Annotated in this window: 62 protein-coding genes and 1 pseudogene (1 of these 63 only partly in view); 31 read left to right on the forward strand and 32 right to left on the reverse strand. The window is 60.4% G+C overall.

What is annotated here, in order from left to right; translation table 11 throughout:
* The 3 genes from A477_RS0100930 to A477_RS23610 all read left to right on the forward strand — a co-directional run.
* Positions 1 to 1,103: the 3' portion of a glycoside hydrolase family 3 protein gene (locus tag A477_RS0100930; protein ID WP_017197170.1), read on the forward strand. Its footprint begins 769 nt before the window's first position; the window shows 1,103 of its 1,872 coding nt (coding positions 770-1,872); its start codon lies off the left edge, out of view; its stop codon occupies positions 1,101 to 1,103.
* 64 nt (positions 1,104 to 1,167) lie between these two features.
* Positions 1,168 to 1,884 (forward strand): DUF3131 domain-containing protein, encoded by a 717-nt coding sequence (locus A477_RS23605; RefSeq protein ID WP_237715686.1) that lies wholly within the window; start codon positions 1,168 to 1,170, stop codon positions 1,882 to 1,884.
* Positions 1,791 to 2,786, forward strand: a complete 996-nt coding sequence (locus tag A477_RS23610; protein WP_237715687.1) for a glucoamylase family protein — start codon at positions 1,791 to 1,793, stop codon at positions 2,784 to 2,786. The genes A477_RS23605 and A477_RS23610 overlap by 94 nt, the downstream gene beginning before the upstream one ends.
* Positions 2,787 to 2,876: 90 nt before the next feature.
* Here A477_RS23610 and A477_RS0100940 read toward each other — a convergent pair whose 3' ends face one another.
* The 3 genes from A477_RS0100940 to A477_RS0100950 form a co-directional block, all read right to left on the reverse strand.
* Complete coding sequence (locus tag A477_RS0100940) at positions 2,877 to 4,964, reverse strand: PhoX family protein (RefSeq protein WP_017197171.1); 2,088 nt, start codon at positions 4,962 to 4,964, stop codon at positions 2,877 to 2,879.
* A gap of 77 nt (positions 4,965 to 5,041) precedes the next feature.
* A complete protein-coding gene (locus tag A477_RS0100945) occupies positions 5,042 to 6,058 on the reverse strand; it encodes an o-succinylbenzoate synthase (protein ID WP_017197172.1) in 1,017 nt (338 codons plus the stop codon).
* A gap of 62 nt (positions 6,059 to 6,120) precedes the next feature.
* Positions 6,121 to 6,729: a hypothetical protein gene (locus A477_RS0100950; RefSeq protein WP_017197173.1), complete on the reverse strand. Its 609-nt coding sequence runs from the start codon at positions 6,727 to 6,729 to the stop codon at positions 6,121 to 6,123.
* A gap of 115 nt (positions 6,730 to 6,844) precedes the next feature.
* Here A477_RS0100950 and A477_RS0100955 point away from each other — a divergent pair, with 115 nt between their 5' ends.
* Positions 6,845 to 7,474: a DUF2510 domain-containing protein gene (locus A477_RS0100955; RefSeq protein WP_017197174.1), complete on the forward strand. Its 630-nt coding sequence runs from the start codon at positions 6,845 to 6,847 to the stop codon at positions 7,472 to 7,474.
* 78 nt (positions 7,475 to 7,552) lie between these two features.
* Positions 7,553 to 8,602: a LacI family DNA-binding transcriptional regulator gene (locus A477_RS0100960; RefSeq protein ID WP_017197175.1), complete on the forward strand. Its 1,050-nt coding sequence runs from the start codon at positions 7,553 to 7,555 to the stop codon at positions 8,600 to 8,602.
* A gap of 18 nt (positions 8,603 to 8,620) precedes the next feature.
* On the opposite strand, the gene A477_RS0100965 is transcribed toward A477_RS0100960, so the two are convergent.
* The 4 genes from A477_RS0100965 to A477_RS0100980 are packed head-to-tail and all read right to left on the reverse strand — an operon-like array spanning position 8,621 to position 13,317.
* Positions 8,621 to 10,027 carry a glycoside hydrolase family 32 protein gene (locus A477_RS0100965; protein WP_017197176.1) on the reverse strand — a complete coding sequence of 469 codons (1,407 nt, stop codon included), beginning with the start codon at positions 10,025 to 10,027 and terminating at the stop codon, positions 8,621 to 8,623.
* A gap of 28 nt (positions 10,028 to 10,055) precedes the next feature.
* A complete protein-coding gene (locus tag A477_RS0100970; protein ID WP_017197177.1) occupies positions 10,056 to 10,928 on the reverse strand; it encodes a carbohydrate ABC transporter permease in 873 nt (290 codons plus the stop codon).
* Between the two features lie 8 nt (positions 10,929 to 10,936).
* On the reverse strand, positions 10,937 to 11,902 hold the full coding sequence (locus A477_RS0100975) for a carbohydrate ABC transporter permease (protein ID WP_017197178.1): 966 nt from the start codon (positions 11,900 to 11,902) through the stop codon (positions 10,937 to 10,939).
* A complete protein-coding gene (locus A477_RS0100980) occupies positions 11,899 to 13,317 on the reverse strand; it encodes an extracellular solute-binding protein (RefSeq protein WP_017197179.1) in 1,419 nt (472 codons plus the stop codon). The genes A477_RS0100975 and A477_RS0100980 overlap by 4 nt, the downstream gene beginning before the upstream one ends.
* A gap of 53 nt (positions 13,318 to 13,370) precedes the next feature.
* Here A477_RS0100980 and A477_RS0100985 point away from each other — a divergent pair, with 53 nt between their 5' ends.
* Positions 13,371 to 14,381 carry a phosphatase PAP2 family protein gene (locus A477_RS0100985; RefSeq protein ID WP_017197180.1) on the forward strand — a complete coding sequence of 337 codons (1,011 nt, stop codon included), beginning with the start codon at positions 13,371 to 13,373 and terminating at the stop codon, positions 14,379 to 14,381.
* A 93-nt stretch (positions 14,382 to 14,474) separates the two neighbouring features.
* On the opposite strand, the gene A477_RS0100990 is transcribed toward A477_RS0100985, so the two are convergent.
* A complete protein-coding gene (locus A477_RS0100990) occupies positions 14,475 to 14,750 on the reverse strand; it encodes a hypothetical protein (protein ID WP_017197181.1) in 276 nt (91 codons plus the stop codon).
* Positions 14,751 to 14,960: 210 nt separating this feature from the next.
* Here A477_RS0100990 and A477_RS0100995 point away from each other — a divergent pair, with 210 nt between their 5' ends.
* Entirely contained in the window at positions 14,961 to 16,316 is a 1,356-nt protein-coding gene (locus tag A477_RS0100995; protein WP_017197182.1) for an acyltransferase family protein, read from the forward strand.
* 99 nt (positions 16,317 to 16,415) lie between these two features.
* On the opposite strand, the gene A477_RS0101000 is transcribed toward A477_RS0100995, so the two are convergent.
* From A477_RS0101000 to A477_RS0101035, 8 genes are all read right to left on the reverse strand, one after another.
* Entirely contained in the window at positions 16,416 to 19,235 is a 2,820-nt protein-coding gene (locus A477_RS0101000) for a S8 family serine peptidase (RefSeq protein WP_026005266.1), read from the reverse strand.
* A 238-nt stretch (positions 19,236 to 19,473) separates the two neighbouring features.
* Entirely contained in the window at positions 19,474 to 20,691 is a 1,218-nt protein-coding gene (locus A477_RS0101005; RefSeq protein WP_017197184.1) for an MFS transporter, read from the reverse strand.
* Positions 20,692 to 20,887: 196 nt separating this feature from the next.
* On the reverse strand, positions 20,888 to 22,678 hold the full coding sequence (locus A477_RS23415; RefSeq protein WP_026005267.1) for a cell wall anchor protein: 1,791 nt from the start codon (positions 22,676 to 22,678) through the stop codon (positions 20,888 to 20,890).
* Between the two features lie 98 nt (positions 22,679 to 22,776).
* On the reverse strand, positions 22,777 to 23,859 hold the full coding sequence (locus tag A477_RS0101015; RefSeq protein WP_017197188.1) for a hypothetical protein: 1,083 nt from the start codon (positions 23,857 to 23,859) through the stop codon (positions 22,777 to 22,779).
* Positions 23,860 to 23,972: 113 nt separating this feature from the next.
* Positions 23,973 to 24,845: an MBL fold metallo-hydrolase gene (locus A477_RS0101020; RefSeq protein ID WP_237715688.1), complete on the reverse strand. Its 873-nt coding sequence runs from the start codon at positions 24,843 to 24,845 to the stop codon at positions 23,973 to 23,975.
* Positions 24,846 to 24,938: 93 nt separating this feature from the next.
* Positions 24,939 to 26,495 (reverse strand): polysaccharide pyruvyl transferase family protein, encoded by a 1,557-nt coding sequence (locus A477_RS21865; protein ID WP_237715689.1) that lies wholly within the window; start codon positions 26,493 to 26,495, stop codon positions 24,939 to 24,941.
* Between the two features lie 134 nt (positions 26,496 to 26,629).
* The gene (locus tag A477_RS0101030) at positions 26,630 to 29,599 is read right to left on the reverse strand and encodes a putative Ig domain-containing protein (RefSeq protein ID WP_026005268.1); all 2,970 of its coding nucleotides are present in this window, start codon (positions 29,597 to 29,599) and stop codon (positions 26,630 to 26,632) included.
* Positions 29,600 to 29,771: 172 nt separating this feature from the next.
* Positions 29,772 to 31,580 (reverse strand): O-antigen ligase family protein, encoded by a 1,809-nt coding sequence (locus A477_RS0101035; RefSeq protein ID WP_026005269.1) that lies wholly within the window; start codon positions 31,578 to 31,580, stop codon positions 29,772 to 29,774.
* Positions 31,581 to 31,781: 201 nt separating this feature from the next.
* On the opposite strand from A477_RS0101035, the gene A477_RS0101040 reads away from it, so the two are divergent.
* Positions 31,782 to 34,280 carry a carboxypeptidase regulatory-like domain-containing protein gene (locus A477_RS0101040; protein ID WP_017197193.1) on the forward strand — a complete coding sequence of 833 codons (2,499 nt, stop codon included), beginning with the start codon at positions 31,782 to 31,784 and terminating at the stop codon, positions 34,278 to 34,280.
* 64 nt (positions 34,281 to 34,344) lie between these two features.
* Here the strand turns inward: A477_RS0101040 and A477_RS0101045 are convergent, their stop codons facing one another.
* Both A477_RS0101045 and A477_RS0101050 read right to left on the reverse strand, forming a co-directional pair.
* The gene (locus tag A477_RS0101045; RefSeq protein ID WP_017197194.1) at positions 34,345 to 35,355 is read right to left on the reverse strand and encodes a cation efflux transmembrane domain-containing protein; all 1,011 of its coding nucleotides are present in this window, start codon (positions 35,353 to 35,355) and stop codon (positions 34,345 to 34,347) included.
* The gene (locus A477_RS0101050; RefSeq protein ID WP_017197195.1) at positions 35,352 to 35,831 is read right to left on the reverse strand and encodes a transporter substrate-binding domain-containing protein; all 480 of its coding nucleotides are present in this window, start codon (positions 35,829 to 35,831) and stop codon (positions 35,352 to 35,354) included. The genes A477_RS0101045 and A477_RS0101050 overlap by 4 nt, the downstream gene beginning before the upstream one ends.
* Before the next feature lie 230 nt (positions 35,832 to 36,061).
* Here A477_RS0101050 and A477_RS0101055 point away from each other — a divergent pair, with 230 nt between their 5' ends.
* From A477_RS0101055 to A477_RS21870, 3 genes are all read left to right on the forward strand, one after another.
* Positions 36,062 to 37,423 (forward strand): hemolysin family protein, encoded by a 1,362-nt coding sequence (locus A477_RS0101055; protein ID WP_017197196.1) that lies wholly within the window; start codon positions 36,062 to 36,064, stop codon positions 37,421 to 37,423.
* The gene (locus A477_RS0101060) at positions 37,416 to 38,456 is read left to right on the forward strand and encodes a hemolysin family protein (protein WP_017197197.1); all 1,041 of its coding nucleotides are present in this window, start codon (positions 37,416 to 37,418) and stop codon (positions 38,454 to 38,456) included. Before A477_RS0101055 ends, A477_RS0101060 begins: the two co-directional genes overlap by 8 nt.
* 158 nt (positions 38,457 to 38,614) lie before the next feature.
* Positions 38,615 to 41,194, forward strand: coding sequence for an S-layer homology domain-containing protein (locus A477_RS21870; protein WP_017197198.1), 2,580 nt, complete (start codon positions 38,615 to 38,617; stop codon positions 41,192 to 41,194).
* A gap of 338 nt (positions 41,195 to 41,532) precedes the next feature.
* On the opposite strand, the gene A477_RS0101075 is transcribed toward A477_RS21870, so the two are convergent.
* The 7 genes from A477_RS0101075 to pdhA form a co-directional block, all read right to left on the reverse strand.
* A complete protein-coding gene (locus A477_RS0101075; protein ID WP_017197199.1) occupies positions 41,533 to 44,145 on the reverse strand; it encodes an AMP-binding protein in 2,613 nt (870 codons plus the stop codon).
* Between the two features lie 71 nt (positions 44,146 to 44,216).
* Positions 44,217 to 45,383, reverse strand: coding sequence for an ABC transporter ATP-binding protein (locus A477_RS0101080; RefSeq protein WP_017197200.1), 1,167 nt, complete (start codon positions 45,381 to 45,383; stop codon positions 44,217 to 44,219).
* Positions 45,380 to 46,978, reverse strand: a complete 1,599-nt coding sequence (locus A477_RS0101085; RefSeq protein WP_017197201.1) for an ABC transporter permease — start codon at positions 46,976 to 46,978, stop codon at positions 45,380 to 45,382. Before A477_RS0101085 ends, A477_RS0101080 begins: the two co-directional genes overlap by 4 nt.
* A gap of 4 nt (positions 46,979 to 46,982) precedes the next feature.
* Entirely contained in the window at positions 46,983 to 48,032 is a 1,050-nt protein-coding gene (locus A477_RS0101090) for an iron ABC transporter substrate-binding protein (RefSeq protein ID WP_026005271.1), read from the reverse strand.
* 303 nt (positions 48,033 to 48,335) lie between these two features.
* A complete protein-coding gene (locus A477_RS0101095) occupies positions 48,336 to 49,838 on the reverse strand; it encodes a dihydrolipoamide acetyltransferase family protein (protein ID WP_192811964.1) in 1,503 nt (500 codons plus the stop codon).
* A gap of 2 nt (positions 49,839 to 49,840) precedes the next feature.
* Entirely contained in the window at positions 49,841 to 50,941 is a 1,101-nt protein-coding gene (locus A477_RS0101100) for an alpha-ketoacid dehydrogenase subunit beta (protein WP_017197204.1), read from the reverse strand.
* Positions 50,938 to 52,164, reverse strand: coding sequence for a pyruvate dehydrogenase (acetyl-transferring) E1 component subunit alpha (pdhA, locus tag A477_RS0101105; protein WP_017197205.1), 1,227 nt, complete (start codon positions 52,162 to 52,164; stop codon positions 50,938 to 50,940). Before pdhA ends, A477_RS0101100 begins: the two co-directional genes overlap by 4 nt.
* 171 nt (positions 52,165 to 52,335) lie before the next feature.
* Between pdhA and A477_RS0101110 the strand changes: the two genes are divergently transcribed.
* The 5 genes from A477_RS0101110 to A477_RS23195 all read left to right on the forward strand — a co-directional run bounded on the left by A477_RS0101110 (position 52,336) and on the right by A477_RS23195 (position 57,716).
* The gene (locus A477_RS0101110) at positions 52,336 to 52,800 is read left to right on the forward strand and encodes an Lrp/AsnC family transcriptional regulator (protein WP_014922530.1); all 465 of its coding nucleotides are present in this window, start codon (positions 52,336 to 52,338) and stop codon (positions 52,798 to 52,800) included.
* On the forward strand, positions 52,797 to 53,345 hold the full coding sequence (locus tag A477_RS0101115; protein ID WP_017197206.1) for a YdcF family protein: 549 nt from the start codon (positions 52,797 to 52,799) through the stop codon (positions 53,343 to 53,345). Before A477_RS0101110 ends, A477_RS0101115 begins: the two co-directional genes overlap by 4 nt.
* A gap of 480 nt (positions 53,346 to 53,825) precedes the next feature.
* Entirely contained in the window at positions 53,826 to 55,334 is a 1,509-nt protein-coding gene (locus tag A477_RS0101120) for a tyrosine-protein kinase domain-containing protein (RefSeq protein WP_017197207.1), read from the forward strand.
* Positions 55,335 to 55,475: 141 nt separating this feature from the next.
* The gene (locus A477_RS0101125; RefSeq protein ID WP_157367009.1) at positions 55,476 to 56,651 is read left to right on the forward strand and encodes a lipopolysaccharide biosynthesis protein; all 1,176 of its coding nucleotides are present in this window, start codon (positions 55,476 to 55,478) and stop codon (positions 56,649 to 56,651) included.
* A gap of 15 nt (positions 56,652 to 56,666) precedes the next feature.
* Positions 56,667 to 57,716, forward strand: a complete 1,050-nt coding sequence (locus tag A477_RS23195; RefSeq protein ID WP_157367010.1) for a hypothetical protein — start codon at positions 56,667 to 56,669, stop codon at positions 57,714 to 57,716.
* A 57-nt stretch (positions 57,717 to 57,773) separates the two neighbouring features.
* On the opposite strand, the pseudogene A477_RS24050 reads toward A477_RS23195, so the two are convergent.
* Positions 57,774 to 57,983 (reverse strand): annotated as a pseudogene (locus A477_RS24050) (DapH/DapD/GlmU-related protein); the annotation flags it as partial.
* A gap of 362 nt (positions 57,984 to 58,345) precedes the next feature.
* A complete protein-coding gene (locus A477_RS23200) occupies positions 58,346 to 58,987 on the reverse strand; it encodes a glycosyltransferase (protein WP_157367011.1) in 642 nt (213 codons plus the stop codon).
* Between the two features lie 1,136 nt (positions 58,988 to 60,123).
* On the opposite strand from A477_RS23200, the gene A477_RS0101155 reads away from it, so the two are divergent.
* From A477_RS0101155 to A477_RS23620, 8 genes are all read left to right on the forward strand, one after another.
* Positions 60,124 to 61,368 carry a glycosyltransferase family 4 protein gene (locus tag A477_RS0101155; RefSeq protein ID WP_026005272.1) on the forward strand — a complete coding sequence of 415 codons (1,245 nt, stop codon included), beginning with the start codon at positions 60,124 to 60,126 and terminating at the stop codon, positions 61,366 to 61,368.
* Positions 61,369 to 61,413: 45 nt separating this feature from the next.
* Positions 61,414 to 62,442: a GDP-mannose 4,6-dehydratase gene (gmd, locus tag A477_RS0101160; RefSeq protein ID WP_017197215.1), complete on the forward strand. Its 1,029-nt coding sequence runs from the start codon at positions 61,414 to 61,416 to the stop codon at positions 62,440 to 62,442.
* Entirely contained in the window at positions 62,442 to 63,416 is a 975-nt protein-coding gene (locus A477_RS0101165; protein WP_017197216.1) for a GDP-L-fucose synthase family protein, read from the forward strand. The genes gmd and A477_RS0101165 overlap by 1 nt, the downstream gene beginning before the upstream one ends.
* A gap of 47 nt (positions 63,417 to 63,463) precedes the next feature.
* A complete protein-coding gene (locus A477_RS0101170) occupies positions 63,464 to 64,900 on the forward strand; it encodes a sugar transferase (RefSeq protein WP_026005273.1) in 1,437 nt (478 codons plus the stop codon).
* Between the two features lie 39 nt (positions 64,901 to 64,939).
* Positions 64,940 to 66,253: a UDP-glucose dehydrogenase family protein gene (locus A477_RS0101175; protein WP_026005274.1), complete on the forward strand. Its 1,314-nt coding sequence runs from the start codon at positions 64,940 to 64,942 to the stop codon at positions 66,251 to 66,253.
* A gap of 3 nt (positions 66,254 to 66,256) precedes the next feature.
* Entirely contained in the window at positions 66,257 to 68,122 is a 1,866-nt protein-coding gene (locus A477_RS0101180; protein WP_017197218.1) for a DUF4012 domain-containing protein, read from the forward strand.
* A 175-nt stretch (positions 68,123 to 68,297) separates the two neighbouring features.
* Positions 68,298 to 68,915 (forward strand): LPXTG cell wall anchor domain-containing protein, encoded by a 618-nt coding sequence (locus A477_RS0101185; RefSeq protein WP_017197219.1) that lies wholly within the window; start codon positions 68,298 to 68,300, stop codon positions 68,913 to 68,915.
* Between the two features lie 426 nt (positions 68,916 to 69,341).
* On the forward strand, positions 69,342 to 69,629 hold the full coding sequence (locus A477_RS23620) for a VanZ family protein (RefSeq protein WP_017197220.1): 288 nt from the start codon (positions 69,342 to 69,344) through the stop codon (positions 69,627 to 69,629).
* Between the two features lie 26 nt (positions 69,630 to 69,655).
* On the opposite strand, the gene galU is transcribed toward A477_RS23620, so the two are convergent.
* The gene (gene galU, locus A477_RS0101195; RefSeq protein ID WP_017197221.1) at positions 69,656 to 70,549 is read right to left on the reverse strand and encodes a UTP--glucose-1-phosphate uridylyltransferase GalU; all 894 of its coding nucleotides are present in this window, start codon (positions 70,547 to 70,549) and stop codon (positions 69,656 to 69,658) included.
* A 403-nt stretch (positions 70,550 to 70,952) separates the two neighbouring features.
* Entirely contained in the window at positions 70,953 to 71,777 is an 825-nt protein-coding gene (locus A477_RS0101205; protein ID WP_044568051.1) for an alpha/beta fold hydrolase, read from the reverse strand.
* 652 nt (positions 71,778 to 72,429) lie between these two features.
* Between A477_RS0101205 and A477_RS0101210 the strand changes: the two genes are divergently transcribed.
* Positions 72,430 to 73,881, forward strand: coding sequence for a hypothetical protein (locus A477_RS0101210; RefSeq protein ID WP_157367012.1), 1,452 nt, complete (start codon positions 72,430 to 72,432; stop codon positions 73,879 to 73,881).
* Here the strand turns inward: A477_RS0101210 and A477_RS23625 are convergent.
* A complete protein-coding gene (locus tag A477_RS23625; protein ID WP_017197225.1) occupies positions 73,856 to 74,233 on the reverse strand; it encodes a hypothetical protein in 378 nt (125 codons plus the stop codon). The two genes, A477_RS0101210 and A477_RS23625, sit on opposite strands and share 26 nt — an antisense overlap.
* Positions 74,234 to 74,266: 33 nt before the next feature.
* Positions 74,267 to 75,505 carry an FG-GAP repeat domain-containing protein gene (locus tag A477_RS0101220; protein ID WP_017197226.1) on the reverse strand — a complete coding sequence of 413 codons (1,239 nt, stop codon included), beginning with the start codon at positions 75,503 to 75,505 and terminating at the stop codon, positions 74,267 to 74,269.
* Positions 75,506 to 75,855: 350 nt separating this feature from the next.
* On the opposite strand from A477_RS0101220, the gene A477_RS0101225 reads away from it, so the two are divergent.
* Positions 75,856 to 76,053, forward strand: coding sequence for a hypothetical protein (locus A477_RS0101225; RefSeq protein ID WP_017197227.1), 198 nt, complete (start codon positions 75,856 to 75,858; stop codon positions 76,051 to 76,053).
* Positions 76,054 to 76,077: 24 nt separating this feature from the next.
* Here the strand turns inward: A477_RS0101225 and A477_RS0101230 are convergent, their stop codons facing one another.
* Complete coding sequence (locus A477_RS0101230) at positions 76,078 to 77,502, reverse strand: TrkH family potassium uptake protein (protein ID WP_017197228.1); 1,425 nt, start codon at positions 77,500 to 77,502, stop codon at positions 76,078 to 76,080.
* Positions 77,503 to 77,877: 375 nt separating this feature from the next.
* Here A477_RS0101230 and A477_RS22845 point away from each other — a divergent pair, with 375 nt between their 5' ends.
* From A477_RS22845 to A477_RS0101260, 5 genes are all read left to right on the forward strand, one after another.
* Positions 77,878 to 77,976, forward strand: a complete 99-nt coding sequence (locus A477_RS22845) for a potassium-transporting ATPase subunit F (protein ID WP_017197230.1) — start codon at positions 77,878 to 77,880, stop codon at positions 77,974 to 77,976.
* A 6-nt stretch (positions 77,977 to 77,982) separates the two neighbouring features.
* Positions 77,983 to 79,650: a potassium-transporting ATPase subunit KdpA gene (gene kdpA / locus A477_RS0101245; RefSeq protein ID WP_017197231.1), complete on the forward strand. Its 1,668-nt coding sequence runs from the start codon at positions 77,983 to 77,985 to the stop codon at positions 79,648 to 79,650.
* Complete coding sequence (gene kdpB / locus A477_RS0101250; RefSeq protein WP_017197232.1) at positions 79,647 to 81,779, forward strand: potassium-transporting ATPase subunit KdpB; 2,133 nt, start codon at positions 79,647 to 79,649, stop codon at positions 81,777 to 81,779. Before kdpA ends, kdpB begins: the two co-directional genes overlap by 4 nt.
* A 9-nt stretch (positions 81,780 to 81,788) precedes the next feature.
* Positions 81,789 to 82,403, forward strand: coding sequence for a K(+)-transporting ATPase subunit C (gene kdpC / locus A477_RS0101255; RefSeq protein WP_017197233.1), 615 nt, complete (start codon positions 81,789 to 81,791; stop codon positions 82,401 to 82,403).
* A gap of 29 nt (positions 82,404 to 82,432) precedes the next feature.
* On the forward strand, positions 82,433 to 83,459 hold a 1,027-nt coding region (locus tag A477_RS0101260), incomplete at its 3' end, for a universal stress protein (protein WP_017197234.1).

An 83,459-nucleotide genomic window follows, 5' to 3' on the forward strand; every position in this document is an offset into this window, starting at 1 on the left:
ACTTCCCCTATGGTCGGGAGCAGGTGTACCCCGGTGGCCGGTTCCACGAACATCTGGCCCCCTTCCGCACGGCCATAGCGGAGAGGACCAGCGCAATCATGCCTTACTACGGGATGCCCGTGGGCGTTGAACTGGACGGCGAAGCCGTGGAGGAGGTGGGCTTCGGGTACAACAAGCAGATCATTACCGGCCTGCTCCGGGGCAAGCTCGGATTCGACGGCGTCGTGCTCAGCGACTGGGAATTGGTCAACGACAATTTGGTGGGAGAGCAGGTGCTGCCTGCACGTGCCTGGGGAGTGGAGCATCTCACTGCTCCGGAGCGGATGCTGAAGATCATCAACGCCGGTGTTGACCAGTTCGGTGGGGAAGAGTGCACGGAATTGCTCATCGGATTGGTGAGGGACGGCTTGGTCAGCGAGGAACGCATCAACGAATCTGTTCGCCGTCTTCTGTTGGTCAAATTCCAGCTGGGTCTTTTCGACAACCCTTTCGTGGACGAGGACGCAGCGGACCGCATTGTGGGCAACGCGGATTTTCGACTCGAAGGCCATTTGGCACAATCACGGTCCGTTACGGTCCTGGCCAACAAGACGCACGACGGCGGGACCAGCCTGCCGCTGACCGGCTCGCCTTCCATCTACGTGGAGGGATTGGACACCGCCAGTCTCGCTGGCTTCGGGACCCCTGCCGAAAGCCCGGACCATGCGGACATCGCTGTCATACGGCTGCTCTCCCCTTGGGAACACCGGGACGATCTGTTCCTCGAGAAACACTTTCACGCCGGAAGCCTGGACTTCCCACCCGGACTTATATCCCGGCTCCAGTCACTGGCGGAGCGGGTGCCCCTGATCATCGATGTCCGTCTGGACCGTCCGGCTGTCCTTACGCCTTTAGCGGGGTTCGCTTCGGCTTTGGTAGGCACGTTCGGTGTCTCGGATAGTGCGCTCCTCGACGCTTTGTTCGGTCGAATCCTGCCCGAGGGAAAGCTGCCTTTTGAAATCCCAAGGTCAATGGATGCCGTCCGGGCATCTCGACCGGACGTAGCCGGAGACACCGCAGATCCGCTCTTCGCTTTCGGCCACGGCCTTCGCCTGCCTGTTTAGATCTTTCCCTCAGACCATCTGCTACATGCCAAAAGTTCCTCCACACCGAGTAAGGACTGAGCTCATGAACCAGCACATCGAGAGAACAGCATCGCGCCGACAGCTTCTGGCCGGCGTGGCGGCAGTAGCCGCTGCAGGACTAACGTCAACCGCGGCGCAGCCCGCATTTGCCAACACGACCCGAGCCACGGCGTCGAACGCTCAGGGCCTGGGCAAAGCAAACAAGAACGGGATCGATCACAAAGTCGTCAGTAGATGGGCTCAGGACACCTGGAAATCCTTGGTTGCGATGACCCACCCGGAAACCGGATTGCCGGCCGACTACATCGGCGAGTCGATCACCAACCCACAACGCAGCGGCTTCACATCCCCTACCAACATGGGCGGTTACCTTTGGAGCACCGTCGTGGCCCGGGAGCTTCGGCTGATCAGCGCCAAAGAATGCAGGGAGCGTCTGACGCAGACCCTCACAACGTTGTCACGCCTCAAGCATCACGAGCCGAGCGGCATGCTCTACAACTGGTACGACGAAGCCACCGGCGATGTCATTACCGTCTGGCCGGAGAACGGGAACGTGGTCCAGCCGTTCCTCTCCAGCGTGGATAACGGGTGGTTCGCGGCCGCGCTCATGGTGGTCAGGAACGCCGAACCGAAGTTGCCTCCCTGGCCAACGGCATCCTCCGACGCATGGACTTCGGCATCTTCTACAACAAGGACGCCAGGCCTGGCGTGGCCGCCGGGCTTTTGCGTGGCGGGTTCTACGACGTCCAGCCAACCGTAGATACGGTTCCAGGCAACTACCTGGGCAAGGGGCCGGACGTTTACTACACGCTCAACCACTACGATGTCACCAACTCCGAGCCCCGTATCGCCACCTACATCGGCATAGCTTTGGGCCAGATTCCGTCGGCTCACTACTTCGCCACCATGAGGGTGTTCCCTGACACCTGCGAGTGGTCATGGCAGGAACAACAACCTGTGGGCGAACACCGCAGCTATGAGGGGATCGACGTATTCGAGGGGGCTTACACGTACCGCGGCATGCGGATCGTGCCGAGCTGGGGCGGGGACATGTTCGAGTCGTTGATGCCGGATCTGTTTGTTCCGGAAGCCAGTTGGGCCCCGAAAGCCTGGGGCATCAACCATCCACTCACAGTTCGTGCCCAACGCGAATTCGGCATGGAGGACGCCAAGTACGGTTACTGGGGGTTCTCACCGGCGAGCCACCCGAACGGCGGATACTCGGAATGGGGTGTGGACGCTCTGGGGATGAGCAGCGACGGATATCCTTCCGATGTTGAGCGAACCAGCGTGGACAAAGGGTTTGGGGACTGTCGCCCCGCGGCCAATCCGACTCCTGCGTGGGGCGATGGCGTGGTGACGCCCCACGCAGCGTTCCTGGCCATGGAATACGAGACCCGCGAGGCCTATGACAACCTGGTGCGAATAGAAAAGAACCTCGGCGCATACGGGCAGGGCGGATTCTTCGACGCCGTCGCCGTCAAATCAGGGACCATCGCCCGCCGCTACCTCTCACTTGACCAGGCCATGGTCCTCGGTGCCTTGGGAAACGTTTTTGGCGACGACGTGATTCGCAGGAACTTCGTCCGCGGCGAGGTAGAAAGGGTCATCAAGCCGCTCATCGCAGTTGAGGAGTTCAGCGCCGGGTTGGTTGACTCCTAAGCCCAACGGGAACGCTCCCCCATCTGCCTACTGGCGAGCGGCAGGAGATGAGGGAGCCTTTCCCGCAAGCACGCGGGATGTGAGAGAACGTTACTTGCGGAAGACCTGCACCACCGAGGGGCGGGGAGCCCTCGCCGCACCCGCTGCCGGGGTAGCTCCGGCAGGCACGTAGTCCGGGAAGAAGGAGTTCTGTGCTGCGAAGGAGCCGTCTTCGCCGGGGTGCTGCACGGCGACGAACACGGTGCGCTCTTCGTCATGGATGATCGGACCACAGGTTTCGGCGTCACGGGGAACAGCGAGGAACTGCTCTACCTTGCCGCGCTCGGGACCTTCGAGGGTGACCTTGAACAGGCCGTCCGCGTAGCCGATGGTGCCGGGGGCGCCGTCGGTGGAGATCCAGAGGTTGCCCACGGAATCGAAGGCCACGTTGTCAGGGCAGGAGATGGGCGAGACCTTGTCGGCCGGGAATCCGGAGAAGTACGTGGAGGTGTTTTTGGCCGGATCGCCGGCCACCAACAGGAGGTTCCAGTTGAACTTGGTGCCCGTCTGCTCGGGCCCTTCGGTGATCTCCACGACGTGGCCGTCACGGTTCAGGTTGCGCGGGTTGACCTCGGTGGCGCCTTCCTTGCCCGGCTTGCCGCGATCGCTGTTGTTCGTGCAGGCGACGTAGACCTTGCCCGTGCGCGGGTTCGGCTCAACGTCTTCACAACGGTCCATCTTGGTGGGCCCAACCTTGTCAGCGGCGATGCGAGTGTAGACAAGGACCTCCGGCACGCTCATGCCCGGCACAGCTGAGGAGCCGTTGACGACCAATGGCAGCCATTCGCCTGTACCGTCGAAAGCACCGTCTGCGGGAAGCTTGCCGGTACCGTCAATGTCCGCTGGAGAGTCACCCGTGAAGCGAGCCACGTAGAGGTCGCCCTCGGAAAGCAGGCTCATGTTGTTCTTGCGAGCTTCCTTGGAGTCGCCGGCCTGGTACTTACCCTTGGAAACGAACTTGTATAGGTAGTCAAAGCGCTCGTCGTCGCCCATGTAAGCCACCACGTGACCGGAAGGAGCGACGATGACGTTGGCACCCTCGTGCTTGAAGCGCCCCATAGCCGAATGCTTCTTGGGGGTGGACGTGGGGTCGAAAGGATCTACTTCCACAATCCAGCCGAAGCGGTTGGTTTCGTTGGCGTAGCCGGAGTTCCGGGTGTCAAAGCGCGGCTCGTCGAGTTCCCACTGACGGGTGGTTGCCTTCGCGGAAATTCCGTAGCGCTTGTCACCGTCGCTTGTGCCGGGAGCAGCGAAATAGCCGTTGAAGTTCTCTTCACCGGAGAGGATGGTTCCCCACGGGGTTGTTCCTCCGGCGCAGTTGCCCAGCGTGCCCTTGATCCATCGGCCGGCGGGGTCGTCAATGGTCTTGACCAGGTTGGTGCCGGCTGCGGGTCCGGTCAGCTCGTAGACAGTATCGGTAAGGAAGCGTCGGTTCAGGGGTGCACCCTGGACGTAGTTCCACGGCTTGTTCTTGTTCTTCCGCTCGAGTTCCACCACGGCCAGCCCGTGTCCGGCGCGGCCAATTGCCCGTGCCTCGGCCGGGTCGAAGCCTTCCGGGAGCATGATGTTCTCGTTGGTGTACTCGTGGTTGCTGAAGAGCACAGCACGGCGGTCCTTGGACCCGGGGATCGGCAGGATGTCCGTGTAGTCGTTGTTGTAGCCGAACTGGCGTGCTTGGGCTGCTGCAGTCTGCGCGTTGAGGTCAAAGGCCGGCGAGTCGGCGAAAAGGGGGTCGCCCCAGCGGATGATCGGCTTCCAGTCGAATCCCTCGGGCACGGTGAAAGCGTCTACCGCTGCGTCTACCGGCTTGATGGCGGTGAACTTGAGCTTGGATTTGTCGAAGCCCTTCTTGGCGGCATCAGAAAGTCCGTTCCCGGAGTCGGCCACGGCGGTGTCACCACCGGTCACGGCACCACCAAGGACGATGGCGAGCGCTCCTGCGGCGCCGAGCCCCAGGGCTGCGCGGCGGGACATAGCCGTTGAAGCGATGTCGCGGAAGTAGCCGTTGGCGCTGGTGTTGCAGACATCACCCGAGCAGGCGTTGTCGCACTTCAAAGCACAGGTGACCGCGCTGCGCTTGCCCTTGGTGTGGCCGAGCATTGGGAGCAGCGGGAACGTGCGTCCGGTGGTTTCAGACATGGGGGAAGGCCTTCCAGAGATGTACGAGGTTCCCGCTGAGCCTTTCAGCGGAAACCGAAATTGAGAGGTCGCTCTGGTTAAGACCCGGTGAACAAACCGTGCTGGTTTTGCGCAAGTACCGAGTGCACCCGGCTGAGGCGGTCCCGCCACCAGTCCTGGCGCTCCCCCGGTGCCGCATACTGCTCAAGCAGCCCTGGATCGGCGACGGTATCGCGTATCTGGATGGCGCCGTCGTCGGCCACCAGCGGGTCCAGCGTGATATCCGAAGCGAACAGTGAAACGGTGCCAAGGCCGCAGGCATAGGGAAGGGACGGCAGGGCAGCTGCGAGCGCCAGCCCGGCACGGATACCCACCGAGGTGTCCAATGCGGAACTCACGACGGCGGGCAGCCCGGCCTGCTCCACGATTTCCAGTGCCCGCGCTACTCCCCCAAGTGGCGCGACCTTGACCACGATGAGGTCAGCTGCACCAGCCCGGGCAACACGCAGGGGATCGTCTTCCTTGCGTACGCTCTCGTCCGCGGCGATAAGGACCGGTGTTCCGGCGGCAGCGAGCCGACGACGGACCTCGGCCAGGCCCTCAATGGTGGGAACAGGCTGTTCGGCATATTCGAGTTCAACAGCGGAAAGCTTGCCCAGGGCTTCCACGGCCTGGTCGATGTCCCATCCCCCGTTGGCGTCCACGCGGATGGCGGCGTCGGGAAGGGCCTCACGCACGGCGCGAACCCGGGCGATGTCATCTGCCAGTTGCTGCCCGCGCTCGGCCACTTTGATCTTGACCGCGTCCACCCTCCCGAACCGCTCGAGCACTTCCGGGACGCGCTCTGCCGGAACGGCTGGAACCGTGGCATTGACCGGGATCTTGTCCCTGAGGGGCGTGGGGAAACCCAGCCAGCCCGCTTCCAAAGCTGCGGCCAGCCAGCGGGAGGATTCGTCGTCGTCGTATTCGGGAAAAGGACAGAACTCACCCCAGCCGAGCGGTCCTCGCAAGAGGAGCGTCTCGCGCTCCATGATGCCGCGAAACTTCACGCGCATGGGCAGCGAGACTACGTGGGCGGAATCGAGGAGTTCTTCGAGGGATGGAAGTGCAGGCATATTGCCACTGTACCGGCGGCCTCCCAACCCCCTCTGCGGGCCAATTCGGCTATGTGGAAAAGCTACTCACTCCAGTAGTTCAGCAGGCGTCCCCGCGCTTCAGCCAATTGCTCCGAAGGCAGAACAAGCGAGCTCTCAGGTATCCCCAAAGCTTGCCACCGCACTACCAGGGTCGCATCCTGCTCCGCCGGCAAGGGCCATAACCAATAGCGGCCGGTGAACTGGACATACTCGTCGTTGTTGCTCCCTCCGCCGCCGCCCAAGGTTGTCAGCACAGGTCCAGTGACCTCATGAGCCTCTTGGAAGGACGACGGTCCGTGGATGGCCGCGACGGCCTTGCGACCCTCCGCAAAGGCCACCCCTAATTCGAGCCCCGTCCTGGTGTCCAAGCTGGATCCCGGGTGGTTGTAGCTCTCCTCCACGATCTCCCGCCATTCCTGGTCCGATTCGTTGCCCCGCCGCACGGACCAGACCAGTTCCAACTGGCACCCGGTGGAATACACCTCCACAAGTTTCAACGCCACCACCATCCGCCGGCTCTTGTGAAAAAACCCGGCGACGCGCGCTGCGCCGGGCAGTTCGTCCGACGGCGGTCCGTACCATCCGGGCTGGACAGGCTGCGGTTGGCGCGGCCGTGCCGGCTGCTCGGGGAGGTGGTCGAAGAAGCTCATGCTCCATCCTTACACCGCCACATGGTGACTGGGGAGAGGCTCCTGGCAAGCGAGGGGCAGCAATCGCGATATTCTCAGAACCACGACTCAAAGTGGGGGAATAATGACTCAATCAATGCCTGGTTCAAGTACGCCTTCCGGCTGGTACCCGGATCCTTCGGACCCGCGTTTCGTCCGGTGGTGGGACGGGCGCGCCTGGACAGCGCACCAAGCCCCCGCCCAATTCCAGGCACCCGGTCAGTTTCAGGCACCGGTCCCGGCGCCGCGTCCTGAGCTCAGCCCTGAGACGCCCGTGTACAACCCGTTCATCTGGGCAATCACGTTGATGCCTCTGGTCTCCATCCTGCTCCTCTTTACCTGGCAGCCGGAGTTCAGGATGATCACCACCCGGCAGGGGGTTACCACCATGGACCCCTTCTCCATGTACACCCCCGCCTATTTCCTGCTGATGGGTTCAAGCTTCCTGTTCTACGGACTCTCGGTTTTCTTCGCGTTCCTGGACCGTCAACGCCTGCTCAAGTCCGGCGTCGTCCGTCCTTTTCACTGGGCCTGGGCCTTCCTTAGCGCCCTTGTCTATGTGATCGGCCGCTCTGTGATCGTCAACAAAGTGGCGCCCAAACGGGGGCTGTGGCCGGTATGGGTCACCATCGCCGTGTTTGTTGTCAGCATGGTGGTCACCGGCATCTGGATGTCCAACTTCATGCAATCGATGTACTCCCAGCTCGGGTACTCGGTCTCGACATAAAGCCGGGAGAATGTCCGAGGGTGGAACCTCACACGCGTTAGGTAGACTGCTGACAATAGAGCACGGAAGGACTTTCCCATGAACCGCAAGGCCACCGCACTGGACGTCGCCAAAAGGGCGGGCGTCTCCAGAAGCGCGGTGTCGCTGGTTCTGAACGGGCGCGGCGACGGGAACGTGGCCAAGGAAAGCCAAGACCGGATCCGGCAAGCGGCCGAGGAGCTCAACTACTCCCCCAACGCCATCGCCCTGAGCTTGCGGAACCAACGCTCGCGCGTGATCGGCATCCTGGCCGATGAAGTAGTGGTCAGCCCCTTCGATGGCAACATCATCGGCGGCGCAGATGACGTGGCAAGGAGCCGCGGGTTCGTGACTGTCGTCATGGACACTGAGCGGGACACTGCCAGGGATGAGAGCGCCATCGAAACCCTCCTGGACCGGCAGGTTGATGGGCTCATGTACGTGACCGTTGGCCTGAAACCCATCGACGTCCCGCACGGGATGCTCCGCGTCCCATCGGTCTTGGCCAACTGCTACGACAACCACGCCCAGCCTCAGTTGCATCACGTCATTCCGGACGAAGTCACTGGTGGCAGGGAGGCCACTGAGCACCTCTTGGAGCTTGGCCACCGGGACATCGCACTTCTGGGCGGGTCGGAGGATTCGCCCGCAGCTCCCTTGCGTGTTCAGGGTTACCGTGATGCCCACGCTGCGGCTGGCGCCCCGGTCCGTGAAGACCGGATCTTCATGGCGGGTTGGGACATCGACGCCGGTTACCGCGGGACCATGAAACTGCTCGACGGCGTGTCCCCGGCCGATCGGCCCACGGCCGTCATGTGCGCGAACGACCGTCTGGCAGTCGGCGTCGCCCTTGCCGCAGCGCGCCTGGGACTCAGCGTTCCCGAGGACCTGTCCATCATGGGCTACGACGACGAAACGCGTATAGCCGACACCATGGTTCCCTCCCTCACCACCATGGCACTGCCCCTCCGGGAGATCGGCCGGGCAGCCATGACCAAGTTGCTGGACGCGATCGAAGGCACGGACACCGGAAAGGGGACCACCGCCGCAACGATGGTCCCCTGCCAGCTTGTGGTGCGTGAGTCGACGGGACCCGCCCCTACCCGCTGACGCACGCCGGCCTGCCGCCTACGCCGGAAGCGCCAACTCCCAGGCGTCGGCAGTCGCACCGTCGGGCAAGGTGAGCTGCCATTCCTCCCCTGGAGCCGGGTAGGCCCGGATGGTCGTGGCGACTGAACCCGAGCGGTACACCTCTATGAGGGATGCATCGATGAAGATCCGCAGCTCTTCGCCCTCTGCCAAGGAACCTGAGTAAACCACCTGAGCATCGGCTCCCGAACCAAGCACCAGCTCCAGGGAACCGGCACCACCGCCAGAAACACCAGCGGCGCCCCGCACCAGCACCTCTGCGAATCCCGGAAGCACAACGGAACCAGCAGCACCCGTAGCCATGGATGCACCCCGATACGCCTCAACCTCGGGCACAGGAGATACCACCAGCGCCCCGTCGACCACCGACAAAACGCGGGGATGCGTCAAGACACCCGACCACCCGGCGTCGTCGATTTCTTGCTGCGTGCGACCACGGCGACCGTCACGTCCGGGACCTTCATTGGCCCACCCCCACAGCAGCGCCGCAGGTGAAGAGTCAGCCGAACCATAAGAGAGCTGCATGATCTGCGGGGCGTAGAAGTCGCGGCCAAGGTCGGACTTCCCTCCGGATGATGGCGTGAACACGGGCAGCCCGGTCGCGGGGTCCGCGGAAAGGGACCCGATGAGGTGCCCCACCCCGTTGGCGTGCTCGTGGTCGTCGCCCGAGAGCCACAGGGAGAACATCATGACCCACGCGGAGCCACCCGAAGCGACAGGTACCTGAACCAGCTGTGGGCATTCCCAGATCTCGGCCGGCGTATGGGCAGCAGCCACGGGATCGGCGGAGGTCAGCCAAATCCCTTGGTACTTCCAGTCGTCAAGGGACTCCACCGAGTACAACAGCAATGCGGCGCGACCATCGGCCAGGCCCGCACCTTGCATGGCGTAGCGGGCGCCGTTGAAGCGGAAGATGAACGGGTCGCGCACAGCGGTCACCAGCGGATCAGCAGGCATTGAGGCGGCAACGTGCCCGTCCTGCTTCCACGTCACCAGATCAGCGGAACCGCGGGCAATCACCACCTGGGAATGACCGCCATGGTCGCGGACCCCGGAGTACGCCGCGGTAGGCACGCCACCGTCGGAGGTCACCACGCCGGTCCAGCACCCGGCGGAATCGGGCCCGCCGGGCTGAGGCGAAAGTGCCACAGGGTGTTCTTCCCAGTGCACTAAATCAACAGAGCTCACGTGCCCCCACTGGATCTGCGAGTGCCGGGCAGAGTCCGGGTTGTACTGGAAGAACACGTGGTAACGGCCGTTGATGTAGCTGATGCCGTTGGGGTCGTTGATCCAGCCCTGTGCCGGACGCGGGTGAAAGCGCGGGAACGCCGGGTCCGGGTGCGTCGCCGCCATAGCCAGGGAAGAAGAGAGTGCAAGGTCCGTCAACGGAACCCCTTTCAAAAGAGATGCGAAACTACTTGCCCGTGCCTGCGGTGAGCCCGTCCTGCAGCGCGCGCTGGCCGAACATGAACACCACCAGCGCGGGAATCATGGAGAGGACAACGCCGGCCAGGACCACGGAGATGCTGCCTGTGCCGAGGTTTCCTTGGAGGGAGACCAAGCCCAGCGGCAGCGTGAAGTTCTGCTCGGAGATAGTCATGATCAGTGGCCTGAAGAACTCGTTCCAATGGAAGTTGAACGCCAGGATGCCTACGATCGCCAGGCCCGGCATGGCCAGCGGCGCATACACGGAACGGAACGTCCGCCACGGCGAGGCGCCGTCGATCGCGGCCGCTTCAGCGAGCTCACCGGGCAACCCCATGAAGTACTGGCGCATCAGGAAGGTGCCGAACGCCGTCGGGATGGCCGGAATGATGAGTGCGAGCAGCGTGTCCGAAAGCCCGACACCGCGGATCAGCATGAACACGGGAACGATCGTGACCTGCGCGGGCACCATCATGGTGGCCAGCACGATCGAGAACAGTGCACCACGTCCGCGAAAACGAAGGTGCGCGAACGCGTACCCAGCAAGTGCGGCGGTGATCATCTGCCCTACGGCAATGAGGCCCGTAACGAGCGCGCTGTTCACCACCAGTGCCACGATGTTGAGCTGCTTGAACACTTGCTCGTAGGAGGTCAGGTCCGGGTTCAGCGGCAGGAACGCGGGCGGCAGCTGGAAGGATTCCGACGGCGGACGCAGCGACGTGGACAGCGTCCACAACACGGGCCCCAGGACGAAGACGGACGCGATCAGCAAAACTATGACGCGCACGGCCACTGACCAGCCGCGCTTCTTCCGCTTCACTACGGGCGCCGTGGTGGTGACACGTTCTTGGATGGTAGTCATGGCGGGCCTTACTGGTAGAAGACGAATCGTTTGCTGAGCCGGAACTGCGCGGCTGTGATGGCCATGATGATGAGCGTCAGGATCACGCCGATCGCCGAGGCCTGGCCGAATTCGAGGCGCTGGAACGCGGACTCGAAGATCACCATCACGGCCGTGCGCGTCGAGTCGCCGGGTCCACCGCGGGTGAGCACATAGGGCTGGTCGAAGACTTGCAGTGCGTTGATGATCGCCATGACCGAGGCAACCAGGGTTGTGGGGCTCAGCAGCGGCAGGGTGACGAACCAGTGCTTTCGCCAGCCTGTCGCGCCGTCGATCGACGCGGCCTCGTACGTCTCCACGGGAATCGAGGCAAGACCACCGATGAACAGCAGGAACGAGAACCCGAAGTTCTGCCACACATAGACAAGAATCACGACGGCGGCCGACCCGGTTGGCGTCGTCAGCCAGGGAACCGCTGGGATGCCAACAATGGACAGCAACCAGTTCACGACGCCGAATTGTTCGTTGAACAGGTACCGCATGAAGATCGATACAGATGCCGCGGACAGGATCAACGGGAAGAAGAATGCCGAGCGGAAGAACACCCTGAGCCAGGCCGGGAGCTTCTCCTGAACCATGATGGCCAGGCCAAGTGCCAGTCCGAGCTGGAGGGCCACAGCCACCACAACGAACACGATGGTGTTGAGGAACGAAACCCGCACGGTGGGGTCCTGGACTACCTCGGCGAAGTTGTCGAAGCCCACGAATGTCGGCGCCGAGATGATGTCCCAACGGAAGAATGCGAGCGCGATTGAGGCAACGATCGGCAGCAGGGTGAAGATGCCCATACCTACGATGGTGGGTGCGAGGAAGGCCCAAGGCAGCCAGCGTTGTTGCATGCGTCCGCGCTTGGAGCTATCTCCGGTTTTATGGGCGGCCTGCCGGCGGCCCGGTTCGCTGCCCGTCCCCGTAGGTGTACTGGTTGCGGTGCTCATGGCTGCCTCCTCAGGGCCAGTTCAAGGTCGCGCTGCATGGAACTGAGGGCGTCCTTCAGTTGACGCTCGTCTCCACTGACAGCCAGGCTTACGTTTTTCATCAGGGCGGTTTCGACGGCGGCCTGCTGGGGTGGGGCTGGAATGGGACCTGTGGTGGGGAACTTGTCCAGGGTGTCGTAGAAGACCTTCCAGTTCCGCGGACCGGTTCCTGCGTAGAGCTGCTCGTTGACCATGGAGCGCCTGGCAGGTGTGGTGTTCGGCGTGGGGAACACGATCTGCATGGCTTCACGGCTGGAGCTGAACTTCACCCATTCCCAAGCGGCGTCCTTATCCTTGGCGGTCTTCATGATCGCGTAGCCTGCCGTGCCGAACTGGTGGCGCTGGGTCCGCCATTTCGGGAAGAACTGGACGTCAAAGTCGTTCTCTGTCATGCCCGCCTCGTGGAGGCCTTGGACCCAATAGCCGCCTGCCGGCGTCGTGCCTATCCTGTTGGAGGCGAAGAGGCCGATCAGTGCGCTGCCGCCGCCTTCCTCCGGCCGTACACCAAGTCCGTCCTTCACCAGTCCGCGGAGGTAGTCGAAGGATTCGAAGACCCGGGGATCATCGGCGTTGGGTTCGAGCCATTGGTAGCCGCCGGAGCGGAGGTTGCGTGTGGGGTCGTTGGCGTAGAAGCCATCCCACAGCCAATCGCCGCCCGGGGACTTGGTTTCCTTGAGGAAGCTGGTTTCGTTCGCGTACAGCCACGGCACCACTCCGCCGAAGAGACGGTTGGTCCAGTAGTAAGGGGTGAAATCGGCAGGCTTGGCCTTCTTCATCGCGGCCAGTGTGCTGCGGAAGTCCGTGTGCGTCCAGTTATCGGAGGGCCGTTCCAGGCCTGCCGAGCGGAGTGATGCGGTGTTGTAGTACATGTTGGCCGCGTTCCAGTCGATGGGGAGCTGGAACAGGCTGCCTTTGTACATGAACGCTTCCACCAAGCTGGGGTGGACGTCCTCGAAGTATTCCTTCATATGGTCGGCGTCGCGGCGCAGGTACTCATCCAGCGGGTGGGCCAGCTTCTCGGCGAACAGCTGGGCGCCTTCCGTTGCCACGTACACCACGTCCGGCGGGGTCCCTGCCGCAACCATGGTGAGGATCTTGGTAAAGAAGTCCTTCCAGTCCACAGCCTGGATCGCTTGGACCTTGACCTTGATTTCGGGGTGGACTTTGGCGAAAGCGTCAATGACCTTCTGGCGGGCTGCGGCGTCTGCGGCTGTGCCCATGATGGCGATGCTGAGGCTGTTGTCTCCCCGGCCTGGAATGTCGGACCCGGTCAGGCGCGGCCACGACGCCGCGGTGACTCCCACAATTCCGACGCCGAGGGCTGTGAGGGCACTTCTACGTGTGAATTCGCGCAAAGCCCCATTGGTTCCCGACATAAAGATTTCCTTCCCTAACACGTGTTAGGAAGCCTAATCCCGCCACCTAACACGTGTCAAGCGTCACAGGAATGTTGCCGAGGCCTCACCAGTGCCCGCCACGCGCAAGGAAGACTCACACGAGCCGCCCAGAGAACTGTGGCAGTCTAGTCAGAATGAGTTCCCAGCAATTCCGCACCAGCGGGAGGTCGAGCAAACGGCCGCTTCAAGGACGCCCGGCAGGCGCCGGCACCGGCTTCCTCTTCTGCCTCGCAACGATCGCCAGCGCCATTGGACTGGCTGCGACGTACTACTTCTTTGTGCGCACCACTGCAGGCCAGTTCATCGATGAGTCCGCCCTGGTTGAGGCCACCGTATTGGGCGGAACAGCCGGCAGGGCCTCCACCGAATTCCTTGACATGCTTCCCATGCTGTCGCTGGCCATCGCCGCGATCATGGTCCTCTTCGTGACCGTAGCCCGCCGACGCTGGACGGCCGCCGGAATCGCAGTCGCAGCCTGCATCGCCGCCAACGCGGCCACGCAGATCCTCAAGCTCCTCATCCCGGACAGGCCCGACCGCGGCGTCCAGACCCTGGAATTGAACTCACTCCCCTCCGGGCACACCACGTTGGCCGCATCCGCTGCAGCCGCGGTGTTCCTCATGGTTTCGCCCCGCTGGCGCCCATTGGCAGGCTTCTTTGGCAGCACGTTCGCAGTGGCCACGGGAGTCTCCACACTCATCAACCAGTGGCATCGCCCCGCCGACGTCGTCGCCGCCTTCCTGGTGGTGGCCGCCATCATGCTTCCGGCAGGTTGGCTCATCCTCCGCACCGGCAACAGCTGGAATGTATGGAAGGGGTACGGCGAGCACTGGGCAGCGTCGCGCCTGTGGGTCTGGCTCACCGTGGCGGCGCTGGTGATCGCCGGCTTAGTGGCAGCGTACTCGCTGCTGCAGGTGCCCGACCTCAGCACAGACAGCACCATCGACTACTTCTGGGCCGGCACTGCCTTCATTGTGATCGCTGGTTACCTGTCCGCGCTCGGCGGCACGTGGCTGTTCGGCCTGGCGGCACGTAAGGGCTAGCGCGCTTATTGCGACGGCGGCGCACCCCTTCGCGCCCCGCGCACCAGTGGCTACGGGGGCAGTCGGCGCTAAAGGGCGCGCAGTCTCAGAGGCCTAGTCCGCCGGTCCCACTGAGTCGAAGAACTTGGGCCCATCCGCAGCAGCAGATCCAGCACGCGCCCGCGCCTGCTCATGGATAAAGTGCCGGTCCTCATCCGTGAGGTGCGTGCCACCATGCGCGTCAACGGCATCGCTCTCCCCCGTCTCGCCGTTGATGATCGCAGTGACCGTCCGGGGCACAATCATGGTTCCCGGATTGTCGATGAGCCACTGCTGCGTGTCCGGTGAGAGCTGGTCCCAGAATTCTTTGATGTGCATAACAATCAGCACTGCCCTTCATTGGTGGGGGGTGGATTCATGAAATGCGCCGCGTGAAATCTCGAGTGATCGTGAGTGCGGTCCTCTTCTAGGCTACGCCCGGCCACGCCCATCCTGACCCGGATGCCACAAGGTTTCTGAGGATTACGTCGACCGGTCGTCCCTCATGGGTTACAGTTATTCCAATCGATGGACAAACAGCGGCTAATACCAGGAGCTCCCATGTCATCCACCCTTAGATCTGCCTCGCACCGAAGCAACGCCCAAGGTCTCGACGTCCCGGCTTCCCGCGATATGGTGGTCGATTTCATCCGCGTCGCCTGCATGTTTGCCGTTGTCGCCGTTCACTTGCTCATGATGGGGATCAGCGTGGACCAGGCCGGCATCGGCGTCGGCAATCCCCTTACATCCCTGAGCTGGTTTGCCCAAGGGACATGGTTCGGCCAGGTCATGCCGCTCTTCTTCGTGGTGGGCGGATTTGCTTCGCTCACGTCATGGCGCAGCCTGCAACGCAAGGGCGGCGACGCCGGCGACTACCTCAGGAACCGGGTGCTGCGGCTGGTCCGGCCCACGGTCGCCCTTTACATCTTCCTCGCCGTTGCCCTGTGGAGTGCGACGGCGGCTGGCGTCCCCGCTGATCTGCTCGCCGTTATCGCTGCGGGCGCCGGCGTGCAGCTGTGGTTCCTGGCCGCGTACCTGATCTGCCAGGCCATGGTTCCTACAATGGCCAAGTTTCACGAGGCAGCGCCCTACCGGACCATTGCCGCGCTGGCTGCGGGCGCCGTCGTCGTCGATGTCCTTCGTTTGGGTTTGGAGCGCAATCCGTGGGGCTTCGATTCGAACCCGATCGGTCTGCTGAACATGGTGTTCGTGTGGGGACTTCTGCAGCAGCTGGGGTTCTTCTACGCCGACGGTTTCTTTGACCGCTTCGGCAAGTGGAAGCTCGTTCTTGCCGCTGGCGGCTGCTACGCCGTGATGGTTCCGCTGACGCATGCCGGCCCCTATCCCGTGGACATGCTGACCAGCCAGAACCCGCCCATGTTCCCGCTGATCCTGGTGGGACTGGCCCACATTCTTTTGGTGAAAGCCGTCTACCCTGTGCTGCAGCGATGCGTCCGCGTCGGCTGGGTGCAGAAGGTGATGTTCGTGGTGGGTAGCCGTGCAATGACCATTTACCTGTGGCACTTGCCGTTGATCATCGCCATGTTTGGAATTGCGCTGGTCCTTCGCCTGCCCTTCCCCGAGCCCGCAGGCACCGAGTGGTGGCTCAGCCGGCCGCTGTTCTATGTGGCCGCGTGGGCGCTGGTCCTGCTGGTCTCCACCCCTCTGGTCCGTCTGGAACTCGCCAGCACTGCACTGGCCCCCGGCGCGGTCCGGCCTGCCATGTGGCGCATCGTTGCCGGAACTGTCCTGGCCATCATCCCGCCGTTCGTGGTGATGAGGTCGGCGCTGGACGTGACGAATGCGACGTGGGGGCTCGTGCTGCTGGTGATCGCCGTGGCTCTGGTGTCCGGCAAGGTTCCTGACCGGGCGTGGAAGACTCCGCGGATTCCCTCAACGGGATCCGTGGCTTCCTGACCTTCTTTAAAAACCAAACGGCCGCCGAACAACCTGATCAGGTTGTTCGGCGGCCGTTGTTGGTTCAAAGCGAGTCACGAGCAGCGACCCTCACAACAGCTATGGCAGGCGGTACAGGAATGCTGCCATGGCGTCGCGGTTGATGGGCTCCATCGGCTGGTACCAGTAGTTGTTCTCCCCTAACTGCCAGCCAGAGGAAATCCCCGCAACGCTCATCCAGACCATTTCCTTGTAGAACAGCTGGCCTGAATCGAGGTCCTTGAAAGGTGGATTCATCGGTGCTTCATAGTCGGGCTTGTTGACCAACCTATACAGGAAGGCAGCCATCGCGTCGCGTTTGATGGGGGTCAGCGGTTTGTAGTAACGAGCCCCGTTCTCAGTCCATCCGGATGAAATGCCGGTTTCGGCCAACCATGCCATCTCCTTGTAGAACTGCTGCGTGGTTGCAACGTCCTTGAAGGGCGATTGCGCGGGAGGTGTGTAGTCCGGCGAGCCGGCCGCACGGTAAAGGAATGCTGCCATTGCGTCACGGTTGATGGGAGTCACCGGCCGGTATGAGACGGATTTGTCCGCCTCCACCCAACCGGTAGAGATCTTGCGGTCTGCAAGCCAGGACATTTCCTTATAGAACTGCTGGGTGGTCGCCAGGTCCCGGAAGGGTGAAACAGCAGGCGCCGTAAATTCCGGTCCCTTTGCGCTGAAGTAGGCCTTCCACTCTGAAGTCGCCCCATTGAGCACTGCATAACCGCTCTTAGGAACGGCCGTAATTTTGGCCTGTCCTCGAGCGGGGTGAGTTCCGGCTTGGAGCGTTTTGCCATCTACTTGGTAGTCCATGGTCTCGGACTCCGGAATAGTGTAGCTATCGTTGCCCATGTACGGAGCCTCCGTGAATACCACTGCCTCGGGAGAGACAGCCTTATCAGCGGCTACTACAACAGGTGTTGGCTGGCTGGACATCTCCAGCAGCCAGTATGGGGTCTTGTTACCCATGACATACAGTGAAAGCGTGCTGCCGATGTCGTCGCTCGTCAAGGTGTAAGTAGAGACACTGGAGACGTGCTCCCCGGTGGTGCCGGGCTTGTTGCGGGTCCAGCGATAGGTCAAGTCCACGGGGGCCGGCTCCCAGGTACCCGGATTGGCGGTCAGCGTGCTGCCCTCGTAAGCGGAGCCTACAATAACGGGCGTGCTACCAGACAGGGTTCCGGGAGCCACTTGGGCTGTGGGTTCCGATGTTGCGGACACAGCCGGTACGAACTTCTTGGTTGCAGTAACAGTGACCGTGATAGCGGCCTGGTGGTCATCCTCAGTTAGTACGTAGGCCGCGCCATTTGCCCCGGTGATAGGTGTGTCCCACCGGTTCCACTGATACTTCCATGTGGCTTCGTAAGTGTTATTCCAGGAACCCGGCGCAGCAGTCAGGGTCCTACCCACAGCAGCCTCACCGGAAATTGTGGGAGTGCCCGCCGTGATTGGCGCAGCCTCGGCAGCCACCTTGGCGAGAGTGGCGTTAGCGTCAACCAAACCAGCGCCGCAGCCACAGCCGTTGATCGGCCGAGCCGAGGCCTTGAGCCTCTGCTCAACATCAGCGGTTGTCAGGGCAGGCAGTGTTGAGTACATCATGGCTGCTACTGCGGCTACCTGAGGAGCGGCCATGGAACTGCCCTCCATGAAGGAGTAGCCCTCGGCGTTAGGAGCGTCCAAGCCGTTATTAAGTGTGGACAAAATTCCAGCAGTACCGTCGCTGGTCATGTCTCCGCCGGGAGCTGCGACATCCACGTTTACGCCAAAGTTGGAGTACGAGGCCTTGAGTCCGTTCCGGGTGCTCGCGCCAACTACCAGCACGTTCTTGCAGTTGGCGGGGCTGACCTTCGATGCATCGATGCCCTCATTGCCTGCAGCCACCACTACCGAGGCGCCCTTGCTTCGGGCAAAGTCCGTGGCATTTTGGTAAATGGTGGAGCAAGTCGCAAGGCCGCCGAGGCTCAAGTTAATGACGTTCGCTGGATTTGCATTGGCCGGGACTCCCGACACAGTTCCACCCGCCGCCCAGACGATCGAGTCTGCGATGTCGGAGGCGTATCCGCCACAGATGCCCAGCGCGCGCACCGGAACGACCTTTGCCTTGGGAGCCACGCCTGCCACGCCCTTGCTGTTTCCTGCAACAGCGGCCACAAGGCCGGCCACATGAGTCCCGTGCCAGGAAGAGGAATACCCGGGCCATCCGGGCTCGCACTCACCGTAGTAGGTCGCGTCGCCCTCGTCTGCCGGATTCGAATCACGTCCATTTGAGTCGCCGGCAACCAGGGGATCATGAATCATGTCAAAGCCAGGCAAAATGTTGGCGCTCAAGTCCGTGTGGTTGGTAATGCCGGTATCGATAACCGCCACCACGCTCCCGGCCCCTTGAGTTACGTCCCATGCCCCAAGGACACGCATCCCGCCACTGTCAATGCTGCTGTGTGGCCATTGGTATGAGTACAGGGGGTCGTTCGGAGCCGTCGCGAAAGGTCGCATGATCACGTCGGGTTCGGCGTACTCAACGCTGGGGTCAGCGGCCAGGGCGGAAACCAGCTCACTTGCTTCTTCAGCACCGAGCTTCTTGTCCGTCTTCACCACTTCTTCACCCGTTGCAAGAGTGCGCACGGCTTGGACAGGGACACCAATTGTTCCAGCGGCGCGATTCAGGGACGACTTCCGATCCAGTGATTGGATGCTTGCGCGTTCCTTGAACTTCACGATGAATTGGTCCGTCGGGAGGACCGAGGAGTCGGTGGACATGGGCCGCGGTGCTGCGCTCGGCACAGGCACCGGCGCTTCATCGGCCACGGCCGGGAGCGCCGGGAGGGCGGCTCCAACCAAGGCGATAACGCCCGCAATTATTATTTGAGAGCGCACACTGGCTCTCCGTCGGATCTGCATAAAACAGCGCCCTCTGCTCAGACGCCCCCAAGAGCGCGGAAAAATGGCCGCAAGAGTGCGGCCAGCATGAGTTTAGCCACACTTTGGACTTTCCTGCGAATTGCCTGTGAGTCTTCCGCCGCATCGGGCGAGGCGTCTTGACCCACTTCACGACGCATACTGCAGAAATCCAACTTCTTCAGGTTTCAGAGGAGCTCTTGGACAGCCAAAAGAGGTCTCGAAGCCACCTTGAAAAGGGCTAATAGTTACGCCGGTGCTTCAGGCGTGGGATTGCGACGGCGAACACCACTGCCGCTGCGAACCCCAGGACACCGGTGGCCCAGATACCCGCCGACAACGAGATTGCAGCCGTCAGCGCGGACAACAGCACAGGTCCACCTGTGGCACCGGAGTCGGCCATGAACCGCCATATTCCCAAGAAGTGACTCCGCCCATTGTCCGGCGAAAAGTCAGCTCCCAACGTCATGATCAGCCCTGAACTGATCCCATTGCCGAAACCAATCAGCAAGGCGACCAGGAGAAGCGGGACGAATCCGGCCGTCAACGGAACCAGGATCAAGGCCGTCCCCATGATGACAGTGGACGGGATGGCTACCCATTGCCTCCCCTTCTTATCCATGAGTTTCCCGGCAGGGTAGAACACCAGCATGTCGATCGCCCCGGACAAGCCGAAGATCAACGAAGCATGAGTGGCATCAAGTCCCAGATGATCGGACCACAGCGGGATCACCACCTGTCGAGATGCCCGCAAAGCACTCAGCAGGAGAATTCCGAAACCAACCGTCAGGAACACTCCGGCATGGGAAACCGCAACACTCCGCAGGGTGGACGCCGGAGGTCTTGGACCGCCGTCGGCCGCTTTCGGAGCGACCAGATCCGGGATGGTGAGCGACAAGGCAGCGGCAGCCATCATGCCACCGAAGCCCACCCAGTACGCGCCGCTGATTCCGGCGAATTGCATCACGCCGGCACCGACGAATGGTCCGATGAAGAGGCCGATCCTGGTGACGCCGCCCAAGGTCGAGAGGGCTCGCGCGCGGAACATGACAGGCACGGCCTCGGTGAGGAACTTTTGCCGCGCGAGATTGAAGACGCTGGCAGACATACCCACCAGGGTCATGGAGGCGGCCAACAGCCAGAGTCCGTGTTCCATTTGCGGTGCGAAGGCTGCCGCGCCGAGGGCGATCGCACCTACAGCACCGGCTCCGACGATCGACCACCGTTCGCCGAACTTCTCAGTGATGATTGACGCCGGAATGTTGAAGAACCAGGAACCCAGACCGATCAGCGTCACGATCAACGCCGACACCGCCACCGATGCGCCGAGGTCGCGGGCTGAGAGCGCGATGACCGGGAGGACAGCCCCCTCACCGAGACAGAAAAGCACAGCTGGCCCGAATGCCGGTAGCGCGACGCTGCGGAGGCTGAAGTTTTTGTCTGCTTGGGTGGTGGTCATCCCTTTCATCCTATGACCGTCGTTGGCGGGCCGAGGGGCCACATTACGTTCCGCACTCCCGGTCGGGGGCTGCTGCGCACCCGTTGCCGCCCGGCGCTCCCCTCCGTAGTCAGGCCCGCACCTTGGTCGCAGTTGTTGCGGCTCCGGGAGCCCGGAGCCGCAACAACTACATGCGAAGTGAGACTACTTCCCCGGCTTAGCGGAGGTTAGCTGCTGCCTTGCGGCGACCTGCTGCTGCGAGCATCAAGCCCATCAGGAGCATGGCACCAGCCCACAGAACCCAGTTACCGTTCAGTCCGGTCTTGGCCAGGGTGTTGGCGCTTCCGACGGCGGTGATGGCTGCCGCTGTCAACGCGGCCTGAGTGCTACCAGCGGTTACTACGGTGGCGGCTTGCGTGCCGACACCCATGGTGGTTGAGCCCACGGTGGTTGATCCCGTGCTCGTTGCGCCGGTTGCTGGAGTGTTGATGCCGGTGTCGCCGCCGGCGCCCGGGCCACCGTCAGCAGGCGGGTTCACAACCGGAGGAGTGACCACCGGAGGATTCACGACGGGCGGGTTGACGACCGGAGGAGTGACCACCGGAGGATTCACAACGGGCGGGTTCACGGTACCGGTTGAGCCTCCACCGATTCCCACCGAGGTGGAACCAACGGTAATAGGAGCAGTGATCGGGATGACCAACTGAGTGCCGGAGAGAAGTCCTCCATTGCCGGAAGTGGTGCTGCCAGGCGTCGTACCCGTCGGGGCAGTGCCGCCGGTGGTGCCGGTGTTCGTGGCCGAGGAGTCACCCAACAGACCAGCCGAGGTGGAACCAAGGTTCACCGGAGCCGTAATCGGAGCCACTACCTGAGTCCCCGAACCAACACCATCCGAACCGGAAGTGGAAGCACCCGACGTAGCCGGAGCCGAAGTTCCGGAAGAACCCGTGCCGGTGTTCGTGGCCGAAGAGTCACCCAACAGACCAGCCGAGGTCGAACCAAGGTTCACCGGAGCCGTAATCGGAGCCACTACCTGAGTCCCCGAACCAACACCATCCGAACCGGAAGTGGAAGCACCCGACGTAGCCGGAGCCGAAGTTCCGGAAGAACCCGTGCCGGTGCTCGTGGCCGAAGAGTCACCCAACAGACCAGCCGAGGTCGAACCAAGGTTTACCGGAGCCGTAATCGGAGCCACTACCTGCGTCCCCGATCCAACACCATCCGAACCGGAAGTGGAAGCACCCGACGTAGCCGGAGCCGAAGTCCCGGACGAGCCCGAAGAACCCGATGTTCCGGCCGAAGTTCCGGACGTGGCGGACGAATCGCCGCCAACACCCACGGCAGTGGCTCCGATGTTAACAGGGACCGAAATCGGAGCCACTACCTGAGCGCCGGACGCGATACCCTCTCCCCCCGACGTCGTTGCCTGTGCCGGCGCTTGGGCCGGAGCAGGAGCTGGTGCTGCCGATGTGGCAGCTGAGTCGCCAAGTACACCGGCCGACGTCGACCCCACCGTGATGGGGATCGTCACCGGTGCCACAACTTGGGTTCCCGAAGCGATACCGTCGGAGCCGCTGGTGCTGGCTGCCGGCGTCGAACTTGCCGTTGGAGCTGGAGCCGCAGGTGTGGCTGAGCTCGCCGCAGTGGAGCCCCCCAGCAGACCCACTGACGACGAGCCCAGGTTTATGGGCACCGTCACCGGAGCAACTACCTGCGTTCCGGAGCCGATGCTGTTGGAGCCGTTGGTGCTGGCGGCTGGCGCTGCAGCGGACCCTGAACCTGCAGCAGGTGCCGGCGCGGACGTCGTAGCTGCTGAATCCCCCAACAGTCCAAGTGATGTTCCGCCGATGCTGACGGGCGCTGTTACTGGCGCTACCACCTGCGTTCCGGAAAGGACTCCGTCCTTGCCGCTGGTGGTGTCCGCGGCGTTTGCCGCAGTAGCGCTGAGGACGATCATGCCCCCGGCAAAGCATGTGCCAATGAGGCACTTGCGTATGGTCGTGTTCATTTTGATTCTCTCCTGAAGGCCTTGTTCCCAAGGACGTCCGAGTGACGGATCGCCCGAATGACCGTCTGCCGCGAAGTGCTGCGCGGCTGGCTGGGGAACTAGTCAGGAGAGGAGCCGGGATCGAAGCATACCGGCTTTGGATGTTGTTCAGCATCGGCCGATTCCAGGCCGGGAAGAGCGTCTACGGGAATGATAAGTGCGTCGTGAAGGAAGGCTGCTGCCGGGCTGGGCGGACCGTTTTGGGAATTGCCGGAACCGGCTCCCGTGAGGCCGGCGGGTGCCGTCGCAGGGTCAGTGGGCAACCTCGAGGGCGACGCGGGATCGGCGGCCGAGGAGGCGCCGCCGAGCACCGCGGTAATCCCTGTAGGACCAAAATTGCGGGTAGGTGTTAGCAACGCTGATGCTTCAGCGGCCACCCCTGAATGGTTCGCGTGGACGTCCAGTTTGCTGGGCTCGGGAAGTGTTGCGTCTGGTGAACTGACGACGCCGGTAGTCACCAGGGCGGCTACGTCCGCCGTAGCGGGGACAATCGAAACGTCAGTGCCTGGCACGCTCGGGACTTCGGCCACCGGCGAGGTCCCGGGGTCAACAACCGGCGGCGCCGTTACAGGCGGCACGACCACGGGCGGGACGGCAACAGGCGGAACGACTGCTTCGACGGGTGCAAGAACTGTGTCCACCACGCCGACAATTGGTTCCACAATCGGGTTTACCACGTCAGTAACGGGTTCCAAACGAGCGGGTTCCAGCACCTGATTTACCGGCGGAACAACAACGTTGACCGTGTGGTCCACGGTGTCCGTGGCCGGAACCACGACGGTGTTCACCACGGTGCCTGCCGTGTTTGGAGGAACCACTTGGTTGACTACCGGAACCTCGGCAACCACATGGTCAACGGTGCCCCCGACATGCTCCACGAGGGGCGTCACCGCCGGCACATGCACGTTGATCTGTTCGGTCGGAACTAATCCTTGGACCAGGTTCGGCAGGGGTACGTTCGGCACCGGGATGTTGACGGAACTGGAGGACGCGACACTGCCCAAGAGGGTTTTGTCGGAAGTTCCAGTGTCTGCACTCGCGGCCGAAGCGGAGAGGGCCATCCAGATTGCGGTACCGGCGCCCGCGACCATGACAGAGCGGAGAATGCTGGCAGCACGCGGGAAAACGCGCGAACCCCTCATCTCGACACCCCCAGGTAGTCGCGAACCAATGGTCGCCTTCATCCTAGGACGAGACTAAGCCATTAGTCCATGCCTGGGAGTAAACAAGATGACAAATTTGTAAGGAACCTTGTTTAAGAAGGGTAGGAACCCGTTTTACCGGGTCCAAAGTCCGGGGTGCCCAATGATGAACGTCCTTGGGCGTTGGTTTCCTGGAGCCGTTTGATAAACCAGCGGGATTGTTCCGGTCCGTAAGGCAGCACGGGAATTGCCTTGGTGGCGTCGGAAGGCATGTCGCGAATGGACTGCGTTGCCTGCCGGACGGCGGTGCTCATGGTGTCCGCCATGGTTTTCACGAACTCATCACTGACGGGCTTGCCGTGGCCCGGGACCAGGAACTCGTAGCGGTGGCGCAGGGCCGAGATGTGCCGCAGCGCGTCCGCCCACTCCTCCGGATAGGAGTCCTCAAACGACGGGTGCGCACCTTGTTCAACCAAGTCCCCCACGTACAGCGTGGAGCTGGTGCCAACGAGGAGGTCGCCGTCAGTGTGCGCTCGGCCCAGGTAGAAGAGAGTTGCGGTGATGCCGCCAAGGTCTACCAGGACGGGCTGATCGTGGACGAGGGCGTTGGGGACGACGATGTCGACGGCGTCACCCTCCCCCGCTGCCATCTCAGGTTCGTTGGTGGCCACGAAACGTCGCTGGTTGTCGGCGTCCCGTTCTATGGTCTCCGCGCAGTTGGCGTGCGCCCAAAACTCCGTGACGCCGTCGTCGGCAAATACTGCGTTGCCGAAGAAGTGGTCGTAGTGCGCGTGGGTGTTCACCACAACCAGCGGAAGCTGGGTTTTTTCGCGGACTGCGGCGAGGATCTCGCGGCCTTGGCGCGGACCACAGCCGGTGTCGATGACCATGGCGAGCTCTGAGCCCACCACAAGTCCGGTGTTGAGTAACGATCCCTCGGTTTCCAAGACGTAGTTGTCTGGTCCGAGTTCTAGCCAAGCTGACAATTCGTGCTCCGTATCCACTGCAATCCGGCGATGTTCAGGCCTCTACTCTACCCACGGAACCCGTACGAACGCTGGAAGGCCGGCGGATGTTCCTTAGCGCCGGAGCAGCCTGAGCTTTCGGCCGGCACGCACCAACAAGGAGGACTTCAGCGCCTGAAGCTCGGCTTCGAGTTGCTCGCGCTCGGACTCCCTTGCTGCGAGCGCTTCAGTAAGGTCGTTCAGTTCGCCCCGCAGCCGGTCCCGCTCCGCTTCCACAGCGCCGAGGCTTCCACTGGTGTCTTCCAGGACGTGGGTCAGTCCGAAGAGCTCTACCGACTGGTGGCCGATGTGCAGTTCATTGTTGGCCGTCAGCTTGGCCACGGACGGATGCTCACCGGACGCGAGTTCACGGAATGCCGGTTCCGGGCTGATGAGGACCGGCGCCTCTGGCCGGGCCCCCTTCAAAGTCTCGACGACGGCGTCCCACCAGGCGCGCTGGAACTCGCCTTGCGTCGGGCTGAGTTGCTTCAGGTAGGCACTGATGTCGTCGCGGCCGGCCCACAACTGATCCACGTAGGTATCGAATTCCGGAGTGGCCAGGTGCCGCAGGGAACGCATGGTGTGGCCGAGGCCCCAGTTGGCCAGTGCGCCGCCGATACGGACCTCGCCGTAGTAATCCACGGCGATGCCCAAGCAAGGAACGCCCGCTGACAGTGCGAAGACAATAGGGTGGTACCGGCTCGCAACCACAAACTCGGCCTGCATTGTCAGCGACGCGGATTCCTCAGCAGACAGCTGGCCGCAGACCACCACGTTCTCCGTGTGCATCCTCTGCCGGATGTCCTGGTGGGTTTCGATGTCGATGTCCGCCTGGCCCGGGTGGGACATGTGGGGGATCATCACGACGTCCAGGTTCCCGGCGTCGGCGATTCTGTCCAGCACCTCAGCGATGCGCTGGTTGAAAGCGTCCTTGTCCATGGCGCCGGTACCGGGCGCGAAAGTGGCAACCAGGAATGGCCGACCAGGTTGGGGTTTGTAGGTGACATGGTCCAGTTCGAGGGCGGCCGGAAGGGCGTGGTCCACCTCTAGGAAGCTGGCGTCGTCGAGCGTCAAACCTGCGGGCACCTCCGCGTTCCGCATCAGCTCCCAGGAGGTCTGCTCGCGGACGCTGGTGAGCGTCGCTGAGCGGAAAAGCTCGACCACTGTGTCGTAGTCGGGTCCCGTGAGGACGGGTCCAACTGTCTGTCCGGAAATGACGAGCGGCTTACCCAAGGCGTTGGCAATGGCTCCAACAGCTGCGCGCTCGTAAAGCAGCCAGCCGTAAGGCGAGGTCATGTTCCCACCGCCGGCGATCACTACGCCATCGCAGGTCTTCATGGTCTCGATGAGCGCGTGGACCTGATCCTCGGCGGGGAGGGCAGTCATGTCTCCGGCGAGGATGGCACGGATTTCACGGAGGTACGTCTCACGCCGGTGCGGAGGCCACGGGAATTCCAGTGTCTTCACCGAGGAAGTCCCGAAAATACGGGTGCTCTGCTCCGGATCCCGCGACAACAGCACGATGTCAGAGACTCCCCTGGCGCGTAGTTCGTCCACCACGGCATGGGTCATGGCTTCGTCGCCCACGTGGTAAACGGGCTGACCAATATCTCCAAGAACTACGACTCGCACGGCACTCCGGTGGTTGGACGCAAAAGGGAGCTTTCAGCGTACCGGGTTATCTGAACAGGGTTCGTCCGAACTCCTGTTCAGTTAAGACGAAAATGACCCGCCATGAGCGGGTCATTTCCGTGGATAAATTTGAATCAGGGAGTCTTGGACAGGAAGTGCTGGATGTTTTGGATGATCGGCGTTCTAGCGTCGTACTCGAGATAGTTGATGTCCATCAAGACAACAACGCGTCCTCGTCCGGTCTTCATATCCCCTTCGGCCCAGACGCCTCCGATGGCCACGCTCTCGCTTCGAGCGAAGACGTTCCGGGCGTCCACACCACCCATTCCGCTGATGGCTCCGGGCGCATCGGGGTCAAAAGTGGTGAGCACGTTGGGCACTTTGGTGATTTCGTTGCTGGCAGCAGGATTGAACGAGAAGGTTCCCTGCACATCACCCATCTGGCCCACTACAACGTTCTGATCGGTAAGTACATGGCGGAGGACGTTCTGAACGCTGGCATTCAGAGCCTCGCAACATGGACGTTCCCCCGTGAGGTAGGCCGCTCCGCCGTCGGCTACATAGCCGGCGACGCGGCGCTCGTCTGCATCGCTCCAACCGTAGCGTGACGGGTTCCAGATTGACTTGTAGCCGCTCAGGTCGGCAGGGAGGGAGGTCGCTTCCACAACCTCTGCGCCGGCGTCGCGGAGAGTTTTGGCGACGTTCTTTATGCCATACCCCTCGTCACCGTCGGCGTATACGAGGACCTTATCTCCGCGCGGCGGGGTGGGGTTCACAACCAAGGTCAAGGGTGCCGATGCAACAACGCCCAAGTTATCCGTAGCTGTAACGGTGATGTCGGCAGTTGCCACCGTACTTGGGACACCTGAGACTATTCCGGTTCCGGAATTCAGAGCGAGACCCGAAGGAAGCGTTCCCTTCGAAATCGTCCAGGTGTAAGGCTGAGTCCCACCCTTGGCCGCGAGGCCTATTTTGTATGCCTTCCCAACAGTCGCACTGGGCAATGAAGTAGAAAGCACCTTCAAAGGGGCAACCGTCGGGGGCACTTCTGCGCCAGGAGCCCCAGGGGCTGCGGGCTTCGTGGACCAGGAGGCGATGGTCTTTTCATAGATCGTTCCGGAGTAGATGGTCACGTTGGGACCGCCGTCGAAGAAGCAGATGAGGCAGGCGCCAAGTTCGAATCCAACCTTGCCCTTGAGCTCTGCCATAGGGTCCTCGGTTGGGTGGTACGCGGCAGATACGGACGCATTAATCTGGCCCGTAATTCCGACGATTTCCACCCATGTGACGCGTGTATCGATTGCGCCCGTGAGGGTCGCTTCGATGCCTGAATCGCTGGAGAGGCCCAGCGGCTCGTGCTCGGTGCCACACGTAGCGGCCCGGCTTTCCTGTCCGTCCCGCCATTGGTAAGACGTACCGCATTTGAGGGTTACGGACGTGCTGAGGTCCAGCTTCCCGTTGACTTCAAACGTCAGGGACGGCTGGGCCACCATGACGATGGCACCTGCGCCTGAGGGGACGGTCACCTTGACCTCGGGACCGGCCACTGTGCACACACCTTCCCCGGAAACAGCTGCTCCCAGGTTGACGGTGATGGAGCCCTCGATGTTTGCCTGAAGCTGGTGAAGACCGCCAAAGAAGGGCTTCCAATCGGCATAGAGCGAAGGCTTCATGTTCGGGGTAACAGACAGGCCCTTGAGGTCCGCGGTCGCTCCACCTTCACACTGTATTTTCTTCGGTGCCGGGACTGGTTCCTTTGCAGCGAAGGGCGTGGAGAACGCTTCAGATTCTCCCAGTGAAGTGGTTACTGCTGCTTCGTCCGTGAAATGAACGGTGCCCTCGGAGTAGGCCGCGGAAAGGTTGGCCGTGGAGACCAACACCAAAAGCGTCCTGTCAGCAGTCATCTGGACGTCGTCAACGTTGAGGATTGCACCGGACTCGAGATTGGCCCAAGGGTCGAGAGTCAGCACCTGGCCCACGGTCACATCGACGGCCGTGAGCTCCACCGAGACAATGTCGTTCGATTCGGGGTCCCTGTTGACGGCGACGATGTTGTCCCCGGGGACGTGGACCGTGTTTTCCTGGGGCACCAGGATCTCGCAGGGCTTGCCCGCGCATTCCTCGGGCGCGGCTTCCGGGACGTTCAGGCTCAGGGTCCGCGATAGCGTCACTCCGGAATCATCAGTGGCTGTGACAGTGACCGGGTAGTCGCCTGTTGCCGCTGGAGAACCGGACAGAACACCGGTTGGTGAAAGAGTTACACCTTGGGGAAGGCCCGTTGCATTCCACACCAAGGAGCCGAATCCTCCGGCCCCCGTGAGCTGCTCGAGGTACCTGACTCCGGCGATGCCGTCCATCAAGCGCTCGTTCGCAATGGTCAGCGGGCTTGTGTTCAGGTGGAAGCGGTACATGAACGCTGCCATGGCATCACGGTTTACGGCCTGCAGCGCCCGGTACGTCTTCGAACCATTGGCTTCGGTCCAACCGGTGCTGATGCCTGTGGAGGCAAGCCATGCCATTTCCTTGTAGAACTGTTGGGAGGTGGCGACATCGGCAAACGGCGAAACTGCCGGTGCTGTGTAGTCCGGGCTGCCTGCCAAACGGTACAAAAACGCTGCCATGGCGTCGCGGTTTACCGGCTGTAGTGCCCTGTAGGTTTTGGTGAAACCGTCTGCGTCGGTCCAGCCGGTGCTGATGCCTTTGGACGCCAGCCACGCCATCTCTTTGTAGAACTGCTGGGACGTGGACACATCAGCGAAAGGTGACTCAGCCGGAGGAACGAATCCGGGGCTGCCGGAGAGCCTGTACATGAAGGCCGCCATCGCGTCCCTGTTAACCGCCTGCAAGGCCCTGTAGGTCTTCGACCCATTGGCCTCGGACCATCCAGTACTGACGCCCGCGCCGGCCAGCCACGCCATCTCAGCGTAGAACTGCTGGGACGTGGAGACGTCGGCAAAGGGAGACGTGGCCGGAGCCGGGAACGATGGGCCGCTGTCCTGTGCCGTAACGACGGTCGGCTGGGTTTGTGTCGTGGATTCCGAGAGAACCACTGGCTCTACGGGAGTTACCGGAGCTGCATTTGCCGGAATCATTCCGATCATCATGAATGCCGATAAGGCAAGGCTAAGCCCTGAAGTTACGAGTCTTCGTCTGGATTTATGGCGCACTAATGGCTACTTTCCGCACTTTTTGGCGGAAACCCGCCCCCATTTTCATCTACCGATTAATAGATATTCCAAAAGATAGCGTTATTATCCGGTTACTCCAATTTCTGGTCTACCGGGCCCGGGCCAGCCGTTCCTCCACTTCAATGGCTTTGTCCGTTTGGCCCGACACAACGTACAGCTCCGAGAGGATGTTCAGCGCTCGCTCCGGCTTGGGGGTCAGCGCCGCAGCACGTTCGATATCCGCGATCGCACCCTCCAGATCCTGGCCGCTGGCTTTGGCGAGTCCCCGTAGGAGGTGGGGCTCCGATGTCCACGGCGAGCGCTCGATCTGCATGTCCAGCGTTTTCCGCGCGGACTGAACATCTCCGGTCCCCAGTTGCCCGATGGAAAGCGCAGTAAGCGCCTCCATGGAAGACGGGTTACGTTCGACGGCGGTCCCCGCCCAAGTGGTAGCGGCAGCTGCCGCTGTTGTATCGCCCTTGACGGCACGAACAGCGAATGCTTGTGCGGCAAGAAGATCGATGTCCTGGTCCCAGGGCCGTAGGGCCTTTGCCTGTTCGAACTCCTCAGTAGCTCTCGGGATTTCACCCGCGGCGGCTAAGTCAGTACCTGACTTCATGGGTATCTCCGCACTTGCCGCGACACCAGCAACGATGGCGCCCACCAGCGCCAGCCCAACTGCTGATATGCGAGCGACATCAGAAGCCCTACCGCGGGGACTGTCGATCGCCTCATTCTGCACCGGAGCCTTCCCAAGAATGGCACCAGCGAGGACACAAACCACCGCAGTGGTTCCCGGTGAGGTGAAGTGGGTCATGAGTGCGAACCCGTAGCCGCAAGTGGCTGTCAGGGCGCCCATCAGAAATAGTTTGTGTTCATTCAACGGCGAGGTGCGGATACGCCCGACGCCCACCACTAAGACCATGCACACAGCTGCAGCAACGGAGAGAAGGAAGAACAATCCACCCGCGCTGACCAGCTGGAGAAGGAGCATGTGCGGGCTATCCGCGGGGAACTCAGTTCCCACATTCTTGGCGAAGGCATCAGATAGGTGGGAAGGCAAAATGTCCACGAAATGACCTGCCCCAAGACCTAACAACATGTTGCCGGACAGAGCCTGGAGGGATGCCTCCCAGAGATACACGCGGCCCGTAACGGTCTCCATGCTGAACAAACGTTCCGCAACTGAAGGGATGGACCAGGACAAAACTGCGGCAACGCCTACGAATCCCAGGAGGGCGACGATCGCATGGACGGGCTTTCCCGATTTCAACAACTGGAAGGCTTTGAATCCAAAGAGCATAATTCCGCAAATAACCAGAATGAGGATGCAAGCACGGGAACCCGAAGTGACTGTTACAACCCCTGCCGCAGCCGCTCCTATTTGCGCCAATTTATTCTTGGACCATAACGCCGGGGGCAGAAGCAGCAGGCAAGCGACCAAGCCCGCCAAGCCCAGATCGGTGGCATTACCCAACGTCGCTCCGGGTCGTATGTCATCGGCACCACCAAGGGGTCGAAGGCCAGCCGCCTCGGCAACTGCGATCGGCGCCAAAACGAGCATGCTGAAGCACAGCCCATGTACCAGGTACCGCCTGCTCGTTGAAGCGGAGGAACCACCCAAGACACGCGCTCCCACCACCAACAAGCCCACATATAAGAGCAGGACAGGCAGGCCTTCGTACCGCGGCCACCGTCCAACAATGGCAGCTGACAGATCGCCGGAACTCAATGCCGCAATGACATATGTCCCCACTATGGCTGCCAAAATCAGCACCGTAGGACGCCCAGGTCTTGACGTTGCCGGGGCCAGGAGACCCAGGCACAACGCGAGAAACAAAATGGCGAGTTTTGGCAGAACGAACCTGTGGAAGCCGCCCGGCAGCATGATCAAGGGTGTTGCGACCAATAAAGTCACACTAAGAAGCGCCATTCGGTGACTACCGAAAGTCGACTCCCAAATGCAGCGTAATGATTGCACTATTTTCCCCCATGATCGACAGGCCCGCCGTATAAGAAATAGCATGTGGCTGACGCAACAACTTGACTTGACTCGGCGTCGAAAATCAAATATATGGGGGCACTCTTGAAAAAATCGAAACTTTCGCGGCAATTACTTGTGCCCGTGGCCGGTTTATCACTCCTCGCAGCATCGTTCTCCGGTGCACCGGCCGCCGTCGCTGCGGGAACTGCAAGCATCAGCGGAAGCGTGCAGATGCAGGCTGGTCTCAATGCCAGCATGATCATCATCGACGCCTACAAAGACGGTCTCTACGTCGACGAAGCCCGAATCTGGAGCGGGTCCGGGACTTACACCCTGGATGGGCTGGAGCCTGGCTCCTACAAGGTGAAGTTCAGCGCCTACGGGGACGGTGGTGGCGCACCGGTCAATGTCTCGGAATGGTATGACGACAAGGAACTGGCTTCCTCGGCCCAAACCATCTCGCTGACCACAGGGCAGGCACAAGCCAACGTCTCTGCCGTTCTGAATACGGGCGCGACCGTCAGCGGCAAGGCGACGGTTCCGGCCGGCGTCGACGCCACGAAGATCACCGTGGAGGCCACGCGGGACGGTGAATACAGTTCGTACAGGGCTTCACTGAACGCGGACGGCACCTACTCGCTCACCAACATGATTGCCGGACAGTACCGGTTGTACTTCGCGTGGGGCTCCGGATTTGGTCAGGAGTCGTCTCCCAGCCCGATCATCTCCAGCTACCTCGGCGGGGATAACTGGCCCGCGGCCACCTTGGTAAACGTTCCTAAACAAGGGAACGTTACGGGCCAGAACATCACCTTGGCACCCGCCGGAATCGTGACCGGGAAAGTGACTGTACCGGCCGGCGTGGACGTGACCAAAGTGTCTGTCTATCTCAGCAACGCCACTAAACCCGCAGATCCGGGCGGGTATGCCAGTCCGAAGGCAAACGGCGAGTTCAGTGTAGGAGGGCTGGTACCGGCCTCCTACAGGGTGACCTTCGGTTGGAGCGGCGACGACTCGCCCGTGCTGTACACCTACTACGGACCCGCTGGTGCCACTCAGGACACAACCACCTTGGTCAATGTTCCGCCCGTTCAACCCGTCACGGGAATCAACCAAACGCTCCTTGCGGCAGCGAAAATCAAGGGTAAAGTCACTGTCCCCGCTGGTTTTTCCGCAGCCAACATCCTGGTCATGGCTAAAGCTCCTGACGGTCTGGCATGGATGGGCAGCGCTCAAACGGATGGAACAGGCGCGTTCAGCATCGGGGGACTTCCAGCAGGCTCCTACAAACTTGAGTACTCTGCGACTAACCAGAACCTCCTCCACCAGTGGCATGGCCAAAAGTTGGACGCGTCAGCTTCAACGGCAGTCACCGTTGCCGCCGGCGGAGTCCTGACTGTTGCCAATGAGAGTCTCCTTCCCGGCGCAGTTGTTTCGGGTTCACTGACACTGCCTGCCAGTTTGGCTGGCGAGGATTCGTCAGTGGCTCTGGTGGGCCCTAACGGTTTCAGCCGCTTCCTCAACGCCGACGACAACAACAGCTTCTCCTTCGACAAGCTGCCTGCGGGTACCTACTCCATAGAGTTCAACCGTTCAAGCGGCGTGAGCACCAACACCGAAGCGTCCTTTTATAAGGACAAGGCCGAGTCATTGGGTGTAGCTTCGGCAACTCAGGTCACGGTGGCTACAGGTGAAGCCAAGACGGGGCTAACGAGCACGGCGAAGACGGGTGGCACGCTCACGGGCAAGATTGTGGGCACAGATGGCCAGCCGTTGAACAATGTTCCTGTCCGCGTTTACACCAAGGACGGTTCGCTGGTCACTCGCGGCGCGAACACCATCGCCGATGGCACGTTCAAAGTGACAGGGCTCAGCACGGGAAGCTACCTGGTCTCGGCCAACATGATCCCTACCCGACCTTCGGGTTCGCTCGGGACCATCTTCTCCGGCAACGTGAAAACGGAAGGGGCTGCGTCGAATGTAGCCACCACAGCGGGTACTAACACTGACATCGGCACACTGAGCTTCGCCACGGCAGGCAACGCAGGAACCGGATTCACCGACGTACCTGCTGGTGGGCAATTCAGCACGGAAATTACCTGGATGGCTACGGCCGGTATCAGCACCGGCTGGACGGAAGCAGACGGCTCCAAGACGTTCCGACCGCTCTCCCCCGTCAATCGTGACGCGATGGCAGCCTTCATGTACCGGCTGGCTGGCAAGCCTTCCTTCACGCCGCCAGCTACATCGCCCTTCGCGGATGTACCCACAAACAGCCAGTTCTACAAGGAAATCACTTGGCTCGCTGATAAGGGTGTTTCCACCGGTTGGACCGAAGCCGACGGAAGCAAGACCTACCGTCCCGTTCAGGCGGTAAACCGTGACGCGATGGCAGCGTTCATGTACCGTTTGGCAGGGAAACCGGCCTTTACTCCCCCGGTTACTTCGCCCTTCACCGATGTGCCCACAAGCAGCCAGTTCTACAAAGAGATCACTTGGCTGGCAGCCCAAGGCATCAGCACTGGCTGGACAGAAGCGGACAACAGTAAGACGTTCCGCCCGGTGAACGCCGTCAACCGCGATGCGATGGCAGCGTTCATGTACCGCTACAACGCAAAGTTCAACGCAAGCTAGTCCCCAAGCAAAATGGCCGGCACCACAAAGTTGGTGCCGGCCATTTCTGCGTGTACATGAAGGTTCAGCGTTCTCCTGAAAGGCCGGGCAGGAACTCTTCCGGCAGGGTGGAAACGGGAACCAGGACCATGTCCTTCGCCTTCCAGTCCAGGTCAATACATGCCTGTCGGGCTGATTCCAGCTGCTTCAAAGTGGGCATGTCTCCTGCCGGGACAACGAACGTTTCGATGTGAAAGACGTGCCCTTCGTCCCTGATCCGGGATTTTGCTGTTTCTACCCAGTCAAGTCCGCTGAGGTAGCCGTCAATCTCATGGCCCAAGGGGTGAGGCTTGGCGTCGTCGTAAGTCCTGGCACGCTTGTCCATGAGGGCGGTGATTGCGGCTTTGGTGTTGCGTACGCCGTCGTGAAGGATGCTCGCGGAGATGATGAGGGCGGCGACAGCGTCCGCCCACCACCAGCCGATACCGATGCCCGCAACGCCGGCAGCTGCGGCGACAGCGGTCTGCCAGTCTGCTTTGTTCATGTCGGCGTCCGCATAGAGGACCTTGTCGTGCAGGGTCTTGGCCAGTTTCATCTTCTGGTGGCCCAAGTACACCGGCGGGCCTGCGGTCAGGAGCATCGCAACAATCATGACCCAGCCAAGCCAGATCGTCTGGCCGAAGAAGTCGAACCCTCCGATGGTGGGGTGCTCTGCCGTGAAGAGACTGATGCCGGAGTCGACAATCAAGTACGCGCCCATGACGGACAAGGCCACAGCCGCTACGACGTGGGCAACGCCAACGGCACGGTGGTAACCGTAAGGATGCTCCTCGGTGGGGCGCTTGCGGATCACGCGGGCGGCAATCAGGAAAGACAGGGGCGGCAGGAACGACAGGACGTCTTCAAGCCACGCGGCCTTCATGGCTTGGGAGTTTCCCAGCAGGAGATAGATCATGGCGGTCGAAACCGCCAGGAACGCCACGGTGATCCACTCGAAGCGGATCGCCTTGCGTAGCGCCTGGTGCTGCTCTTCAGGCAGTTCGGTGTGGCCGAAACGTGAGCTGGCGCTGTCGGGCCGGCTTTGGGTGGCTTTCACTTGGTGCCCTCCGACTCTTTGAGGAACGTATCCAGTGTTAGGAGGAAGCCGTTCTCCCCTTTGGCGACCAGCATCACGTGCTTATGCTTTTTCCCGGTGTCGTCCACGGATTCGGTATAGGGCTGCGTCAGCGCTGCGTGCTTTTCCCATGGCGTGTCTTCGCGCAGGCCACCGATCATCAGGTCAAGTTCGCCGTGCTCTACGCGTTCGGCCAGGATGTGTTCGGTGCCCGTGCTCCACTCCACCGTGGCATCCAGTTGCGCGGCGAACCTCCGCACCAGTTCGGCCTCGGTCCCAGTGGGCTCGCCGGAAGACGGGAGCTTCACCCAGTCGCCGTTGGGGCTAGCGCCTACCCTGAGCACGCCACCGCTGACCCGGTCGAGTGTGCCCTGGGGATCAGCCGGAACGCTGACTCCGCAGCCCGTTAGCAGAATGACAGCTACCGTCAGAATAGTCAGTCGCCATCGCCTATACATATCTCCGCTTCCTCCTATTGCTCTTGCCACAACTATAGGCAGGTTACTTATTATCTACATGCCTTAGTCCCGACCAACTTGGTCCTGATTCTGCCCACGGCGCACAGAGCCCATCGGGAACTAAACAGTCCGTAGACTTATTGGCACTATGGATGACCCTCCTTCACATATGCCCTGGCCCCTCGACCTTCTGACCGGCACGCCGGCCATCACGGGAGAGGGGCGCCCGAATGTATGAATGGATCATGCTCGGTATCGGCCTCGTCCTGACGATTGGTACCGGATTCTTTGTTGCCTCCGAATTCGCGCTGGTCAATCTTGACCGCAACGACCTTGAGGCTCGCCAAGCCCGCGGTGAGAAGCGCCTTGCACCCACCATCAAGGCGCTGAAGATCACCTCAACGCATCTATCCGGTGCTCAGCTCGGCATCACGTTGACCACTCTCCTGACTGGTTACACGTTCGAACCGTCCATCAGCCGGATGCTCAGCGGCCCACTGCTCGCGATGGGCCTTCCCGAGGCCGTGGTTCCCGGAATCGGCGCTGTTGCCGGAATCTTCCTGGCCACTATCTTCTCCATGGTGATCGGCGAGCTCGTGCCTAAGAACTTCGCTCTGGCCCTGCCATTGGCCACAGCCAAGGTGGTTGTGCCCTTTCAGGCACTGTTCACAGCCGTGTTCAAACCGGTGATCCTGCTGTTCAACAACACAGCAAACAGCATCATCCGTTCGTTCGGCATCGATCCCAAGGAAGAACTTTCCGGCGCCCGTAGCGCCGAAGAACTCAGTTCCCTGGTTCGCCGTTCCGCGCTTGAAGGGTCCCTTGACCTGGACCACGCCGTCCTACTGCACCGGACCCTGCGGTTCTCCGAACACTCCGCCGCGGATGTCATGACACCACGGGTGCGGATGGCCGCCGTAAATACCACCGACACCGCCGAGGACATTGTTACCCTCGCAACCTCAACCGGATACTCACGCTTTCCCGTTATCGGTCGTGACCGTGACGAGGTCCTCGGTGTCCTGCACGTGAAGCAGGCCTTCGCCGTCGCCCTGGATCAACGCGACCAGGTGACCGCTGCAGAGCTGATGATCGAACCATTGCGGGTTCCGGAATCCATGGGTGTCGATTCGTTGCTTGGCCTGCTCCGTAAGCAAGGCCTGCAGGTAGCGATTGTTTCCGATGAGCATGGCGGTACCGCCGGCATTGTCACCCTCGAGGACCTGGTGGAGGAGATCGTCGGCGAACTCGAAGACGAGCACGACCGCGCCCGAGTGGGTGTGGTCAGGACCGGTCGCTCCATCACCTTTGATGCTTCCCTCCGGCCCGATGAGCTCCTGGACAGGACCGGCATTGCCGTTCCTGACGGCGAGGAGTACGACACGGTGGCCGGATTCGTTACGGACGAACTGGACCGCATCCCCGAACTCGGGGACGAAGTCCGCGTCGCGGACGGAACGTTGCGGGTTGAACGCGTGGTAGGAACCCATGTGGAACGGATCCGCTTTACCCCTGACGAGTCACAGGCACCCCCAAAAAGTCCTCATGACCGCATCGTCGATAACCTCACGCAGGAGCTGACCCATGAGTGAATACCTTCCCGGCATCATCTGGCTGGTGGTGCTCCTGGTGGTGAACGCTTTCTTCGTCGGCGCCGAGTTCGCCGTCATTTCGGCCCGCCGGTCACAGATTGAACCGAAGGCGGAGGCTGGCAGCAAAGCGGCCAAAACCACGTTGTGGGCCATGGAGCACGCGACACTGATGCTGGCAACCAGCCAGCTGGGCATCACCGTGTGTTCCCTGGTGATCCTGAACGTCTCTGAACCGGCTATCCACCACCTCTTGGAAATCCCTCTCGGGCTGACCTCTCTGTCCGGTGAAGCGATTGGCATCATCGCCTTCGTGGCCGCGCTGTTGCTGGTGACCTTCCTGCACGTGGTCCTCGGTGAAATGGTCCCGAAAAACATCTCGTTCTCCGTCCCAACCCGCGCAGCGCTGATTCTGGCGCCGCCATTGGTGATGGTTTCCCGGATCCTCAAACCGGTGATCTGGACCCTGAACGGGATAGCGAACTCCATCCTTCGCCTGTTCAAGGTCGAACCAAAGGACGAAGCCACCAGCGCATACACCTTGGATGAAGTAGCCAACATCGTGGAGCAGTCCACCCGGGACGGGATGCTGAGCGACACCAGTGGCACGCTGACCGCGGCGTTCGAGTTCACGTCCAAAACCGTGGCGGATGTCGAAGTGCCTATCGGCGAGATGGTACTCCTGCCAGCCACTTCAACGCCGGCGGACATCCAGCGCGCGGTGGCCGAGCACGGCTACTCCCGCTACATACTCACCGACGACGACGGTACGCCCACCGGTTATTTGCACCTCAAAGACGTCATGGACCTGACCACCCGGGAAAAATTCGACCAACCGGTGCCCGCCAAACGAATCCGCAAACTCGCATCCGCCTACAGCGGCAGCGAACTCGAGGACGCACTGGCCACCATGCGCCGCAGCGGTGCCCACGTCGCACGGGTTTTCGATGCTGCCGGGAACACCACTGGTGTGCTGTTCTTGGAAGACATCATCGAAGAACTCGTCGGTGAAGTACAGGACGCCACCAGTACTTAAGTGCTCCATCCCATCATGGTCATCGGCTGACGTTCTTGGACGCCACAAAAGGCAAATCCCACGACATCTGAGCCCTTTCTGTTGCTTCGCTTGTGAAGGATGTCGTCTAGTTGGGTTTCTGAGTGTTTTCTGGGTGTCGCCGGTGTGTGGGGGTTGCGGTGTTTCGTCGTGGTGTGGCGTGGTTGGTTGCTGTGGTGTTGGTGGTGGTGGCGCCGGGGCTGTTGGTGTTGCCTGCGGCGGTGGCTGCGGATCCGGTGGTGGAGAACGTGGTGTCGTTCTCTGATGTGCCTGAGTCCTCGCAGTTTGCTACGGAGATTTCGTGGTTGGCCGCCTCGGGTATTTCCACGGGTTGGGATGCCGGTGGCGGGGTGCGGCAGTACCGTCCGTTGGAGTCCATTGCCCGGGACGCGATGGCGGCGTTCTTGTACCGTCATGCCGGGTCGCCTGCGTTCACCGCCCCCGCAGTATCACCGTTTACGGATGTTCCGGCCGGGGCTGCGTTTTATAAGGAGATCACTTGGCTGGCCGCGGAGGGCATTTCCACGGGCTGGGATGTCGGCAGTGGGAAGCGTGAGTACCGTCCGTTGTCCCCGATCGCCCGTGATGCGATGGCCGCGTTCTTGTACCGGTACGCGGACAAGCCAGGGTTCACGGCCCCGCCGGTGTCGCCTTTCGTCGATGTTGCGGCTGGTGGCGGGTTCTATGCGGAGATCACGTGGTTGGCGGCGTCGGGGATTTCCACGGGCTGGGATGCCGGTAACGGGGTGCGGGAGTACCGGCCGTTGAACGGGATCGCCCGTGATGCGATGGCCGCTTTCCTGTACCGGTACGCGGGCCAGAAAGCACCTGCTGACCCGGGGAACCCTGCGGCGGGGACGGTCACGGTGGCACCCGACGTCGAGGTCCTGGAACCATCCCAACTGGAAACCGCGCTGGTAAGTGCCGGCACGGTGGTCCTTCCTTCGGATCAGGCGTTGGAGATCAAACCCAACGACGTGCTCGTTTCCGGTGTTACTACGGGTACCCCGGACGGGTTGCTGGTCCGAGTGGTGCAGGTAGTGCGGGACCCGGGTGGGAACACCTTGGTGAAGACCAAACCCGCCACCCTTCCCGAAGCGGTGGTCTCCACCGGCGGGCTGCTCGAAGTAGCCGGCACCCCGGTGAGGTCAGAGTTCATCCCCGAACCCGACGTCGTCGTTGAACCCGACGCAGCCCCGACCGCAACAAAACCCGGCACCGAGCAGTCACCGGAAATGGCCCAACCCTTCGCGGAAGCCTCAGCGGATGTTTTCAACAAGTCGATGACGTTCAAGAAGACCATCAAGGGTGAATTCGGCAAACCCGACGCGCCTCTGACTGGTAACGGCTCGGTGACTTTGAAGTCGTCAGTGACGGCGAAGGCCACGGCGAAGATGACGTTGGACGTCGGTTTCCTGAAGTTGAAGGAAGCCTCGGTAGTGGTGACACCGTCGGTGAAGGCCGAGCATTCCGTCACGGCCGAGGGGTCGTTGAAGGGCCAGGTGACCTCAAAGCTCGGTGAGCTCAATGCCTGGTTCACGTTCTGGGTTGGGCCGGTCCCTGTGGCAGTGACCGGCGAGGCGGAGATGAATGCGAACTTCGCCTTGGACGGGGACGCGCAGGTGGTTTTCTCCTCGTCGCAGACCGTTTCCAGCGGTCACGGATTCAAATACAAAGACGGCTCGTTCAACCTGGTCAATGACAAGCCCTCCACTTCCGGGATCCAGAATCAATACAAAGCCTCGGCGTCTCTGACTGTGAGGGCATCACTGGATTTTGATGCCACGATCAAGCTGTACGGCGTCGCGGGGATCACGTTCGGGATGGGACCGTACGCGACCACCACCATCACCGTTACCGCTGCCAGCGGGCAGGACCTCAGCTGGACCTGCCCCTTGGAGCTGGGCGTCGACGGGCGGCTCGGCGTGACGGCCGGCATCGAGATCATGGGCTTCGACCTTGGCGAGTGGGAAGCCACAGTGACCAAGTCATGGCCACTGTTCACTGCCAACCCCTGCCAGGGCACCACCGTCATCCAGCCCCCACCAACAAACCCGACGCCGACACCGACGCCGACCAATCCGCCCGGTCCGGGCATAACGCTTCCGCAAGTGCCGGTTCGCGTCGGACAGAGCGGCCAAGCAGTGTTGGTTGAGGACGGCTATGACGTCGACTCTGTCCAATGGATCTCAACCCCGTTGCCCAACACGGTACTGTCTGCCGGTCAGCCGACAATTCCGGCGACCCTGACGTGGTCGCCGAAAACCCCTGAGACCGTCCAGTTCTCCATCCGTGTGACCTACAACGGCGGAAGCACAAAGGATGTGTCGGGGTCCATGCGCGCTTACCCGGTGCCGGCTCCGTCGCTTGCTGTGGGAAATCTCCAATCCACCTACGTAGCCACATCGGACCGCGGAACCCCATACTCCGTAGTTACCTTCGAGGTCACAAAAACTACGGCGTCCAACACAACACCCTTGAAGACCCTTACAGACAAAGAAGATCAAGCAAGTGACTTCTACGAGTACACAGGCGGTGACACGAACGCCAACAACGTTCTGGACCTCGGCGAGAAGTGGCAGTATCGGGCCTTCTACCTGGATTGGCGGGACTCGGAGCCGGGAAACAGCAGGACAAGGACAATCCTGGTCCGCGCCAACGACACCACAGGCGCGGGTTCATGGATTGACGCCGAAGCCCTTTACACGATGACGCGCTAGTTCATCTTAAGACGACGACGCCTGGGAAAAACAGCGTCCGTCCTCGGTGCAGGGCTCTCGCTAGCTGGTCGACAGCGTGATCCGACTCGGCTGTTCCGACCCTCGGCAATTGCAGAGGTGATCTCAGCACGGACGGCGTCTACAGTTCGTTGGTGGTTCCCCATGGAACCAGGCTACGGAGGCATCCCAGGGATAAAGCGCTCGGCACAACCCTTCCGGATAGGATTCGTGTGATGTTCAGCCAAGACAAGCAGTTCCGCAAGCCTGACGGCACCCTCTACGACCCAAGGCTTGCGGAACTGCAGGCGCCCGGCCGGTGACCAACGGACGAACCAAGTTCATGACCTGATTTTTTGATGACGCCGGGCACCACTGCGAGCACGAAGCCACCGTTCGGCGTTGCCCATCGCACGGGTTGCCAAGGCCCAGTACGCCACTCCTGCTGCGAGGGATGCGGCCACTGCCAAGCCTTTGCTGTACTCGTCGAAGTAGGGATACACCAACCAGTGGGTGACGTAGATATAGAGGGATGAACTCGCGAGCAGAGCCGTGATGCGATGAAGGCCGCGGGGAACGGGCAACGTAGGGATCCACAGCAGAATGAGGAAACCAACCAGGATGGTGGCGCTACGGTATTCGCTTGGGAAGGATCCGGGAATCGTCAACAGAGCCAGGGCCGTCATGGCAGCTCGTTGCCACCACCGCCGGGACACGGCTGCGGCCCACCCGAAGGCGAAGAGCCACAGCACAGGCCCTTGCCCTGGGTATGGCAGTTCAATGACATCAAAGCGCTGCAAGAGATCGATCCCAGCCAGGACCAGCGGAAAAGTCCAAGGCCATCTGCGCAGCGCCCTATCAACGCCAGGGATCGCCAGGAGGATGGCCAATCCGAGGAGGATGTGGACCAGCACCTCAACGAACCAGAAGCGCGACAGGTCAGTCCACCCCGGCGGGCCCACCAAGGAATTCAGTAAGAAAACGTTGTGCCAGCGGTAGTCGTCAGTGACGACGAACGCGAGGCCGATCACCGCAACGCTGGGCACGACAATCCGCGCAACAGCCCGTAATTGCCGCTTAAACCGCTCGAGCCTGGACCCCGTGAGCTGGAAACGTGCAAAGTTGTAGCCGGCCAGGGCCATGAGCACGTGCGCGGTGCCTTCCCAAGAGAAGAAGTCGATGTGCGTTGCGACGATGAAAACGATGGCAACAGCACGCAGGACGATCCCGGTTTCCATGCTGGCGAGCAACTTGCTGTGCCACTTTTGCACGGCACGGCCAACCATGCCGGGTGCACCCGCATTCCCCAAGTCTCCCGAGGGTGCTGAGTCCGGCCCGGGAACGAGTTCGCAGATGGGCATCGTGTGCCACCCTTGCGGAATCCGGCCAAGAGCCTTCTCCAACCGCACGGAGACCGCTACATAAGATAGCGAGTCTCCACCCAGGGAAACGAAACTGTCCGTGATGCCAACATCCTGGCGCTCCAAGGCATCCGCAAAGATCTTCCGCACAGAATCCGTCGTCGCGGGCGCATGGCCGTCGTCGGCGTGCGCAACGACTTCCGGTTGGGCCGGCTCCGGACGGACAGACAGCGCCAAGACAGCGGGGTAGTCAGGTTTTCCGTTGGCCAACCGCGGAATGGACGGTACCGAATAGAGTTCGACGGCGGCACGCGGCACGCCGAGGTCCTGCGCCAGTGTTTTGGCCACCAAGGCGAGGTCCCGGTCCCCTTCCACTGCCGCCAGCACCATCCCGTCCGAGCCGGCAGCGGCAGCACTCAGGCCAAGGTCCGCAAGAAGCCGTTCTACGCGACCCAGATCAACCCGGAGCCCAACGATTTTGACGAACCTGCTGCGCCGGCCAACGATCTCATAAAGACCGCCAGGGCCTTGACGTGCCAGATCACCGGTATGGAGCTCCGTAACTTCGCGGCCGAGGGCCAGATCCTCGGCCCTCTCTGCATAACCCATCATGACGTTGGGGCCGGTGAACACCAGCTCGCTGGCATCCATCCCCGGCACGGGTTCAAGCCGGAACGCTCCGCCTGGTACTGGTACTCCGATTGCATGTGGGTGGACTACCGCCTGGTCGGGGGGCAAATAGGCCATCCGGGCTGTCGCCTCCGTCTGCCCGTACATGACGAAGAGGTCCCAACCGCGTTTCCGGCCCAACTCAGCGTAGGAGCGGACCCGATCCGGTGCCAGACGGCCTCCGGCCTGGGTGATGTACCGCAGACTCGGGAGGTCCATGTGCTCGAAGCCCACCCTGTCCAGAAGGTCGAAGGTGTACGGCACGGCGGCAAATGACGTCACATGCCGGGACCGGACCAAGTCCCAAAAACAGGGATCCACCACTGAAAGGTCCGTCAGTGCGATTGAGGCACCCACCAGCAAGTGGCTGTTGACCACGCTCATCCCGTAGCAGTACGAGAGGGGCAGCGTAGTGGCTGCGGTGTCACTTGGACGCAAGTGCAGGTACTGGGCTATGGCGGCCGCGTTGGCTTGAACGGACGCGCCAGAGAGGCGAACCAGTTTCGGTGATCCGGTGGACCCGGAGGTGCTGACCAAGAGGGCCAGCTCTGGGTGTAAATCGTGCCGGGTCCTGAGCCTGCGGACGTCCAGGACGCATTCGCCCGGGGCTGACCGGGCAACAATGTCGGGATCGTAGGCGGCAATCAGCGTTTCAGCGGCCTGGCCACCACCCGGTGGCAATATCAGCAATGGATTTCCGGACGCCAGTGCGGCGAGATAGACGGTCAGCGACGACAGCGTGTTCTCGGCCTCAAGGGCAATCAGGCACCGGGCAGGGCCGAACGACCGCGCCATGGCCTCGACGCGGCGGGCAAGTTCCAGGTAACTGACTGAGCGTTTCCCGATACTGATGGCCGTTCGGTCTCCGAACGCGGCCAGGTTGGCGGCGAACGAAACTCCGGCCAAATCCGGCTGAATAGTCACATCCGAAATTGAACAAGGTAAAGCTAACCTAACTCAACTGGATAATGATGTGGCCACCAATATGACCTTGGCTAAGCGCTCACCGAGAACGCTACGCCCTCGCCGACCACCCGAAGGCAGAGCTCCGTTCCAGGTTTGGTAATGGATGCGTTCCAGTGCCTGATGGTGATGACTTCGCCACCGCCTGGGTAGCGATGGCCGTTACCGGAGCTCCCTCCGTCGGGAGCAGAGTAAGCACCTAGTTTGATGCGTACGGTGGTTTCAGGGCCGAAGTAGTCGGTGTCCACAACGACGCCGCGGATCGGACCATCCGGGGCGATGCGGATTTGCTCCGGTCGCAGCATGAGTTGGACGTTGCCTTGTGCGGGCGGGCGCCTGACGGGGATGCCGCCCAGCGAGCATGTGGCGAGGGAGCCTTCCATCCAGGCGTCCAGAATGACCGCCTCCCCAAGGAACTCCGCGGTGGCACGGTCCGCAGGACGAGTGTAAACGACGAACGGGTTGCCTATCTGGGCCAGTGTTCCATCACGCATGATGGCTACCTGGTCCGCGAAGGACAATGCTTCGGCTTGGTCGTGGGTGACCAGGATGGTGGTCACCCCTGCTTCGTTAAGGACCTTGGCAACGGCCCTCCGCGTGGCGACGCGTAGACCGGCGTCAAGGGCGGAAAACGGCTCATCGAGAAGCATCAATTCGGGCTCGCGGGCCAGCGCCCTGGCCAAGGCAACCCTCTGTTGCTGACCGCCCGACAACTGGTGGGGCCTGCGCTTTGCCATCGACGCATCAAGCGAAACCATAGCGAGCAGTTCCTCCACGCGCGCCCGGACGCCCCGCCGACCGCCGTCGAGCTTTCCAACGTCCAGGCCGAAAGAGATGTTCTGCCCCACTGTGAGATGGGGGAAGAGGGCGCCGTCCTGGGCGACGTAGCCAACGTGGCGTTTGTGCGCGGGAACCCGGACACCGTTTCCGGCCACCAGGGTTCCGTTGAGGCTGATGGTCCCGCTGGTGGGATGTTCGAAACCGGCGATGAGCCTGAGCAACGTGGTCTTGCCCGAGCCTGACGGACCCACAATGGCCGTGGTGCCACCTTTGGAAACGGAGAGGTCGATACCCCTTAATACCGTCTGCGGACCAAAATTCTTGGTGACGCCGGCAATGTCGAGGTGAGTGTCCGTTGTTGGTGCAACAGAGGGCGCAACGCGCGGAGCCGCGAAACCCGGGGATGAATGAGTAGTCACTGTCCGGCCACTTTCTTGGACTGTTGGAAGAGCAGGTACGTCATGGGGGCCGAGAGCAGGATCATCAGCAGCGCATAGGGTGCCGCTCCGGTGTAGTCGATTTCGCTACTCTTGCTCCAAAACTCCGTTGCCAAGGTTCGGGTGCCGTTGGGCGCGAGCAGGAGCGTGGCCGTGAGTTCATTGACGATTGCGAGGAAAACCAGGGCCGCTCCCCCGGCAGCGGCCGGGGCGGTGAGCCGCAGGGTGACTTTGAAGAAGGAAACCAGCGGAGCTTTACCCAGGGACTGGGCGGCCTCGTCGAGCTCCTTGGGCGCTTGGGCCAGACCGGAACGGAGGTTGACCAAGGCGCGCGGCACAAAAAGAAGTACGTACGCAGCGATCAGGACACCCGCGGTCTGGTAGACCCCCGGAATGGCGCGGATGCTGACGGTGACGAACGCAAGGCCGACCACGATCCCCGGCAATGAGCTGGTCACGTAATTGGAAAGCTCAAGCAATTTACTGAACCAGCTGGGATGCCGGACGGCCAGGTATGCCATGGGGAAGGCCACCACCGTGGTAACCGCAGCGCCCGCTGTCCCGTACATAAGGGTTTGTAGGAGCGCCGGGACGAACTCGTCCGCTGCCCAAACATCCGGCCCTCCAGCTACGGCCCAACGCACCACGAACCACACAGGAAGCCCGAAAGCGAGGACGGTCAGACTCAACAACCCCAGTTGCGCCGGCGCTTGATAGTGGCCGAGCGGAATCCGGGTGGCTTTGGCTTGAGCACCGGAACCTATACGCGCATAGCGGGCGGTGCCGCGGCTCTTCACCTCGGCGAGCAACAGAATAAGGCAGAGAAAGACCAGGACGCTGGCCAACATATTTCCTGCCGTTCCGTTGAACGTCGACTGAAACTGGACCATGATCGCCGTGGTGAACGTATCGAACCGGATCATGGCGAAGGCTCCATATTCAGCCAGCAGGTGCAACGCCACCAGCAGAGCCCCGCCGGTCATCGCGATACGAAGCTGCGGCAGCACCACACGGAAGAACACCGCCCACGGGCCAAAACCCAATGAGGCAGCGGACTGCTCGATAGCCGGGTCCAGCCGCCCCAAGGTGGCGGCCGCCGGAATGTAGACGAGCGGGAAATAGGACAGCGTCGCGATCAGCACGCCGGACCAGACTCCCTCCAGCGAAGGAACCGCCGACACCCATGAGTAACTGTTCACAAACGCAGGGATTGCCAAGGGTGCTGCCAACGCGACAGCCCACCAGCGGTGACCGCGGAGATTGGTCCGCTCCACCAGCCAAGCGCCTCCAACGCCCAACACCAGGCACAGGGGAACCGTCAGTACCATCAGCATGATGGTGTTCAACAGCAGCTCGCCGACCCGCGGACGGACAATAAGTTCGACGGCGGTGTCCCAGCCTGTCGCTGCTGTCATATAGACGACGTAACCCAAAGGCACCAGCGAAAACAGTGCAATCAGCACCGCCAGCAAGGACACAGTGGAAACGCCGAAAAGCGGGCGGGGACGCTTGCCCCCACCCGCCGTCGTCGTGCTTTCCGGTGTCTCCGAGCCGGGAGCCGAAAGTCGAACTGTCACGGAATTACAGCAGTCCTGCCTTGGTCATCAGATCGGTGACCTTGGTGGAATTCAGTTTCGCCGGGTCAACGGCAGGTGCCTGCAGGTCCTTGATGGGAACAAGCTTCGGGTTGGCATCAACCTGTGACGCGATGGCGTACTCAAACGACGTACCATTCTTGAGGATCTCCTGGCCCTGCTTGCCCGTGACGAATTTCAGGAATGCCTGCGCGTCCGCTGCCTTCTTGGAAGACTTCAGGACACCGCCGCCGGAGATGGAGAGGAACGCTCCGGGGTCCTGGTTCTTGAAGTAGTACGGGGTGACGTTCTTGGAGTTCTCGCCGGTCTTGGCCTGATCGCCGTAATAGTAGTAGTGGTAGATCAGTGCGGCGTCGACCTCTCCGGCGTTGACAGCCTTCATGGCGGTGCCGTTGCCCTTGTAGGCCTTGAAGTTTTCCTTCATGCCCTTGAGCCAGGCCTCAGTTGCGGCCTCGCCCTTGAGTTCGAGCAGGGCAGCCACGATTGCCTGGTAGTCAGCGCCGGTGGGCGAGGCAGCCCACTTGCCCTTCCATTCGGGGTTGGCCAGATCAAGCATGGACTTGGGGAGCTTGTCGTCGCTGATCTTGTTCTTGTCATAGACCAAAACCGTGGAGCGGGCAGCGATGCCGGTCCACTTACCCGTGGAGGGACGGAACTCTGCAGGGACCTGATCGATGGTGGCCTTGTCCACATCTGCGAAGAGGCCAGCGTTTTCAACCTGCGCCATTGCAGGTGAGTTCTCCGTGAGGAAGACGTCGGCGGGGGAAGCTGCGCCCTCCTGGACGATCTGGTTGGACATTTCGGTGTCCGAGCCCTGGCGAAGGGTGACCTTGATGCCCGTTTCCTTGGTGAAGGCGTCGATCCATTCCTTGGTCAGGCTCTCATGCTGGGCGTTGTACACCGTGATGCCATCGCCTGAAGCAGCGGATTCCGAGGCAGCAGGTGCGGAGCCGGCGTTGGAGCCGCAGGCCGCGAGGCCGAGGGCTGCGGTGGCGGCTAGTGCGATTCCGGCCAGCGCGTTCTTGCGGAACTTCATGGGGGCTACTTTCTTGGGGAAGAAGGGGATGTTGGGGACTATCTCCTTCAAGAACTTTAGGTTAGCCAAGCCTAAGCTCCAATACCGGAGGGCCTACCGAGCGCGAGTCAGGAAGATTGTTACGTCGACACCGGCAAGTGACGCTACCCGAGGGAGGTGAGCGAGCGTCCCACCCAAACCCGAGGGACGTGAGCGAGCGACCCACCCAAACCCTCGGGACGTGAGCGAGCGTCCCGCCCAAACCCTCGGGAGGTGAGCGAGCGACCCACCCAAACCCGAGGGACGTGAGCGAGCGTTTGGGGGCTACATGTCTGCGAGCGCGCCGCCCGGGTTTTCGATTGCGTCGGCGACGTACCTGAGGAAGCCGGCAGCGGTTTCGCCGTCGCACACGCGGTGGTCGAAGGCCAGGGTCAGCTCGGTGACCTTGCGGACGGCCAGCTCACCGTTGACCACCCAGGGCTTGTCGATGATGCGGCCCACGCCGAGCATCGCAACCTCTGGGTAGTTGATGATCGCGGCCGAGCCGTCCACACCGAACACGCCATAGTTGTTCAGCGTGAACGTGCCTGAGCCGAGTTCGGTGGGGGTTGCCTTTCCGTCACGGGCGACGGCGGTGAGGCGGCGGATCTCTGCGTCCAGTTCGCGGGCACTCAGTTGGTGCGCGTTCCGGACGGACGGGACTACGAGTCCGCGGTCGGTCTGGGCAGCGAAGCCGAGGTTGATGCCGTCGAAGCCAACGATTTCCTGCGAGCCATCCGAAGCAGTCTCAAAGCGTGTGTTCAGGGCCGGATACTTTTTTAACCCAGCCGTGACAAAACGAGCGATGAAGGCCAGCAGGCCCGGGGTATCGTGCGGTGCACGCTTCTTGAGCCCGGCACGCATCTCCAGGAGCGCGGTCGCGTCCACGTCCACCCATACGGTGGCTTCCGGAATCTCAGAGCGGCTGCGGGTCATGTTCGCGGCCACGGCCTTGCGGACCCCACGGACAGGCGTCCGCGCCGAGACAGCCAAGCCAGTCCGGCTATCGACGGCACCTGAGTCAGCAGACGCAGCAGCACCAGCAGAGACAGGAGCAGGAACCGGTGCAGGAGCAGCAGGTGCAGCAGGAGCCTCCGGCGCAGAAATAGCCGCCTCCACATCCCGTCGCATGATCAACCCGCTGGCACCGGAGCCTTCAATCGCGTCGAGGGAAACACCGTGGTCGCGTGCCATCTTGCGGACCAGCGGCGAGATGACAGCACTGAGCTTGCCGGGAATGCGCGTCCCAGCAACGGCAGGCTCCATCACCGGTTCAGCAGCAGGAGCAGCAGCAAAAACAGGAGAATCGACGACGCCGACACTCGCCTTCCGCGGGCGGGTCCGGCCACCGGTTACTCCCCCAGGCGTACCGTAACCAATCAGCACGTTGCCGGAGCCGGCCTTCTCCTCGGTCCGGTAGGTCTCGGCAGCAGCTTCAACAGCCGGCGAAACGTCAAGACCCGACGACACCGGCGAAGGATCCACAGAACCAGCCGGAACAGGAGCAGGAGCCGCGGCAGCGGGCGAACCGGTGGAAGAACCAGCGCGAGCTATCGAGATCAGCGGCTTGCCGACGTCGAGCGTTTGGCCTGCTTCACCGTGCAGCTCGGCAACTGTGCCGGCGTACGGCGAGGGCACCTCAACCATGGACTTGGCGGTCTCAACCTCGGCGATGGGCTGGTCAACTACGATCTCGTCACCCACTGCAACGAGCCAGTTCACCAGTTCGGCCTCGGTGAGGCCCTCCCCCAGGTCGGGCAGTTTGAAGACCTGCATATCTGAGCTCATGGTCAGTCCTCCCATTGAAGGTCGTCGACGGCGTCGAGGATGCGGTCGACGCTTGGCAGGTAGTAGTGCTCCAGCTTGGGAGACGGGAACGGGACGTCGAAGCCGGTCACGCGAAGGATTGGCGCGGCGAGGTAGTGGAACGCCCGTTCCTGGACGCGGGCCACGATCTCGGAGGACACGGACGCGAATCCGTGGGCCTCGGCGATCACGACGGCGCGTCCCGTCTTGCGTACGGACGCGCAGACGGTTTCGTCGTCGAAGGGGACGAGGGTTCGGACGTCGATGACTTCAAGGGATCGGCCCTCTTCGGCGGCGGCCGCAGCTGCGGCGAGTGCGGTGGGGACGGACGGACCGTAGGCGATGAGTGTCGCGTCCGTGCCGGGACGGGCAACAGCTGCGCGGCCCTCGGTGGAGGTACCGGCGTCGTGCTCTGCTCGCAGGGCACCCAGGTCAACTTGGTCCTTTGACCAGTAGAGCTTCTTGGGTTCCATGAACATCACGGGGTCATCGGAGTCGATGGCTTCGCGGAGCATGCGGTAGCCGTCGGCCACGGTGGCCGGGGTGTAGACCTTCAGGCCGGCAGTGTGGGCGTAGTAGGACTCGGAGGAGTCGCAGTGGTGCTCCACTCCCCCGATGCCGCCGGCGTAGGGAACACGGATGACCATGGGCATTTTGAGCTTGCCCTTGGTGCGGTTGTGCATTTTGGCTACGTGGCTGACGATCTGCTCGAAGGCCGGGTAGGCGAAGGCGTCGAACTGCATTTCGATGACGGGGCGCATGCCGTTGATGGCCATACCCACAGCCATGCCCACGATCCCGGATTCGGCCAGCGGAGTGTCGAAGCAGCGCTGTTCGCCGAACTCAGCCATGAGGCCGTCGGTGATGCGGAAGACGCCGCCCAACATGCCCACGTCCTCGCCGAATACCAGGACGGAGGAATCGGCGCGCATGGCGTCGGCCATGGCGGTGTTGAGCGCCTTGGCCATGGTGAGGCTCTGCGGGCCGGTGGCTTCGGCAGTGGCCGCGGCGGAAGCGGCTGCGCTGGCGGTGGCTGCGCTGACGTTGGCTGTGGTGGTGCCGGTGGCACTGGTGGTGACGGTCATTTTGCGCTCTCCGTTCCGTGATTTTCGGCGTTGCCGGTGCTTTCGGCGCGGGCGAGTTCGCTGGCGAGCAGTTCCGACTGCTCTTTCAGCTGCGGGGTTTGCTTGGCGAAGACGTACTTGAAGAGATCCAGCGGCTGCACCGGAACGTCCTCCCCCAGGCCTTCGCGGAGCTGAGTGGCCACGGCTTCGGCATGCGAGGCGATCCGCTCATTGGCGGAATCGTCCAGCAGTCCCTTATCCGTGAGGTAGGACTTCATGCGCGTCAGCGGATCCTTGGCCTGCCATTCGGCAACCTCGCTGTCCGGACGGTAGCGGGTGGCGTCGTCGGCGTTGGTGTGGGCCTGCATCCGGTACGTGTGGGCCTCGATGAGCAGCGGTCCGGAGCCTTCGCGGGCCAGCTTCACGGCACGGTCCATCACGGCGAGTAGCGCGACGAGGTCGTTGCCGTCAACGCGTTCACCGGCCATGCCGTAGCCAACAGCCTTGTGGGCCAGCGACGGTGCCACGGACTGGTGGCTGAGCGGTACGGAGATGGCGTACTTGTTGTTCTGCACGAAGAAGATGACGGGCAGGTGAAAGACGGCGGCGAAGTTCAGTGCCTCGTGGAAGTCGCCTTCGCTGGTGGCGCCATCGCCGCACATGGCCATGACTACGGTGTTTTCACCGCGGAGCTTGGCAGCGTGGGCAACGCCGACGGCGTGCAGCAGCTGGGTGGTCAGAGGGGTGCACTGGATGCCGACGTTGTGCTCTGTGGGATCGTACCCGCCGTGCCAGTCGCCGCGGAAGATGGTCATCACCTCAACGGGGTCCACCCCGCGGGTCATGACGGCGACGGCGTCACGGTAGGTGGGGAACAGCCAGTCACCTTCGCTGAGGCACATGGCAGCTGCAACCTGGCAGGCTTCCTGGCCGTGGCTTGAGGGGTAGACGGCCATGCGGCCCTGCCGGACCAGCGCAGAGTTCTGGTCGTTCACGCGGCGTCCGACGACGAGCTGCTCGTAAGCGGCCATCAGTTCAGCGTCGCTGGGGGTGGGGTACTCGTGGCCGGGTTCGGTGCCCTGCTCGTCATGGGAGCGGAGGGTGCCATCCGGGTTCACCATTTGGATCTGGTGCCGGGCGGGGAGCATGTAGTCCTCAACGCTGATGCCGAATTTTGTCCGAACGTCAGCAGCTTGGTCCTCTACAGCCGTTTCCGGCGCAGAGTGGTCTGCGTGGATCGTCATTGGTCCGTCCTTCTCTAGCCACTATGTGCTTCCAGTATGTTCCCCGGCTCTGTTTCGTATCCAGCTTTCCGCTGAATCATGGAAGCCCTTGCCTAAACTGGGTAATCTGAAAGACGAATTGCAATTGTGAGCTGGGTAACGTGCCTGTGCTGTAGACGAATTGGAGAGCCAGTGAGCGAGGCCGAGGCGGAGCAGACCGCCGTACCGCTGGACAGTGTGGACCGGGACATCATCCGCGAGCTGACAACCGACGGGCGTATGTCCATCACGCAGGTGGCGGAGAACGTCCACATCAGCCGCGCCCACGCGTACACCCGGATCGCCCGGCTCACCGGCGAGGGCGTGCTGACCAAGTTCACGGCGCTGGTGGATCCCATCAAAGCGGGCCTTCGGTCGTCGGCTTACGTGACGTTAAAAGTTCAGCAGCACTCGTGGCGCGAACTGAAGGAACAGCTGCGGGCCATCCCGGAGATTCACCACATCGCTTTGGTGGGCGGCGACTTCGACGTCATCCTCCTGGTCCGCGCCACAGACAACATCCACCTCCGCCGCGTCATCTTCGACCAACTGCAATCCATGGACGGCATCCTGGACACCCAAACCTTCCTGGTGTTCGAGGACGTAGATACCCGGTGACGTTCAAACGAAAGCTCGCCTGGACGTTGGTGGCTTGCGTCCTGGCGGGTGTCCTGTGGCTGATTGCCGCCTTCCAGCTCTTCCACAACCCACCCCACGCGACTCCCCAGCGAACCGACGCGATTGTTGTCCTTGGCGGCATGAGCAACGAACGGCTCCCGGTGGGCCTCGAGCTTCGGGACCAGCTGGGCATCGAAGACTTGGTGGTGATCACCACCGGTCTGCCGGCCAACGCCGGCTCGGATGAGTTTTGTGAAGAGCACGACGGCGTCACTCACCTGGACTGCTTCCGTCCGGACCCGCTGAACACCAGGGGCGAGGCGTCGCGGCTGCGCGACCTTGCCGCTGAGCGCGGGTGGGCGTCCGTGACTGTGGTGACGTCCGACTACCACGTTCAACGGGCCGGCACCCTGATGAAGCAATGCATCGCAGCCGACGTGCAGATGGTAGGAACCGAGCCGCAGCTCTCCCCCGCTGGTTGGGTGTGGCGGTTCGTGGTGGAAACTGGCGGCTTGATGGATGTGTGGGTGCGGCCTGAGTGCTAGGTGCTATGTGGGATAGCGTCGGGCTAGCGCCGTGCCGCGCGATTGCGGCATTTAGGAGTTGCTGGGCGTGGGCGTGCATGGCGCTGTAACGGAGCGTGTTGGCTTGGGCCGACCCCGATGTGACGCTTCGGATAGACGTTCCCCCGAGGCAGGCAAAGAAGAGTATTTGCCAAGTGACGGAGGCCCCGTACGATCCAGGCAGACAATTACTGGTCGCTAAGTACGGCCTCGAAGGTTGAATTTTAGAGTTTGATCACGCTCAGAGATCTCAAGGCACGAACGCCATGTGAGTCACCCGCCGTTTGGATAGCCTTCGCTGCCGTCCAACATACGAAGCCGTCATTTTGTGTCATGTGCTGAACGAACATGAAACATTCGTGACACCGACGACCGCTACAATGATCAGGACTCGTACGCTGGATGTGGCCGGGAAGCGCCTGCTGACTAAAGCACGACCGCAAAAACAAGGGGACCCAGACTTTGGAAATTCGTGACTACTTGAGCGTTCTTAGGCGCAACTGGATTCTGATAACGGCGCTGACGCTCTTGGGGCTACTTTGTGCAGGCATAGCAACTGTGCTCATCAAACCCACTTACACGTCTGAGACGCAGCTTTTTGTTGCCATTCAGAACTCGGGGTCCGTGCAGGAACTTCAGCAGGGAAACACGTTCAGCCAGGCGCGCGTGCAATCGTACGTTAAAACCGCAACTACACCTGTGGTTCTTCAACCAGCTATTGACAGTCTTGGCTTGGATGAAACACCGGTCCAGTTGGCATCAAGAATCAAGGCGACCACAGACCTCAACACAGTTCTCATCAACATCTCGGTGACGGACCAATCACCCGTTCAGTCGGCAGCAATTGCTCAGGCTGTAGGCGACAGTCTCATCCGGACCGTCGAGAATCTCGAAAAACCCTCCACTGACGGTGTTTCACCGATCCGGCTGTCTATCGTTACGCCCGCTGTGGCCCCAGCCCAGCCCTCCGCGCCCAATGTCCGTGTGAACTTGGCCGTTGGGCTACTTCTCGGTCTGGCTGTGGGCCTCGGAACCGCCCTTCTGAGGTCGACCTTGGATAGCAGAATCCGCGGTGAGGCTGACCTGCGTCGAGTCACTACCGCCCCTGTTCTTGGTGGAATTTCCTTCGATCCTCAGGCGGCTAAGACACCGCTTTTGACACAGTCGGCGACGCAATCTCACCGCTCAGAGTCCTTTAGGCAGCTCCGCACTAATCTCCAGTTCGCCAACGTCGGTGGCAAAACGAAAACAATCCTCGTCACGTCCTCGGTGCCCGGAGAGGGCAAGAGTACTACCGCTACCAACTTGGCCATTTCTTTGGCGCAGGCCGGCAGGACCATTTGCATTATTGACGCTGACCTCCGACGACCGATGATCAACACATATCTCGGCCTGGACAGGAACGCAGGACTAACAACTGCCCTGGTCGCTGAGGCCGACGTAGCGGATCTTTTGCAGCCTTGGGGCGACGATAACTTGTACGTGCTCACGTCGGGGCAGATCCCTCCCAATCCGAGTGAACTTCTCGGCTCAGAGGAAATGCAGCAACTCCTGCTGCGACTCGGTCAGTCGTTTGACACGATAATTATCGATGCGCCGCCGCTTCTACCTGTCACGGACGCTGCAGTGCTTTCGCAGTATGTTGATGGTGTTGTCATGGTGGTCGGCGCGCAAAAACTGACCCATCATGTCCTTCAGAAGTCCCTTCAATCGTTGGAGATGGTAGGGGCTAGACTGCTGGGCGTTGTCCTCAACCGTCTGCCCACGAAGGGCCCCGACGCATACGCGTACAGTTACACGACCTACGACGCCACGGAGATCCGGGAATCCAACCGGACGGCGCGCAATAATCGACGCAAAGCTTCAGAAGCTGCGCCTGACGCACAAGTTTCAGCAGGGCGTAGACTCCTCGTCGGCGGCGATCCGGAAGACGCCGACATCTATGCGCGTACAAGCCGCCGTCCTGAATAGCGCTGGCCACCTACGGCCGGCTAATTCGAGCACGGCAACAGGTTTGTCAGGAAGCCACGTGATGCCCTGGAGAATAACCTTCGATGACACGCCGGTCGGTGGCCAGTGACCAGGCGAAAAATAGCAGGTCAATTTTTATGGGTGTCTGCTGGCCGGGTACTTGGAGCACTCCTACAGACCGTTACATTCGTCCTCGTGGCCCGTAACGCCGGACCCGTGGAATTTGGGCTACTCGGAGCTGCCTTTGGCATTGCTACCGTAATCCAAACAGGCTTTGATTTTGGACTTTCCACATTGATCGTCCGAGAACGAGCTTCCGAAAAGCACAATCCCCTAGTCACGGATGCTCTGAAACTGGCTGATGTAAACGCCCTCTATCTGTCGGCTGCTGCTGCAGTGCTCCTCCTTGTGGCTGGGATCTTGTTGAACCCAGTATTTTTCATGATGCTCCCCCTGGCTGTCTGGGTTGGCGCTGAGCGGCAGGCGGACACATGGCTTGGCGTCCCGTTGGCGGACGGCGACGCCAAGGTCAACACAGTTAATCTCGTCCTTCGCAGGACGGCTGCCCTTGGCCTCTACTCAGCAATGGTTGCCCTCAATGTCTCAGCCATCCTTGCGTTTTCTGTGTCACTGGCGATGGCTTCCCTCGCGTCGTCTGTTGCCGTCAGGCGATACGTGGCGGGCCTAATCATGGTTCGTAGGGTTGAGCATGGCCGCCAACATATTCTTTCGATTGCCCGCCCATACTGGATAAACTCCCTGGGAACTCAGGCCCGAAACTTGGATTCAGCGATAGTCTCTGCTGTGGCTGGCCCTTTTCAAGCAGGGCTCTACGGCGTAGCCAGTAGAACGACAGGGCCAATGCGGATTCTGTCCACATCCTTGGCTACGGTCATCTTGCCTGCTGCGGCTAAGGCGAGTCCACGGGGCATCCGTCGCTTGGTCGCACTTACCCTTGGCGTGTGCTTGTGTTTAGGTATCCTCTACTCGGCGATCATACTTATTGCCCCGTGGCTTGTCGTTACGTTTTTGGGTGAAGCCTATAGTGGTGCAGTAGTACCCATACAACTAGCAATCGGTGGACTCGTATTTGCAGCCGCTGCATCCCTATTCGGGTCAATACTTCAAGGTGTGGGAAAACAAAAGTTTGTGGCAAAAACTGCAGTTGGCACGACCGTTGTATGCCTTTTGGGCGCATCAGTGGGATCAGTTCAGTTTGGTGCTATCGGGGCCGCCACAGGCCTTGCCGCATCGTTCACATTTCAGGCCTTAATCCTTGCGATCGGTATACTCGCCTGGTTCAGACAGCGCGCCTAACTTCCTGAGGAAAAGATGACAAACACATTACATATCAGCATTGCAGCGCAGTCGGACAATTTGGGCGATGTCGAAATCCGACGTCAACTCATCGAGCAATTCTTGCAGCGCGGGTACGGTCTGGTTGTGTTCGCTGGCAGCATGCCCAAGCCATATATTGATGCATTCCATTTACCGGCTGGCTCCAAAGTCATCTCAAATCCCATTGCGTTCCAGATGGCGGTAGTGCGCAATGCCCTTCTAGGACGAGCCAGCCTGGCCTACGCACCTGGACCACACATACTCACGGACTCTCCAAAGTCGCTGGCGAAGGCTGCTGCGGTTCTCGGTCTTTGCGCGTTAGTACGGATTCGTGGTGGCTCGCTCAGCGTGATTGGGCGTTCGCTTCGAGGTTCCGGACGTATTTCCATTGGGCTTGAGCGGGCATTGAGTGCCATGGCTACCAGTTACGCAATGCGCGATACCGCTTCCGCGCCTGTACTCGGCCGTTCTGCTGACGTGATGCCAGATATGGCCTTCCTTCGCAATGCATCCCTAGATAACGGCAACGTTGCTGCTGACCGGGATATCGTTGCTCTGTCATTCCGAAGCGATCGTGACGTCAACCTTGACGGCTTAGCTTCCTTAGTCAGCGAGAGCCATGCGCGCGGGCTAAAGCCCGTCCTAATCACCCAGGTACGCCGCGACGACAAACGCCATGCAGACCTAAGCAAGCGTCTGGGCATAGAAGCGGTTCTCTGGGAAAACAGGACACACGTCGAGCAAGAAGAAGTGATCGAGCATTACTATTCGCGTTCCCATGCGGTAGTAAGCAACCGCCTTCACTCCCTGCTGTTCGGCGTGGCCCACCAAGCCTTCCCAGTTGCACTCCACGAAGAGAAACAGAACAAGATACCCACGACTTTGAAGCCTTGGGTTGACTTTGACAGCTTGGTCTTAGAAAACCCTGACTTCGCATTCCTAGGCCGAACCGAAGATGATCGCAAAGACTTGGGAAACTCGGCGAAGGCTGCTGGCACTGCCCTGGGAAATTACATATCTTCAAAAGTTCCGGACTTTTCGTGAGCGAGGGCGAACGGCGAACCAATAGTCGCCGTTCGCTTCCTCACCAACTTTGTCGCATCATGCTCGGGAAATTGCCGCGCTGTGCTGCTTCTCATCGAGTCCGTTTGTAAAACGGTCACCAACTTTTCTGGCAGGATTGCCCACGACTATGGAATACGGCGCCACGTCCTTAGTGACAACTGAGCCAGCTCCCACCACGGCCCCCTCCCCGATAGTCACGCCGCCAAGGATGATAGCCGAGGCGCCAACCCAGACGTCGTTCCCGATATCAACACGGTCTCTGGGTTCTTGGGCGCGGTCTCCGACCCATGTCGCATGGATCATGGGCACTCCGACTTCGTCAATTGCATGATCGTTACGTCCGATGATTTGCACGTGCATGCCGATCATGACAAAGTCGCCGAACTTGCCGTCAACTTGAATTACTGATCTTGGCCCGATCGCAACATCGTCACCTATCTCCAACCGGTGCGGAGGCGACACAATGGCACCCCGACCGACCCTGAAGTTGTCGCCGTGGGTTACATTTCCACGCGTGGCCAGTAATGTCAGCAGACGGCGGGCGGCCCGGGTCAGCGGACGTGGAATTGCAGACCTAGTCGATCGTGTCATATTGAGGCATAGTCCGTTCAGTCAGGAAGGGATTGAGGTAAGCCTTGGAGTGCTGTACGGAGCCCGTCAGCCATCGCCTCAGCGGAATATCGTTTCTTCGTAAATTCGCTGATAGACGTATTGGGAAGGTTCTCACGTTTGTGCCACGCTTCACGGATCGATTCCGCCAGTGCCTCGGCAGAATCTGATTCAAACCAAGTCACGCCGCCAGAGTCGGCCAACTCGATTTCAGGGGAATGGTTTTCGTCCCTTGCCACGATCATGGGCACACCGAAACCAAGGCTTTGCGTCAAACCCAGGCCAGCAAAGCCAGTCGATGTCGTTGCTATCGCAGTACTGTAGTGAGACTTCAGAGCTTCCGGTTCGTCTATCCAGCCAGCAAAGTTGACTTTTTCTACCAGTCCTAGCTGATTGACCAGATCCTTCAATTTCGATAGCTCACTGCCACCCCCTACAAGGGTAAGGCGGAGCTCAGGAAGGGCGGCTGCAGCCATGGCGAAACCACGCACCAAGAGATCAACTTTCTTGGCAGGCTCAAAGCGTCCGACATAAAGAACAGAGTTGCGCTGGTGACCTGGCGTCGCGGGTGGCACCATCACGTCAAGCGGGTACAGAGAGTTAGGGGCAACCCAGACGGGCTCCGTTGGCAGGTCGGCCAAGGCCTTTGCCCTATCCCTGTAGGTATACGAGATTGTTCCGTCAGCGAGCCGCCTCATTGCTAGTCGCAGTGGTGCAGTCTTGGCATCCGAGCCCGCCTGAGGATGGATATGCCCCCAAACCAAAGTGCGCTTACCCCGTAGTACCTTTCGCACCACAAGGAGGCACCATGATGAGAGACTCCTGGGGTTAAGATCCAGCACCAGATTCGGAGTCCCCACTACATTTTGGATGCCCCCCTGAATGAAGAACTTCTTACGCAACAAGCGAGCCATGGGGACCCTGCGATACAGCTCCGGCGATATTCCAGTTTTTACTGTTTCGTCCAAGTGACTCTCGGAGACGAGTATTTTCAAGTCGTCACCCAACGAACCTACAAGGCTGTCTATGCAAGCCTGACGATACTTCGGAAGCACGGCCAAGAAGAGGGCATATTGACTAGGAGTGGTTTCAGACTTCAAGGTCGGTCACTTTTCGTTGCGAAGCGGTGGTCCAGAACCTGAGGACGGTTCGGGTTTCCGTAGATGGCATTGGGAGGTACGACGGTCTTGGCCGGGACCACCGTATTGGGGGTTACCACGGACGAGGCACCCAGAGTCGTGCCACCCAGAACCATACAACGGGACGTTACCCACGCACCGGATTCGATTGTGACCGGACTGGTCATCAGGGCCATGTCCGTACGAAGGGCGTGACTCCCTGTAGTTATAAAGGCTTCTTGAGAAATAACGCAGTTATCTCCAACTGTTACAAGGTCCTGGTTGTGAAACCAAACACCTTCACCTATCCAGCAGTTATCACCGATACTCAGGTTCCAAGGGAATGACACCCGCGTGCGCGGACGGAAAGTGACGTTCGAGCCGATCTCAGCCCCGAACTTCCGCAGTACGGCGGTACGCAGTCTTGAGCTAATCTGCCAGGAGTTCGTGACCAGCAACCGTTCGGCGATAGCCCACAAATAGATTTGTGACCTAGGACGACTCCAAGCCGCTCGTTCCCCCGGAGCGCTTGCCAAGTCGATCACAGGTACGTCCGGAGCCGCGCCCGCAGCCGTTTTCTCTGATGCGTCCATTGCGCCTCTCAACAAATATGTAGAGTTGTTTACACAACTGTGACAGAGTCAGCATATTCTTTGACTGTGAACAATCCCAAGCTCCGAGTCACAATCATAGGACTCAACTATTCCCCTGAGCCCACAGGCAACGCACCCTACACGACGAGCTTGGCAGAAGGGCTCGCAGCATCAGGTCACCAAGTAACGGTGCTCACCGGCTACCCACATTATCCGATGTGGCAACGCAGCCCCGAATACACTGGCTGGGTGCGCTCGGAGCTCATAAATGGAGTGCGCGTGAAGAGGCTCCGCCACTACGTCCCCAGGAAACCAACCCTCGTCAATCGCATGCATATGGAGCTGAGCTTTGGGCTACGTGTGATGTTCGCCAGGTGGAACAAGCCGGACGCAGTACTGGTGGTAAGCCCAGCGCTATTTTCCAGTGGGATGGCCATCGCCCGGACCAGACTGAGACCAAACCGCCCTGCAGTAGGACTGTGGGTACAGGATATTTACAGCAGAGGCATCGTAGAGACCAGGTCCGGCGGGAGTCTTGTAGCCAAATTCATGGGCGCCTTCGAGTCGGCAATCCTTCAGGGAGCAGACGGAGTTGCCGCGATCCACGACCGATTTAAGAACTTCATCGTAGATTCACTTTCGGTTGCGCCGGAACGAGTGAAAGTTATCAGGAATTGGACACACCTGCCTGCTGCTCCGGTCAGCGGGCAGCAAGAAATGCGCGCAAGGTTGGCTTGGGAGCCGGACGACGTCGTGGTGATGCATGCCGGCAACATGGGAATGAAGCAAGGTCTGGAGAACGTCGTTGATGCAGCTCGTATCGCGGAAGAATCTGACAGCCGACTGAAGTTCGTGCTCATGGGTGACGGCAACCAGCGGAGGAAGCTTGAGGAAATGGCCTCGGGTCTACGGCGGATTGACTTCTTGGATCCTCTACCCGGTGACGAATTCCAAGTCGCGCTCTCCGCGGCTGACTTTTTGCTTGTCAACGAACTGCCCGGTGTCAAAGACATGGCCGTACCAAGCAAACTCACCTCCTATTTCAACGCTGGAGTACCAGTAGTTGCCGCAACGGACGATGGGAGCGTAACCGCCTCAGAAATAGCCGCCTCAGGGGGTGGCCTGCGCGTCGATGCAGCCTCTCCCGCCAAATTAGTGCAGGAACTCGAACGGCTATCCCAAGAAACACAAGAAAAACAGGACATGGCCGCCAACGGCCTGAAGTTTCGCCAAGTCACATTGTCTGAGGACACCGCAATCGCCCACTATGATGAGTTCCTGTCGAGCATCGTCTCGACACGGAGCCGCTAGGCCCACCCGACTCTTCAACGCACAAATTCTCTAATGGGGGGATCCATGGTAAAGCGCGCGCTAATTACTGGTATCACTGGTCAGGACGGGTCGTACCTGGCCGAGCTTCTTCTCAAGAAGGGCTACGAAGTCCACGGTCTTATTCGACGGGCTTCCACATTCAACACAGCGCGGGTCGATCATCTCTATGTTGATCCTCATGACCCGACCGCAAAACTCTTCTTGCACTACGGTGACTTAAGCGACGGTGCCCGTCTGGTGACGTTGATCGCAGAGATTAGGCCTGACGAGGTCTACAACCTTGCTGCCCAATCCCATGTGAGGGTGTCATTCGACGAACCCGAGCACACGGGTGACACCACAGGCATCGGTTCCATCCGGCTACTTGAAGCAGTGCGGATGTCCGGAGTTAACACAAGGTTTTATCAAGCTTCCTCATCTGAAATGTTCGGGGCGACGCCTCCCCCTCAGAATGAAGAAACTCCCTTCTATCCACGTTCTCCCTACGGAGCTGCAAAGGTCTATAGCTACTGGGTTACGAAGAATTACCGCGAAGCCTATGGCATGTTCGCCGTCAACGGAATCCTTTTCAACCACGAATCACCGCGTCGCGGCGAAACGTTCGTGACGAGAAAGATCACCCGTGCCGTAGCAGCCATTAAAGCTGGAAAGCAAGACTTGCTCTACATGGGCAACCTCGATGCCGTCCGCGACTGGGGCTATGCCGCAGAATACGTAGAGGGCATGTGGCGAATGCTTCAGGTAGACGAGCCTGACGACTTTGTTTTGGCGACTGGCGGCAACTACACCGTTCGTGATTTTCTGCAGATCGCTTTCGAGCATGCGGGCTTGGACTGGGAAGAACACGTTCGTTTCGATGAGCGCTATCTGCGTCCCACCGAAGTCGACGCCCTTGTTGGTGACGCATCGAAGGCTCACGAAAAGCTTGGTTGGAAGGCTACCGTCGAGACGCCCGAACTGGCCCGAATCATGGTAGATGCTGATATCGAAGCACTTAAGCACGCCGGCAACCACTGGATCGACACGGTGGACCTTGAAAGTTGGAAGAGCTGATGACCGATTCGGTTGAGTTCCGGCCCGGTCCGCTTGACCGGGATGCAAGTTTCTATGTGGCGGGTCACCGAGGACTCGTCGGGTCTGCAATCTGGCGCAGGCTGGAGGCAGAGGGTTTCGAACGTTTGCTCGGACGAACTTCTTCCGAACTCGATCTCAAAAATCGGGATGAAGTGTTTGCCTTCTTTGCAGAACACAAGCCTCGTTACGTAGCGTTGGCCGCTGCCAAAGTGGGCGGCATCCTAGCCAACAGCACATACCCGGTGGATTTCCTCAGTGACAACTTGAGGATCCAGGTAAACGTGCTTGATGCAGCCCGGGAACATGGCACGGAGCGCTTACTCTTCCTGGGATCTTCATGCATCTATCCGAAGTTTGCTGATCAACCGATTCGTGAAGATTCGTTGCTTACCGGACACCTGGAACCTACAAATGATGCCTATGCGATCGCGAAGATCGCAGGAATCATGCATGTACAAGCGATCCGTCGTCAGTACGGCTTGCCATGGATTTCTGCAATGCCAACTAATCTCTACGGACCTGGCGATAACTTTTCCCCGACCGGATCGCACGTCCTTCCAGCCCTTATTCGTCGTTACGACGAGGCTGTAGCAGAAGGCGTCTCCAGCGTCACGAATTGGGGGTCGGGCTCACCTCGCCGAGAATTCCTTCATGTGGATGACATGGCCTCAGCGTGCCTTCACCTGTTGGAAAATTACGACGGTCCGGAGCAAGTCAACGTTGGGACCGGTTCCGACGTGACCATCAAGGAGCTTGCCGGAATTGTCGCGAATGCAGTGGGATACGAAGGCGACATTGAATGGGACACGTCAAAGCCCGACGGCACACCTCAGAAACTCCTTGATGTATCCAATCTTGCCCAGGCGGGATGGAAAGCGTCCATTGGTCTAGAAGAAGGTATCCGTTCGACCGTCGCATGGTACCGATCAAAGCACGGACAAGTCCGTAGCTAGTTGTCGCTGGGTTCATGGTTCTTGATACCGGAAGTGGGGGGACTCTTTTGAGTCGCGACAAGGCATGGCAAATACAGGCATCCCGGAGACTCCGGGTTGCAGACGCGTTCGTCATAATCTGGGCAGTAGTTGGCGCATACGTGATTCGTTTCGGCGTGGAACCTGACTTTGTCATCTCGGGTCAGGAACCCAATTACGTGTGGGTTTCTATTGCCCTCGCCGTCGTATGGTGGTTCATGCTGGGCGCTTGGAACAGCCGACAGAGCCGCATTCTCGGTGCCGGACCGGACGAATACAAGCGTGTGGCAGCGGCCTCACTGTGGCTTTTTGGCCTTGTTGCCATCATTTCCTACTCATTGAGAATCGAAACAGCTCGAGGATACGTGGGCATAGCTTTGCCGGTGGGGTTGGCAGGGCTCCTTCTCGCCCGGTGGTTGCTCCGGCAACACCTCAGCGTCGCAAGACAAAAAGGTCACAGTATGTCCCGACTTCTTCTGCTGGGTGGACCTAGCGCCGTGGCACACCTCGCATCCTCACTCCACGGAGCAAAGCACTCGGGATATCTACCTGTAGCTGCCTACACTCCCGGCGTCGCAGGGACTCCAAGCATCGAACCAGAATCTGGGCTGCCCATTCTCGGCCATCGGGCAGACACAACATCGGTTCTTGCCGCAATAGATGAATGTAATGCTGATGCGGTCGCCGTCTCCGCCGGCGTGCAGCTCCATCCGCAAACCATCCGCCATCTGGGCTGGGAACTTGCAGCTAGAAACGTCGGGCTGATCATGGCACCAGCTCTTACAGACATCGCCGGGCCGAGAATTCACACGCAGCAGGTTGCTGGACTCCCCCTGATCCATGTGACTACGCCTACCCTCGAGGGCGGTCAACGTGTGGCCAAACGTCTTTTTGACATAGTGGTTTCGGGAATTCTCATTATTTTGGCTGCGCTGCCGATGCTCGTGATCGCAGCACTTGTGAAGCTGGACAGCAAAGGTCCAGTTCTATTCAAACAAGACCGCGTAGGCATGGAAGGAAAGCACTTCCAAATGCTCAAATTCCGCTCCATGGTCGTAGATGCGGAAGCACGTTTGGCTGAGCTCCAGCAGCGCAATGAAGGCAACGGACTCCTCTTCAAAATCAAGGATGACCCCCGAATTACACGCATTGGGGGCGTGCTACGCAAGTACAGCTTGGACGAGCTTCCTCAGTTGTTCAACATCTTGGCTGGCTCCATGAGCCTGGTCGGTCCCCGACCGCCGTTGCCCCGGGAAGTCGAGGCTTACGAGCACGATGTCCGAAGGCGCCTCCTGGTCAAGCCCGGATTGACAGGACTTTGGCAAGTTAGCGGCCGTTCAAACCTGTCTTGGCAGGATTCGGTTCGGTTGGATCTCTACTACGTCGAAAATTGGTCGCTGGCTGGCGACCTCGTAATCATTCTCCGCACAGTCCGTGCTGTATTCCACAGCACAGGCGCTTACTAGCACATAACCGCGCAGAGAACTGCGGAAGGAACCAATCGAATGCGTATTTCAGTTATTGGCTGTGGCTATCTTGGCGCTGTCCACGCTGCCTGTATGGCCAAGCTGGGTCATGAAGTCATCGGAATCGACGTGGATGCCCGCAAGATTGCTGATCTGTCAGCTGCGAGAGCCCCATTTTACGAGCCTGGCCTTGAAGCACTGCTCGAGGACGTTCAGGAGACCGGACGCCTTTCTTTCACCACCGATATGGCGGCTGCAGCAGGCAGCGACGTCCACTTCATTTGCGTCGGAACGCCCCAGAAGAAGGGGGAAAACGGCGCCGACATGACATACGTGGACGCTGCAACTGTTGGGCTTCTTCCCCACTTGGCTGCCGGTGACCTCGTTGTCGGAAAATCAACTGTGCCTGTTGGGACAGCCGCACGCCTCGCCTCCTTGATCTCAGAACATCAACCAGACGCGCATCTAGTCTGGAACCCCGAATTCTTGCGTGAGGGTCATGCCGTCGACGACACTCTTCACCCTGATCGGTTCGTATACGGAGTGAGCGATGGCTCAGAGGAGCATGCCGCCGTAGCAGTTTTGGATGAAGTGTATGCGTCGCCCCTTGCGAGCGGCACTCCACGTCTAGTGACCGACCTGCCTACCGCAGAACTGGTCAAGACAGCAGCAAATTCCTTCCTTGCAACCAAGATTTCATTTATAAACGCCATGGCTGAGCTGTGTGAGGCTGCCGGCGCAGACGTTACACGGCTTGCGGACGCTATCGGTATGGATGACCGGATCGGCCGGAAGTTCCTCCACGCTGGGATCGGGTTTGGGGGCGGCTGCCTTCCAAAGGATATTCGAGCCTTCATGGCTAGAGCTGGGGAACTCGGCGCCGACCAAGCTCTGACATTCCTCCGCGAAGTCGACGCGATTAACATGCGACGCAGGACGAGGGTGGTCGAGCTTACTCGCGAGCTATGTGGCGACGGGCTCCTAGGTAAGCGAATAACCGTGCTTGGGGCAGCGTTCAAACCTGAAAGCGATGATGTCCGGGACTCACCTGCCCTCAGCATTGCAGCGCAGTTGCAATTGCAAGGGGCCGTGGTGACTGTTACCGACCCGAAGGCGTTGGCAAACGCTGCACGTCGCTTTCCTGAACTCCAATATGTACAAGACGTCGAATCGGCACTCCAGAATGCTGACATCGTATTGCTCCTGACGGAATGGCAGGAGTACCGGGAGCTCGATCCACATGTGCTGGCCGGCACAGTCGCGACGCCACGGATTCTCGACGGTCGGAACGTTCTGGATCCTGCAAAGTGGCGAGCTGCGGGATGGCTCTATCGTGGGCTGGGACGGCCGTAGCCAGTGAACGAAAACCAACAGGCCATAAACGCGGACGACAAGGGCAAAGCTCGCAAGCCTAAGCGTTCCCGGACAAAATTGCGCCGCCGGATCATTGTGCTAACTATCTGGACCGCTGCCCTGGCTATCGTTTTGTTGGGCGTATCCTCTTGGGTTGGCTTGAAAGCGGCCAATGTGAAGTCGGAGTTGCAAGCCGCGACGGCGCTACTGCCCAGCCTCAAGAAGGACATAGCTGCAAACGATGCCGCAGCTGCGGCGGCAACCGTTGATTCATTGGTACAGCACACGAAGGCCGCTCGCGATGCTGCCAACGACCCGGTATGGAAAGCAACTGCTCTCTTGCCTTGGGTAGGACCTAACCTCCAGGCCGCCGCCGAAGTGGCAATTTCAGCGGACGATGTGGCGCGCCTTGGAGCTGCTCCCCTTGTGAAGGCCTTTCAGTCGCTCGATTGGAAGTCTCTTGCTCCCTCGGCAGAAGGTATGAACCTCACGCCACTAAAAAAAGCAGAACCGCAAGTTCAGGCTGCAGCTCATGCGGTGCGAGAGTCTTCCCGCCGTCTAAACAACATTGAGACAGAAAACCTTCTCCCCCAAATCTCTGAACCACTTATTGACGCCAGGGATAAGCTTTCATCGCTCCAGAGCGAACTCGACTCGGCAGCGGACGCCGCACGGTTGGCTCCTGACATGCTCGGCGCGGAGACGCCGAGGCGCTATCTCCTCCTTATGCAAAACAATGCCGAATCCCGGGCCACCGGAGGGATTCCAGGCGCACTGGCCGTCCTCCTTGTGGACAAAGGCCATCTCAAGCTCGAATCGCAGACAAGTGCCGTGGCCTTGGGCTCCTTTGTTCCTCCGATACCGATCGATGCTGAACAGCAAGCCATCTACACCCCTCGCGTTGGCAGATTCATGCAGGACGTCAATCTCACGCCAGACTTCGCTACAACGGCTAAGACAGCTCGAGCAATGTGGGAAAAAAATTCAGGTGAACAATTGGATGGAGTACTATCACTCGATCCTGTCGCCCTGAGCTTTATTCTCGAAGCAACGGGACCAGTGCCAATCACGGACCCTATCGTGCAGCAGATCGGATCCGAGTTGCCCGCAGAGCTAACTAGTAAGAACGTTGTGCAGACCCTTTTGTCGGATGCGTACGCAAAGATCGACGAACCGAAGCTTCAAGACGTCTACTTCGCCGCCGCAGCTAAAGAAATTTTCGGTGCCCTATCCTCTGGAACAACAGATGCTAAGCGACTGATGGATGCTCTTTCCAAGGGAGTCGAGGAACGCCGGATTCTTCTGTGGTCCAACTCCACAGCGGAACAGGACACTCTTGGACGATACCCACTCGGTGGAATGATTTCTGGTTCCGCCATCGCTCCAGCTCAGTTCGGTATCTATTTCAATGACGGCACAGGCGCCAAAATGGACTACTGGATGCAGCGAACTGTGCAGGTGGTCAAAGACTGCACACGAGATGGTTACCGCGAGGTGGCCGTGAGGGTGACGAGTACAAATACGGCACCGGCCGATGCAGCAACTTCACTCCCCGCGTACGTGACAGGTGACGGTGCGTTCGGCGTCCCGGCAGGTGCAGTCCAGACAAACGTTGTGGCATACGGTCCAGCTCAGGCCGATATTGACACAGTTGTAAGAGATGGTGTCAAGATACCCTTCGCCGCTCAGCGGCATAGCCAACGCGGCGTAGGTACAACCACCATCAGGCTGGGGCCGGGTGAGAGCACTACTTTGGAGTTCAATTTTGGTCACATCGTTCAGCACTCGACTCCTCAAATAGCTGTCACGCCCACAACTCAGCCAGTCAAGGATGTCATCCTGGCTCCGCAGCCTGCTTCCTGTGAATAGAGAAAGACGCGCACGTTAATCCTTTGTAACGGGTATGGATTTTCTTTGCAGCCTGCAAGCATTGAATGGTAAGTTCTACGTGGGCAGCATAATGAGATTTCACTTACGGTCTCGTAGGGTCTCGGAAATCTCCAACACCACGTCGTACCACTTAAAGGTCTCAGGGGGGACACACATGAGGAAATCTCTTGCAGCGCTTACGCTCGCAGGCTCCATCGCACTTCTCGGCGCAGTTCCGGCCGTAGCAAACAACGCCAACTACCCGGCACCCGACACATCCGTCGCCGTTTCCGATGCCTCCGTGGCACCGGGCGAACCAATTATCTTCAGCGGCACGGGCTTTACGCCGGGCGAAGGCATCACCATCACCGTGACGCCGACGGGAACACCTGCGGCAAGCGGAAGCGTCTCCGCTGGTAGCCTCTCCGTTTCGGCCCGCATTCCGCTGGCTCCGTCCACCCTTTCAACGGTGGCTGATGGGAACGGTGCGTTCTCTGCTTCAATCGTCATCAACGAGCCGGGTGCCTACGCACTCACTGCAACGGGCAACTCTTCCGGCGTAACCGTTGGACCGGTAACGGTAGTTGTCGGCGGCGCAGCCCTCTCCAACACGGGCGGCACCACAGGAACGGGAACAAACCTGGCAAACACTGGCGGTGTGCCGCTGGCCAACACCGGCGCTGACTCCAGCCTTATCCTCTGGTCCCTCGTCGGCGCAGGCGCGCTGGCAGCCGGCACGGCATCCGTCGTGGTAGCTCGCCGTCGGGCAAAGGGCACCGAGGCTTCAGCGTAATTTAGCCCAAACCACTTGAGGGTGGGTTGTCAACGCACTTTGTTGGCAACCCACCCTTTTGTTTTGATCGGTTTCCTCCACGGACCCTGCTGTGGTATTCATAGGGACTATGGGGCGGCATTGGAGAAGACGTGGATGGCGTGTTGATGTACAAGTTCCACGCATCCACTTACCCAACTTGCCGCAAGATTTTCCACAATACCTACTACTAGGTTTACTCGCTGCAGCTGCGTTCAGCGTCAGCGCTTTCGCTCTCCTACGAACTTCCTGAAGGTAGGCTTGAAAAACCCACTCCCCTGGCGAGTTCTCTTGGCCTCGTACATAGTTGGTCTAGCACTCGTTGGTTTTTGGCCCACGCCCGTGGATCAACCTATCTATGGAGAACTTGCCGCAGTCCTCAGGTATCTCCACAGAGCGGGTGTTCCGATGTGGTTCGATTACCACGTCGTTGAGGCTTCGGCCAACGTAGCCATGTTTATCCCATTCGGATTTCTTACCCGTATGGCTTTGCCCGCTAAGGCCTGGTGGCAAGTAGCGGGTATCGGGTTCTTGGCTTCGACATTTATGGAGCTAGGTCAGTTGCTTTTTCTTACTGCCCGCTTTTCGAGCCTCTTGGATGTTGTCACAAACACCCTGGGTGCTGTCATTGGCATAGCAAGCGCCCGGCTGCTTCTTCGAAGATCAGCTCAGGAAGCTACTAAGGCCTCGCCCTAACCTCTTTCGACGGTAAAAAGCCTAAATCAGTTGATGAAATCCTTCATCCATGACTTCAACTCCTCGCCGAATTCTGCCTCTTCGGTAGCCAGACTGATTACCGCTTTGAGGTAACTGAGCTTGTCTCCCGTGTCGTATCGCCTACCACGGAAAATGACACCGTAGACGCCTGAGCCCTCGCCCTCGATTGAAAGCAAGCTCTGAAGCGCATCGGTCAACTGGATCTCGCCGCCCCGGCCGGGTTCTGTGGTTTCCAAGACGTCAAAGACTGCTGGATGCAAAACATAGCGCCCGATAACAGCTAATCTTGACGGGGCTTCTTCAACTCGCGGCTTTTCGACCAATGCATTGACCCGCACAAAACATTCGCCGTCGATGGCCGAGACGTCGGCGCAGCCATAGGCGCTGATCTGTGACGGATCAACTTCTATAAGTGCGACCACCGATCCACCGGTTTTGGCTTGGACATCCATCATGGTCGTGAGGAGTTCGTCGCGCTCGTCTATCAGATCATCCCCCAGCAGAACTGCGAATGGCTCATCCCCCACGTGCTGGCGGCCGCACAACACTGCATGGCCCAACCCCTTGGGCTCGCCCTGTCTGACATAGTGAATGGGACCTAGCCCCGATGAATACCGGACCGCACCCAGTCGCGCCTCGTCGCCCTTTGCTACAAGCGTTTGTTCGAGATCGGGAGCGCGATCAAAGTGGTCTTCTAAAGCCCTCTTACTTCGGCCAGTAATCATGAGAACATCCGTGAGACCAGCGTTGACGGCCTCCTCAACTACGTACTGGATGGCCGGCGCATCCACCACCGGTAGCATCTCCTTTGGCATGGCCTTAGTGGCAGGCAAAAAACGGGTTCCCAGCCCGGCAGCAGGAATGACAGCTTTTCGAACAGTGCTCCCCCAATGAGTCATGAACACACCATATAGCCCGCAGATGAAATGCGAAATTAGCTGCGCAGTATTGCCAACGAGTTAAGAAGCTGCCTTAGCATTAGGCGTGAGCTGCCCGCATCAGGTCCTTGCCCAAGCCGGACGCGGGCAGCTTGCACGGATTTGGACGCACGACTGCTACGTCTGGAAATTCAGCGAGGGTAACGACAGGCCCAATACAGGATAATGAGAGCAGCGCGTCCTGCACTCTCGATTGGGGGAACATGCCGAATTTCTTAATTAATGAAGGACTCGAAAGCGAAGAGGTCATCACCGCTGCGAGGGCAGCGGAGGGGAATATTCAATGGTGGTTCTACGATGATTGCAATCGCGCACAAGAAACGCGCTTGCAGCGTCATGTGCAAACAATCCGGGAAGTCATCCATCATCCATCCCTGACGTAGTTGGCAAGAAAATCCCTCGTGTCCTCAGCAACACGCTCCGGGCACTCCCAGAGCACCAGGTGCCCCGTCGCCTGATAGATCTTCAATTGCGACCGGGGAATGCGCGCAGCGAGGGTCTCTTGATGGTGCCGCGGCACTAAATGATCATGTGCACCCCACAGAATAAGCGTGGGAACTGAAAGAGAACCCAGGTCAGTTGGTGGTGCGGCCTCGTAGAGGCCTCGCAGCGATGCCTTCCAGACCGCCGCCGGTATGGCGAGCCCATCCTGCACACGGTCTTCGATATAGGACGTCGGTACCTCATGCAAAAGCCGATACCAGGACAACGTATTGCGAACCCGTTCCTCTGAAATCGGATCATTCAGCAGGTCCACCTCGTCAGCAAACGGAGGTCTCATGTGCAGGCTCAGGGGAACTCCCACAAGAATGAGCGATGCTACGAATTCCGGGTGGGTGATCGCAAGTTGCTGCGCCACGTTTCCCCCGCTGGATGAGCCAAGAACATGCGTCTGCTCAATGCCCAAAGCGTCCAAGAGCGCAACAACATCTTCAACGACGTCGTTGAGTGAGTAGCCAGTCTCAGGTTTGTCCGCACGACCATGACCACGAAGATCAGGGGCGACCAGCACCTGTGACGACAACGACGCAATTAACCTCTCAAAACTGCGCCAGGATTCTCCCCAGGCATGCAAAAGCAGCAGAGGCGGGGCGCTGCCGTCGTCGGATATTTCATTTAGGTGACCGTGAACCAAACACGGTACCTGGATTCCCGTACGCAGCGCGATAGTCCTGACTTCGGAGTTCATCACATAAGCGTACGCCTGCAGTGCTCTCGTCACGAGGCCGCAGACCCGATGGGAGGAGGCTGGAGCGCGACAATTCACCTGAAACATTCAGACATCCAGACAAGTAGCCATATGCTGATGCGGGCGGCACGCCTCACTCAAATGTTGCCCAAACAGGGGCGTGCCGCTGCAACCACCACAACCATCACCCATGGGGCACTCTTGGCGACCCAGAACTCACCGCACCAGAACTAGCAATATTGCTCTTTGAAGGGAAACAACACCGCGTGCCGTATATAGACATCAACCCTCACAAAACGAGACCCAAGTGGCAGGCCTATGTCGGTCTTGGATTACTTCTCGTCGCGACTATCGCAGTCGTGAGCCTCGCTCTCACAACCCGCTAGAACGCGCCCTACCATCCTCGTAACCGGCCCGCAGGTTCTCGACGGTGTCTACGCTACGAAGCACGCGCAGGATGCTCTGTCGGTCGCAGTAATAGCATGTCAGCCGCTCCCTGGTATGGACGCCTGTGGGGCCTTATTGCAGATGCGGTTGCAGGCATCGCTTGCGTCTGACGTCACACGTGCAGGCATTCTGGCTTGTAGGACGCACAACTAGCGGGGCCGACGATAGACTGTCCATTGCATCTTGTTGAAACGCTGGGGGACCCTTGAGCGGTAACTACCTTTTTTGGCCGACCTTGACACTGATTATCGGATTTTTGGCATGGCTGGTCGGCACGAAACTACGCCGGGGTTCGCTGCTTAGTCCTTACTCGCTTATGCTGCTGATCCTAGTTTCGATCTTCGGCGTTCGCCCGCTGCTTATGCCAGACGAGCCAAAGTCGTTCGGCTTCTATGGCATTGACATTAGTCTTGGATTCGAGGATGCCACATTCCTCGGCTTCGTCGGCACGATCAGTTTCGTAGTAGGAGCCCTTTCTTGGCGCCTACTGGTAGCCCGGAAGCAAGAGCCGCTAACCACAACTGATCTGACACCTGTCCAACCGTGGGCACCGCGTCGGTCGGTAGTCATCGCGTGGTCCCTGAGCATAGGCTGGCTTCTCCTCATGATCGTGGTCGGCGGTGGAGTCGGTTTCCTGGCCCAACTATTTGGGGGGCGTTCTGAGGCCGTCATTTCCAAGCTTGAGAACGTTCCGGCTTTTGTTGGGGCGCTGCCGGCCATTGGATGTCTTGTTATTGCAACAGTCAGATTCCGGTATGAAAGGCTGCAGCCCTACACCAAGTCGCAGAACATCGCGTATTGGCTTGTTGCAATCGGATCAATCGTTCCACCCTCGGCATTGGGGACCCGGCGTTACCTCATACCCTGTGTCATCATCGCGCTCATGGGCACACTGTCGAACCACTGGCAGAAGCGGATCAAACCGTCTTGGATTGTTGTCGGTGTTGTAGCGTTTGTTGCGCTAGCCATCCTCCCATTTGTCCGCAGTGCGGGTTCCAGGACCGCCCGCGGTGAAGCTGACCTTGTTGGCGCGATGGGCGCCTACTTCCAGGATGTCGGGCTTCGTGGAACGCTGAACAACTTCTTCTTGTCATACGACACTGAAATGTTCAACTACGTTGCCTACATGACCCAGACGATGGGCAAGACCATCCCATTCGGTATGGGTCGCGGCACAATCGGTGAGCTCATCACCATGCCACTTCCTGCTGCCATCACACCCTTCCAGCGGTGGGCTGACTATCTTCTCACGCAGTCCTTCGGGGCCAACTGCGGCTACCAAAGTGCCTGCCCAGTGCCGAGCATCGTGGGAATTTTGTACTCCGACCTAGCATTGCCCGGGCTCGTCGTCGGAATGCTAATTCTTGGAATTATGGCTGCACGCTTCGAACGCCATTTGATGGCCTCTGATGGAACGATGACAGGTGTCCTGCTCTTGACAGCTGGTTTCGCCGTTGCCTTCGCTCGAGGCAACTCCTTGGCACAGGTTTGGATCGCTGTGCAATGCTTCATCGTATGGTGGGTCGTGCAACGGCTTTTCCTGCACTCGCCCAAAGTTAAGGCCAAGGCATCCCAACCACAGCGCCAAACCACGCAAATGCCGACAACAACACCCATCCCAGATTTGCTCATCAATAGAGCTGGGCCGAGGCGTTAGCAGCCGTCCTTGAGTTGGCTGGGCCGTCGGGAGGGGGACCTGTTTGCCGGGGTTGTCCAAACGTACCGTGCAGGTAGTGCTCGCCGGGTAGAGGCACTACGGTGCCGTTCATGACGCTTGCGGCTTGGCGATGATGCAGTTCGAGCCACTCCGGCGTCTTCTCGTTCTCCGCAACCACGAACAGCAGCAGCGGCAGGTCCTTCGGGAAGCCCGTGCCCAGCGCGCGCTCGAAGTTGGTCCTGATGTGGCCCATCTCGTTGAGGTAGGTGGGTGACAGGGAGTTCGTGTTGACACACTCTGCCCGTGCACCCCTGGCATCCAGCCTCGCCTGCAACGGCGCCGTGCGCGTCACCCCCAGGTGTTCCCTTGGTGGGGTGCGCGGGAATCAGATCAGGTCCTTGAAAATGTCCCAGCCGATACCGATTTCGCCAACCTCGTAGAGGCCAGTGTCGTAGGGGTAAGCGGGGCTGTACAGCCGTAGGTCGCCTTCTTGATCTATTGCGATGACGTCATTCCTAGGTCCGCCCGCGGCGTTGTAAGTGACCCAGTTCCGCTCGAACACGCCGGCGCCGCTGATCTCCGTCATTGCACCCCATCCAGCACCCACCACGGCGGGGGACTTCCAGTCGCCCTGCCCGTCTGCTGGGTACTGGTGAAGGACACCGTTGCGGTTTCGGGCGAAAATATCCACTGTTCCGTCGCCGTTGGTGTCGCCGGGGGCGACGATTTTGTCGAAGATCTGCCAGCCTGCGCCCACCTGCGAGGGTTCCAGCCAGCCGCCTTCGCCGTCGCCGGGGTACAGATGCAGGTTTCCATAACGGTCACGTGCGAGGACGTCGTTGTTTCCGTCCCCGTTGAAGTCCCCGGGGCCCACGATCGAATCGAACATGTTCCAGCCTGAGCCGACCTGGGAGGGCGCCAGCCAGCCCCCGTCTCCGTCGCCGGGGTACAGGTGAAGGTTTCCAAAGCGGTCACGGCCGATGGCGTCGTTGTTGCCATCGCCGTCGAAGTCCCCCGGGGAGAAGACAACATCAAAGATGTCCCAGCCCGTACCGACTACCCTCGGTTCATCCCAGGAGCTGCTGTAATAGCGGCCCTCGAAGGACATGTCCCAGAACCTCCAAGTGGACTCGTATGTGCGGGGGTACAGGACAAGGTCACCGTCATCGGTGCGGCCTAGGAGCTCAGGATTTCCGCGGCCGGTCCAGCCCATGGCCCGGTTGGACGCCGCAACGGGTGGTGTTTCGGCGCTGTGATACACCGTTCCTTCCCTGCAAGAGGATTGTGCGGTGAAGGAGATGCGGTTACCGCGGTCTCCTGGGATGAGTTTCAGGAATTCGCCCTGTCGCTCTGCGGGCAACGGCACACCGTTACTGAGCCACTCCATGGTGAACCCGTGCGGGGCTTCATCCGTCACAGGACAGGAACGCGTGAAGAACCTTCCTATTGTCAGCTCTGATCCCACGTTTGGCATTCCATGCATCAACGGCACAAACTCGCTTGTGGATGCTATGGAACCCTCGCCCTCTTCAGCCGTGGCCGGGGCGATGCCCGCCACTGTCGAGCCAACTACCAACACGGCAAGTGCTGCTGATTTCACGGCTAATGCACGAAAAGTTCCCATTATTCCCCCAAGCCCGGATACCCGAATTTGAGCTGAGCCTAACACTCGGCAAGACCAATCCGAGGCGGGGGTTTGTTTGGGCGAGGGGCCGGACAACAGTATTTGGGTACCTTGTCCGGCCCCGGCCCGCGGTTCGTGCAACCACCAAATATTGGGGGTTTATTGGTGGTCGTTCCTGAGCCGCTGCATTCAGTAAAGACCTCTGGGTACTGCTGGAGCACGAGTAGTCGGTACTCGTCTTTCAACCCCATCCGAGAGCTCGCTACTTGCTGCGAAGGCCCTTTTTCCTGATTTTTCGCGGGCTGAATGTCGGAACACCCTGTCGACGATGCGATGGATAGACTTCGCTCATGCAGGCTCTGGTTCTGATGGGCTTTGTCCTTGTGACGGCCGTGATGTGGGTAGGAGTCATCATGATGATGCTCACTGGGCTATACCGGGCAGAACACCGTGATGCCCCAGCAGCCCCTGACCCCGCGCAGGAGACGGACCGGGAGAAAAGCGAAGCGTCCCGAGGGGGCGTTCCCGAATTGCGGTGCGACCTTTAGCGCTTCGGTTTTCCCGCGAAAATGTCACCCGATGATAGGCCGCTCTTCGGGCAGCATGAACAGCCTCGGCCGGGAGGCTAGCGCGATGGCTGAAGCAACCGTGACCGTTCCGATTCGGCCAGCGAACATCAGGGCCATGAGTACCCACTCCGCAGTGGGTGGCAGGTTGTACGTAATTCCCGTGCTCAGGCCAACCGTTCCGAAGGCAGAAATTGACTCGAAGAGCACTTTCTCAAGGCTGTAGTCGGTGGACATGAGAAGCAGCAGTGTCCCCAGGATGACCGCCCCGACACCCAGCAGGGCGACGGTTAGAGCCTGACGTTGGGTAGAAGAACTGATGGAACGGTGTGCAATGGTGACTTGCTCGCGGCCACGAACTTCGTTCCAAATTGCGAAGCCCAGAACCAGGAACGTAGTGATCTTGATACCGCCGGCAGTTCCTGCGCTACCGCCGCCGATGAACATCAGCACGTTGGTGATCATCAGTGTCTCCGGGGTAGCCACCCCGTAGTCGATGCTGTTGAAACCCGCCGTTCTCGGGAACACTCCGCCTGCTAACGAGCCCAGTATTTTCCCGCCAAAGCTCAGCGGCCCAAGGGTTTCTGCACGATTCCACTCAAAGGCAGCAAACAGAACTACGCCCACTGTCAGCAGAATCAATGAACCAAAAACGGTCAAGCGGAGGTGAATCGTCCAGTTCTTGAACTTGGGACGGTCCCTAAACAATTGGATTATTACTGGGAAACCGAGCCCTCCGGCAATGATGGCGGCACAGATGGGGACGATGATCCAGGGGTCTTCCGCGAAACCGATGAGGTTATCGCTGTACAGGGCAAATCCTGCGTTGTTGAATGCGGAGACGGCATGGAAAACGCCATGCCATAAAGCCGTACCGGGGTTGTCGTCATACGCCACCCAAAAGCGAACAGTCAGGACGAGCGCCGTGATGGCCTCAAAGACAGCCATGATCTTCACAACCCTGAAAAGCACAGACTTGACGTCACCAAAGTTCAGCGTGTGGGTTTCGGATTGGGCCACGAGCTGGCCTCGCAAGCCGATGGTCTTGCGGACGAACAAGGCCAGCAGGGTTGCTAAGGACATGATCCCGAAACCTCCCACCTGAATGAGTCCCAAGATCACCGCATGCCCGAACGGGGTCCAAAAGGTGGCAGTATCCACGGTGATGAGACCGGTGACACAGACAGCCGAGACAGCCGTAAAGAAGGCCGTTGTGACGATCTCTTCGCCGCCGCCAGTCCGGGATATAGGCAGCATCAATATCCCCGCACCAACGATGATCACCGCCAGGAACGCCAGTGGCACCAAGCGGACCGGGTGCAGCAGCGCGGCCTTAAGGCGTTCCCCTTCGTGACCAAGTGTCTGCAGCACGGGACCGCGGCGGATCACGGGGCGTTCAGCCGAAGGCAGTCTTTCCGGCGCGCGCGTCATCCGGCATGCACCCAAGGATGTTTGAACACTGGATCCCTTTCCGGGCGGCCCTTGGCATTTCAACCCGAGCCGAAATTAGCACCGACCACCAAGCAACGGTGGGGAAACGGGCATTTCTTGACGAATCCTTAACGCCGGGCCGTTAAGAGCGCGTCAAGATTTGCCGCGTCCGCATTAAGGAATCGTAAGGAACGCCTTTTCGCCACTTTCGCAGGAGTTGACTGACATTAGCCCCGCAAAGGGGCACTGATGAAAGGACGTTCCAGTGGCCGACGTGGCTGTTGTGGTGATTCTTGTGGTGAGCATGGGAATCGTGATGTGGGTGGCCCACCTCTTGGGCATGATGGTGGACGGCGATGGCCCGGTGAGCGGTCAATGAACATGGATGCCATCATGTGGGCGGGACTGTTCGTCCTTGGCTTGGCCGTTGCCGGGTACCTGCTGGCAGTGCTGCTCAACCCGGAAAAGTGGTGACGGCGGGTGGTTTTCAGTACTGCATCCTTCGTCACCCAGATAGCCGTACTGGTACTTGTTCTGGCATTGCTGCACAAGCCCTTGGGCATCTACATGGCGCGGGTCTTCTCAAGTGCCAAACACGCCAAACCGGAATGGGCCATCTACCGGCTGGCCGGGGTGGACTCCGGGACTGAACAGAGCTGGTCTGTCTATCTGCGCAGCGTTCTGCTCTTCTCGCTGATATCCATCGTGGTGATCTTCGCTCTGCAGCGGCTACAAGGCGTGTTGCCCGGCAGTAACTCCCTTCCCGGCGTGGACCCGTGGATTGCCATGAACACGGCCATATCCTTTGTCACCAACACCAATTGGCAAACATATGCACCTGAGGCCACCGTGGGCATCTTCGTCCAGATGTGCCTGCTGGCCGTGCAGAATTTCCTGTCCGCCGCCGTCGGAATAGTGGTGGTAGTAGCCCTGATCCGCGGCATAGCGCGGACAACTACAGACCGGCTGGGCAACTTCTGGGTGGACCTTACCCGCGCCTCGTTCCGCATCCTGTTGCCCATCGCCACCGTAGCGGCCATCGCCCTGGTGATTGGCGGCGTCGTGCAGAATTTCTGGTCCACGGAGGTCACCAATACGGCCACCGGCGCCAGCCAGCTGATTCCCGGTGGTCCTGTCGCCTCCCAGGAAGCGATCAAGGTCTTGGGCACCAACGGTGGCGGGTACTTCAACGCCAACTCTGCCCATCCCTTTGAAAACCCGAGCGTCTTCACCAGCCTGTTCCAGGTGTTCCTCATCCTCCTGATCCCGTCCGCCCTGCCCTACATGTACGGGCGGATGGTGGGTGACCAACGCCAGGGTTACACAGTGGCTGGTGTCATGGGCGCGCTGTGGCTGACGTCCACATTGTTGATGGGCTGGGCGGTATCTTCCGGACAGGGAACCGCAACAGCAGCAGCCGGTGGTTTGGGAGAAGGTTTCGAACAACGGCTAGGCCCGGCAGCGAGCTCCATCTTCGCCGCGTCCACTACGCTCACGTCCACCGGCGCCGTCAACGTTGCCCACGATTCCCTGCCTCCTTTGGCCGGCGGCATCGCAATGCTGAACATGATGCTTGGCGAAGTGGCTCCGGGCGGAACAGGATCCGGACTTTACGGGATGCTGGTCCTTGCCATCATTGCCGTGTTCATTGCGGGGCTGATGGTGGGCCGGACCCCGGAATTCCTGGGTAAAAAGATCGGCCCACGCGAAATGAAACTCGCGGCCCTCTACATTCTGGTTACCCCAACCTTGGTGCTGGTGCTCGCCGGGATCTCTTCCCTCCTCCCGGAGGTGATGGCAAATGCTCCGGCGTCAGGGCCGCATCAATTCAGCGAACTGCTCTATGCGTTCACTTCCGGCGCCAACAATAACGGCTCAGCTTTCGGTGGCATCACCAGTTCCGGTCCTTACCTGTCCACGCTGCTTGGGTTGGCAATGCTTTTGGGCCGGTTCCTGCCCATCGCGTTGGTCCTTGCCCTGGCCGGCTCGCTGGCGCGGCAAAGAAAAATCCCGGCCTCGTCCGGAACAGTTCCAACCCATGGCCTGCTGTTCGGCTCGTTGCTGCTGGGCGTGACAGTGATCCTCACCGCCTTGAGCTACTTCCCCGCCCTTGCCTTGGGCCCCCTCGCAGAAGGACTTATCACATGACCAGCTCCCGTATGGCTCCGGCCGCGGAGACCCCAACACACGCTGACGCCGGCGGCAAGCCCGCCCCGGGTGAGCCCCACCGCCACCACAAGGCGCCGGCAAAGCTCAACACATCCACTCTCCGGGCTGCACTTCCTGTGGCGTTCAAGAAATTGGATCCGCGGCAAATGATCCACTCCCCCGTAATGTTCGTGGTGCTGGTGGGTGCAGCGGCATGCACGGTGATCTGTTTCCTGAAACCTGACGTGTTCGGCATCGCGGTGACGGCATGGCTTTGGTTGACGGTGCTGTTCGGCACGCTTTCCGAGGCTATTGCCGAGGGACGCGGGAAGGCTCAAGCGGACAGCCTCAGGGCGAGCCGCCAAGGCGTGATGGCCCGGCTTCGCCTCGAGGACGGAAGCATGAAAGAAGTCGCCGGGACAGACCTGTCACTAAACGACGTGGTTATCTGCGAGGCCGGGGATGTCATCCCCTCCGACGGCGAAATCATTGAGGGATTGGCCAGTGTGGACGAATCCACCATCACCGGCGAATCCGCGCCCGTGATCAGGGAGTCAGGAGGCGACCGGTCTTCTGTCACAGGCGGCACCAAGGTCCTCTCCGACAGGATCGTAGTGCGTATTACTGCTGAGCCCGGAGCAACCTTCATTGACAGGATGATCAAGCTGGTTGAGGGTGCCGTCCGGCAGAAGACCCCCAATGAGATCGCCCTGCATGTCCTCCTGGTCTCGTTGAGCATCGTGTTCCTGGTGGTCACAATGGCTTTGGCGCCCTTCGCTTCCTTGGCGGATGCGACGCCATCTCCCATCGTCCTGGTGGCGTTGCTGGTTTGCCTGATTCCCACCACCATCGGGGCTTTGGTCCCGGCCATCGGCATAGCGGGCATGGATCGACTGGTGCAGCACAACGTCCTGGCCACCTCCGGCCGGGCGGTGGAAACAGCCGGCGACATCACCACGCTGTTGTTGGACAAGACCGGAACCATCACCTATGGCAACCGCCGGGCCGTCAACTTCTTCCCGGCCAACGACGTGGAGCTGAACGAACTCATCACCGCCGCCCGGCTCTCGAGCCTGGCGGACGAAACCCCGGAGGGCCGGTCCATTGTGGAGCTCGCCGACACCAAAGGCATCGAAGGCCCCGACTTGGCCGGGCTTCGCAGCGCCTACACCGACATCGCGATTGTGGAGTTCACGGCCAGCACACGCATGAGCGGCTTGGATCTGGACGGGCGCCTCATCCGCAAAGGTGCGGCGTCCGCCGTCGGGAATTTCGTCACCGACGCCGGCGGCCGCCTTCCAGCCGAAGTCCAGCGGCGCGTGCAGGAGATTTCCGCGCAAGGCGGCACGCCATTGCTGGTCGCCGAGACCACGCACGACGGCGGCGCGCGGGTTTTGGGAACCGTGCACCTGGCAGATGTGGTCAAGCCCGGCATGAAGGCCCGTTTCGCTGAGCTGCGCAAAATGGGTATCCGCACGGTGATGATCACCGGTGACAACCCGGTCACGGCTAAAGCGATCGCGGCCGAGGCCGGCGTCGACGACTTCGTTGCGGAAGCCACGCCCGAGGACAAACTGGATGTCATCCGCCGTGAGCAGGGTGAAGGGCGTTTAGTGGCCATGACCGGAGACGGCACCAATGATGCCCCCGCGTTGGCAGCGGCCGACGTAGGAGTCGCCATGAATTCCGGCACCCCGGCCGCCAAAGAAGCGGCGAACATGGTAGACCTCGACTCCGACCCCACCAAGCTGATCAACATTGTGGGTATCGGCAAGCAGTTGCTGATCACCCGCGGCGCCCTCACCACCTTCTCCGTTGCCAACGATGTAGCCAAGTACTTCGCTATTGTCCCGGCCCTGTTCACCGCTGCATTTCCGGGTCTTGGGCTGCTGAACATCATGGGGTTGGCCAGTCCGGCGTCGGCCATTCTGTCGGCGGTGATCTTCAACGCGCTCATCATCATCGCTTTGGTGCCTTTGGCGCTGCGCGGTGTGAAGTACCGGGCGGTTTCCGCCAACCAGGCCCTGGGCCGGAACCTGCTGCTCTACGGAGTGGGCGGCCTGATTGCTCCGTTCCTTGGCATCAAACTCATAGACCTGGTCATCTCCCTCATCCCAGGCATCGGCTAGGAGCCACTCATGAACACCATGTCCGGATACCTCCGCCAAGCAGGCACCGCCATCCGGTTCCTGCTGCTGGCTACGATCATCCTGGGGTTGCTCTATCCCCTTGCCGTCTTCGCCGCGGGACAGCTTGCCGGGCCGTTCCAAGCCAACGGTTCCATCGTGAAGGACCCAGCAGGCCAGAGTGCAGGGTCTGCGCTCATCGCGCAGACTGCGGCCGACGAGTCCGGAACGCAGGACCAGCAGTGGTTTCACGCCCGCCCATCCGCGGTGGTGTGGGACCCGGCGTCATCCTCGGCGAGCAACCTGGGACCGAACGATGCCAAACTTCTGGAGGCTGTGACCACTCACCGCGCAGCAATTGCGGCAACTGAGGGCGTCCGCCCCCAGGAGGTTCCGGCCGACGCCGTGACCTCCAGCGGATCGGGGCTGGATCCGCACATCTCGGTGGACTACGCCACTATCCAGGTGCCGCGCGTTGCCCGGGCCCATGGGTTGGAAACGCAGGATGTCCAAAAGTTGGTGGACAAGCAAACAAGTAGTGGACTCGAGGCGTTCTTGAGCCAGCCCTCAGTCAACGTGACGTTGTTGAACCTGGACATTGCCCGCCTCGCTGCAAACCGCGGCTAGCTGCCTTTCCGGAGTGGAAGAATGAGGACATGGCGCGGGCGACACTGAGGATTTTTCTGGGGGCTGCACCGGGCGTCGGCAAAACCTACGCCATGCTCGAAGAAGCGCACAGATTGCTGGGCCGGGGCGAGGACGTGGTGGTGGCGTTCGCCATGCACCACGGCCGCGCCGATACCCAAGCACTCACTCATGGGCTTGAAACGCTGCCGCCGCGGGTCATCGAGTACCGGGGAAGCACGTTTGAAGAGATGGACCTGGATGCGGTCCTGGCCCGGCGCCCGCACACAGCGATCGTGGACGAATACGCGCACACCAATATTCCTGGCAGCCGCAACCAAAAACGTTGGCAGGACATAGAGGAGCTGCTGGAGGCAGGGATCAACGTCCTGTCAACGGTCAATGTGCAGCACTTGGCGTCCTTGGGTGACGTGGTCAGCGCGATTACGGACGTGAAGCAGGCCGAAACAGTCCCCGACGAGGTTGTCCGCCGCGCCGATCAGATCCACCTGGTGGACATCTCACCGGAACTGCTCCGACAGCGCCTGGGTGACGGCAAGATTTACGCTGCAGACAAGATCGACGCAGCGCTGTCCAACTACTTCCGCGTGGGGAACCTGACCGCGCTCCGCGAGCTGGCGTTGCTCTGGCTCGCCGATCGCGTGGATGAAGGACTGGCGCGGTACCGGGCTGAGAACCACATCGAGGAGAGCTGGCCTGCACGGGAACGCATCGTCATTGGTCTCACCGGCGGCGCCGAGGGCGAAGTGCTCATCAGGCGGGCAGCACGCATTCTCAAGAGGGTAAACGGCGGCGACCTTCTGGCCGTCCACGTGCGCGCTGCCGATGGTGTGGCCGCAGAGTCACCGCAAGATCTGGAAGCCCAGCGAACCTTGATCAAGGACCTCGGCGGAAGCTACCACACGGTTTCCGGTGAAGACCCCGCCAAGGCACTGCTGGACTTTGCCCGCAGCGTGAATGCCACCCAGATTGTGGTGGGCGTTTCCCGCCACAAGCTCCCAGCCAGCTTCCTGACAGGCGGGGGTGGAAGCCGGGGGG

The organism is Arthrobacter sp. M2012083 (assembly GCF_000281065.1).
Taxonomy (GTDB): domain Bacteria; phylum Actinomycetota; class Actinomycetes; order Actinomycetales; family Micrococcaceae; genus Arthrobacter.

Bases quoted from the DNA above. Each gene is read 5' to 3' on its own strand.
- A477_RS23605 (WP_237715686.1), top strand. From the start codon at position 1,168: ATGAACCAGCACATCGAGAGAACAGCATCGCGCCGACAGCTTCTGGCC.
- A477_RS23610 (WP_237715687.1), top strand. From the start codon at position 1,791: ATGGACTTCGGCATCTTCTACAACAAGGACGCCAGGCCTGGCGTGGCC.
- A477_RS0100940 (WP_017197171.1), bottom strand. From the start codon at position 4,964: ATGTCTGAAACCACCGGACGCACGTTCCCGCTGCTCCCAATGCTCGGC.
- A477_RS0100945 (WP_017197172.1), bottom strand. From the start codon at position 6,058: ATGCCTGCACTTCCATCCCTCGAAGAACTCCTCGATTCCGCCCACGTA.
- A477_RS0100950 (WP_017197173.1), bottom strand. From the start codon at position 6,729: ATGAGCTTCTTCGACCACCTCCCCGAGCAGCCGGCACGGCCGCGCCAA.
- A477_RS0100955 (WP_017197174.1), top strand. From the start codon at position 6,845: ATGCCTGGTTCAAGTACGCCTTCCGGCTGGTACCCGGATCCTTCGGAC.
- A477_RS0100960 (WP_017197175.1), top strand. From the start codon at position 7,553: ATGAACCGCAAGGCCACCGCACTGGACGTCGCCAAAAGGGCGGGCGTC.
- A477_RS0100970 (WP_017197177.1), bottom strand. From the start codon at position 10,928: ATGACTACCATCCAAGAACGTGTCACCACCACGGCGCCCGTAGTGAAG.
- A477_RS0100975 (WP_017197178.1), bottom strand. From the start codon at position 11,902: ATGAGCACCGCAACCAGTACACCTACGGGGACGGGCAGCGAACCGGGC.
- A477_RS0100980 (WP_017197179.1), bottom strand. From the start codon at position 13,317: ATGTCGGGAACCAATGGGGCTTTGCGCGAATTCACACGTAGAAGTGCC.
- A477_RS0100995 (WP_017197182.1), top strand. From the start codon at position 14,961: ATGTCATCCACCCTTAGATCTGCCTCGCACCGAAGCAACGCCCAAGGT.
- A477_RS0101000 (WP_026005266.1), bottom strand. From the start codon at position 19,235: ATGCAGATCCGACGGAGAGCCAGTGTGCGCTCTCAAATAATAATTGCG.
- A477_RS0101005 (WP_017197184.1), bottom strand. From the start codon at position 20,691: ATGACCACCACCCAAGCAGACAAAAACTTCAGCCTCCGCAGCGTCGCG.
- A477_RS23415 (WP_026005267.1), bottom strand. From the start codon at position 22,678: ATGAACACGACCATACGCAAGTGCCTCATTGGCACATGCTTTGCCGGG.
- A477_RS0101015 (WP_017197188.1), bottom strand. From the start codon at position 23,859: ATGAGGGGTTCGCGCGTTTTCCCGCGTGCTGCCAGCATTCTCCGCTCT.
- A477_RS0101030 (WP_026005268.1), bottom strand. From the start codon at position 29,599: ATGATGATCGGAATGATTCCGGCAAATGCAGCTCCGGTAACTCCCGTA.
- A477_RS0101050 (WP_017197195.1), bottom strand. From the start codon at position 35,831: ATGTATAGGCGATGGCGACTGACTATTCTGACGGTAGCTGTCATTCTG.
- A477_RS0101055 (WP_017197196.1), top strand. From the start codon at position 36,062: ATGTATGAATGGATCATGCTCGGTATCGGCCTCGTCCTGACGATTGGT.
- A477_RS0101060 (WP_017197197.1), top strand. From the start codon at position 37,416: ATGAGTGAATACCTTCCCGGCATCATCTGGCTGGTGGTGCTCCTGGTG.
- A477_RS0101090 (WP_026005271.1), bottom strand. From the start codon at position 48,032: ATGAAGTTCCGCAAGAACGCGCTGGCCGGAATCGCACTAGCCGCCACC.
- A477_RS0101095 (WP_192811964.1), bottom strand. From the start codon at position 49,838: ATGAGCTCAGATATGCAGGTCTTCAAACTGCCCGACCTGGGGGAGGGC.
- A477_RS0101100 (WP_017197204.1), bottom strand. From the start codon at position 50,941: ATGACCGTCACCACCAGTGCCACCGGCACCACCACAGCCAACGTCAGC.
- pdhA (WP_017197205.1), bottom strand. From the start codon at position 52,164: ATGACGATCCACGCAGACCACTCTGCGCCGGAAACGGCTGTAGAGGAC.
- A477_RS23195 (WP_157367010.1), top strand. From the start codon at position 56,667: ATGACAAACACATTACATATCAGCATTGCAGCGCAGTCGGACAATTTG.
- gmd (WP_017197215.1), top strand. From the start codon at position 61,414: ATGGTAAAGCGCGCGCTAATTACTGGTATCACTGGTCAGGACGGGTCG.
- A477_RS0101165 (WP_017197216.1), top strand. From the start codon at position 62,442: ATGACCGATTCGGTTGAGTTCCGGCCCGGTCCGCTTGACCGGGATGCA.
- A477_RS0101175 (WP_026005274.1), top strand. From the start codon at position 64,940: ATGCGTATTTCAGTTATTGGCTGTGGCTATCTTGGCGCTGTCCACGCT.
- A477_RS0101185 (WP_017197219.1), top strand. From the start codon at position 68,298: ATGAGGAAATCTCTTGCAGCGCTTACGCTCGCAGGCTCCATCGCACTT.
- A477_RS23620 (WP_017197220.1), top strand. From the start codon at position 69,342: ATGTGGTTCGATTACCACGTCGTTGAGGCTTCGGCCAACGTAGCCATG.
- galU (WP_017197221.1), bottom strand. From the start codon at position 70,549: ATGACTCATTGGGGGAGCACTGTTCGAAAAGCTGTCATTCCTGCTGCC.
- A477_RS0101205 (WP_044568051.1), bottom strand. From the start codon at position 71,777: ATGAACTCCGAAGTCAGGACTATCGCGCTGCGTACGGGAATCCAGGTA.
- A477_RS0101220 (WP_017197226.1), bottom strand. From the start codon at position 75,505: ATGGGAACTTTTCGTGCATTAGCCGTGAAATCAGCAGCACTTGCCGTG.
- A477_RS0101225 (WP_017197227.1), top strand. From the start codon at position 75,856: ATGCAGGCTCTGGTTCTGATGGGCTTTGTCCTTGTGACGGCCGTGATG.
- A477_RS0101230 (WP_017197228.1), bottom strand. From the start codon at position 77,502: ATGACGCGCGCGCCGGAAAGACTGCCTTCGGCTGAACGCCCCGTGATC.
- A477_RS22845 (WP_017197230.1), top strand. From the start codon at position 77,878: ATGAACATGGATGCCATCATGTGGGCGGGACTGTTCGTCCTTGGCTTG.
- kdpB (WP_017197232.1), top strand. From the start codon at position 79,647: ATGACCAGCTCCCGTATGGCTCCGGCCGCGGAGACCCCAACACACGCT.
- kdpC (WP_017197233.1), top strand. From the start codon at position 81,789: ATGAACACCATGTCCGGATACCTCCGCCAAGCAGGCACCGCCATCCGG.